A 115343-nucleotide genomic window follows, 5' to 3' on the forward strand; every position below is an offset into this window, starting at 1 on the left:
TGCTGGGCATCGCCTACGAGCCGCGCATCCGCCAGCTCACCAACCAGCAGCTCTACAGCTGGGAGCCCGTGGCCACGCACCGGCAACTGGGGCAGACCCTGCTGCCCGACGCGCGCCTCGACCCCGAGCGCATCGCCCGGCACTGGGACGAGGTCCTGCGTCTGGTCGTCACCCTGAAGCTGCGTCACAGCGAGGCCTCGCGTCTGTTCGGCCGCCTCAACTCCTACGCCCGCCAGCACCCGCTTTACCGGGCCCTGAAAGAGCTGGGCCGGCTGGTTAAAACCGAGTTTCTGCTGCGCTACGTCGACCAGGTCGAACTACGCCAGCGCATCCAGAAGCAACTCAACAAGGGTGAAAGCGCCCACCGCCTGGCCCACGCCGTCTGGCACGGGCGCAACCAGGAGTTCCACGCCGCCACCCGCTCCGAGCAGCTGGTGGCCGAGACCTGCAAGCGCCTGCTGATGAACGCCATCGTCTGCTGGAACTACCTGCACCTCTCCCAGCACCTGGCCCGGCTGCCACCCGAGCAGCAGGCCGCCACGCTGGCCACGCTCTCGCCCTTCGCCGTGCTCTCCTACCGCCACCTGAACCTGCACGGCGAGTACGACTTCTCCGACCAACCCCTGCCGGCCGAAGCCCCGTTTGACATGGACCTGATTGCTACCTGGCAGCCGCCAAGCAAACCGGCGTAGGGCCGAGTCGGAGGTTTTACCCTATTTGTTTAATAACACCCCCGTGGCCCGCTCGCGGATGCTCTCGCGGTCGTACTCGGCCAGCGCGGCGAAGATGCCCAGCACCAAACGCCCGGCGGGCGTGGCCGTGTCGATGCCCAGGTCCAGGGCAACGAAGCGCACCTGGCGCTCGTGCAGGTCGGCCACCACCTGCATGATGTGGGCGCTGTTGCGGCCCAGCCGGTTGAGCCGGGCCACGGTCACTGTGTCGCCGGCGCGCAAGGTGGCCAGCAACTCGGTGAGCACGGGCCGCTGCGTGGTGGCGCCGCTGATTTTTTCCTGAAACAAACGGTCGACGCCGGCGGCCGTGAGCTGGTCGAGTTGGGTGTCGAGGTGCTGGTCTTTGGCCGAGACGCGGGCGTAGCCGAAATGCATACAAATGGGTCAACAAGGTGGGGCCACGAAGGTAATGAGGTGAACCCACTTTCTGGCCCCAGCTTGGCCTATCCCGCAGTCATCAATTAATGGGGGCCGGCAAGGTGTACCTTTCGGGCTCCTTTCTCCGCGCACTAGGGCGCGTTGACACGCCCGCCCAGTGGCCGCTCGCGGAGTCTCGGTACAAAACTTTCAACCAAGGCCAGGTTCGTTTTCCGGACGGGAGTTCGGAATGGATAAAACTTCCCCTGGCTGACTCGTGCCCACGCGGCCAGCCCCCGTGGCGTGCCTTGGGTCCGGGGCCTTCCGCTTTCGGAATCCTGAAAGGAAGGGGCGCAATAAAGCACTACCCGGAAAGTCGGTTCCTACGTCAGGCGTCGGGCAATGACACGCAAGTAGCGGTGCACCATGGAACCAATCCACGCCCATTTCGTAGCGGGGCTGAACCAGCAGCCCCGACTTGGCCCCCTGCGCGGGCTCCACTCGAATCAGTTTGTTTCCATTTCTTACGACCTGGCGAATGATTGGCTGTACGTGGATTGGAAAGCCGAGCAAACCGAGCAGCCGGTGCGCGACAACTGCTTGGTGCTTCTGGAACTGGTCAAACGGCACTTGGTCCGCCGGGTCCTCAACGACAACCGCCAGGTGCAAACCATGTGGGCGGCTGCCGCCGAGTGGGGCGGAACGGTGTGGTTCCCGGCGCTGGCCGACGCCGGCGTCGACTACTTTGCCTGGATCTACTCCCCGCACCTGTACAGCCGCCTGTCCACCGATCAAACCCTGGCGTACACCCAGCGGCCCGTGGTCTTGACTTTCGAAGAATACGAAACGGCCCAGCGGTGGCTCCAGGCGATGTCCCCCCCGTGCTGCGGGTTGTGCCGTGTCGGCGCCATGCATTGGCCAAGCCCCGGTTTCGGTCGCCCATGCAGCCGGCGTTTCTGGGCCGAACTGCTTCGCTCGAGGTGCGGGCTTTGTGTATCCTCGGAAGGGAGTGCGTCAACCGGCTGGCTTGGCGCAAGCCCGTCGTCCACCACGCATGGCGCCGGGGCGTGTGCAGGCCGGTTTTCACGGGTAATTCGGAGCCGCGCTCCGGCGCGAGAGGGAGACCGAACCGCGCTTCGCTTTGGGAGCGGCTGTGCACCCAAGCATTGGTACAGGATGCAAAACCTAATCGAGTGCCCATTCCCGGGCCTGTGCGACGTCGTCGAACAGGCCTAACTCCAGCAGCAAGTGCGGTTTGGAGTACTTGGCGAGGTACGGCCGGAATTGCTCGCGGTTGGGGGCCAAATCCGAGAGCAGCAGCGCGAAGCGGTCCAGGCCCAGATCCCGGTGCATGCTTTCCAGCATCTGGTCGGCCCAGTACAGGTCCGCGACGTTTAGTTTCCCGATCGACTGGTCGTTGGCAATCCAGGCGTTGACGTGGTGACGGCGGGCCAGCATGGCCGCGTGCACCGACGCTTGTTGCAGCTCCTCGCCGCTGCACCGGTTCAGCCATGTGACTTCCAAGGCAGCGCGGTACCCGTTCTCGTGCAGTCGGATCTGCACGTACGCGTCGGAATAAAGCAACATCATGGAAAAAGCAGAGGCGTAGCCTGGGTGGGCTACCGGGTGTGGTGGAACAGCGGACAGGGAAAGTCGTTTCCGGGTCTGAGGCGGCTAGCCGATTGGAAGCAAAGCGCTGTGTATCGCAAAACTAGGGTAAATAGTTGCTTAAATTATACTTAAAAATGACCTGCTGTTGCATTGGCCAAACCGCAGGCGTCGCTTGCAGCTCCAACGAGTCCGGAAGAATCCAAGGCGGCCGCTTCGGCAAGCGGCCGGCGCCTGCGCACCGCTCCGCAGGGCATGCCAGGCATGCGAAGGCGGGCGCCCCTGCGCCTTGGTACGCCGCCGGGAGCCACCCCAATACAACGACCCGCAACTGGCTCCGGCAGTCCCTGGCCTGGCAACTCGCCTTACTGCGAGCCGGCCGTTTGCAAGGCGGTGGTGTAGCCGAGGCCGAAACGCAGCAAGGCCTCCAGCACCGGCAGGGCCTGCCGGCCCCCTTCGGTCAGGGCGTAGTCACCGCGGGCTGCCGTTTCGCCAAATGCGCCGCGCACGACCAAGCCGGCCTCGGTCAGGTTGCGCAGTTCCTGCGCCAGCACCTTTTCGCTGATGTCGGGCAGCGCTCGTCTGAATTGCCCGTAGCGGCACTGCCCCAAGGCTATTTGTTGGAGCAGCAGCAGGCGCCATTTGCCGCCTAGCAAGTCCAAAGCGGTGCGCACGGGGCAGCGGGGGGTGATGGGAGTGCAGGTCGAAGGCATACTAACCTGAAGGTAGGTTGTTTTTGACAACCGCGGATCGGGCCGCGTGGTTTACGTGGCCATGACCTTTCCCACGCTGTCCTGGGGCCCAGCCCCTGATCCGCCGTTTGCTTCGCTTGCACCGCGTAGAAATGGACCGGGTAGCACGCTTACCAAACCGCTTGCTTCCCCAGGCGGCTGCCCCGCCGGGGGGAGCAAGCCACCGCTCCCAGAGCCCGGGGCGTCGTTCAGCGAGCCGGGGAGCGTGTTGGGCGAGACCACGCGGTTTCATTCTGGTATCCGGCATAACGTTGCCTTTAGTTAAGCCTGCGACATCCGCTTCTTCCTAAACCACCACCTTTTTTACACCCTTTGCCATGAGCTTGACTGCTTCTCCTTTCGACCCCGCAACCGGCCGCTTGCTGCCGGTGTACCGCGACGCTTACCTGCGCGGTGATTTGTCCGACGCCAACACGCGGGCCGTGGACGCTTACCTGAAAGCCCGCCGCGGTTCGGGCGACGAAACCCTGCGCCGCTTTTACGAAATGAAGCAGGAAGGCGAGCAGGTACGCCCCGTCGGCTGGGTGCAGCGCCAATTTGACCTGGTGCGCACCGCCCCCCAACGCCTGCGCCGCCGGGTGGCCGGACTCGTGGCCGCGGTGGTGTTGGTCGCCGGCGCCGTGCTGGCCGGCAACGCCCCAGAGGTCGAAGTTGCGGCCGAACGAAGCCTGGCGGCCGAAGCCAGCGGCCGCGGCATGAGCATGGTGAAAGGCCGCATCCTGGATGAAAACGGCCACCCGCTGGTCGGAGCCACGGTGCTGGTGCGCGGCAGCCAGCGCGGCGTGAGCACCAATGCGCAGGGCGAATACGCCTTGCTGGTGCCGGCGCAGGGCCTGACCACCCTGGCCTACGGCTACGCGGGCTACGAGGGAGAAGAAGTCGATGTGCGCGGCGGCCGGACCGAGTCCGTCACCTTGCTGCCCCGGGAAAAAGCCAAGCCCGTCCGCCCGGCCAAACGTTGGTGGTTGTTTTAACCGGCCCATGGCAACGCGCCACTCCCTCTTTTCCATGCACGGCCTGGCGGACCGCCGCGCCGCCCGCCGCCCAAGCGCTTACCCGGTTTCAACCTCCAAAAAAATACCCTCTTCCGCTCCTTCCATGGCGTACTCTACCAACAATGCCGCCGGCCAAGCCGTGCAAAACATCATCAACGAGTTGCCGCAACTGCTGGCGGTGGCCATCGTGGACACGACCTCGGGCATGACCCTGGCCTCCCACACCAACTCCCCCGCGCTCAATCCCGACACGGCGGCGGCTTACAACACGGAGGTCGTGAAGCAAAAGCAAAAGGCCATGGCGGCCCTGAAGCTGCAGGGCGAGCAAATCGACGACATCCTCATCACGCTCACCAACCAATTGCACCTGATCAACCTCATCGACGGGGGCAAGAAATTCATCTACTTGGCCGTTAACGCCCGCGACACGAACCTGGCCATCGCCCGCGACGTGCTCCGCCAGCAGGTGGACCTGTTGAAATAAGCTTATTCAGCAACCCGCTGCGCGCCACCCGGCTGCCCCACCACCGGGGCAGCCGGGTGGCCGTTTTTTATGCTACGGCAGCGGGGGGCGCCAGCCGGATCAGCGGGCCGGTTGGGCGGGCGGCACAGACTCCTCTTCATCACCCGGCGTTGGAGGCGGGAACGGAACGGGGGCCGGGGCTGGCGGCAGCGGTTGGGCAGCGGGCAGGGGAGCGCCGCCGCCCAGCATCACGGTTAGGTTTTCCACCAGCTGACGCAGGTATTGAATCTCCGAATGCAAGGTGGAGTCGGCCGCGGCCGGTACCTGCAACTGTTGTAGGACCAACGCCGCCACGTCTTCGCTCAGGTACTGCCCCAGCGTTTTGCCGGCCTGCGCCGCGCCGCGCTCGAGCACGGCCCGGGCGTCCCGGCTCACCCCGCGCACCGACCACGTAACGGGGGCGGCCGAGGAGCGCGGCGGCCGGCCCGGGCGCTTGGGGGCAAGGCCGGTGGCCCGGGCCGCGGCGGCACCGTTAGTTTCTGTAATACTTTCAGCTATTTTTGTATTACCGAAACCCTGCGGGGCCGGTGCACCGGGGGGGGGGCTGTCTGGTAAACCCGCCTCGGCTGGTACGGCTGACTCAGGGGGACGGTCACCTGGAATCGGACTCATAGCAAGTACGGTTTGGGGTACGCAATTTATGTCTTACGCAAAAACGCGGGTTTCGGCTGCCGGAATTCTCCTGCTCCAGTCCAAGTAACGCTCCATTGTCTAACCAGTACCCCGCCGTGACGGATCCACCTACGTTGTTTGACGCGCACTTGCCGAGCTTGACCGCGGGCGAGTTGCACGGCCTGTGGCACACGACTTGCTTGCGCCCCGCGCCCACGGGCGACTCGCGGTGGGCCGAAGCTACGCACTTGCAGCTGCACCAGACGCATTTTTCGCTGCACACCCGCGCCGGCGACCGCCACGCCGGCACCTGGCACCTGCAGCGCCACTCCCGCCTGGGCCAGCCGTTCCTGGCCCTGCAGGAGGCGGAAACCCCGGTCCTGGCGCTCATCACCCGCTTGCGGCGCTCGGCCGACGGAACGGTCCGCCAAATGGTTGTATATTTTCAATCGGGCTTGGAGCTGCAGCTTACGCACCCCTAGTCTTTAACCCCTAACGTTATTTCGCACATGTCAGCTTCCCTTGCCTCCGCGCTGACGCCCGAACGCATCGAAGCGGCGCTGGACGCCGCCGGCATCGGCGTCTGGGAGATGGATTGGACCGGCCGCCAGTTTTCGTGCTCGTCGCGCTGCAAGCACCTGTTTGGGTTGCCCGCCGAGGCGGCCGTGAGCTTGGACGACGTGCTGGGCGCCGCCCACCCCGAAGACCGCCCCGTGCTCGAGCAGCAGCTCCAGCAGGCCCTTGACCCGCAGGGCAACGGCCGCCTCGCCGTCGAGCACCGCGTGCTGCTGCCCGGCGACGAGGTGCGCTGGGTGCGCACCACGGGCCTGGCCGTCTTCGACGAGGCCCGCACGCAACCGGTGCGCTTCCAGGGCATCACCAAGGACATCACCGACACGCAGGCCGGGGCCCGGCTGCAGGAAGCGCAACGCCGCGAACTGGAATTTCTGGCCGAAAGCATCCCGGGCATCCTCTGGATGGCGCGCCCCGACGGGGCCGTGACCTACTTCAACCAGCGGTGGATGGAGTACACCGGCCAAACCCTGGAGCAGGCGCTGGACTGGGGCTGGGAGCCCGTGGTGCACCCCGACGACTTGCCGCGCTGCCTGGAGCGCTGGCGTGCGGCGCTGGCCACCGGCTCGCTCTACGAGGTGGAGTACCGCTTCCGCCGCCACGACGGGCAGTACCGCTGGTACGTAGGCCGGGCGTTGCCCTACCGCGACGCGGCGGGGCAGATCGTGAAGTGGTTCGGCACCTGCGCCGACATCCACGGACAGAAGCAAACCGAAGACGCGCTGCGCCGCCGCGAAGAGGAGCTCGAACGCGCCTACCAGGACCTGGAGGCCAAAGTCACCTTCCGCACCCTGGCGCTGGAAGACGAAGTGACGACGCTGCGCCGGCGCGTGGCCCAGCTGCCGGCTTCCAACCCTGGTTCGTAGCCGCGCAGCCCGGCGTTCCGTACCAGATCGGGTATCTTCGCTCGCCCCCATGCCGCACCCTGTTGATTCTTCTGCCGCGTCGCTGCTGGCCGACACGCTGTTGCGCGTGTCGGCCAGCGGCATCATTCTGTACCAGCCGATCACGGCCGCCGACGGGCGGATCGAGGATTTTCAGTTTGTGCGGGTCAATGCCGCGGCGCAGCAGCGGCTGGCGTTGCCCGAACGCCCCGCCCAAACGTTTCTGCAGCAATACCCCCACGCCGCGGCCCAGGGCGTGTTTGCTTTTTACTGCCACGCATACGCCTCGGGCGAACTGCGCCAGTTCAGCGTCGATTACCCGGGCAACAGCCTCAACGCGTATTTTCAGCTGACGGCCCAGCGCTGCGGCGAGCTGTTGGTCATCAGCTTCGCCGACGTGAGCCACCGCCACAACACGTCCGTGGAAACGCTGCTGCGCGAGGGGCGGCGCCTGGAACACGCGGCCCGCGTGGCTGCGGAAACCCAATACGCCCAGCTGCAGCGGGTGCTGGACCAGGCACCGGCGCTGCTGTGCATCTTGGCCGGCCCCGAATTGGTGGTGGAGTTTACCAACGCGGCCTACCGGCAACTGCTGGGCGGACGCGAGTTGGTGGGCCAGCCATTGGGGCAGGCGCTGCCGGAACTGGCGGCGCAAGGCTACCTGGACTTGCTGGATAAGGTCTACCACTCGGGCGAATTGCTGCATGCCGTGGAGCAACCGGCCACCCTGGACTTTGCCCGCACCGGCGCGGTCGAAACCCGTTACTTTACCTTCAGCTACCAACCCCGGCGCGGCGCCACCGGCCGCGTCGACGGCGTCATCGTGCTCGGGTACGACGCGACCGAGCAAGTACGCGCCCGCCAACAGGTGCTCGCGCTCAACCAGGACTTGGCCGGGGCCAACCAACGGTTGGAAAGCCGGGTGCACGCGCGCACCCGGGAGCTGCAGCAGGCCCGCGCCGAAGCCGAACACCAGCGCGCCCGTTTGGAGCGGTTGTTTCGCACGGCGCCGGCCATCGTCAACACCAACGTGGGCCCCGACCACGTCTTCGAGTTGGTGCACCCGCTTACGGACCAGCTCTTCGGGTTCCGGCCGTTGGCGGGCCTGCCCATCCGCGACGCCCTGCCCGATGTAGAGGCGGCGTTTTTCGACCTGATGGACCGGGTGTACCGCACCGGCCAACCTTACCACGGCCGGGGCGTGCCGGTGCGCGCCGGCCCCGCCGGCGGCCCGCTCACCGAGGCCTACTTCGATTTCACCTACCAGCCGTTGCGGGCCGCCGACGGCCAGATCGAGGGCGTGATGACCTTTGCCGTGAACGTAACCGAGCAGGTGCGCGCCCGGCAATTGGCCGAGCAGAACGAGGCGCGGTTCCGCCGCTTGGCCGAAACCGCCCCGCTCATCGTGTGGGAAGCCGATGCCGCTGGACAGACCACGTACTTGAGCCCGTACTGGGAGCAAATTACTTCGGCTGCCAACGGCCAAGGCCTGGACTGGCGCGCCTACGTCCACCCCGACGACCAGGCAGCGCTCGTGCAGGCGTGGCAAGCCTGCGTGCGCACCGAACAACCCTTTCAGCACGAATTGCGCCTGCGCCTGGCCGCCACCGGCGACTACCGCTGGTTTCTGGACCGGGCTGACCCGGTGCGTGACCCCGCCGGCCACGTCGTGCAGTGGGTGGGGGCGGCCGCCGACATCGACGCGCAAAAACGGGTGCAGCAGGCCCTGCAGGCCAGCGAGCAGTACTTCCGGGACATGGCCGACTTGGTGCCCACCCTCATCTGGCAAACCGACGCCCACGGGGCCTGCGTGTACCTGAATGCCTCTTGGTATGCTTACACGGGCCAGCGGCCCGGCGAAGCCTTGGGCTACGGCTGGCAGCAGGCGGTCCATCCCGAGGACTTGGCCCGCGTGGCCGAGCTGGCGTTGCCGGCGGTGGCCGCCGGCCAGCCGTTTACCGCCGTGTACCGCCTGCGCAACGCCGCCGGGCAGTACCGCTGGATCACCGACTCGGGCCGTCCCCGCGTGGACGCCCAGGGCAACGCCGGCGGTTACCTCGGTTCGGTGACGGACATCGACGAGCAGAAACGCGCCGAGCAGGCCCTGCAGCTTCTCGCCGGGGAGCTGCGCACGGCCCACGCGCACGCCCAGCAACTCAACGACGAACTGGCCGCCCGCAACGCGCAGTTGCAACGCCTCAACGAAGAACTGGACACGTTTGTGTACATGGCCGCCCACGACCTGCGCGCGCCCCTGCTCGACATCGAAGGGCTGGTGCACGCGCTCGGCGAGGACCTGCCGCCGGCCGCCGTGCCGCCGGACGCGGCCCGCCTGCTGCACCTGCTGCGCGGCACCACGCAGCGCTTCAAGGACCTGGTGGAGGGCATGACGGCCGTGGCGCGGGCGCAACAGCCGCCCACTGCTTTTGAGGAGGTGGACCTGCTGCCCGTCATCGACGCGGTGCAGCTCGACCTGCAGCCGCTGATCCGGCAAACCCGGGCCCGCATCGACGTGGCGTCCAGCGGGTGCGCGCGGGCCACGCTGGCGCCGCCAAACGCCCGCTCGGTGGTGTACAACTTGCTCAGCAACGCGCTCAAGTACCGCCACCCCGACCGGGCGCCGCGGGTGCGCGTGGCCTGCTACGACGAGGAGCCCTACACCGTGCTCACGGTGCAAGACAACGGCTTGGGTCTGGACGCGGCCGCGCAAGCGGCCTTGTTCGCCCCGTTTCAGCGCCTGCACCACCACGTGGAAGGCCACGGCCTCGGGTTGTACATGATCAAGCGCCTGGTGGAAAACGCGGGCGGTCGCATCGAAGTGGACAGCCAAGACGGGTGGGGCACCACCTTCCGCGTGTTTCTCCGCCGGTGAGCACCGCGTGCTGTTGCAGCCGCGCCGCGGCGTGTCGGGGCCCTGCGCATGCTCTGCTGATTCGGCTTGGCAAGCATGCCGACCGGTCCCGGCAAAACTTTTGCACCCGCGGCCAGTTTGGTAGTGGCCGCACTTTCCTGCCGATGCCACACCTCGTAACCCAACTGTCGGACTTCACCATCCACCACCGCGCCGACCTGGACCTGCTCGTGGTCCGCTGGTGGGCGGAGTACCGCTCGCTTCCCGTGCTGCAGCAAGAACACGCGGCCTTGTTGGCGGCGTTGGCCAGCCACCCAACCAGCCGGGTGTTGCTCGACGTGCGCCGCCACCAACTGCCCCACGTCGAGCCCGCGGCGTGGATTGTGGAGCAGTGGTTCCCGCAAGCGGTGGCCCAACTGGCGCCCCGCCGCCTGCGGTTGGCTTATTTGCTCTCGCCCAGCCGTCGGGCGGCCTTGCAGGCCGGGCAAGCGTTGCACCCGGTTGTGGCCGAGGCCACCCGCCCGCACCAGCCGTATGACCTGGGGTTGTTCGATACCGAAGGCGAAGCCGTGCGGTGGTTGCGAGAGCGCGCACCCACGGCCGTGGCGTCGCGAGCCGGCGGCCCAGCGGCGGCCCAGGAGGGCAAATTTCTGTAATATAAGGCATGGATCATATTTCCCCCCTTTCAGCGGCCCAAGCGCGGCAACTCCGGTGGCAGGGCTACACCCTGTGCGGCACGGTGCAGGACCGGCTGCTCAACGAGGTGGCCCTGGTCACGGCCCGCTTGTTCGGCGCCTCCGTGGCCCTGGTGTCGCTGGCCGACGCCTCGCAGGTGTGGTTCCGGGGGCAGTGGGGGTGGGCCGGCCCGGCCCGCGTGCCGCGGGACCGGTGCCTGTGCGCCGCCGCCCTGCTGCGGGAGCAATGCCTGGTGTTCGAGGATTTGCAGCGCGACCCCTGCACGCTGGGCAGCGCCGCCGCCGCGGCCGCCAGCGGGCTGCGCTTTTACGCCGCCCACGCGCTGGGGGCGCTGAGCATCATGGCCGCCGAGCCGCGCCCCTTCGACGCGGCCAGCCGGGACGCGTTGGCGCAGCTGGCGCACCTGACCAGCGCCGTGCTGGCCCTGCGCGGCGCGGCCGCCGAAGCCCACGCGTTGCCGACGCTGTTGCCGGTTCTGGAGCAAGCCGCCCTGCGGCCGCTGACGCAATTGCTGGTGGTGGCCAACCGCTGGCGCCACCCCGCGTCGGTTTCCGACGCCCCGGCCAAGTGGGCCGCCGTCGCGCAGGCGGTGCGCCAGGGCTTGGCAGCGCTGAGCTAACCCGTAAGGCAGGGCTACGCCCGTACCGCGGGAGAACGGCGGCGCCCGGGCGAGTCGGTAACGCCCAACCCAGCCGTGGTGGCGCTGTTCCCCTCGCCGGGCGTGTCCCGGGGCCGTCTACGCGCGGGGACAGCACGGATGAACCACGGCCCCTGCGGCGGGCTTGCCGTGCCTCCCGCGCTTTGGGGTAGGGCCGGGCCTCCTGGATGCCAGTCCCCCTTTTACAGGGCCTTGCCAAGACCTGCTCCGCAGCGATGCGCAGGCGGTAGAGGATGTTTCCAGCCCGTCCGCTCGTTTAACCTTTGTACCAAACTTTTAACCAAGGCCAAAAGTATCGCCTTCCAGCGGCAAGGCGGCTCCGGCTTTTCCAGCAGGGGGCTAACTACGGCGCGGTCGCGTGGCGGAGCGACGGCCTCACTCTGAGAAGAAGAGCTGTTTGCCGAAGACGCGCGGGTGCCGCGCGTACGCCACGACGCGGCGGGAGGGCGAAAACGAAGCGGGGAACACCCGCTTCAGCAACGTCGTATCCGCCTCTCCAGGGGCCCGCCGGACGGTGCCGTGGCGCAACGGGGTGGCTTTTAAATCGCTGCGTTGCCATCTGCTCGTCTTCGAAGAGTAGGCGCGCAACCCGGTTGCCGCCGGGCGCGCTGCTGCGGGGCTGCCCCGGTTCGTGTCGGTTCTGCTCGCCCAAGGCTACCAGGGCCAGTACCGCCACGCTGTGTTATCTTTGCTTACGTTTTACCCCTTTCAGGATCAACTAAATGCGAAGACTTTTATCCTCCATGACGAGCCTGCGCGGTCTGCTAAGCCTCTACCTGTTGCTGGCTTGCGGGGGGGGCCTACGGGCGCAGCAGCACAGCGTATGGGTGCGCGCCGACGGCGCCCTGTGGACCTGGGGCCGCAACACCTTCGGGCAACTCGGCGACGGAACACTGGTGGACAAGCGGGTGCCTACCGTCGTGGGCACCAGCACGGCTTGGCGCACGGCCGTGGCGGGCGGCAACTTTACCGTGGCGCTGCAGCAAGACGGCTCGCTCTGGACCTGGGGGCACAACTACGACGGCCAGCTCGGCACGGGCTCGAACAACGACCGGGCCGTGCCCGGGCGCGTGGGCACGGCTACCTGGGTGAGCGTCGGGGCTGGGGTCGAACACGCGGTGGCCGTGCGCCAGGACGGCACGCTGTGGGCCTGGGGAAGCAACGGCAACGGGCGCCTGGGAACCAACTTCCCTTTCGCGCTGCTGAGCCCCGGCCGGGTGGGTACGGCTGCAAATTGGCAAAGCGTGACGGCAGGTGCAGATTTCACCTTGGCTATTAAAACCGATGGCACGCTTTGGGCCTGGGGCCGCAATGATCAAGGGCAACTGGGCGACGGAACCACCACCGACCGGCTGACTCCGGTGCAAATCGGCACGGCCACTAATTGGCGCCACATAACTGCGGGCTTGGCGCACGTGGTGGGGCTGCGCCAAGACGGCTCGGCTTGGGCGTGGGGCTTTAACTCCAGCGGGCAACTCGGGCTGGGTACGGCGGTACGAAACCAGCTTGTGCCGACGCCGCTGGGCGCCGGTGCCGCTTGGGCAAGCGTAGCGGCGGGCGGCAGCCATACCCTGGCCGTGCGCCAAGACGGCACGCTCTGGGGCTGCGGCGGCAACGACGCCGGGCAATTGGGGGACAGCACGTTTCTTAACCGGTCCAGCCTGACGCAGGTAGGTGTCCTGCGCACCTGGCACAGCGTCGTGGCCATCACGTCCCACTCCGTGGCGGCGCGCCGGGACGGCACGCTCTGGGGCTGGGGCAACAGTTCGTTCGGGCAGGTGGGCAGTGCCCTGCTGGGCATGACAAATGAACCGGCGCCCTTCCGGGTGCAGCCGGGCTGGACCTGGCGCAGCATGTCGGCGGGCAGCGGCCACGGAATGGGGATCCGCAGCGACGGCACCCTCTGGGGCTGGGGCGACAACGACGACGGGCAGCTGGGCGACAGCACCCTCAACCGGCAGGTGCTGCCGGTGCGGATCGGACGCGACACCAACTGGCAGACCGTGGTGGCGGGGCAAGGGCACACCCTGGCCCTCAAAACCGACGGCACGCTCTGGGCCTGGGGCCGCAATGATCAAGGGCAATTGGGCTTGGGTACCACGGGTCCGGTAGCGGCGGAGCCCAGCGTGCCGCGGCAGGTAGGAACGGCCACTACCTGGCGCAGCGTGGCCGTGGCGGGCAGCTACACCCTGGCCTTGCGGCAGGACGGGACGCTGTGGGCCTGGGGCAGCAACCAGGGCCAGTTCGGCGACGGCACCACCACCAGCCGCAACGTACCCACCCGGGTAGGTACCCTGACTACCTGGCAAAGCATCAGCGCCGCGGCGGGCGTGGCCCACGGCATCCGAACCGACGGCTCGCTCTGGGGCTGGGGCAGCAGCGGCTTCGGGCAGGTCGGCGACGGAACGACAACTGTGCGGCTGAGCCCGGTGCAGATCGGCACGGCCACGAACTGGCAAAGCGTGTCCGACGGCTCCAGCTACGCGCTGGCCACGCGCACCGACGGCACGCTGTGGAGTTGGGGCCGCAACACCGAGGGGCAGTTGGGCAACGGTTCGACGGGCACCGGGCGTACCAGCCCGGGCCAGGTGGGCTCTGGCACGACTTGGCTGGCGGCGCAGGGGGGCGCCGGGCATTCGCTGGCCCTGCGCCAAGATGGTACGCTGTGGAGCTGGGGCCGCAACGACTCCGGGCAGTTGGGTATCGGCTCATCGAGCACGCCCCCCCTTGCCGTTCCCCGCCAAGCCGGCACAGCGCTGTGGGCAGCGGTACGCGGCGGCGCGATCTTCTCTTTGGGGCTGCAGCCCGACGGAACGCTGTGGGGGTGGGGTTCCAACGCCCGCGGGCAGTTGGGCATTCCCCTGCGCAGCCCGGTACCGCTGCTCATTGCGGGCAATGCCGTGCCGCTGGCCACCCGGACCAACAGCCGCCGCGCAGCCGATTTCGTGGCCTACCCCACGGTGGCGTCGGAAGCGGTGCACTACGCCTATGCCGGCTCCTTACTACCAACCGATGCTACTCTGGAAGTGCTACGCCTGAACGGGCAGCGCGTAGCGCAGTGGCCGCTGAACTCGGCAGCACCCCGCGGGCAGATGGCCGTAGCAGACTTGGCGCCAGGCTGGTATGTGCTGCGGCTGCGCACGTCTAGGAGCAGCTACGTAGCGCGCTTTCTGCGGCCGTAAGCGGTTGGCGCCGCAACGTACGCAGGAACTGAGCGGACTGGCCGCGGCACCCGGTCAGAAAGTAATTAATAACGCCCCGGTAGACGAGCCGGGGCGGGGTTGGTATACGGCCCGCCGCCCGATATGCGGGGCGGAGCGGGAATGTCGTGTGGCGCATGGATAGATATACGTGCAAGCAGCTGGTGCAAAACACCGGTGCGTGCTAGAATTGTCTCTACCTCAACCAGTACTTGCTGCAGGCCGCGGCCTCCGCGCGTCAGGTCGTAGCCGCCGCCATCGCCGCTCGCTCGCCCGTGGGGTGGCAGTACATCGACCTGCACGGCGAGTTCGATTTCTCCGACGAGGCACCGAAAGACTCCCTCGGCTTTGGCCTAGACGCTCTTCTTGCCTTCCAACGCGAGGAGCCGTCGGCTCCGCCCGTTTAGCTTTTGTACCAAACTGTTAACCAAGGCCAACTCTCTTCGACAACCCAGGCCGGCTAGCCTGCGGCGGGGCGATTAGCAGACCTATCTATACTACAGCTTTCTTGTGCCATCTTTCCCCTGCCGCCCCGCTCGTTTAATCTTTGTACCAAACTGTTAACCAAGGCCAAGGATACTGGGCAAGCCGTTAGTGGGGAAGGTATACCGTGAACGTAGCCCCTTGTCCTACTTCACTCTCTACTCCAATTCGGCCGCCGGCGTTCTCCACCATGCGCTTGACCATGTACAGGCCAATGCCCGAGCCCTCGACGTGGGTGTGATAGCGGCGAAACATGGTGAACAACTGGTGCTCGCGCGTCAAATCCAGCCCCAAGCCGTTGTCCTGCACTTCCAGCACGACAAAGTCGCCTTCTACCCGGCTGCGCACGCGCACGTCGGGCACCCGGTCGGGGTGGCGATACTTCAGCGCGTTGCTGAGCAGGTTATAGACCACCGAGCGCAGGTTCTTTTCCGAGAACAGCACCGTGGGGGTAGCCCGCACATCCACCGAGAGGGAGCCACCGGTTTGCCGCAGCAGCGGGACCAGGTCGAGGCGCACGTCTTCGATGACGTCGGCCAGGGCCACCGCGGCGCGGGGCTGGTCGTGCTCTTTCTGCAGCTTGCTCACGTCGGTCAGGTGGTCGATGGTGCGGGTGAAGCGGTCCACGGAGTCCTGCATCATGTCGAGGATATAGGCCACTTCCGCGTTCTGGCTGGAGGCGGGCAGCTCCTGCTGCAGCGTGTGCAGCAGGCCCTCAATGTTGCTGATGGGGGCCTTGAGGTCGTGCGAGGCCGTGTAAATGAAGTTGTCCAGGTCCACGTTGGTGCGGCTGAGCTGCTGGTTGATGGCGCCCAACTCGGCGCTCAGGCGCTGCTGGGCCAATTCGGCCAGCTTCTGCTCGTCCACGTCCACCACCGTGCCCACCATGCCCTCGTAAACACAGGCGGCGCTGAAGCGGGGCAAGCCCTGGTCGATGACCCAGCGGTACGCGCCGTCGCGCTGCCGCAGCCGAAACAGGCAGCTGAACGGCTCGCGCCGGGCGTTGGCTGCCAGGAAAGCGGCGCCGGCGCCGGCCGCGTCGTCGGGGTGCACGGCGTGGGTCCAGCCCAGGCCCAGACCTTCGGGTGGAATTTGGCCGGTGATGGCGTACCAGCGGGCGTTGAGGTAGGTGCACTCGCCTGCGGCGTCGGTCACCCAAAGCGTGCCGGGCACGTGGTCGGCCAACTGGCGGAACGACGTTTCCCGGGCTTCGACCACGCGCCGGGCCTGCACCTGGGCAGTAACCTCGTGGGCAAACACAAGCACGCCGTCGATGTCGCCCTGGGCGTTGCGGCGGGCCTGGTAGGTGAAGGTAAAGAACAGCTCCTCCAAGGGGGCGCCGTCGTGGCGGGCCAGCTGCAGGGGCAGTTCCTGGGCCACGAAGGAGTCACCGGTTTCGTAAACGGCCCGCAAGCTCTCGGCGACGGGCGTGCCCTCAATCTCGGGCAGCGCGTCGAGCACGGGCTTGCCCAGCAGGGCCCGCCCCGGGAACACGCGCTGATAGGCCGGGTTCACCAGCTGGAATACCAACTCGGGGCCATCGAGGATGACGATGGGGGCCGGGGCCTCCATGAAGAGGGCATGCAGCTGCTGGCGCTCGGCTTCGCGCTGCTGGCGGGCCCGCACCTGCTCGGTCACATCGAAGGCGAAGATGGTGACGCCCGCCGTCTGGCCAGCTTCATGGTAGGCTTGGTAGGTGAAGGTGAAGTACACCTGCCGGGGCGGGCGCCCGTCGGGCTGTTCGATGACCAGCGGCAGCTCGTTGCCGAAGAAAGTCTCGCCCGTGCGGTACACGCCGTCGAGCAGCGCCAAAAAGCCCTGGTCCACGGCGTCGGGCAGGGCCTGGGCCAGGGGGTGGCCCACTAGCGCGCGCCCCGGGAAGAGCGCTTGGTAGGCGTGGTTGACGTACTCGAAGCGGTGCTCAGGCCCCCGCAGCAGGGCAATGCTCGCCGGGGTTTGCTCGAAGACTTGGTAGAGCCGGGTTTTCAGCTCGGCCTGGTGCTGTTCGGCGGCCAGCAGGTCGGCCTGCAGGGCAAAGGCCTCCTCGGTGCGCGCCTGCACCCGGGCTTCGAGGTCCTGGTTGAGTTGCTCGACCTGCCGGCGGGCCCGGACCTGCTCGGTGACGTTGTAAGAAAAGTCGAGCACGCCGTTCACGTTGCCGGCGGCGTCGCGCAGGGGGTAGAGGGAGAGGTTGAGAAACACCTGCTCCGGCTCACCGGTGCCGCGGAAGTCAAACCAGCCCTCCATTTCGCGGGCGTAGTAGGGCTCACCGGTCTGGTACACGCGGTCGAACAGGGCCACCACGCCCAGCGCGGTGGCTTCCGGAATGCCCTCGCGAAACGGCCGTCCGGCAAAGCTGCGGTGCGGAAACAGGCTCTGGTAAGGCGGGTTGACGAACTGGTAGATGTGCTCGGGGCCGTGGTAGACGGCGATGTAGGCGGGCAGCTGCATGAGCACGTCGTAGAAGCGCTGGCGCTGGGTTTCGGCGTCGGCGCGGGCTAGCTGTTCGCCCGCCTGGCTGTCGCGGAGCTGGCGCTCGGCCAGGCGGGTGGCGGTGATGTCCTGGACGGACTGGATGATGAACTGCACCTGCCCCGCCGCGTCGAGCACGGGCGTGTGGCGCGGCTTCCAGTGGCGCTCGACGAACTGCCCGGGCCGCGTGCGGTCGGGCACGTCGTAGTGCTGCGGGGCCATGTCGTGGGGCTGCCGGGTGGCCAGCACCGTTTCCAGAGACGCACGCACGTTGGCCACGGCGTTGGCCTCGGGGGTCTCGGGATTGTCGGGAAAGGCGTCGAAAATGTGCTGCCCCACGATGGCGGCCCGCTCGGTCAGGGTCGCGGCCAGGTAGTCGTCGCTGGCCCCCACAATCACCCATTCCGGCGAGAGCAACAGCGTGGCGCCGGGTTGGGTGTTAAAGATGGAAAGCAAGTCGGCCGCGGACAGGGAAGTGGGCATAAAGACAATAGGTAATTCCGAGGAGCCCAGCGGGGAGATAATCGGGTGGGGGGTAATGATAGTGCGGCCGCCGTCAGGCTATGCGCTTACGCAGCAGCTTCGTTGCCGCCACCGGCCACCGCCTGCGCCCGGACAACCGCAAACAGCTCGTCTTCGGCAACGCTCAGCACCCGGGCCAGTCGCTGCAGCTCATCCACGGTGCAGGTCCCCGGGCTGCGCTTGCGCGTGTCGTAGGTACGGGCCGACACGCCCCACGCCTCCACGATGCGCTTGCGGGTGCCGGCCACTTCCAGTAGCTCCGCCAGGGTACCGGGGTGGTGCACGCGCGGCGGACTGGTCAGTGGCTCAGTAAAGGCGACGGTGGGGGCAGCAGCTTTGGACATCAGAAAAAGCTAAAAAAGACACAGAATAAAGCGCGTAAGGTAGGCGCTTTACGTCGTAGCCGAAAAACCAGCTTGGCCTTTTCGGAAAATCAAGCCGGCCGGGCTTTTGTGATGCCTTCGCCCTGGTGCTGCGACCGGTGGCCGCCCCAGCCCTGGGCGGCTTCCGTGGCCAGGGTTTGTTCTTCCCAGCTGGCACACTCGGCTACGGCCAGCGCCAGCCACTGCCGCAGCTGCTCCGCAGCCGTGCACCGGCTCAGGTACTGCTCGGCGGAATGACGGCGGGCGGGGGTGATGGCCGGGTGCCGCAAAATGCAGCGCAGCTCGGCGCGGAGCGCCTCCAGCTCCGCGGCCTCGGGCAACAGGGATGAGGTGGACATGGCTGAGCAGATAAGTAAGGCGGTACCAGGTGCAGCTTCAGCCGCCCCGAGTATCACCGGAGCGGCTGAGCGCGGGCAGTTCTAGCGCATCATCTTGGATGCCATCAGCAGCACCGGGCCGGCCACCACATCCACCGGCGCGTACTGGTCGAGCGGGTAGGTTTCAAACCAGGCAGCGGTGGCCAACGGGTTGATGGGCTGGCGACGGTCTTTGCCTTCGTCGTCAAACACGAGGATATACCCTTCGTAGGGCCCGTGCTGCGGGCAATGCACGTCGATGTACTTCGCCTCCAGCGTTGCACACAGCTGGGCCAGACCGGAGGTTTTGCGGCCCTTTTCCGGGCGCACCTCCCGCACGCTGCCGTCCACGCCCAGCAGCATGGCGGCGCCCTCGGTGGGGAGCATCGCGGCGTACTGGCTCCGGAAGTACTCCCCCAGCGCCTCCCGCGAATGGTACTCCAGCGCGCCTACTACCTGCAGCGGGCTGCGGTCGTAGGCAGTGGTGGCAAAGAGGTTGCCTGTGGTGCCACACAGAGCTACAATCTGGGTGAGCTGGCCGGCGCAGGTGCGCAGAAACAGGCGGGGAGACAGAGGGAAATTTGCCCCTTCGGGCTTTACCAGTTCCGTGCTGTGAAGGCTAAAGAGCAGGGCTTGCGGGCAGATTGAACGAGGGGCATTTTCCATGATACAGAGCTGATTCGTTGCTGATTGCTTCTGTATTTTAAACGACTTAACACGCCCCGTAGTTATCTTTTTGCACTAAAATTAATATCTTTTTGCTCTTTTTATACAACCTTCTTTGCCCTATTGCCCAGTGCCCACAAGACCAAAAAAACGCAGCAGCCTAGCTCAGCTGTTATGCCCTAATGTTGTGCCCAAAACGAATAGCAATTAGTCAACGGCAAACATGGTTGCCTGCCGGGCCATCAGCTGCAGGGGCACGCGTTCGGCCTGGGCAATGGCCTGCTCGACAGCGTGGCGGCCCGGGAAGCGCGTCAGCTGCCGGCGGGCGGCCTGCCGCACCAGCGCCGCAAACTGCGGCGCGGCGGGTGTCTGCCGGAAAGCCAGCAACTGGTTGGTGCGCGCATCAAGCAGGGCAAAGCTGAGGGCGATGGGCTCGTCGTGCTCGGGCCAGGCGGCCTGCTGCAGTGGGTCGGCCATGTGGTGCCAGTTCAGGGTCACATCGAACACCCAGTTAGCAGCTGGAAAGCGCGTGATGATAAACGGCACTCCCGGAGCGGCTTCGCAGATGCCGTACTCGAAGCGGCCACGCCAGAGCTGCACGTCGGCCGGCTTGGGGTGGAGGATGTAGTAGACCACGTTGATGAACGTGGGCGTCAAATCCGCGCGGGCCTTTTCCTGGCCGTTGGCTTGGTTGTGCACCGGGTAGAGCTCCCCCAATCTGAATACGTACACGGGCTGACCGGAGTAATAGGGTTTATAAGCCAAAAGAAACGGTTTTCGGCTGCCCCGTCCAAATCAGTGGCCCATACAGCGGCACGTGCTCAGGGAGCCGGCGCCGGCGGTGTCCCTGGAATTTCCAGGCGCCGGTGCGGGCGCCGGGTGGTGGCGGGCAACTGCTCCAACACGGGCTCAAACCAATCCCGGTAGGCGGTCGTCAGCCGGTCGGCCACGATGGCCAGGCGTTGGGTTTCGCCAGCGCGCAGCACCCAGATATGGGCACTGCCGCAGCCGACTTCGTAGCCGGCGCCCAGCAATTTCTTCACTGCCCCCGCCAGCCCGCGCAAATGGGTGGTGTGGGTGTGGGCCTGCACGTGCCGGCGCACAGCCTCCATGCGGCGCTTTTCGGCCGCGTCGGCGGGTTTTTGCTCAATGGCCAGGTAGGCGTGTTGGGGCGGAAACGGGTCAGCGAGCGGAACTGCTTTCGGGGACTGAGTCATGGGAATCGGGTAAGGGTGGGAGGAAATAGCAACAATGAAAAGGCGCTGCCTTACTTAGCGCTCATTCAGGTAGCGAACGTCCCGGAAGCCGGCCAGCAGCCGGGCCGTGGCAAACGCCTGGGCAAATCGGCCGCGGTGGTAGTCAGCGTGCAGTTGGCCGACGTGGGTGAATTCGTGAGCGAGGCCCGAATGGCCCACAGGTTGCAGGAACTGGTCGGCCTCTTCGACGCTGAAGCCGCTCAGGTCGCGGCCGCCCCGGCTGAGCAGCACCTGCACGCCGGGCCGCTCCCCCGCGCCCCGCTCGTAGACTTCGTAGATGAGGCCCACGGCCAGCTCGCGGGGACAAAGCACGGCGTCGCCGATGATTAACGGGTGGGGAGTAGTCATGGGAATAGCCTTGGAAAAGTTTAAAGCAACAGCAGGCTGTACTGGCCGCCCTGGGTTTCGCGGGTCGTACGAACCGCCTCGCGGGCAATAGGTCGCAAGGATTTCACCAGGGCTTCGAGTACCTGAAAGTCGTCCACCGTGGTCACGCCTAACTGCAGGCGCTCGGCTACTTCCAGCGTCAGGCCTTCGTTGTTGAGGCCGTAGCCGCGCTGCTGCATGTCGGCTTCCACGTCGGTCAGCGCGGCGGCCACCCGGGCGCGGTACAGGTTCCAATCCGGGTCTCCAAAAACGGGGGCTTCGGCTGCATTCATGGGGCGGTGGGGAGGCAAAGCGGTGGTAAGAAGCCGGCCGGAGGGGCAGCCGTCGGAAGCGGCTGCCCGTGGCGGCACTCAGGCAGCGGCCAGCCAGCTGAGTTCGGCGTCCCGGTATTGCCGGCTCACTTCGTCCTCGGCCTGCGCGAATTCCAGCGCGCGGGCCGGAGCGGGGGCCGGTGCCGGCTCGGCCTCCTCGTCGACTCCCAGAATCAGCTTGGCGGCGCGCTGGGCCTTGCTGGCGGCTTGCAGCACCAGCTTTTTATCGTTTTTGAGCCGCTCCAGCCACGTCTGGATGTAAGCCACGGCATTCTCTTCGGTATGCACCGTGTCGAGGCCCGCGGCCGCACACAGGAAGGAAGCGCCCATCTCGGCCGTCAGCTCCTCGCGGGCGTAGCTGGCCGATAACTTGCCTTCGCCGGCAGTCAGGTCTGGCCGGTCCAGCCGGGAGGCGTGGCCCGTGCTGTGGGTCAGTTCGTGAAACAGCGTGGCGTAGTAGCCTTCGCCCGTGGTGAAAGTAGCCCGCTCGGGCATGTTCACTAGGTCCAGCGCCGGCGAATAGTAGGCGCGCTGGTGCCGGTGCTCAATGGCGGGGCGCCCTTCCCAGTTGCTGACGATGACCTCGGCCGACTCAATCGGCGTATGGGCGTGCCGCTCGACGGCAGGCAAATCAAACGCGATGCCTTCGATGTCTTCCACCGAAAACACGGTGTAGTACTTCAGGAAAGGCAGCTTTTCCTCTTTGCCGGTTTGCTCGTTTTCGCGCACCGACACGTTGTAGTACACCACCGGATGCCCCTTGGCGCCCTTGCGCACGTTGCCGCCCAAAGCCAGCGCCTGCTTAAATGTTAGGAAGAAGGGCAGAGCCCCGCTAAAGTGCAGCAGAAAGGCGTTGATGCCCGAGTAAGTCGCACCGGTCGCGTAGTTGCGGGGCAGGCCATACACCGCGCTCCACGGCTTGCGCCACGGAATCACTCCGCCTTCCAGCGCCGCCACAATGCGGTCGGTTACAATCTGGTACACATCGGGGCGGGGAGCAGCGGCGGTGGCAGCTTTGCGGGCGGCGGGCTTGCGGTTCGTTTTCATAATAAAGCGCTGTTTTTGTGGGCATTTGTTATACCTATTAAACGAAAATCGACTTTTCACGGTTTACTTTTTGCTCTTTATTTTATATCTTTTTGTTCTTTTTATTCAACCTTCTTTCCCCACTGCCCCTTGGCTTCGGAGTCGAATCAAGCACTCCTTTCAACTGGTCAGCTTTCGGGCTGAGGAGTTGAAAAACCACTTTTTATAAGCGTGGTTGCCCCGACGCGGGACTGCTTTTGGGCAGGCTGGCGCCGGGGCACGATGAGTGGCCGTCAGAGGCACGGAGCTTTTTGCCCAAACAGTTCAAAGACTGCTGCTAGCTTGTTAAGTATATGCCTTGCTCCAGGTCTTTCAACCACAACTGCTGGGCTGGCAGCTTGGCTGCTACTGCGGTCAGGTGTTGAAGGCCAGTACGTCTGTTCCAATGAAGCGAGCCAGCCAGCCCACATGGCCCGAAGATTAATTAGCCGATTTAGCGACCACCAGCAGGCTTGGATGACAGCCAATCAAGACTGCACAGTTGCACGGGAGCACGCCTTCGTCGGCGGCACCTTGGTGACGGGCGTGGGCGGCGGTTTGTGTTGCAAAAGCGGCGGTTTGTGTAGTTCCGGGCTGGAGCGGGGGGCAGACCTTTGTCAGGCAATTTCACCTAATGATTCTCTTCAACCTCAACCGCATATGAACAGCATCAAAACCGTCGCCCTGGGCAGCCAGGGCCTTCAAGTACCCGTCGAAGGCCTGGGCTGCATGGGCATGACCACCCTGGCCGGCATGACCGTCTACAGTCCCGCCGACGAAACCGAAAGCATCGCCACCATCCACCGGGCCCGCGAATTGGGCGTCAACTTCCTCGACACGGCCGACCTCTACGGGCCGCTGCTCAACGAGCGGCTGGTGGGCAAGGCCGTGGCCGGGCAGCGCGACCAGTATACCATCGCCACTAAGTTCGGGTACGAGATTGACGAGGCCGGACAGCTCAGCCCCAGCTTCGCCATTAACGGCCGGCCCGAATACATCCGCCGCGCCATTGACCGCTCCCTGAAAAACCTGAGCACCGACTACATCGACCTGTACTACATGCACCGGCCTGACCCCAACGTGCCCATTGAGGACTCGGTGGGCGCGATGAGCGAGCTGGTGCAGGCCGGCAAGGTGCGCTTCCTGGGCTTGAGCGAAGTACCGGTCGAAACCATCCGCCGGGCGCACGCGGTGCACCCGCTCACGGCCATCCAGACGGAGTACTCGCTCTTTGACCGGGGCGTGGAGGCCGATGGCGTACTGCAGCTCACCCGCGAGTTGGGCATCGGCTTCGTGGGCTACTCGCCCCTGGGCCGGGGCTTTCTCACCGGCGACATCAAAAGCCTGGACGAGTTGGACGCCGGCGACTTCCGCCGCCACATGCCGCGCTACCAGCCCGAAAACTTCGCGCACAACCTATTGCTGGTCGAGAAGCTGGAGCAGCTGGCCCGGGCCAAGGGCGTGACGCCCGCGCAGTTGGCGCTGGCCTGGGTGCTGGCCCAGGGCGTGGTGGCCATCCCGGGTACCAAGCGCGTGAAATACCTCGAAGCCAACGTGGCCGCCGCTGGCCTTGCCCTGAGCACCGAGGAGCTGGCTGCCCTAGACGCCAGCCTGCCCGTGGGCAGCGCAGCCGGGGCGGCATATTAAGCAAATCCGCTGGGCCGGTTGTTTATCTCTGGCCGGCAGGCAGTCGCTGCCCCTCCTCACTATGCCGAAGGGGAGGGGCGGCGACTTTTCCTTAAGAAAACGCTTACGGGCACTTCGTCATGAAAAACGCAAGCAAGGAGTTTCTGGTGCTCAGCACCGTGACCGACTACACCCGCTTCTGCGGCCTGCCGGCGCCGGCCCATCCCTTGCTCACGCTCATCGATTTGGAGCAGACCCGCCGCAACGTGCTGCCGCCCGACCTGCCCCCGGTAGTGCAGCAGCTTTACACAGTGTGGGTGAAGAAAAACCTGAAGGGCAAAGTGCACTACGGACACCAGTCCTACGACTTCGGGGAGGGCGTGATGGGCTTTATGGCCCCCGGGCAGGTGTCGGCCTTCGATGCCACACTGGACATCACCCAACTCAGCGGCTGGATGCTGGTGTTTCATCCCGACCTGCTGCGTCCGTACCCGCTGGCCGGGAAAATAGCCGGCTATGGCTTTTTTAGCTATCAGGTACACGAGGCCCTGCACCTCTCAGCCCAGGAGGAGAGTCTGCTCGACGGCTTGCTTGCCGTCATCCGCGGCGAGTACGAGCGGCCCATCGACGCCTTCAGCCAGGACGTACTCGTGGCCCAGCTCGAAGTCTTGCTGAACTACGCCAACCGCTTCTGTCACCGCCAGTTCCTGACCCGGCGCACGGCCGAGCACGACCTGCTGAGCCGCTTCGAAGCCCAAGTGACGGCCTACTTTGCCCAGGCGGGCGAAGTGCCTTTGCCCACGGTGCAGCACTTCGCCGATGCCCTGCACGTGTCGCCGGCTTACCTGGGCGACATGCTACGGGCCCTTACCGGCCAGAGTACCCAGCAGCACCTGCACCACGCCTTAATTGAAAAGGCCAAGCGCCTGCTGCTCACTACCTCGCTCTCCATCAACGAAACAGCCTTTCAACTCGGCTTCGAGTACCCGCAGTATTTCTCGCGGCTCTTCAAAAGCAAGACCGGCCTCACGCCGGCGGCGTTTCGCTTTTCTGCGCAGTAAGTGGGAGTTCAACCAAGTTTGCCAAACCATAGGTGGCCTGGCTGGGGCCCGGCTGGCATTGAGCTCGCATTTGTCGCGGACCGGGCCGCGAACTCTCTATGCGGGCTGGTGCTGGGCAACCTCTGCGAGCAGCTCCGCCTCCGGGCGGCCGCAAATCCGCTGGTAGTTTAATTCGAACAGCCACGTGACGTGCGCCGCGTCGGCACTCGTGCGGACGCTGAATTCTGTCCAGCCCCGGTAGGCTGCCCCGCCAAAGCGCAGCGGCCGGGCCAGCCCGCTGGCCACCAGCGCCGCGCCCAGCGCCGGGCTGGTGGCCAGGTGGGCCTCGCCGTTGAGGTGCAGGTGGCCCAACTCCTCGTCGCCCACGTAAAAATCGGCGCCGTCGACTTGTTCGCCCACCCGGTACAGGTCCCAGTGGGCCGCGGCCGTAATGCCGGGCCAGTGCTGGATGGCCCGGGAAATTGGTTCGAGGGCGGCTGAGAGAACCGGAACCGGGGCCAGCGGGCCTTTTTCAGAAAGGGTCATCGGATAAAAGCAAGCGGTTTGATGATAGCAACTGCCAGCGGAGGAATTGGTTGCTTAGTCGCCGGCGGCCACCCTGCCCGGGGTTACGCCTTTTCGTAAAAGGCTGCGAATTCCCGGGCAAAATCCGCCACTTTGGTTGGGCCAAGCACGGCGGGCTGGTGCTGGTCGTAGTCCTCCCGTAGAGCTCCGCTGTGGGTGCTGGCGCCCATTTCCACGAAGTTGGTTACCAAGTGGACCGGCAGGCCGCGCTGCTCCATTGCGCGCCGGGTTTGCTCATCGCTGAAGGTAAGCCACTGCAGCCCCGGCCGGCCAATGGCCTCGCCCAGGACGCGGGCGACTTCACTTGCCGGTTGCTCGTCGCTGGCCACGTAGCGCACGGGCGAGGCACGGGCGGTTGTCGTCAGCTCTTCGGCGGCCGCGGCGGCAATGTCGCGCGGGTGCACCAGCACCAGCGGGTCGTCGCCGCCGTAGTTGGCGCCCATCCGGCCCTGCCCCTTTATCATGCCGGCAAAGCTGAACAGGTTGGTGTAGAAGTACCCCGGCCGCAGGTGCGTAAGGGCCACACCGAAAAGCTCATTCAGCAGTCTTTCGGCGTGGTGCGAGCCCAGGATAAAGCCCGTGCCGTGGTCCAGGTGGGCGCCGTAGCTGCTAAGGTGCACCACCCGCGGCACGCCCGCCCGGGCAATGGCCTGGGCATAGCCGCCAGCTAGGCGGCGGTAATAGTCGACCTGGTCAAGCTCGGCGAAGTTGGGGGGCACCATCGCGAACACGGCGTCGGCGCCGGTGAAAGTGGTGGTTAGAAAGTCCGCGTCCTCCAGCGTGCCAATGGCGGCCTTGGCGCCCAGGGCTTCAATGGCACGCTGCTTTTCCGGCTTGCTGCTAATGACACTCACCGCGTGCCCTTGCTGCACCAGTATTTCGGCCAAGGGCTGGCCGATGTTTCCCAATGAGCCGGTGATGACAATTTTCATGAGTAGGGTATTCAAAGGTAAGCAGGTGAAGAAGAGCGGCGACTACAGCTTATACAGCTCTTTGAGTCCCGCCCGGAGCCCGGTTGGCTTACGCCCCAACAGGTACTCCAGGTCGGGGCTGACTTGGTCTTCCTGCCCGTTTTTGATGTCGGTCAGAAAGCCAATAATCCGCTCAACCACCGTTTCGGGCAAGCCCCGCCCTTGCAGCTGCTGCGCAAAGGCGGGCACCTCTGCCGCGGTGTAGGCCACCGGCTTTCCCGACAGGTCCGACAGCGCTGCTGCCACGTCGGCGAAACCGTACGACTCGCTGCCGGTGAGCGTGTACAGCGGCCGGGCGGGCTGCGCGGCGGCTAGTACCGTGGCCAGGGCCTCGCCCATCTCGCGGCGCAGGGCGAAGGGAACCCGGCCCTGGCCGGCCGGCAGGTAGATGCCCTTGTCCCACACCTGAGGTCCGACGAACTGCGGCACCGCGTCCAGATAGAGAACGTTGCGAAACAGGCTGTACGCCAGCCCGCTGGATTTGAGGTAGTCTTCGGTCTGAAAATGACCTTCCATGAGCTGGTTGGCCATCGTAGCCCGGTCTTTCAGCGTGCGGCTGGTGTAGCCCACCCAGCGCACCCCGGCCTTTTGGGCGGCGTCAATCACGTTTTGGTGCTGCTGCACGCGGCGTTCTTCGTCGGTACCGGCAATGAGCAGCACCTTTTCTACGCCCTGCATGGCCCGGTCCAGCCAAGCGGGGTCGTCGTAGCTGCCCACCCGCAACTCGACGCCTTTGGCTTTTAAATCCACGGCTTTGTGCTCGTCGCGGACCAGCGCCGCCACCTGGGCGGCCGGGCGCTTTTGCAGTAGAAAATCAAGGGTGGCCGAGCCGAGGTGGCCCGTGGCGCCGGTTATTAGTATCATCGCGGCAAGGGTGCAGGCGTGGGAGAAAACAACGGCTGCAAAATTCCGCATTCGGGTACCTCCCTGCCATGGCCCAATGGCGGCAGCATATGGCCAGAAGGCCGCAAATGCGCTTACCCAACCTGCCGATAAGCCGTAGGCGACAACCCGGTGCTTTTCTTGAAAAACCGGCTAAAAGCGAATTGGTCGGCAAACTGCAGACTGGCCGCCACCTGCTGAATGGACAGGGCCGGCGTCTGCAGCAAGGCCTTGGCTTCCAGCACCACGGCGTCGGCAATCCAGTCGCTGGCGGTGCGCCCGGTGGCCTGCTTGACCAGGGCAGTGAGGTGCTTGGGCGTCACGCACAGTATGGCCGCGTACTGGCTTACGCTACGCGCCGAGCGGTAATGCGCCTGCACCAGTTGCCGAAACTGGGTGGCCAGCACCTGGCCCCGCGTGGCACCGGTGGGGCGCGGCGCGGCCGCCGGGCAGTATAGGTCGCCAATCTCGTAGAGCAGGCTGTTGAGAATGCTTTTCAGGATGTTGTCCCGCTCGGGGTGAGGGGTGTGGTATTTCTGCTGCAGAAAGCGAAAGGACGCGGCAATGCCCGCCGCCTCTTCCGGCAACAGCGGCAGCACGTGAGCAACCGGCGAAACAAAAAGCGAAGCTTGCCCGTGGCCGCGTTGTTGGTGGTGATGAACTCCCTGGTAAAAAAGACAGACAGCGTTTCGTAGTCGTCGGAGAGGTAGCCCCACTCCTTGATAACGTCGGGCGTGGCCAGCACCAAACACCCAGGTATCACGGTGTAGGATGCCAGATTCACTTTTAGCTCGGCCCGGCCCCGCAGGCACAAACTGATTTTGTAGTAGTCGCCACGGTAAGGGCGGTCCAGGGGAATTTTGGGCTTTTCCTTGGCCGCATAATCGGGAAAGTACACCTCAGCAGGCGCGTGGTTATAGCTGGAAAAAGCCTGCAGCTGATAGATGGGAATAGAGTGGCTCATGGTCATATTACGGCTGCACGGCTTGACGGAGCGAGCAGAAACTCCTTACCTACTTAGCTCAACGCGTTCTACTTGGGCTCCCGCGGTTTCACCCGCGCTAAGATGCCCGGACTATGCCCCCAGCCCCCTTTATGGCGTTAAGCAAGCCGGAGTTAGTTGGACTGTAACCAATCCGGGTGTTTCGGGTTGCTTATTCCGATGAAATTATCCGGTTCTGCTTGGATTCGGCAGGCTCGCCTATGCTGCTTACCCGGGCGGTTGGGCGGCAGGTCCAATTCCCTTTCTCTTTAAAGCCAGCAGCTGATGACGCGGTTTAAAAACAAGGTTTGTGTGGTCACGGGCGGAAACTCGGGTATTGGCCGGGCCACCGCCCGGCAACTGGCTGCCGAAGGGGGCAAGGTGGCTATCCTGAGCCGCACCGAAAGCGAAGGCAGCGCCGTGGTGGCGGAAATTGCGAAAGCCGGCGGCACGGCCATTTTCCTGCAAACCGATGTCGGCAGTCTGGAGCAGGTTCAGGTGGCCGTGGCAAGCATTGTAAAAAAGTGGAAGCGCATGGACGTGCTGGTTAACGGCGCCGCGATGATGACGTACCAGCCCATTGCGGAATTGGCAATGGAAGAATGGGACCAATTGATGGCCATCAACCTGCGGGCGGTGTTTCTGCTCTGCAAGCTGTGCACTCCCCACATGAAGAAGGGCGCTATTGTCAACGTCAGCTCGGTTCACGCCCACGAGACCTCGGCCAACGTCATGCCCTACGCGGCCAGCAAAGGGGCCATGGAGGCATTTACCCGGGGCCTGAGCCAGGAGTACGACAGCAGTTGGTTGCGCATTAACAACGTGGCGCCCGACGCCGTGGACACACCCATGCTCTGGGAAAACCCCAACGTGAAAAGCGGGAAAGAAAAGATTACCGGCGCCGTTGGCCGGCCCGAAGACATTGCCGAAGTCATCTGCTTTCTGGCCTCTCCCCAGGCCGCCTTCGTGAACGGTACCACGGTGGTGGCAGATGGCGGCCGGCTCAACATCCTTTAGCTGGTCAGCCTCATGGCCACGGCCACTTATTTCGGGTACCCATTCGCTTTTAATTTCTCATGCCTGAATCGCTCGCCTTTGTTGGGCTGCACTACTGGGCTGGCTCGGGCCGGGCCAACGAGGCCATGACCAAGCTACTGGCACCCGACCATGACTTGCTGGCTACCGACCTGGCGGGTTTTGGGGACGCCCCACCACGGGACGACTGTTCCGTAACAGCTTATGCTGACCAGGTGTGCCGGTTTTATTAACGCCCGCGGCCTGCCCAAGCCGTGCATCACCTTCACCAACCAGGAAAACGAGGTGCGTATGACCCGCCACGCCGAGCAGCTGATGCGCCGCATCTGGGCAGCCGCCGGGGCCAGCGACATCTGGGCCTTCCCGCGCAACGCCCACATCATCGGCACGGCCCGCATGGGGCTGTCGGGGGATGCTGCCGTGGTGAATGCCGACGGCCAGGCCTTCGACGTGCCCAACCTGTACATCTGCGACAAATCCTTCTTTCTCAGCGCCCTGAGTGTCAACCCGGCCCTTACCATCATGGCCCTGAGCTTGCGCACGGCCGACAAGTTTCTGGCCCGTCGGGATTAACATGTCAGGCGAAAAGGCAGCCAGCCCCCGTTTACTTTAACATTCCGGCGCCAGAGGAGTTAGTGCCTTGCTTTCCTTGTCTTACTTTTAAGGTAAAACTGCTTGGCTGCCAGCTTTCCGGATTCTGCCCAAATTCCCTTCGTTACCTGCCCGGTTAGTGGTTCTTATCCCTCGGCGTCGACCAGCAACCGGGTCCCGCCGGTTGAGCCGGCCGGCGCTTCTCCCAGTGTCGCGGTGCCGGTGCGGGTGAGTCTATTTGGGTCACTGCCCGCCACGCAATTGGTGGCCTCGGTTATTGTTCCGGCCAAAAACGAGGTAGCAACCCTGGGCCCGACGCTGGCAGCGTTGGCGGCCCAAGTGGATTTCGCCGGCCGGCCCTGGGACCCGCGCCGCTTCGAAGTGCTGGTCCTGGCCAACAACTGCAACGACCAAACCGCGGCCGTGGCCCGGGCATTTGGCCAAGCCCACCCCGCCTTCGCGCTGCACGTGCACGAGTTGACCTTACCTCCCGGCGAGGCGCACATCGGGCAGGCCCGGCGCCTGCTCATGGACGAGGCCTGCCACCGGCTGGAGCAGGCGGGCAACTCCCACGCTTTTCTGGCCAGCACCGACGCCGATACCCGCGTGGCGCCCACGTGGCTGGCCGCCATTCAAGCCGAGCTGCGCGCTGGAAACGACGCCGTAGGAGGGCGCATTCTGACGGGCACACCGGACGGCAGCAAGTGCGCCGTGCGCTACCAACACCTGCGCGACACCACGTACCGGATGCTGCGGGCCCGCCTGGAAAGCCTGGTCGACCCCGACCCGGCCGACCCGTGGCCCCGGCACCACCAGCATTTTGGGGCCAGCCTGGCCCTTACCCCGCAGGCTTACCGGCGCGTGGGCGGCCTGCCCGTGGTGCCTTACCTGGAAGACGAAGCACTGTACCAATGCCTGCGCCGCCACGACTTGCGCGTGCGCCACAGCCCGCAGGTGCAGGCAGTGACTTCCGACCGGCGCACGGGGCGCGTAGCCGTGGGATTGTCGTGGCAGCTGCGCCAGTGGGACAGCATGCACCAGCAGCAGCAAGAGTTTCTGGTGGAGTGCCCACAGGGGCTGCGGCTGGAATGGCAAGCCCGCAACCAGTTGCGCCGGCACTGGCAGCTTCCGCACCAGCCTTCTTTACCGAATCAAACGCTCTGCGAGCTGGCCAGCACGCTAGGAGTTTCCCGGACCGGCCTGGCCCAGCAGCTGCGCGCCGCCGATACGTTCGGGAGCCTATGGCACTGGGTAGAGCGCAGCCGGCAGGCAGCCGGGCACCAGCTGCCGCATCAGTCGCCCGTCCCGCTGGGTCAGGCGCTGGCCGAACTGCGGCAGCTAATCCGGCAGCACGAGCAGGCTGGCAATTAGCGCTTTTCCAGCAGGTCCAACCGATACGTGGTGTGCCGCTCCCCGTGCAGGTGCTGCCAAGGACCTTGCGGCGTGGCCAGGTGCAGAAAAAAGGCGTGCACTTCGTCGCCGGTGAGGGGATAATCCGGCACGAGGGGCGTCCAATGCACCAGCAGCAGCTGCCCGCCGGCTACCATACGGGCGAGCAGCCCGTCCGCCACCCGCGTTAAGTCGGCCAAATCCCAGTAGTAGCCCACTTCGGAAAGCACGACCAAGTCCAGATTGTGCTGGCGGGGAAACGCCGCGGGCAGAAACATCTGCTCGAATACCACCTGGGGCAGTTGCGCGCAACGCGCCTGCGCGCGCTGGAGCGGCTCCAGGGCGACGTCAACCGCCAGCAGGCGCTTGCAGCGCAGGGCCAGCTGCTCCGTCAGCACGCCCAGGGAGCAGCCCACTTCGAAAGCATGACCGTAGAGCGCCCGGGGCAGGGCCGCCAGGGTGTTGGCGTACTTGGCGTGCTCGTAGGGGCTGGTCTCGAAGTGCCACGGGTCCGCGTTGGCTTGGTAAACCTGCTCGAAGTAGGCGGGGGGCAAGGTATGAGGCTGCTGCTGGTTCATAGCGAGATGGTGCTTGTCTTTGTTGGCTTAGCTCGCTTCCAGGTAAGCCTCGTAAGGACGGGCAAAATGGGCCAGCATCTGCTCACTGAGCTGAAATCCGGTCGGGTCGTCGTCAATCAGGCCGCTGATTTGCGAGCGGTGCGCCGCTATGGCGCGCTGCTTTTGCGCGCTTACCGCGCTAATATCCAGGCGCCAGCCCTGGACTTCTCCCTGCTGCGGTAAATCGGCAGGCGCCGCCCGCTCCCAGGCCCACACCAGGTATTCCAGCAGCCGGGGCCGGACCTTCAGCGTAGTCAGAGCCGCCTGTAAGAGCTGACTGCTGGCGCGGTGGTCGGGGTGCGGGTCGCGCCGCCAGGGCACCACAAGGGTGGCGGGGCCCCAATCTGTCAGAAAAGCGCTGATTGCCTGCACACTTCGATCAAAGCCGGGCGCCCCGGGGCCGGGTACGGCCCCATCGGGCAGCCGCAGCAGCAGACTGGCATCGGCCGCGACGCCCAGAATGCGCAACGCCTCGCTAAACTCCGCTTCCCGCAGGGCACGGCGCGCCTCGGCAGGGTATTTTTGGGAACCTGGGTGCGACATCGTGCCGTCGCTGACCAGGATGACGGCGACGGGCAGCCCGGCCGCGCGCAGCAGCGCCAGCAGGCCGCCGCAGCCCAGCGACTCATCGTCGGCGTGCGGGGCCACTACAATGGTACGGCCCAGGGTGCTTACCTGCGCCACTGGCAGCCAGGGCAGCGCATCCAAGGGCAGGGCAAGGGGGCTATCCATGCCAAAGGTCGTGCGCGGGGGTAGCCACCTGCTCCAATACAAACCGGCCTGCCTCGGCCACGGCGGCATCAGGGGCGGGCTGGCGCAAGTAGTGCGTCAGGTCTCGGTGCAGGCGCTCGAAAGGCTCGGGCCGCAGCAGCCCCCGCGCCCCCACGCTGCGCTCGGCCAGTTGCAGCACATGCAGGCAGATGCCTTCCACAGCCGTGCGGGTCATGTTGGCATAGGCCACAGTAGCGGCGGCCTCGGCTTCGGCGGCCGACCGCATGGCATGGGCGGCGGCGCCGCGCAGCCACTGGTTGCCGCTTTCCACTAAGACGGCCAGCTCCCCGAAGCGCATGCGCTGGTACGGGTCATCCGTACGCCCGGCCCGGCTCAGGAAACGGCGGGCCTCGTCGAATACGGCTTCGGCTCCGCCCAACTGCACGGCGGCAAACCGGATGGCCCCGCCGCTAAACCCCGGCTGCTGGTAGTAGTCACCGGGGGCACCAAGCAAATCATCCGGCCCGACCTCCAGCCCGGTAAAGTCCACCCGGAAGCTGGCTGTGGCCCGCATCCCCAGGGGGCGCCAGAAGGAGGCATCCAGTTGCGGAACCTGCTCATCAGCGGGCAGAATCAGCATTTGCCAGCCGCCGTCCGGCAGCGCGGCCGTGAGCAGCGGCCGGGTGACGTGGCCCGCGCCCGAGGCAAAGGTCTTGCTCCCGTGCAGCCGGTAGCGCCCGTCCGGCAAGGGCACCAGCCGTACGCCATCCTGCGCTTCGGTATTCCAAACGCCAAACATGTGCCCCGCGGCCGCCGCCGCTGCCCAACGGGCAATTTGGCCGGGGAGGCCAAAGCGCAGCAGCAGCTGCAGCGCGTTGACATGCCCTTCGTAGAGGCGACCCACGGCCAAGTTGCCGCGGCCGATGTGCTTCAAGGTTTGTAATAGCGCGGCCGTTTGGGACCCCGCAACTAAATCTGCGCCGCCCAACGGGGTGGGCAAGGGCGCTAGCAATAACCCCGCTTCCCGCAGCCAGGCAATTTCCTCAACGGGAAACCCGCCTTCGCAATCGGACAGGCCAGCGTGTGCGGCCAACCGGGCGGAGAGACTGTTTGCCGCGCTTTCCGGCGTGGGCAGGGGCGCCGAAGGCAGCAGCGGGAGGGGTGGATGAGCAAGGACAGCAGGCAGCATACCTGCTTCAACCTAAACCTTAGGGTAGATGTTAAGCAACTGCGCGCAGTTGCCGGCTTGCATCACGTGGGGGGCACCAACAGCTGGGACAAGAGTTGGAAGCAAAATGACCTACTCAGTGGCTGCGGAACAGTGGCAGCTAAAGCTCGTATCCTCTTGAAAATCCGCACAAAACTCTGGTGATGATGGCCGAACCAACTGACCTTTTACCGACCGGCGCCTCCGCACCGGACGCCGTGCTGCCCGATGGCTCCCGCCTGTCCGAGCTGCGCGGCCGGCCCGTTATCCTGGCCTTTGCCCCCGACGAGTGGAACCCCACGCATGCTTACCAAAGCGAGATTTTTGCCCGGCTCTCGCAGGAGTTTGGCGCGGGGGCAGCTTTTGTCGACACGGCCATCGAGGACTGGCACGCGCTGGACTGCCGCGGCGCGTTGGCGGCACAATTTGGCGTGGGCGGCCAACAGGCGCTGTTTCTGCTGGATGAGCACGGCATCGTCCGCTGGCAAACCGTGGTCGGGCCGGGCCAGCAGCTGAGCGCCGGCCAGGTGCTGGCGGCCCTGCAAGCCCTGCATCCGGCACTGGCCAGCGGGGCAAGCGGTGAATGGGGGGGCGGGCTCTCGCGCCGCACCTTCGTCACGGCTACGCTGGCGGCAGCCGCCTTGCTATTGCTGCCCGGCTGCAGCCCCGGTGCTGACGACAAATCGGCGCAGGAAGCGCAAGCGGCCGCCCGCGGCTCCGGTAAAATAGCCGTCACGCTTACCATCAACGGCAAAACGCACCGCCTGCAGTTCGACCCGCGCGTGGCCTTGCTCGACGCGCTGCGCGAAGAGCTGCACCTGACCGGCACCAAAAAAGGCTGCGACCACGGCCAGTGCGGCGCCTGCACCGTGCACCTGGACGGGCACAGCGCCCTCTCGTGCCTCACGCTGGCCGTCATGGCCCAGGGCAAGCAGATTACCACCATCGAAGGCCTGGCCAGCGGGGAGGAGCTGCACCCCCTGCAGGCAGCTTTTCTCAAGCACGACGCCTTTCAGTGCGGCTACTGCACGCCGGGGCAGATTATGGCGGCCTCGGCCCTGCTGCAGGACCCGCACACGCCGGCCGGCTCGGCCGTGGAGCTGCGCGAGGCCCTGAGCGGCAATTTGTGCCGCTGCGCCGCCTACCCCAACATCATCGCCGCCATTCAGGAAGTTCAACGCGCCTAGCACTGCCCCGCTTATGCACCCGTTTCAGTACCAGCGCGCCGAGAGTGCCGAACAAGCCGTGGCCACTGTGGCCCTCAACCCCGCGGCCAAGTTCATTGCCGGCGGCACCTCGCACGTCGACTTGATGAAGGAAGACGTGCACCGCCCCGCTCTGCTGGTCGACGTATCGGCCCTGCCGCTGCGCGAGATTAGCGCGTTTGAGGGCGGGTTGCGCATCGGTGCGGGCGTCTCCAACACCACCGCGGCCTACTACGCCGACGTGCAGCGCCGCTACCCGGCGGTCAGCGAAGCCCTGCTCGCCGGGGCCTCGGTGCAGATTCGCAACATGGCCTCCATGGCCGGCAACCCACTGCAGCGCACCCGCTGCCCCTACTTCCGCGACCCGACGCAGGCCTGCAACAAGCGCCAGCCGGGCTCGGGATGCGCGGCCATTGGCGGCTACAACCACGTGCACGCCCTGTTCGGAACCTCGGCGGCCTGCATCGCCACCCACCCCAGCGACCTGGCCGTGGCCTTGTCGGCCCTTGATGCCCGGGTGCAGACCCTGGGGCCACGCGGCCCGCGCACCATTGCCTTTCCCGAGCTGCACCGCCTGCCCGGCGACACGCCCCACCTGGACACGGTGCTGGCGCACGGCGAGTTGATTACCAGCATCGACCTGCCCGCTTTCACCGGCCGCTCCCATTACCTGAAGGTGCGGGAGCGGGCCTCCTATGCCTACGCGCTGGTGTCGTGCGCCGTGGCACTGGAAATGAGCGGCGGCAAGCTGCAGCGGGTGCGGGTGGCGCTGGGCGGGGTGGCGCACAAGCCCTGGCGGCTGCCGGCAGTCGAGGCCATGCTCGCGGGGCAGCCGCCTTCCGAGAAGCTGTTCCGGGCCGCCGCGCAGGCCGCCTTTGCCGACGCCAGGCCGCTGGAGCACAATGCCTACAAAGTTCCCATGGGCCGCGACCTACTGGTGCGGGCGCTGCTGGAAACCAGCGGCCTGCGGCCCCTGCAAGGCCTGGCCGGCACGGCCTTCGCGGCCAGCGTGGGCGGCGTGGCCGGCCAGCTGGCGGTGCCCCGTTAAATCTACTTATCCTACCTCGTGAGATGATGCCCGCCACTGGAAAACCCCTTGACCGCGTCGACGGTCGCCATAAAGTCACCGGCGCCGCGCGCTACACGGCCGAATGGGACGTCCCGGGCCTGGTGTACGGGGCTGTCGTGGACAGCGGCATCGCGCACGGCACGGTGCAAGCCATTGACGTGGCAGCGGCCCGCAACGCCCCGGGCGTGCTGGCGGTGCTCACCCACGAAAACGCGCCCCGCCTGCAGCCGCTTCCCGACAAAGTGGGAGAAACGCAGTTCCGCGGCGAAGGAGGCATCACCGAGACCCGGCAGCCGCTGCAAAGCGCCGCCATCGAGTACGCCGGCCAGCCCCTGGCCGTGGTGGTGGCCGACACCTACGAGCGGGCCTGGCACGCGGCGACGCTGGTGCGCGTCACGTACGCCGGGCAGGCGCCCCAGCTGGCCATGGCTTCGGCCAGCCGCAAGACCCTGCCCGAAACGTTTTTGGGCAACAACAAGGAAAAGCTGCAGGTCACTGTCGGTAACCCCGGGGCCGCGCTGGCAGCCGCCCCGGTGCGGCTGGAAGCAGTTTACGAGTCGGCCATCACCCACCACAACCCCCTGGAGCTGCTGGCCACGATTGCGCGCTGGGAAAAGCGCGATGGCGCTGATTTTCTCACCCTCTACGACACCACCCGCGCCCTGGAAGTACTGCAGGAAGTCATGGCCACGTCGCTGGCATTGCCCAAGGAGAGCGTACACATCATCTGCCCCTTTATCGGCGGGGCGTTCGGGGCCAAAGGCTGGCTCTACGCCCCGCCGCTGCTCACGGCCATCGCCGCCCGGGTGGTGGGCCGGCCGGTGAAAATCGAGTGGCGCCGCCAGGACATGTTCGCCGTGGCCGGGCAGCGCGCCGCCACCCGGCAAACCCTGGCGCTGGGCGCCACGCAGGACGGCAAAATCACGGCCCTGCGCCACGACACGCTCACGCATGCCTCCCAGTCCAGCGGCTTTACCGAGCCCTGCGCCCGGGTGTCGCGCATGCTGTACGCGGTGCCCAATATGAGCTTCGCCCACCAGCTGGCCCACCTGCACCTGCCCTCGCCCTGCCCCATGCGCGGGCCCGGCGAAACCGTGGGCGGCTGGGCCCTGGAATGCGCCATCGATGAACTGGCCGCTAAGCTCAACCTGGACCCCGTGGAGCTGCGCCTGCGCAACTACGCCGAGAAAAACCCCGAAACCGGCCAGCCCTGGTCGAGCAAGCACCTGCGCGAGTGCTACGCCCGGGGCCGGCAGCTCATCGGCTGGGACGCCCGCAACCCGCAGCCGCGCTCCATGCGCGAAGGCACGCAGCTAATTGGCTACGGCATGGCCACCACCATGTACCCGGCGGGCCGGCGCGAGGCCAAGGCCCGCGCCACCCTTTTCGCCGACGGCCGCGCCCTGGTGCAGAGCGCCACCCACGAGCTGGGCAACGGGGCCTACACCATCTTCCGTCAAATCAGCGCCGACGCGCTGGCCCTGCCCGTCGAGCGGGTGCGATTTGAGCTGGGGGATTCGGCGCTGCCCGCGGCACCCGCCACGGGCGGCTCCACCACCACGGCCACCGTGGGCCCGGCCGCGCAGGCGGCGGCCCGGGCGGTGCTGGAAGCCATGAAAAGCTTGGCCGGGCGTGACCCTGCTTCCCCGCTGCACGGCGCGGCCCCCGAAGCCATTGAGGCCCGGGAGGGCCGTCTGGTACTCAAGTCCAACCCCGCAACCGGGGAAGAGTACGGCGCGATTCTGCGGCGGGCCAAGCTGCCTTCCCTCGTGGCCACGGACGGCGCCAAGCCGGGGGAGGAGCGCGAAAAGTATTCTTTTTACTCGTTCGGGGCGGTGTTTGCGCAGGTACGGGTAGACGAGGCCAGCGGCTCGATTCGCGTGGCCCGCCTCTGCGGGGTGTACGATGTGGGCCGGCTGATGAACCCCAAGACGGCACACTCCCAGATAATCGGCGGCATGGTCATGGGCGTGGGCGCCACGCTGATGGAAGCCACGCACTACGATGCGCGCAACGGCCGCGCGGTGGTGCGCAACCTGGCCGACTACCATGTGCCCAGCATGGCCGATACGCCCGACATGCAGGTGGAATGGCTCAACATCCCCGACCCCCACATCAGCGAGCTGGGCGCCCGCGGCATCGGCGAGATTGGCTGCGTGGGCACGGCGGCGGCCATTACCAACGCCGTGTTCCACGCCACGGGCCGGCGCCGGCGCTCCTTACCGCTCACCCCCGACAAGCTGCTGAACAGCTAGCCAAACCCCGAGCGACACCGTAATAGGCCCTTTATCCCTGGAATCTAGTTTATCGTTTTACCCTTTCTCCACATCCAGCAACTATCACCTCCAACAACGTTTCACCCACAAGCAGGTAGTGCATATGAAAAACGAGCATAAAATCAGCCGGCGCAAGGTGTTGAGCGGCCTGGGAGCGGGATTGGCGGCCGCAGCGGTGGCGCCGGTGTTTGGGGCCGAAGGAGCCACGGCCCCGGCAGGGGCGGCTGCGGAGCCGCTGCAGGACCCCACCAGCAAGTTTCCCAAACCGCCGTTCAAGGCGCAGTCGCAGCCCTGGCCGGGCCTGGCCAGCAAGATGGAGCCCCGGCCCGACCACGGCGAAACCAGCTACAAGGGCTCGGGGCGGCTGGCTGGCCGCAAGGCCTTGATTACCGGGGGCGACTCGGGCATGGGCCGGGCCGCGGCCATTGCCTACGCCCGCGAGGGCGCCGACGTGGCCATCAACTACCTGCCCGCCGAAGAAGCCGATGCCCAGGAAGTCATTGCCCTGATTAAAAAGGAAGGGCGCAAGGCGTTGGCCATTCCGGGGGATTTGCGCGACGAGGCCTTTTGCCAGCGCCTGGTCAACGAGGCCGTGCGGGGGCTGGGCGGGCTCGACATCCTGGTCAACAACGCCGCGCGCCAGCAAACCAAGCCGTCCATTCTGGATATCTCCTCTGCCGACTTTGACGCAACGATGAAAATCAACATTTACGCGCCCTTTTGGCTTACCAAAGCGGCTTTGCCCCATCTCAAGCCGGGCGCGGCCATCATCAGCACCACCTCGGAGCAGGCCTACGACCCTTCGGCCGAGCTGCACGACTACGCCATGACCAAGGCGGCCAACATGAGCTACGTCAAGTCACTGGCCAAGCAGCTGGGCCCGAAAGGCATTCGCGTGAACGGCGTGGCGCCGGGCCCCATCTGGACGCCCTTGCAGGTGAGCGGCGGTGCCACTCAGGAAAAGCTCAAAAAGTTTGGCGGCGACACGCCCCTGGGCCGGCCCGGGCAGCCGGTGGAGTTGGCCTCCATTTACGTGCAGCTGGCGGCCAGCGACGCCAGCTACGCTACCGGCCAGGTGTACGGCGCCGGCGGCGGGGGCGGCCAGCCTTAACAGCTCGGCTTTCCAGCCCCAAACAAAGCGGGTCGAAAAGCGCTTTTCGGCCCGCCTGTACTTTCCGCCTTTTTCTCTTACCAGACCTTCGCGGCACTCGTCTTGGAGCAGTACCGCCCTCTAGCCGACTGCTGTGCCTGACTGTACCTCCACTGCCCTTGCGCGGGCCTATATCGAGCCGGCCGGCTCCACGGCCGAGTTGCTGCTGCTCATCCAATTTTCCTACCAGCCCAGCATCGTGTGGGAGTGGGACTTCCCCTACCTGCTGTGGAACGAGTGGGGAATCGGTAAAACCGCGACTTGGCTGGGGGAGCAGTTTCGTCAGCTCGATGCTGCCACGTTTGACGCGGTGGGCGGCGAAGTGCTCCGGGCCTTGCGGCAGGCGCTGGCCCTGCACCAGCGCTACTACGGCGCCGCGTGGCTTGCGCCGGCCCGGGCATGAGCGCCCCGGCTTTTTACATCGTGCGGGCCACGGCCTACGTCGCCAGCGGACAGGTCACCGTTTGGGTCGGGCGGCGTACGCCCGCCGGGCCCCATGTGTGGCGCTGGGAAGTACTGCGGGTGCTGTGGCAATCGATGGGCACCGCCGAGACGGCCCGCTGGGTGGCCCGTGAATACCACCAAGCTTATCCCGAGGCGGCCGCCGAGATTGAGCCCCGGGCCTTGGCCGCTGCCGTAGCTCAAGCCCTGGCGGTGGTAGAGCCGCTGTACCAGCCGGGAGCCTAATCCAGTCCAGGATTTCTTTACCGCCGGCGCTGCTATTTCTCCTACCTGGTTCTGTCTTGCCCCATGATGTACCCGCTCTGGCTACTGGCCTTGCCCTTGTATGGGGCATGGTACTGCCTCCGCCGACTGAGCGGGCCGGCAACACCCAGCCGGGCCGCTTATGCCGGCCTGGTTGGCAGTGTAACGGGCCTGCTCCTGCTGGGCCTGATGCTCGGTTGGGGCGTGGTGGACGCTGCACCCGGGCACATACCCTGGGGGCTGTGGGGATGGCTGGGGGTGCTGCTCTGGTGTGCCTTGTACCCTAGCCTGCAGGTTCTGCTTCGTTTTTATAGTAGGGCGAGGCTGCAGCGTGGCCTACTGTGGCTGGCCGATGCCCTGGCCCTGGCCTGGGTAATTCGGCACTGGGTGTAGTCCCAGGCGACGGCAGGCAGCCCCGGTACGCCCTTCAGGCGCACTCCCCGCAAGTAATCGTAACCTTCGGGCAGACTGCGGGGTAAGAATTTCCAACCCTCCTGGCGACTTGCTTACTGATTTAGGTCTTCCTCCACTTCTTACCAATCTCAACCTTATGGCCAACCAAACCGTCCTGATTACCGGTGCGTCCAGCGGCATCGGCTTTGAACTTGCCCGCTGCTTTGCCCGCGACGGCTACCGCCTCATCCTCTCGGCCCGCCCCGGCGGCGACCTGGAGCAAGCCGCGCAGAACATCCAGCAGGAATTTGCCGGCGTACAAACCGTTGTTATCCCCGCCGATTTGAGCACCCACGAGGGGCCGCTGCACCTGTTCAAGGAAACCCAGCGCCAGGGCCTGCAGGTGGATGTGCTGGTCAACGACGCGGGCTTCGGCGAAGCCGGCTTGTTTGTCGAAACCGACCTGCAGAAGGAAATGGGCATCGTGCACGTGAACGTGCTGGCCCTGATGACGCTCACCAAGCTCTTCCTGCGCGAAATGACCACCCGCAACGCCGGCAAAATCCTGCAGCTGGGCTCGGTTGTCTCGTTTCTGCCCAACCCCCGCCAGGCCGTGTACGCCGCCACCAAAGCCTTTGTGCTGAGCTTCTCCGAGGCGCTGCAGCAGGAACTTAAGGAAATGAAATCGGACGTAACGATGACTATCCTGTGCCCGCCGGCCACCGAAACCGACTTTTTCCGCGTCGCGAATGCCGAGGATACCAAAGTGGGCCAAAGCAAGAAAGCCACGGCCCAAGAAGTGGCCGAAGGCGGCTACAAAGGCCTGCTCAACGGCGATGCCCGGGTGCTGCCCACCTTCGGGGCCAAGATGAACTTTGCCTCCAGCGTGTTCTTCCCCGACTCCATGCTGGCCACCATGATGAACATGCAGATGCAGCCGGAAAGCAAGTAGCGGCGCTGCCTTATTAACCTAAAAAGCCCGGCCAGTATTCTGGCCGGGCTTTTTGCGAATCAGCTAGCAGCCTTTCAGGTCGGTTAGCGCCGCCGGCGTAGCAGCCAGAACGCGCTGGCGACGACCAGTAGCCCGGCGGCGACGACGGCCGCTCCCGGCACCGCGCGGGCCTTTGCCGGCCGCCGGTCCACCGCGGCAATGTCCTCGTCGCGGAACGGCTGCCGGGACACGGCTGCCAGAATCAGGCGCACGGTTTCGGCGGGCTGGTCCCACTGGGGAAAGTGTCCGCTGCCGGCAAACCAGTACAGGCGGGCGTCAGGAAATGCGGCCAGGGCCCGCGGCGCCTGGCCGGGCAGGCACACCCGGTCGTGCCGCCCCCAGCCAATGACGAGCGGGGCTGGCAAACTGCCCTTTGCGGCGCCCTGCTGTACCTCGCCGTGCGCCAGCGCGTCCAGCAATTCCGCAAAGACGGGCGTGTGGGCCAGGGAGTGCATTTCTTCCTGCGCCAGCTGAGCATCCACGGCCCAGGGCCGGGCCGAAAACTGGGGCAGCAGCGCCGTGCGCCCCGCCGCCGAGTGCATCAGCGCGGGCATCACCGGCTGCAGGGCCGTCACCAGCTTTTGCGACAGGGCCACGGAATGGTAGAAGAACGGCACTTCCCAGCCTTCCCAGAACCCGCCCGGGTCCAGCGACACCACGGCGCCCAGCACCCCGCCGCGCCGGGCCAGTTCGAGCACCAGCCGGGCGCCCATGGAGTTGCCCACCGCGTCGATTCCCAGCAGGCCCTGCTCGGCCAGAAAGGCCGTCAGCGCATCGGCCAGCGTGCCGATGGTGTGCGGCCCCGCCAGCGGCGGCGACGCCCCGTGCCCGGGCAGGTCCACGGCAATAACCTCGTGCTCGGCCGCCAGGGCGTCGAGAATCGTGTTCCAGGAGCGGCCGCTGCCGCCAATGCCGTGAACCAGGAGCAGGGGCGGACCGGAGCCCCGCCGGATGAAATGAAGTGCCATAGCAAAAGAGAACAAGCTGCCCGGCCGCCACACGGGCCGCCGGGCTGTAACGTGAAGGGCCGCCGAACGGCCCAAATCGGCTGGCTACGCGCCGGGCGTGAGCACCACCTTGGTGCAGTTGTCCTTTTTGTGGCGGAAGATGTCGTAGCCGTGGGGGGCCTGCGAGAGGGGCAGCCGGTGGGAGATGATGTCGTCGAGGCGCACGTCGCCGTTGGCCACGTGCTGCAACAGCTTGTCGATGTGCTTGTGCGCGGGGGCCTGGCCGCCCTGCATGATGATGCCCTTGTCGAAAAACTGGTGGATGGGGAAGTTGTCGAAGGGCGAGGAGTATACGCCCAGCACCGACACAAAGCCGCCGCGGCGCACGGCGCTCATGCAGGCCAGCAAGACCTTGTCGGAGCCTTTCTCCAGGTTCACAACGGCCTTGGCCCGGTCGAGCAGGCTGCGGTCGGGCTCGAAGCCCACGGCTTCCACGCATACGTGCGCCCCGTAGCCGCCCGACATGCTGCGAATAGCGTCGACCACCTGCTGGTGGTCTTCCCACAAAATGCCCTCGGCGTTAGCGGCTTTCTTCGCCAAATCCAGCCGGTATTGCTGGGTGTCGACGATAATAACGCGGCTAGCCCCGCGCAGCCAAGCCGACTTGGCGGCCATGATGCCCACCGGGCCCGAGCCGAAGATGGCCACGATTTCGCCGCCCTTCACATTGGCCCAGTCGATACCAGAATAGCCCGTGGGGAAGATGTCGGTCAGGAAAAGTACTTGCTCGTCGGTGAGGTTATCCGGCACTTTGCGGGGCCCGAAATCGGCGTAGGGCACGCGGGCGTACTCGGCCTGGCCGCCGTCGTAGCCGCCATATAGGTCGGTGTAGCCAAACAGCGCGCCGCCCTTCTCCGTGAGCAGGCCGCCCTCGGGGCCGTAGTGCTCGGGGTTGGAGTTTTCGCAGTGGCCGGGCAGCTCGTGGTTGCAGAACAGGCAGTGGCCGCAGGCAATGGGGAAGGGCACCACCACCCGGTCGCCGCGCTTGAGGTTGCTCACGCCCTTGCCCACTTCCTCCACGATGCCCATGAACTCGTGGCCCAGGGTCATGGGCCGGGGCTGCGGGATGCTGCCGTTATAGATGTGCAAATCAGAGCCGCAGATGGCCGTGCTCGTGACGCGGATAATGGCGTCGCGCTCGTCCTGGATGGTGGGGTCGTCGACCGTGTCAACGCGCACGTCGCGCATGCCGTGGATTCGGAGGGCTTTCATGGAAAAAGTGGGTTGAAGATGAGAAGTAAGGGCTGATAGGCAAGAAACTTACTGTACGTGGCGCAAGGCGAAAAAGGGTGCGGCTTGCTCCGACGCGCTAAAAAAAGTCCGGCCCTGCACGCAGAGCCGGACCTGGGGAGCAGCGCCGGGCTGTTAACTGACCTGCCCGCCGCGCACCTCCGTGCCGGTGACGAAGTCAATCAGGTCGCGGTTGAGCTTGTCCTTCTCGGTGATGAACAGGCCGTGCGGGGCGTCGCTGTAGGCAATGTAAGTGGCGTGGGGCAGGTGGTTTTTCATCCGGTCGCCGCTGTTTTTGATGGGCACGGTCTTGTCGTCTTCGCCGTGAATCACCAGCGCGGGCACCCGGATGCCGGCCAAGTCCTGGCGGAAGTCCGTTTCGGCAAAGGCGTGGGCGCAGGCCACCGTGGCCTGGTGGGAGCCGAGCGCGGCCATGTTGAACGACCAGTCCAGCACGGCCTGGCTGACGGGCTTGCTCAGCGCCCCTTCGCCGTAGAACTGCTTGCCGAAGGTCTGCAGGAAGTCGAACCGGTCCTTGGCCAGGTTCTGCTGGATGTCGTCGAAGGTGGACTTGTCCACGCCGTCGGGGTTGTCGTCGGTTTTGAGCAGGTAGGGCGTCACCGAGGAAACGAATACGACCTTGGCCACGCGGGCCCCGCCGTGGCGGCTCATGTAGCGGGCCACCTCGCCGCCGCCCATGGAAAAGCCCACCAGCGTCACGTTCTGCAAGTTCAGCGTGTCGAGCACGGCCTTCAAATCGTCGGCCAGCGTGTCGTAGTCGTAGCCCTCGAAGGGCTGGGAGGAGTTGCCGAAGCCGCGGCGGGTGTAGGCAATGGCGCGAATGCCGTGCTTAGGCAGCTCGCCCAGTTGGTAGGTCCAGGCCTCGTGGCTCTGGGGCCAGCCGTGGATGAGCACCACCGGGGCGCCCTGGCCCTGGTCGGTGTAGTGCAGCTTGATGTCTTCGCCGTTGGCATCCTGGCCGACTTTGATGTAGCTCATGTAAGAAAAGGTAAGGGGTGAAAAAATGGATTAAATTTCTTGCTATGCTTCCTGCAACCGGCCGGCCAGCTCCTTCAAGGCCTGCCGCGCCCGGGTCTTGACCGTGCCCAGCGGCCACCCCAGCGTTTCAGCGGCCTCCTCCTGGGTACAGCCCCCGAAGTAGAGCAGGTCCAGTACGCACTGGTAGTGCGGGCGCAGCTGCCCAGGCCAGTCGGCCACGCCGATGTGCTCGGTCTGAAACCCCGGAATACTCAGCAGGTGCGCTTCCAAACTTTCGTGCAGGGAATCGGTGCGCTCGCGGCGGCCGCGCTGGACGCGCATATGGTCGATGGCGGCGTGCCGGCACACGTTCAGGGCCCAGGTATAGAGGCGGCCCCGCGCGGGGTTGTATTGCGCAAAGGCAAACCAGATTTTAATCATGCTCTCCTGCAGCACGTCCTCGGCCGCGGCCTGGTGCCGTACCAGCCGGTGAATGACGTGGAACAGGCTCAGCGCGTACCGGTCATAGAACAGGGCCATGGCCGCTTCGTCGCGGCCACGCAGGCGCTGGACCAGGTCCTGCTCCGTGTCAGCATAAGTAGAAGTTGGCATGCGCAAAGCGGTAGCGGCAAGCGAGCAAGGCCGCTACCGGCTGTTTCCCTTCGCCTGGGTTTGGTCGCGGCCGTCTGGCCCGGACATGACCGTGCATACGCCGGTTTAGTCAGTGCGTGGGCTGTTGTGGGACGAATAGGACTATTTACGGGACGAGAGGCACGCCAGGCCTGAGCGCGGGCCATTGCCTACCGCTCCCTACAGCGCAAATCCCTTAAGAAAACGCTGGATGTTCTCGGCGTAGCCGCGCGACGAGGTCAGGTGGGTACCGTCGTGCAGGGTTAGCAAATACTCGCCACGGGTCCAGGGGCGCAGGTCCTTGAGGTAGCGCGTATTGACGACCAGCGAGCGGTGCACGCGCAGAAAGCTGCTGGGGTCGAGGCGGCTTTCGAGTTGGCCGAGCGTGGCGCGCAACTGGTGCTGCCGCCCGTCGGCGTGCAGGGTGACGTAGTTGCCGCTGGCTTCCAGGTACTGGACCTGCTCGGCCGCCACGAAGTAATAGTGCCCGGGCTGCTTGACCAGCAGCTGCTCGGCCGGCGGCGCGGGATGTGGCCGGCGCTGGGCCAGCAGGCGCCGCAGGTGGGCCAGGCACTCGTGGAAACGCTCCTCGTCCAGGGGCTTGAGCAGGTAATCCACGGCGTGCGTCTCAAAGGCTTGCAGCGTATACTGGTCGTAAGCCGTCACGAACACCACCAGCGGCCAGGGCCCGTCCCCCTCCAGCTGGCGCAGTACCTGCACCCCGCTCAAGTCGGGCATCTGCACGTCCAGGAACACCACATCCACCGCCGGCCCCTGCTGCAGGGCAGCCAAGGCCTCGGCGCCATTGCGGCACTCCCCAAGCACGGCAAAGTCCGTTGTTTCGCCCAGCAGCTGGGTCAGGCGCCGGCGGGCCAGGGGTTCGTCGTCGACGAGCAGGGTACGAAAGGGTTCCAAAGGCGAAACAGCGGGGTTAGGCAGTGATGAAGGGCAAATCCAGCCAGACGGTGAAGCCCTGGCCTGCGCCCGTATCGATGCGCAGGCTGGCCCCAGCTCCGTGCAGGGCGCGCAGCCGGTCCTCGGTGTTGCGCAGGCCGATGCCCCAGGCGCCGTCAAAGCCGGGTGCACCCGGCCCGTCGTCGTACACGCCCAGCTGCAGCCGCTCGCCCTGCCGCGTGGCCCGCAGGCAGACGGTTCCGCCGTCGGGGTTGCGGGCAATGCCGTGGCGCACGGCGTTTTCCACCAGGGGCTGCAGCAGCAGGCTCGGCACCAGCGCGGGCCGGGCCTGCGGGTCCACTTCGTAGCATAACTTGAGCCGGTCGCTGAAGCGAATCTGCTCGATTTCCAAATACAGGGCCGTGAATTGCAACTCCTGCTCCAGGGTAACTTGCTGGGCGTCGGAGTGGTCGAGCACCACGCGCAGAAACTGGCCCAGCTTGCCCATCATGCGCTGCCCGGCCTTGGGGTCGTCGCCGGTCAGGGCGGCAATGGCGTTGAGGGCGTTAAAGAGAAAGTGGGGCTTGAGCTGCATCTTCAGCGCCTGTAGCTGCGCCTGCACCAGCTGGGTTTCCAGGCGGGCCGCTTCCAGGCTGCGGTGGCGGTACCGGTCGGAGTACTCCAGGGCGTAGGCCGCCAGCAGCAGCATCCAATACATGGGCACCCACACGTTGAGCGAGGCCACGATGGCGGCCCAGCTCACCTCGGTGCCGGGCACGGCCAGCAGGCGCAGCACCAGCACATACACGGCCCGGTAGCCCACCGTCAGCGCGACCCCGGCCGCGACGTGTACCAGGAGCTTGACCAGTAAGCCGCGGCGGCCAGCCGTCAGGTCGAAGCGGGACGCCAGGGCAAACACCACCGGCGTAAGCAGCGCCCAGAGCAGGCTGTGCAGCAGCGGGCTCAGCACCACGGTGCGCCAGTGCACGGCCGCGCCCCGGCTAACCGCCTGGCCGTAGACAAGCCCCATCATGAACAGGGCAAACAACAGCCAGGCCAGCGCGATGCGTCCCCATTTCATGCGTTCCAGGTGCAGCATAACCGACAGGTGGGCAACTCGGAGTTGCCAAAAGGTGAATCAACGGCCCGGCCCCGGCCAGGGTTGGCTGGCCCGGGGGCACGCGGCAGGCAGCGCCCCCGGTTGGCTTCCGGTCTGCTACTGCCCCGACGGCGCGAGCTTAGTCCGGCAGCTCATTGATGTCGCGGGGCTCGAGGCGGGGCTGGGCGTTCATGCGGTGGCGGTAGGCCGTGGAAGTTTCGTAGGCCTGGATGCGGGCCCGGTTGATGGAGCCCAGCGGCAGGTGCTCGGGCAGGCAGTGGAAGGGATTGAATGAAAGCACATCGTCCGCAAAGGCCCGGCGGGCGGGGCTGAAGGCCTCCTGGGCCGGAATAACGATTTTGCCCAAGGGCTGGTAGGGGCTCTGGTCCTGGGGCCAGTCCACGGCGGCGTCTTCCACAGGCATGGCCTGCAGGTCGGTACAAAGTTGGGCGCGCAGCTCATACTCGGCGCCCTGGGCGCGGAAGAAGTCCACCACCAGGTCGCGCCAACCGGCTTGGTCGGTAATTTTTACCGGCTCGCCGGCCAGGGCTTGCACGTTGGCTGAGAGTGGGGCCACGCTGATTTTCGACACATACTCGCCGAAGCGGATGGCGCCGAGCGTGGTAAAGGTTTCGCCCAGGAGGTGGTTGTGCGGGTGGGGCGGCACCACCAGCGGAATTTCCTTCTTAATGCCCACGGCATCGAGGGCTTGATTCACCAACGTGCCGGCCTCGGTCAGGAGCGTAGTGACCACCTCCGGGGCGTGCAGGAACACCTTTTCCTGGCGCAGCTGCATGTCGTGGTAGCTCTTGATGTCGCCGGTCGGAATGATGGTGTCGTTGACCATGAGGAAGTCCTGGGTGACTTCGTCGGCCTGGTCGGGCAGGAACTTCCGGCCTTCTACCCCGATGATTTTCACGGCCATGCCCTTTACCGCCGATTGGGTATCGGAGTCGATGGAGCCGGGGGCCGACGACAAGCGGATAATGACCGGGTACACTCGGGGCTGCCGGAACATGCCCTGGGCCAGGTGCGCGGGCAGGTTGGGATACACGTGCAGTTCGCCGCGCAGAATCCCGTGGCTTTTGGCGTGGGCGTCACGGATGGCGTGGCGGTGCTTTTCGAACATAAAGCGGTTGACCCGCGCCATCGACTCGACGGTTTCGTCGATAAGCTGCTGCTCGTTGGGTTGAATTTCTTCCACTCCGGAATCGAAGCGGACGTAGGCGGTAGTGGGGATGGACATAAACCGGGGATTAAGTGGCTATGCCTTACCATACGCGCAGTATTGCCGTTTGGGATTGGTGCCCTACTAAAGTGTGGGAGCGACTTTACTTCATGGGTTCACCGCTCTAACTCTTGCGTGGCTTGTTTGCTTACCTGGCTTTGATGAGCGGCCTGCTGCCGCTCGGCCCGGTCGCTGCCGTGCTCCAGCATCTGGTTGCCACGTTGCTGGGCCACGGCATCCAGCGCCTGGCTTATCTGGGCTATTTCGGGCTGGTCGGTGCGGTACGATACCTTCATTTCGGAGTGGCGCACGCCTTGCTCGTCGACGGTGCTCTGCAGCTCGCCGGCTTTGGCGCCGCTGGCGGTGATGGCCGCTTGCACGGCTTCGGCCTGCCCCCGCTCACCCGCAGCGGTAGCTGGCTCGTCCACCCGGATAATCACCTGCTTCTCGCTGCCGGGGGGGCCAGCGCTGACTTCTTCCTTGCCGACCGCACCGGCCTCAGCACCGGGCTTGGCGGCCACGTCCAGGCTACGGTCCCGGTTATGGGGCTGAATGGTCGCGGCTTCGGCGGCTAGCTGGCGGGCGCTGCGGTCAGCTTCGGGCTCGACCACGCGCACGCCGGCATATTGCTCCTTACCAGCCTCGGCGCGGGCATTGGTGTTGGTGACGATGGCATGTATGATGGCAATGTCCGGCTGGTCGTTGCGGTAGCGCATGTCGAACTCCGCTCGCCGGATGCCCTGCTCATCGACCATGCTGCGCACTTCGCTGGTCCGCATGGAATAGCCGGAGTTATCCAGAATGGCTTTCCAGGCCTCGGCGCGGCCGGTAGAGTTGGGCTCCAGCTCATCAATTTTCCACGTCGCCGTCCTCACCTCGGTGGGCGTAGCGGCCGGCAAGCTCACAGCGACGGCAGCTGCCTCAAAGCGGGCCTGGTCGAGCAATTCCTGCCGTTCGGCTTCATCGACTTTGCGGCCGGCCGGCGGGGGATTGTCGTGGATGTACTCTTTCAGCAGCACTAGGCCGGCATCCCGAGCGTGCACGAACTGCGCGGTATGCTCCGCCGCCTCCTGCTCGTTGCGGTAGGAGCGGGTAGGCCTTTGTTCAACCTCGGTCGTGGCCACTTCCAATACTGCCTGATGAAAGCGCTTATCGTCCTGTTCCCGCTCCTGCTGTGCTTCCGGGCTGTTCTCCCGCTCCCGCTGAGCTTGGCGTTGCAGGGCCCGCTGTGCTCTCACCTGGCGCTGCGCTTCGGCCAGCCGCTGCTGGCGCTCCGATTCCCGCTGCTGCTCTTCACGCTGGGCTGCAGCCCGAATCTGCTCGGCGCTTAAGCCCTGATTGGTGTACTCTAGCTCCTTGTTGAAGTCCTTGGCCAGCGGATAGTCCACCCGCAGAAATGCTTCCTGCTGGCGCTCGGCTTCGGAGCGCAGCTGCTCGCGCTGCCGGTAGAGCTCCTGCGCTACCACTTCCAGCTGGGCCGTGTCAGCGCGGGCCACGGTCAGGCGCACGATGGTGGCCTGCTCGGTGCTTCGTTGCACTTCGACCGCCAGCGAAGGGCCGTCCTGTTGCGTCTGGTTTATTCTTTCTACCCGCTCGCTGAGCTGCTGCACCTGGACAGCGCCCTGTTCGGCCGAGTCGTGGTGAAAGGTCACCTTCAGGCTGGTGTGGTACTTGTCGCTGGTCGCGTGCCATTCCACCGGCCGGGAGGCCTCGTGGTACGCTTCCTGCTCGGCAACAGGCACCAACGGGCGAGCCGGCTGCAGCTCGTTGAGGTAATTGATGTTGAACTGCCGGCCGCCGGCGTCGCGGTCGTTGGCCAGTACGACCTCCCGGGGCTGCTGCTTATCGATGACCCGCTGAATCAGGGACACCTGCGCCTCGGTGGGCGTGCCGCTGGTAGCAATGTAGAGCGTGTTCTTGGGGTCCTGCCCGTGCTTGAGCTGAAAGTGGGAAAGTGAGTCAATGGCCGATTCGCTCACCACCACGCGCTCTACCGGCGTGTCCTTGCCGTCGGTGGGGTGCGACACCCAAATGCCGTTTTTGGGCAGCGGCAGCAGGCTTTTGTAGTGCTCGTTCTTCTGCTCGACGCTGGCCAGCCCGTGCTCGTTGTAGAGCGGAAAGGCCGTGTTCTTGTGCTCGTTCTGCTGCGCCGTGAAGATGCGGCCTTGGAAGGCCGGGCTATCGAGCGTTTCATCCGTGATGCCCCGCCCGTGGAGGTAGCTGCGGTCGGTGAGTTCCTTTTTGACGCCCAGCACTTCGGAAATCAGGCGCGTGCGGCGCTCTTCTTCAGCCTGCTGAGCAGCCTGCTCCGGGTCGCCCACGGGCAGGCTGCTGAGCCGCGCGGTGTCGGGCGGGGTGGCGTACTGCCGGGCCGGGGCCGGCGCGCCGTCGAGGTACTCGCGCAGCTGCTGGCGCACTTGGCCCAGGTTGAGGCCGTGGCCGTCGCCACCTCTCGTCTTGGCAAAGTCGATGATGGAGCCCGCGTCACGGTCGTTGCCGGTGTTCAAATACACCTGGTGGTCACCTTTGCGGGTGACGATGACGTGCTCGTCGTCTTTGACTAGGTGGTGCCAGTCGCCGCGGCGGCTTTCCTTCTTGATGGCGTAGCCCTGGCGCTGGGCGTAGTCTACCAGGTCAATGTCGCGCTTGAAGCGGTCGAGTTCGGTGGGGTCGTTTTCCCGGGGTGCGTTCATGGGGTGGGCTGGGGGAGTGGAGCCGGATAGCTCCGACTCCTCCCAGCGCCCGGACTGGGCCCGGTAGGAAAGCTATCCGGTGATTAGGTGGTCAGCGGCGGGCTGCCGGCCCGTTGGGCGGCCGCGTCGAAGAAGGCCAGCTGCTCGCGGAATTGGGCCAGCAGCTCCGCGCTGCCGAATACGTACTGGTTGGCGCCGCTGCCGATGTCGATGCGCACGATTTCCGTGGCCACGCCCAGAGCGCGCAGCACCTTTTGCACGAGGCGCGGCTCGTCGCGCTTGAGCTTGCCGTTCTTCAAGTTGACGACGTTGGTATAGGTCAGGCCATGCTGGGCACAAAAAGCGGTTAAATCACCCTGGGGAAGGGCTTTAAGACGAAACTGCACGTAGCGCAGGCACTCGGAATAGGGCGCGGACAGGCTAAGGTCAGGAAACCCCAACGGGGCGGAAACGTGGTCGGATGGTACCATGCGAAGAAGGGCACACTGCTGGGGGCAGTGGGGGTGAAGTATCGGAGCGATACCCCAAAGGACGCATATCGGGCTTAGAAGCCGCAACGCCCTCCGGGAAAAACTCAAATCTTCTACCACCCGGCTGGTATCGGCAGGATGCTACTTCGCTGGTAGGCGCTTCATACGGCCAAGTATTTTTTAAGTTTTCACTAACTTTTTACTAACACTGACGCGCTTCCTGCCGTAAGGGGCCGGTATGCGTTTTGGAATACTCTTATTGGTCATACTGGCCCTGGGTGCCTTGGCGGCGCTGCTGTGGTGGCGCTTTAAGGGCCCGGATAAACCGGCCGCACCGGTCGCGGTGCTGGCCACCCGCAACCACCATTCCCTGCGCACCTTCCACTACGGTTCTGCCGCAGCCGCGCAAGCTGCAACGTCTGCAGGGGTCACCACCGAAGTCGGCGAGGCCCTGGCCCGGCTGCTTCCTCAGGAAGACCTGGCCGCACCGGATTCCACGCATTCCGCCGAGGAAAACGAAGCAACGCTTTCCGCAGACAACGAAGCACCGAGTGAAGGAAACCAGGAAACGTCAGCAGATATACCGCCTCGCCCGGCCTCTATTCGCCACGCTGCCGGCGCCCTGGCTTCTCTGCTTGATGCGCAGGAAGAGACGGTAACGCCCGTGGCCCCAACGCCTGAGCCAGCGCCCGAAACCGACGAGGAGCCCGCCGAGGCCCTCTTTCATAACCCCATCACCGCGCCGGCGCCCTCGGCCAACGACCAGGCCAACCGCGCCGCCGAAATCGCCCTACGCCAGCAGCGGCGCGCCCGCATGAGTGCGGATGCCGCAGCCCAGCGCGCCGCCCTGAGCGACCTGTTTCCCGGTGCCGGCAGCCCCATTCCCACGACCAAACCTTCCTAACGACCACACCTGCTTTTCGGGGAGATAAGCACCCTGTTTCCACCAATTACCCTTTTCTATGCTAACCCACTTCTTTTCCCGGGCCCGTACCCACGCCGCAACGGCAACTGAAACCCTGCACATGCTGGCCGCCGCCGGCCAGACCTACCAGCCTTCCAAAGCCGAGCAGCGCGCCGCGGCCCTGCTCACCACCCTGGCCCTGGCCACCAGCCCGGCCCGCGCCCAGCTGGGCGGCGGGGGGGCCGCGGCCGCGCTCGAAGGCGTGCAGGAAACCGTCGTGGGCATCGTGCAGGTCATTTTCGCCATTGTGCTCATCGTCGGGCTGATTCGCGTGGTGATGAAGTTCGTGCAGGGCGCGCCGGATGCGCTGGGCTCCCTGGGCTGGCTGGTGGGCGGCGTGATTCTGTGGTTTGGCTTCCAGCTCTTCAAGGACGATTTGGTCAGCGCCGTGGGTGGCGGGGACGGGGGCGTACGCTAAGCTCGCCATGCGCTCCTACAAATCCATTGAGCGGCCCGCGCAGGTGCTAGGCATGAACATCCAGGACCTGGGCATCATGGTCGGCCTGTTCATCGGCTCCGTGCTGCTGCTGGGCTTTCTGGGCATGGCCGTCCACATTCCCCGCCTGGTGTACCTGCTCGTCATTTTGGTGGAGCTGGGCCTGATTCTGGGCCTGCGCTACCTGAGCAAGAAGCAGGCGCCCGGCTTTCTGATGGGCTGGCTCTCCTTCACTTTCATCCAGCCCCGCCGCCTGGCGGTGGGGCCCATTCCCACCCCTTCCACCCATGACCAAAAAGCCCAGAACGGCCGCGTTTAAGGCCGTGATGCCCGTGCACAGCTTCGAGGGCGACAAGGTGGTCTTCAAGGACGGCCGCGTTGCGGTGGGCTTCCGCGTGGAGCCCGCCGAGATGGAAAGCTGGACCTCGGACGACTACGAGGCCTTCCAGACCGCGCTGGTGGGTGTGCTGCGCCCGCTGCCGGTGGGCACCATCGTGCAGAAAACCGACCTCTACTACGACCGGCCCTACCGCGAGGACAAAACCCAGCAGACCTACTTCGAGAACAAGATGAACAAGCACTTCTTCGAGCGGCTGGTGCTGTTCCAGAAGTCCTACCTGTTCCTCTCGTTTGCGCCGGTGGCGGTCAAGTCGCCCAAAACCAACGCGGTGAATGCGCTGGTGGCCCGTGCCGGCGAGGCCGTGCTCAAAAACCCCTTCGCCCAGCTCGTGCACACGCTCGAAGCGGCCGAAAGCGGGGCCGTGGAATTCATTCAGGGCATCAAAAACCTGGGCGGCGTGACGTTCGAGCGGCTGCCCAGCGCGGAGATTCACCAGCTCTACTTGCAGTACTTCAACCTCAACTTCGACGGGCAGCCCACCCGGCAGGAGCGCGAAATCGGCAACGACCTGGGCACCTTCAGCGTGGGCGAGCACAAGGTGAACGTGCTGAGCATGGTCGGGCAGGGCTCCGACGCCTACCCGGCCGTGCGCAATAGCTACGGGGTGACGGCGCCGATGCTCTACCCGCTCACCCACATCCTGCAGTGCCCGCACGTGCTCACCCAGGCCCTGCTGATTCAGGATACCCGCTCGGAATTAAGCAGCCTCGATACCGACCGCAAGCTCAACGCCTCGCTCTCGTTTCTAGCCACCCAGGACAACCACCTGCGCGCCGCCGAAGTCGAAGAGTTCACAGCCGAGGTGCGGGCCGAAAATAAGCAGATTGTGGGCCTGCACCTCTCCTGCGTGCTCTGGGACACGAACGACACCAGCCGGCGCGAAAACGTGGAGCGGGCCACGGCCGCTTTCCGCTACATGTTCGGCACGGAAAGCGTGGTCGAAAGCTACCTGGCCCTGCCCGTGTTCTTCGGTTTGCTGCCCGGCAACGCCTGGCAGGTGCCGGACCGCTGGCTCACCAGCACCGCCGACCGCGGGGCCTGCTACACCCACTGGACGGCCACCTACAAAACCGACCCGGTGGGGGAGTACCTGACCGACCGGTTCCGCAACCTGGTGCAGGTAAACCTCTTTAACACGGCCCTGGACAACCAGAACGCCATCGTCATAGGCCCCTCGGGCTCGGGCAAGAGCTACACCTTCGGCAATTTGATTGTGCAGCGCTTCGAGAAGGGCGCCCGGCAAATCATCATGGACGTGGGCGGCACCTACCGCAACGTGCTGCAGTCGCTCAACGGCGAAGACTTCGATAACACCTACTTCGAGTACGACCCGCAACGGCCCATCGAGTTCAACCCCTTCGTGGTGCCGCGCGACGCGGCGGGCAAGTGGCTCTACAACGACGAGAAAACCAACTTCCACCTGGCTTTGCTCGCGGCCCTGTGGAAGGGCGGCAAGGATACGGCTCTGGATAAGTCGGAGCGCACCATTCTCTCGCGCTTTCTGATTGAGTACTACGCCTGCCTCAACGAGAGCCCGCGCCTGAACCAGAAGGACGAGGAGTTTCCCGGCATGGAAAGCTTCTACCGCTTCGTCGAGCAGTACGACCAGGAAATGCAGAAGCCGGTAGCCCAGCCCGGTGACGGGGTGGAGCCCGACCCGCTGGACGGGGCCCGCCGGCAGTACCAGAAAAACCTGAAGTACATCGACATGCACCAGTTCTTCCTGGTGCTGGGCCAGTACATCACCGGCGGCCGCTACGAGCGGGTGCTCAACGCCAAGCGGGATGTGGATTTGAGCGAGTACCGGCTCATCTGCTTTGACCTGGCCAAGGTGCAGGCCGACCCCGACCTCTACCCCGTGGTGGCCATGCTCATCACCGAGCTGAGCCTCGACCTGTTCCGCAAATTCCCCGACGACATCAAGTACATCGCCCTGGACGAGGCCTGGACCATGCTTTCGGGGGTGCTTTCGGAATTCATCGAGTCGATGTACCGCACCATCCGCAAAACCAACGGCTCGGTCACCATCATCACCCAGGGCATCACCGAGATTACCAGCAGCAAAATCGGGCCGGCTATCATCAACAACTCGGCTACCAAGATTATCCTGCGCCACGTCAACCCCGACTCGCTCACCCAGTTGCAGGCCCCACTCGGTTTGACGGGCCACGAGATGGACCTGATTAAGTCGGTGCGCTCGACGGAGGCCCTGCGGGAGTTTTTCATCAAGCAGGGCGCCAAGGGCAAGGTCTTCGCCCTGGAGGCGTCGCCGCAGCTTGATGCCATCCTGACGTCCAAGCCCGTGGAGCGCAACCACCTCAACAAGCTGGTCAAGTTCTACCAGCAGACCCAGCAGCGGCCCAAAACGGATAAAAACGGCCACGTGCTGCTCAACGCGGAGGGGCAGATGGAGTACGAGCCGGTGCGCGTGCAGCGCCTGGATTACGCCGTCGACCAGTTTGTGGAAGATAAACAGGCCCGCAAAGGGGCCCTGGCCAAATGAGCATGCTCGCAATGGTTGCCTACGGCATCGACCCAGGCTTTCTGCGGGCCTGCGACCAGACCCTGCAGGTCGTGCTCACCGCCTGCCGCTTCATCACGCCCTCGCTGATGGGCATTGCCCTGCTCTACACCATCGGGCGTGGCTTTATCTCCGGCAGCGGGCTGGCCATGGACTGGGGGCCGATTATTAAGGCCACCTGGATATTCTTCCTGCTCTTCTTCTACCAGACGCTAATGGACACACTGGGGGCAGGGCTGGCCGCTTTCACGGCCATGTTCTCCACCGACAAGTCGGCTGCCGAAGCCATTCGCGACCTGACCACCCCGGCCTCGGTGGCCGCCGCGGCTCGCAACGATTCCATGGGCATTGGCGACATCGTAGCGGGCGCCAGCTCGCTGATGACCAGCATTTCCCAGACGCTGAGCTCGTTCACGCTCTCGGGCATTCTGACGCGGCTGTTTACGGCTACGGCGGTGCTCATCATCCGCCACATCATGCAGTTCATCCAGCAGTTTATTCTGGGCTTTCTGTACGTGTGCGGGCCGATTGCCATGACGCTGTCGGTGATTCCGGCCTTCGGGCAGCTGGCCATGAAGTGGCTGCAGAACTTTCTGGCCGTGCAACTCTGGGGGCTCACGTTTGTGCTGCTCGACACCATCTACGGCTTCTACGCCGAGACGGAGCAGGCCCCCAACGGCTTGTTCAGTGGCTTGACCAACGGCCCGCAGCAGTCGGTGGACGACGAGAAGTTCATGGTCATGTCCGTGGCCTTCGTGCTGCTCTACGTGATGGTACCCTACCTCACGTCGATGTTCATCGGCTCCTCGACGGTGCAGGGCTTCGTGGGCTCCATGGTTGGCTCGGCCGTGGGCGCCGCAACTGCCGTGGCCGGCGTGGCCTCACCCGGCGGTGGGGGACTATCCAGCGCCGTGGGCCGCGCCCTGGGCAACGGGGGCAGTCGCGGTGGGGGAGGGGCTTCAAGTGTCGGCGGCGAAAGTGCCGGCCCCAGTCAAGGGGGTGAATCCGCAGCATCGTCGGCTTCCTCGGGCCTGCCCACCATCACCATGTCGGAAGCGCTGAACCCGTCCTACCGTCAGCGGGCCTCGGGCATCTGGACTAAATAACCCATCCCTCTGATTCCCTATCCATGAAAAACCTTCCCTCACTCATCGCGGCGGGCTTTACCCTGGGCCTTACAGCGGCTTGCCAGTCGAACCCTGCGCCCGATACCGCTACCACCCCGGACGCGCCGGCTGCAACTCAACCCGCGACGACCCTTCCGGCCCCACTGCCCATCACGGACGTGGACCTCAAGCCCGGCGTGGCTGAACAAACACCCCGCGAGGGCTACCTGCAGGTCGTTTCCGCCAAGGCCCTCAAAGCCGAGCCCATGCAACTGCGGCTGCCGGCCATGTGGCAGTCGGACCCGGACCGGGCCGACGGCGTGAAGGCCGCGCCCGGCTACCGCATTTATTACGAGGCCGTGCTGCAGTGGATACCCCAGGACTTCGGCCGCCAGAAGGTGCCGGCCTCACTGCCGCTGTACTCGCCCAATGGCCGGGATACGCTGGCCTCCTTCCGGGTCGGGGGCCTCAACCTGAATGTGCCCGGCCGGGAGCGGTACTCGGTCACGCCCATCGCGCCCCGCAAGCCCCTGACCGTGCGCGGCACGCTCTACGCCTTTATGGGCCAGAACGAGCAGAAGCAGCCTGCCCTGGTGGTTTACCCCTACCGGGGACGCTCCGGCGGGTTCGACGACTCTTTCAAAAAGGTGCTGCTGCCCATCAGCCAGTAAGGGCAGCGGGGAAGAAAACGCACCATTTAACTCAACCAGACTTTCATCAATGGATTCCGCCAAAGACTTAAGTACCTCTTTCTCCACCATGCGCAACCTGGCGCTGGGCAGCGTGCTGGCCCTGCTGCTCGTGGCCCTGGCCTCGGGCTTTCTTGTGTACCGGGCCTACGAAAACAGTGGCCGGCGCGTGTACGTCGTCTCGCAGACCGGCTCGGTAGCCGCCCTCTCGGCCGGCAACGACGCCCACACGCCCTACGAGGCCCGCAACCTAGTGCGCCAGTTCATGCAAACCATGTTCGGCCACGACCAATACACCTACAAGGCTAACCTGGACGCGGCCCTGCCCCTTATTGAAGGCCGCGGCGGCCGGCGCATCTACGAGGGCTTCACCCGCGGGCAGGTGCTGCAGAACTACGAGCGCTACGCCGCCCGCAACGTGGTGACGGTGGACAGTGTGCTGGTGGACATGAGCAAGCGGCCCTGGTCAGGCGCGGTCTACATCAAGCAGCGCATTTTCATTGGGGGCCAGCAAAAGGAGCCCCTGCCTCTGGCCGCCAAGTTCAACTTGGTGGAAACCAACCGTTCGGACGCTAACCCCTACGGACTGCTCATCACCAACTTCGACTACATCCCCTACTCCCCGCAACTGACGCGGGAAGAACAGGAGCTGCTGCAGGCCCAGGAAGCCGACCGGCAGCGCCGCCTGCAGGAAGCCGAGCGCGGCCTGACCCCGGCCGGCCCGACCGCACCGCCGGCGGCCCCCGCCGCGACTCCGGCCCCCACTACTCCGGCTAACTAACCTCTTATCCTTTCCACCAATGCGTTTTAACACCCTTCCGGCCCTGCTGGGGCTGCTCTCCCTACTGCTTCACTCTGCGCCGACTGCCGCGCAAAGCGCCGCCACCTCGCCAGCCACTGCCGTGGTGACCACTGATAACCTGCTGGATGTGGCCGTCTCCGATTCCTCCACTACCTACTTGGTCTTTGGCGGGCCGGTGTCGCTGGTCGACGTAGGCATGGCAGGTAACTACCTGGTTAAGATTGAGGCCAACGCCGTGTTTGTGCGCGCCAAGCGCAAGCACGTGCCGCCTACGCCCATGCTGATTCGCTACGGCTCAAAGTACTGGATGGGCCGGCTCGTGTACACAAGCCGCCCGGTGCTGCAGCTCTACGACTTCCAGAAGGACGGCGTGCTGAGCATCAACGGCAAACGCGCCAGCTCCACGGGCGCCGCCCCGGAAAACGAGCTGGCCCTGGACAAGGAGCGGGAGAAGAAGGCCGTCGTCGCGGGCAAGCTGCAGACGCTGCGCAAAGCCCGCGAGGAGCACCAGGCCGTGGCCGTGGTCGACAACGATTTGGTGCTCTCGCTGGCCAATGTGCGCAACGACAAGGATTTCACCTACCTGCGCTTTAAGGTCATCAACAAGACCAACATCGACTATAACGTGGACTTCACCGACTTCCAGCTGGTGGAAAACGCCCAGAAGAAGTTTCTGGCCCGCAAAAAGAACGAGGCCCGGCGCCCGCTGGCCCCTTCCGGCGGGGGCCCCAATCAGGTGATTACCGGCCGCACCACGGGCTACCTGACCTACGCCATTCCGCTGTACGCGGCCACTGAGCGCGGCTACCTGGAAGTGACTTTGCGCGAGCTCAACGGCGCCCGCGTGCTGGTGCTGCCCGTGCCATCCCGCGTGATTAACCGCGCGTCCACTATCTAACGCTGTCCGCTATTTCTATGGAACCCATCACGCCCCCTACCCAACCAGTTGCCTCGGTTTCGCACCCGGAAAGCGAACAGCCTGCACCGGCCGCGCCCATAAAGCGCACTCCCACGGAGCTACTGCGCTCGAACTGGATGGCCTTTGCCGGCCTGCTGCTGGTACTCATCATCGGCGGCCTGTTTCTTTGGCTGAAAGCGGCCAAGGATGCCGCCCAGCAGGAGCGCGAGCCGGTAGCCGCGGCCTCGGCCAACATCGAGCCCGAAATTCCCTCGGTCGAAACGGCGCCCCCGGCGCCGACCACCTCGCCTTCGGCCCAGATTGAGGCCCAGCGCCGCGCCGAGCAGGACGCCCAAAGCGCCCCGGCCCGGGCTACGGACCAGGACGTGGTAGACGTATTCGCCGTGGATACCACCGGCCTGGCCCTGCGCACGCAGCGTCGGGCCCAGGCCGCCGCGCAAGCCGCCGCCCGGCGCGCCGAAGCCGCCCGCCCGGCCGCGGCCGACGTGGACACCATTGAAACCACTATCCAGGACCCTGCCACGGGCTCTTATCGGGCGCAGACCCTGGTCGTACCACGCCGGCGCCTCACGGCCGGTGGCGGTAGTAGCCGCCGGGCGAGTACCGGTCGGGCCGGGCGCAGCCTGATGCCGGCGCGGGACGTGGACGGCACCCCGTTCGAAACAGACCCGGACGTGCTGGCCATGCTGGGCTCCTCGCCGCCGGAAACCCGCGCGGCCTACGAGCGCATGACCGGCAAGCGCTACCGCGACCCCAACCAGACCGCCCAGCTGCTGGCCAACCGGATGAGTGCGCCCGGCATGGATGGCTTCAACACGGTGAAAGTGGGCAACGCCAGTCGAATGATGGCCCAGGGCAGCCAGCGCGAGCAGCAGCTGGCCCCGGACGTGTTTTTCAAGTGCGTCATCAACGGCGAGCAGAAGGTGCGCACCGGCTCGGTGGTCATCCTGCGGCTGCTGGAAGATGCCGTTGTCTCCGGGGTGACCTTCCCCAAGAACATGGTCTTTGCCGCCGTGGCCACCGTGGGCACCAACAACGTGACGCTGGAAGTCAACCGTTTGGGCCCGACGCGGGTGCAGGCCGACATCTACGACTTCAATTACATGCCGGGCATCATGATTGGTCCGGTGAAGCGCGTGGCCAAGGAAGCCGGCATGGCTGGCAACGAGCTGCAGCAGCAAACCACCCAGGAAATCAGCACGGCGATTGACCGCTCCGCCTCGGCCGCCAACTCCGTGGTGGGCGTGGGCGGTCGGGTGGCCGCCTCCGTGCTCGCCCGGCCCAAGACCCGCACCAAGCTGCGCGACGTGCTGCTGCCCGATGGCTACCCCATCCTGATTACCACCGCGGCCGCCGGCCAGCTGGGCCCCGAAGCAGCGGCGCGCTGATTCATTTCCACTCACTAAACCGGTTACGACGATGAAAAAGACGCTTTTGCCGGCCCTCGTGGCCTTCGCGCTGATTCTGGCTGCTGGTCAGGAGGCTACCGCCCAGATGGTAGTCAATGACCCGGTGCACATGGGCGTACACATCGGCGACTTCGCCAAGCGGCTCGCCCAGTGGACCGAAACGGTCAAAAACTACCAGGTTATCAAGGACGCCAAGCAGATTGCCGGTGTTACCAAGGACATAACCGGGCAGGTCAAGAACATCACCGACGAGACCCTGCAGCTGCAGCGCCAGGTGCAGGCCGACCTACGCAAGGTGCAGAGCATTCAGGATTTGCGCCTCTCCAACCCCCAGGAGCTATTTGCCCGCGCCCTGGCCATGTCGGGCCGGGGGCAGAGCAACCAGTACATGCCCGTGTTTCAGAAGGCCGAACGCCTGCGCCAGGCCCTGCAGCTCAACAACCCCCAGCAGGACCTGAACACGGTGTACGACGTGTTTTCCCGCTTCGGCTCGGGCTCCACGGCGGGCAACAACCGCATGAGCTCGCAGCAGTACCAGCAGAAGCGCGAGGAGGCCGCCGTCTCCACGTTTGCTTACGAGGAGATGATGCAGAAAAAGAAGATTGCCACCGCCTTCGGCTACTATAAGATTGCCGACGAAATGACCCAGCAGAGCATCGAGCTGAATGCCACGCTGAAGAATCCCGGCCGTTACGCCATGACCGAGGGTGAGCGGATGGTGGCTCTGAATACTTCCAACGACAACATGATTAAAGCCATGCAGCTGCGCCAGGAAGCGGACCGGCTGCTGGCCGAAGCTGCCCAGCCCGGCCCCTCGCGGCAGGCGGCCGAAATGGTCTATTCCGACATCCTGGTACAAAATGCCCTCATCAAAGCGGACCGGGCCCGCCCCCGCAACTAACCCCTTATGAAGAACCTATTGCTAGTGGCCCTGCTGCTGGCGGGAGCCGGCGCCGTGCCGGCCTCCGCTCAGCGCCACGTCCAACACATTTCCAGCTGGGGTGCCCACCTGGGCCGCTCCGAAAAGGGCGACTTCTACGAGCTGAGCTACACCAGCATGCTCACCAACCGCCTGGCCTTGCGTGCCAGCGCGCTACGCGATGCCGGCAACCTAAGCGGCCGCGGTGAATACAGTAGCTACGTGGGCCGGGTGCTGCTTGCCCCGCAGCTGTTTCGCCTGGGCGAAGTGGCCTATGTGCACCTACTGCTAGGAGGCACCGCCGGCTACGAGCGCACCGGCGAAAACGGTACCGGCGAGCTGACCCCTGATGCCAAGGAGCCGCAGCGCTTCACCTACGGCCCACAGGCAGGGGCTGAAGTCGACTGCTTTCTCGGCAACCGCCTCTCACTGGTGGCCACTGCCACCAAAGGCTACCTGTTCAACAACCCGCTTATCGACCAGTGGCCGGGCTACGCCAGCGCCGGCCTACGGTATCATTTTCGCTAACTCCTGCTTTTGTGGCCTATGAAACGACCGACGCATCCGCTGCGAAACGGCTATTTGCTGAACATCAAGTACTTTTTTAGCTCCCTAACTTCTTGCCTGCCATTGCGCTCGACCGTGAGGGTCACGACGTCGCCTACCATGGTATAGGAGGCTTCCCCCGTGTAATTTTTGCCGCAATAATCACTGTACTCCACACTACGCAAGTCCTGCCCGTTGATGGCCAAAATCCGGTCTCCTACCTGCAGCCCTGCCTTTTCTACCGGCGAGTTTTTGTAGATGCTGCCAATCACAAACCCTTTTTGCGTTTTGTCATAAACAGGGGTGAACCCCCAGGTTTTATTATCTATCGACTTGACTGCCCGTGGTGGGAAGTAAACGGCAGGGGATTTTGAGGTATAATCAATGGTGACAACCCCAAATTGCGACAAGAAGGAATTCCCCAGCTTGGACCGGTCCGTGTCTACTTCTAACACGGCATCCTGTAGAGTGCCCATCGGGGTGACAAAGTCGGTTTGAATCACATAACTGATTGTTTTTTCACGGCCACCAGCGCTCAACCGGGAGTACCCGTACGCTTCGGTATAGGGCAGGGCAAGAGCCGCTTTCTGGGGATTCCACTTTCCCTTGTCCAGGCTAATAAAACCCCGGCTGCCCGTATCAAGGATAAACGTCTCGCGTTGTCCTAGCAACTGGACGTTGCCGATGCTCACACGGCCTTGCAGAGTGGCTACCTCGGCTTCTACTTTGATAGCCCCCTTGGGAATGGTCAGTTTGGTCAGGTGAGAAGACGCGACCAGGCATTTGCGGTCGTAGTCAATTTGCCAGTTGAAGTGCCGCAGAAAGTTGCCGCCTAGAATCCCGCCGCTGGCATAGCACTTTATTTCCTCGGACAGGGTACTGACCGAAGCCAGATTCATCTTTTCGAGCTTAAGATTGCCCACTTGTACTTCGTCGGCGGCGTAGAACTCAATCTTCTGCTCTTTGCCGTTCGCATCCGTTGAGGTACTGGCGACCGGGGATTTTTCGAGCTTCAAACTTCGGGCGGCTTCCTCCCAGATAATGGAAGGAGCGCCCGTATCGACGATAAAGTCCAGGGATTGACCGTTTACTTTCCCCTTTATAATGATGACGTTGTTGTGGTATTCAAACGGAATAGTGTCCGTGCCCGCCATGGTACTCGGCTTGCCTGCCGTCATGGCCTTGTACACGCGGAGGGAATTAATGCCCTGCGCCAAAGAATCACAGGATTGGCAGCAGAACGCCCCGGCTAGTAAAATTAGGGACGGCCAGGACACGCCGGGTGGTCGTTGAAGTTTTCGCTGGACCGTCAACAAAAATCTGATTTTCGTATAGGCATTTACCAAGGTGGTCATCATTTGAATCATGCTGTTGTGAGGAATCAGGCAATTGGGGCATATAAGCGGGGCGTTGCTGCCTTCCCGCGGGCGTTCCGGCTTAAGCTGCAAAAACGTGTGCGGCTGGTAGATGATGGAAAGGGTGAATTAGTTGCCAAGCCCTCCCAAGCGGTGGGAGTTTTATGGAAGACACTTACCCGGTGACACGCTACAGTGCGCTTCGGAACGCTGTTATGGGTAGTTAAATTTCTTGCATGCGGCACCCCACGCCCAATTATTCCTTGTCCGTCTTTACCCGGCCGCGCTCCTCTTCCAGGCTAGTGGCGCGCTTGCGGGCGGCCTTTAGTTTCTGATTGCCGAGCTTATAGCTGAAGCTGATGCGCGCCTGCCGCGACTCGCGGTAGCTGACAAAGCGCACGTCGTTTTGCTGAAAGTCGACTCTACCACGCTGCTGGTTGGTAAACAGTACATCATTAACCGTCAGGCGCAACGTGGCGCGACCATCGAGCATGTTTTTTTGCCCTCCTACGTTTAGATTGCCAAAGGCCCGGTAGCGAAGAATGCCGTCGAGGCCCGCCGTTTGGTAGAAGCCTGAAGCCTCCAGCTTCCACTGGTGCGGCAGCTGCACGTTCGCCTGCCCATAGAAGGTGGCGGCCGTGCGGGCCTGGCGGGCCGGTCGGTTCTCGTCCAGGTACACGTACTCGTTGCGGGCGACGCTGACGCCGGCGTACCCCGTGAGCTGCTTGACAAAGCTCAAGGGGACATTCAAAGAAGCGCTGTAGCTGTTCTGGTGGTCGAGGTTGCGGGGAATGGAGTAAATCTGCGCGCCCTCTGTTTCCGTCACGAGGCTGATGATGCCGTTGGTGCGGCTGTAATCGAGCACGATGAAAGGCTGCTGGTCGTAGGTCAGCGCCAACTTATAGTTGTGGGCAAACTCGGGCAGCAGGCTGGGGTTGCCACGCTGCTGGGTATAGGGGTCAAGGTAAACGATGTTGGGATTCAGGTCCTGATAACTTGGCCGGTCAATGCGGCGGCTGTACGCCGCGTTCAATCCCACAGCCTTGTGCAGCACCCGGTCGACGCTCAGGGTGGGGAAAAGCTGCCCGTAGTGGCGGGTAAAGCGCACGTCGTTGGCGTTGTTTTTGGTGAACTGGCCGCGGTTGTCCGTCCACTCGCCGCGCAGTCCGGCTTGCCAACGGAACCCCAGGTGCTCGCCTTCGGCCTGCACGTAGCCAGCCTGGATGGTTTCCTCAAAGTGAAAAGCCTCCTGGCGCGCATTCGAGCCGCCTGCCAAGTCGAGGTGGGTGCGGATGTCGGCCTTACTGGTTTTGGCGCCCAGCTGCAGCTTCAGGGTGGGCCGCAGCGGCCAGCGGTAGTCCAGCCGGCCCGAGCGCAAGCCAATTGCCACGCGCTGGTCGTTGCGCAGGTTTTCGGCGGGACCGTTGCTGAAATCATTTTGGACCTGCCCGAAACTGCCCGATGCGTAGCGGGAGTAGTCGGCATCGGCGCTCAGCTCGCGGCCCAGCGTGTCGAGCTGCAGCCGGTAGTTGAGGTTGGCGGCGTACGTATCGGTGCGCCGACGGGTGCGGTTGCGCGTGTCCACGGCCGTGCCGTCGGGGGTTGTCACGCTGTTCTCGGCTTCGGCCCGGGTCAGGTTGGTGTAGCCATTGACCAGTACGCCGAGGGTTTGCCGCTTGCTCAGGTAGTAATCGGCGCCAAGGCGGAACGTGTTGACCGTGGCCGTGCGCGGCTGGAAGCTGCGCTGCTCGTAGCGCAGGCCCGGCGCGTCGGGGTTGCGCACGGTATTGAGTTGCTCGTAGGTTTTGCGCCGGGCTAGGCCGTAGCTGCCGAACACGTTAAGCTTGCCGCGGCGATGGTTGAAGTCGAGGGCGGTACCGGCCTTGCCAAAGCGGCCGTACCCGACGTTGGCCGATACGGTGCCGCTGGTGCCCAGGTCCACATCTTTCTTCAAAATGATGTTAATGATGCCCGCGTTGCCGGCCGCGTCGAAGCTGGCATCGGGCTGGCTCATTACCTCGATGCGCTCAATGTTGCTGCTGGGAAAGTCCTTGAGCACGTTCACCACGTCCGTGTAGCGGGTCGTGCGGCCGTCGATGAAGATGACTACGCCCTGGCGTCCAGCAATGCTGACGCGGTCGTTGAGCACAAGCAGGCCCGGTACCTGCTGCAAGGCTTCGAGGGCCGTCGCCCCGGCCGTAACGCTGCCTGCCACGTTGACAATAACCTTGCCGCCTCGCATTTCCAGCAGCGGCTTCTGGCCCACCACTTCCACGCCCTTCAGCTGCTGCGCCGCTGAGACGAGCGTTAGGGGCGACAGCTGCACGCCGGCGCGGCCTACTTCAAACGGTGCCGTGCGCTGGGTATAGTAGCCCAGCAAACTTGCCGTGATGCGATAGCGGCCGCCCGCTACAAGCGGGAAACGGTAGCTACCATCGGCCCCCGACTCGGCCACCGTGACTTGAGTTGTGTCCTGCAGCGGGCGCAGCAATACCGTCGCGAAAGGCAGTGGCTGCTGCTGTTCATCGACGAGGCGCCCCGCTACCGTGCCCGGGGTCTGAGCTAAACTCAGGAAAGCGGGGGTGGCGGTCAAACAAAGGGTAAAAAGTGCTTTCATGGGAAAGAATGGCGGTTAGCTGCCCGCTTTCGTACCAGGTGGTTTTCGGGCCGTGCATGGCATGAGCCGGGTCACTACGGCGGCAAGTCCGGACCTGAAAACCAAGCATGAAACGGCGGCAAAGGGACGGGCAAGAAGTCGGGCAATGAGCTCCCACAGCCCGGTGGAGGCATTCGGCCTGGCGCACGCCCGTATGCTGCTGGTGACTAGCACCGCCCGCTAGCTAGGCTTTCGCTGTTCGTTGATGGGCGTGTCGTTCACTGTTAGTCTTGACTGGCCCCCCTCACCCCGGGCATCAGCAGCGGCGCGGCATCGGAACGAGCCAAACGCACGCGGTGCCGTGACAAATCAAACGTGAGCACGAAGTGCTGGAGAAAACCGCTGCCCAGCAAGGCCTCCGTTCCTTCGGTAAAAAGGAGATAAGGCTGCCGCACGCGACATGACCCAATGTCCAGGTCCGTGCGGAGGTGGGCACGCTGGGTGTGTATGGTCCCCAGTTGCTGATTCCAGGCTGCAGGGCCTGTGGTGGGGGCGGCTACCAGGGGCAGGCGGCTAGCCAGGGCCTTCGGGACATAAAACCACTGCGAGGCACCCGTGTCGAAATTAAACCACACGGTGTCCTGCCCCAGCCGGATAGGCAGGTAGGGCATGCGGTCGCGCAAACGGTAGACAAATACTTGCTGGCCGTCGGGGTCGGGCAGGGCACCCGGTGCCCAGGTCAACTGCTGGGCCGGGTAGTCCAGCGTGAGCAGGCCCTCGCGAAACAGATTGAAGCCCAGCACGCCGTCCACGTCAAGCTCTTCCTGTGCCCCGGCCGTGACGTTGCGAAATACCACGCCGCCCAGCCGCAAAGAGTCAATCGCCACGACGTCCGTTTTGCCGCGCTTTTGCAGCACGTGCCCGCCGGCGGCCCGAATCACGGAGTTCTTCACCGTCACTACGTTGCCCCCCGCGTCAAGCAAGAATTGGAACGGCCCTTTGCCGTTTACCAGCACCGGCACCAGCGGCAGGGTGGGCATGCCCAGCAGCGGCACCCGCACCGTGGCGGCCCCGAAGCTCACTTGCTCGGTGCCACGTCGGATGCGGGCCAAAAGTTCAGGCCGAACAGCTGACGAGGTTAAACAGCCCGCCAGCCCCAGGCCCAGTAGGACTCCGGCAAGCAGTTGCAGCGGCCCCGGGCGCAGACTACGCAACAGGCGGTGACACGGTGTGGGGCGAATACGAGGGGGCATAACAAAAGCATTTCCGGTGGGCTTAGCAAACCTAGCAGTAGTCACCACGGCTCACCGACTGCAATCCGCAAACGCGGCCTTTTTCTCCGCCAGCGTAGCATTAGTGCCTTGTACATCCCTGCGCCTCTGCAGCGGATACCTTGAAACACCCTTTCGCGGATTGGCGGACGTTTTGCGGGGGTTGGCGGATTGGCATTGCCTGCAACGACGCACCGGGCTACCTTGCCTGCTTAACGGTCCAACTGCCCGCGCATGGAACGCCGCCGCGCATTCTTCACCCATCTGCTTTTTTGGCTCCTGTTTTTGGCGGTGCTGCTGCTCTACCGGACCAGCAACCGTAACGGGGGCGTGGTGACGCCAGCCCTGTTCGCGGCGGAGTTGCAGTACGTAGCCTTGTACGTGCTCCTGGCCCGGGTTCTGGTGACGTTCTACCTAAGCCTGTGGGTCTTCACGCGCACCTTTAGCCCGCAACGGCTCTGGCTGGTCTTTGCACAGGTCGTTCTACTGGGCCTGTTCGACGCGACTTTCAGCTACGTGCTGGAGCAACGCCTGATTGGCCCGCTCACGGGCATGTGGTTTACGAACCCGGCGACGCCTGCCCTCGTCTTCATTACCGATTCGCTGCTAGCCAGCTGGGTGTTTGTGATGATGGCATTCATCTACAAGCACGTGCGCGACTTCCGGGCGGCCGAAGCACTACGGCACGAAAAAACGGCCATGGAACTGGCCTACCTCAAGTCGCAGCTCAACCCGCATTTTCTATTCAACAACATCAACAACCTCTACGGGCTGGCGCTGACCGAGCCCGAGCGCACGCCCGACGCCATCTTGCGGCTGGCCGACCTGCTGCGCTACATGCTCTACGAATCTAATGAAGCCTACGTGGCCCTGGGCCAGGAAATCGACTACCTGACCAGCTACATTGCCCTGGAGAAATTGCGCCACGAGGGACCTGTCTACATCGATTTTACCGTGGACGGGGCCGTCAGCACCCAGCGCATTGCTCCGCTGCTGCTCATCTGCTTTGTTGAAAACGCTTTTAAGCACGGCTCCGTCAATAATCCCGCGCATCCCATTGCCTTGACGCTGAGTGTGCGCGGGCATGCTTTGACTTTTACCGCCCGTAACCCGATTGTGGCCCAGCACAAAGACCAGGTGGGTGGGGTAGGCCTGGCCAGTGTGCGCCGGCGACTCGCCCTGCTTTACCCCGGGCGGCACCACTTAGCCGTCGAAAACGACGGCGTGTGCTTTGAGTGCACGCTTTCGCTGGAAACCGCCGCTCCGCCCATTCTTGCCGCTTCCCACGCATGACCACGCTCCGCACCCTGGCCATCGACGACGAGCCCCTGGCGCTGCGCGTGCTCGCCGAGCACGCCCGCCGGGTGCCCTTCCTCCACCTAACGTGTACCACCGACCCGATTCAGGGCCTGGTGCAGGCCCAGGGGGGCGACATCGACTTGGTGCTGCTCGACGTGCAGATGGCCGCGCTCAGCGGCATGCAGTTCCTGCAGCTGCTGCAGGGCCGCTGCGCCGTCATTCTCACCACGGCCTACCCGCACTTCGCACTGGAAGGCTACGAGTACGCCGTGGCCGACTACCTGCTCAAGCCCATCTCCTTCGAGCGATTCCTGAAGGCCGTGCAGCGGGTGTACGCCCAGGTTCCGGCCAGCCCAGGGGAAAGTGTGGTGGTACCCAGCCCAGCCGAGCTGCCCGCATACAGCTTTATTAAAACCGAACACCGCCTGGTGCGCGTCAACCACGCCGACATTCGCTACATCGAAGGCGGCCGCGACTACGCCACGGTGTTCACCGCGACGGAGCGCATCCTGACGCTGACCAGCCTGGGCAAGCTGTCCGAGACATTGCCCCATCCGCCGTTCATGCGCGTGCACAAGTCCTACATCGTGGCCCTCAACCAGATTACCTCGGTCGAGCGGCAGCGCATTTACCTGGGACAAGCGGTGATTCCCATCGGTGACACTTACCGGGCCGACTTTGCCCGCGTGGTGGGCAGCGGCTAATGCTGCGAAAGCTCTATCACCCAAGGCAGATGAATCAAATTTTTGGCAGTTTTCTTACACGCGTATGCGCTATCGGTTCAACCTCCTATTCAGCTGCTTTCTGGTTTTTCCCTGGCTGCTTTGGGCTCAGTCAGCGGGGGTGACAGCCATCAAGGCCGGCCGCTTGTTCGACAGTGAGCGGGGCATTGTGCTTACCAATCAAATCATCATAATCCGGGGCAACAGTATCACAGCGGTCGGGAAAGGCATTGCCATTCCACCGGGCGCCACGGTGCTTGACCTAAGCCAGTATACGGTCCTGCCGGGTTTGATTGAAGCCCACAGCCACTTGCTGATGGAGCATCCGGGGGACGAGGACAATACGCTCACCGTCACCAAGGCCGTGACCATGGAAGGCGATGCGCTGCGGGCGCTGCGGGGGGCGGCCCGTGCCCAATCCTACCTGGATGCGGGCTACACCACCGTGCGCGACCTGGGCAACTCCGGCGTTTATGCTGACGTGGCCTTAAAGCGGGCTATTGACGAAGGCACCCTGCCCGGTCCCCGGCTCTACGTGTCCGGCCCGGGTCTCGCGCCGGAAGGAGGCCAGGTGCCAGGCCTCATGCCTGGGCAAACCCAATTGATAACGGGCGATTACCGCATCATTCGCGGGGTAGAAGATGCCCGGCTGGCTGTGCGCGAGCACGTCTATCACGGGGTTGATTTAATTAAAATCTACTCCAACAGCTCCCCTAACAAGACGTACCTGTCGGTGCCGGAAATGCACGCCATTGTGGAGGAAGCGCACCTGCACCAGTTGAAAGTCACCGCCCACGCGACCACGGACCTGGCCATCCGCCGCGCCTTGCAGGCAGGCGTGGACGGCATTGAGCACGGCTACGTGGTAGCCGATTCGACCCTGCGCCGGATGCGACGGCAACACGTCATCCTGGTGCCAACGGACATGGATTTTCAGCTCGCGCAAAGGCAGGTCGACAAGTTACGCATGAACCTAAGTGCCGAGCAGGTCCGCACCCTGGCCAAACCCTATCACGACCGCCTGCTCCGGGCCCGGCAGGCGGGTACGACCATTGCGGCCGGCTCCGACATGTACATGGGCCTGGGCCTTTCCCGCGGGCAGGCCGCCAAACGGTTGCTGTTTGCTTATGCGGAGGCCGGTCTGCCCCTGGCGGATATTTTACGGGCCGCCACCTGGAACGGGGCGCTGCTGCTGGCCGAACCCCGCCTCGGGCGGCTCCAGGCCGGAGCCTGGGCCGACATCATCGCGGTCAAAGGCAATCCCCTGGAAAGCTTGTCGTCGTTAGAGGGCGTTGCCTTTGTCATGAAGGCCGGCGTGGTCATAAAACCAGCACCGTAGCGCGTTGGCTCCTTACGCCAACAACTCTCCTGCCTCAGCCCTGTTCGGCCCTTAGTCGGGGAACAGCACTCCCATAAGCACCTGGCTGACTTTCCTGGCGACGTCCGGGGATTGGTTGGTGGCCACAAACAGCACCGTGCCGCCGTCGCGGGGGTCCAGGTAGCGGACATAATGGACAAAGAATATGTCGTTGCTGCCTCCGTGCGAAACCACCCGCGTGCCGCGTTTGGACTCGTACACCGACCAGCCGTAACCGTACGAGATGGCCCCGCCGGGCTTTTTGGCAACGTAAGGCTGGTAGAGCTTGGCCTGTGTAGCTGGCGCCAGTATCCGGCCCCCGGCCAGGGCTTGGTGCCAGCGCCACATGTCTTGCGCCGTGCTGAGCATCCCGCCGTTGCCGCGCAGGTTCCACGAGGGTCCGTCCGGCGCCCAACCTTTGGTCATGGGCTTGCCCCAGCGGCGCTCGCGCACGTAACCCACGGCGACGGTTGAATCGGGCCAGGTTGTCAGTCGATAACCGGTAGCGGTGAGGCCGGCAGGCTGAAAAAGCCGCTGGTGCAGGTATCGCTCGTACGGCAGGCTACTGACCCGCTCAATAACTACGGCCAGCAGCGAATACCCCACATTGGAATACTGATAGGCGGAACCCGGCGCAAATACCAGTTTGCTGCGCAGGGTCTGGCGAAGAAAGTCCGGCTGGCTGAGCCATCGTTCGTCCCGGCCCAAATATTCGCGCAGACCTGCCGTGTGCGTCAGCAGCTGGTGCAGGGTAATGCCGCGCTTGTCGGCCGGTGCCGAGGGAAAATACATGCCCAAGGAGTCTTGCACCGTCAACCTGCCGTCCTGCTCCAGGGCCAAGATGGCCGCGGCAGTGAACTGCTTAGTCAGCGAGCCGACGTCAAAGGCTGTAGCAGGACCGTTGCGAACGTGACGCTGCCGGTCCGCGTCACCGTAGCCCTGCTGCCACACCAGGCTGTCGCTGCGCCCGACTAGCACCACCCCGGCAAATCCGGTTCCTTCCAAAGCAGCCTTTAGGCGCTGAGGCAGGTCCACGGGCAGCCCGGCAGGTGGTACGACGGGGCGGGAGCTGCTGATAAGCAACGCGGATAGAAGCAGAAGGCAAAACATAAGGAAGAGAGGTATCCAACATCCAAAGCACTTCCTAAGCGCCAGGCATGCGCGGCAGGAAATAATCTCCCGAGGGAATGGCCAAACGTAGGGCAACCGGCGGTGGGCCCCTAGTACAATCCGCAAAAGCATTTTTTTTCTCCGCCAACACACTTACAAAGTGACGGGTTTGCTGCGTGGCTCACTGGCTGACAGCTGTAGTTCATGTTAAGCCCTACCTACTTATCTGGACACAGTTAGCTCTTGCTGCAAACTCTTTAGCAGTTGCTCATATGATTCCGGGCAGAGGCGCACAGTGGGCTCGGCGGCCGTGCAATACAAGAAGGTGGGGTCAGCCAGCGCTACAGCACGGGCCCAGGCAGCTTCGGAAACGTCAGCGGAAAGGGATAGGTAAGGGGTGAATTCTTCTTGAATGAGCCGAATGACCAGCTTCTGCACGGTAGGGCAAATGCTGGAAAAGCGGCGATAAGGAATCGCAGCCATAGAAAATGTCAACGGAAAGAATGGGAAACGCCCTGCCTGCAGCCGCGGATTTGGACTGGGCAGGAAACAGCTCATCAGCGCAGGAGCCACTAAGGCGCTGCATTTTGCTGATTACAGGAAGTGGAATGTGTTATTCCAGAGAGCCCACAAACAATGCTGGACGCTGCTGGATGGGCAGAGGCTGCCGTTGCGCCCAGCGCAGCCAGTCCGCAGTGAGGTCTGCTGACGAAGGACAACGGTGCAAATCAGAAGATTTTAGGGACAGCATGTTCGGCAGTCGGTAAGCGGGGCAAAACTAAAGAATAAGCCTGAAAAAATGGCCTCCGGGCTCTTCATGGGCACTTAACCGGTTTTGTCATGCCCCGGTTTTGTTTTTTTACGCCTTCCGGTTCGCCCAGTTTAGTCTGATTACCCGGCGAAATCCGGCTTTCTCACTGTTGGTCAAATGCAACCAACCGGGCCGCGATTCCCCGCATGGTGTGCATCACCTGGTCAAATTCTGGTGCCGGCTGGTGCAGCAGTTCCGGGAGCTCGCGCTCATAGGCCCGGCGGGCCTGCTCCAGATTTACTGCCTCGCTCTGGTAGGCCCAGCACTCGCTCAGGGGCCGGCTTTTCCACTCGTGGGTGGGGCCCTTTACGCCGGCGGTGACATCATCGGCCTGCACGGCGCGCAGCAGCGCAAACAAGTCTTCGCCGGGCAGCAGTGCCGCTACCTCGGCGTGGCCGGCCAGCTTGTGCAGGTCGTAGAGGTGCCGCACCTTGGCGCTCACGTCCACGGCCGGGTCGGGCTCGTAGGACGCCCGCACCAGGGCCATGATTTTCTCGGCAAAGGTGCGTCCCAGGCTGAGCACATTGAAGTCGAAGGAGTGCAGCCCGAACTCGTCCAGTTCCGCCGCCAGCCCCCGCGCCGCAAACACATCAGCGATGTAGCAGTTCAGCGGCAGCCGCACCACGGGGTGGGGTTCGCCAAAAGCGGTTATCTCCAGCAGAATGTTTTCGCCGGCCACGGTGGAGGTGTGCGGGAACGTGCGGGGGTAGCGGTGGTACACGCGCCGAATCTGCCCCAGCTTGTTGTTGCCCGGCACTTCCGGCAGCTCTTCCGCCGTTCCTACCCCTACAGCCGCGTGGTGCACCTGCCGAATGAGGGTCCGCACTGCGGCGCCGGTGCGTCCGCCCAGCAGCACGGCCAGGTCCACATCTTCTGAGAAACGGTCAATAAGTCGGTACGCTTTCGAAAGGGACGTGCCACCTTTAAATACGACCTCGCCCGCCACGGGCGACTCGGCCAAGTTGCGCAGCACCCACGTCACCCAGTAGTCTTTCTCAATCAGGGCCTGGCTCAGCCCCGTTTCGGTGGCGGTCAGCAAAATGGCCTCGCCGAACACGTCGGGCTGGCGGTGCAACGTCATTGGATTCGCCACAGGTCGCGGTTGGGTAAGTCGGCCGCGGACAAGCCGAGGCGGTAAATGGTCAAGGGGTTCAGGCTTTGGCGTAGCGCCGGCGTGAGGGCCTGCTCGCCGATTTGTTCCAGCAGGGCGCCCAGCAGGGCGCGGGTAGCGGGGTTGTAGGTCAGCGCTAGGGCCACCAGGCGGCGTTTGTCGGCGAGCGGCAACTTGCGCACCTTTTCCCGCAGCTGGACAATTAGTTTGGCCGGCCGGGCGTCGGGCACGCGCTTGATGCGGCGCAGCGCGTCGAGCAACTGCCGCAGCGCTACTTCTTCCGGGCGGCCGGCGCCAGAATTGCGCACGTAGCGCACGCGCACCGTCCCGATTTGCCTGGCGGGCTTGGGCCGGGGCGTGGCAATCTCAATTTCCCGCGGCACCTGGGTCGTCAGCCCGAGCCGGTTGAAGATGGCCGCGCCGGTGGGGTAGTCCAAGCCTCCGGTGGCCGGGGCCTGCAGCAAGGATTCCAGTACCTGCTGCTCGCTGGGTGGTACGGGCCCAAAGCGGCCGGTCGGGGCCACCCGGTAGCGGCCCTTGGCCACGCGCTGCACCTGCCCCGTGCGGGTCAGCCGGTTCAACGCCGAGGCCACGGAGGGCGCGCTCAAGCCCAGTTGCTCGAAGTCTGTGAAGCGCACAATCTGCCCCGGCGTCAGCTGCTGCAGACGCCGCAGCAAGCGCTGCTGAGTAGGAGAAGTGCGAGAACGGGCCATGGCTGGTAAACGAAAAGGGAAGATACATCATCAAACGAAGCGCAAAGTTTTTTTGATTAAAAACTTTGCGCTTAACAAATCAACTCGCTGATTTAGAATAACAAGCAATAAAATGTGTTATTCAGCACCATCCCGAACTCCATTGGTCAGCTACGGTGGCCAGTCCAATGAATCATGCAGACTTTGAGGCATCCACTAGATTTGACGCAATGTCTTGCCCTTACTCCGCGCCGTATGCCCTTGACTGCTGCTACTGACTTGCCTGAGCTGCTGAAGCAGGTTGCGCGGGACCTGAACGACCCAACCGTATACTACTTGCTGGGCGCGCACTATTACGACCGCGACAACCACCCGCGGCGCCGGCACTATCCGGGCGTCTTTTCCTTGCACCACGGCGAGGTAGCCAACCTGGAAGTTGGGAGTGATTTCCTGGCCTTCGACACGGCGCTGGTGCGCTACCCGGAAGACGACGAGCCCCACGCGCCGGGTTCCTGGACTGACCGCTTCCGCGCAACCATTCCCTTCGGGCAGCTTTACCAACTCCTGCGCAAAGTCGTGCCGTCCGGGCAGTCAGTGGGCGAAACGCTTACCTTTCTGCCCGTGGACGCCGTGTATTACAACGAGCGGGTGCACCGTGAGCATTACCCGTCCCCGTGGACAATGAACCAGCCCTGACCACCCCGCTATGCCTCGTGCTCCCCATGCCTTAGAAACGGTACTGCAGCAGCTGCAAACCGACCTATCGGACCCGCAGCATCACTTTATGGTGTGCACAACCTACTTTGAATCGGAGAGCGGCCCGGTCATGCTCGGCACCCTGCACCTGCACCAGAGCACGGTGTGGAATCTGCAAATCGGTGCTGAAGGCTTTACCTGCGAGGTACTGCTCCAGCCCGGCAGCCAGCAGCCCCGCTCGTCGGTCCGCGTATCCTACGCCAACGTCTGGCAGGTGATGCGTGGCAATAATCCGAACTTCAATGCCGGTAAACGGGCAGGTTTACTGTACGAAAACAACCACGCCTTATCCACCTTTGCCCGGCAGGGACTGGCTGAATAATCATGGAAGAGCTGCTCCAGCCACGCCACCCCCTCGACAAGCACCACCAGGCCCAGCTGCAGGCCTTGCAGCAGCTGCCCGAAAGCCAGCGGGCCGAGATGGCCCGGCTGTTCCGCCTGGGCAACGCCACGTACCGTTACCAGCAACTGGCCGACGGGGAAGTAACGGAAGATGATTACCAGCACTGGCTGCAAGGATTGCCCGAGCGCTTTCGGCAGGCCATGGAGCAGGGCGGCTTTGCGGGCGCTAAGTCCAGCCTGGCCCTGCGTCGGCATGCGCTGGAGCGGCGCGACGTGGGCTACTCCGCTTTCATGCAGGCCATCCTCTCACCCGAGGACTGGGCCTTTGAGCAACAACAGCGCGCTGCCGCTGGGCTGTAGAATGACTTATTACTGGGGCGCCCCTCTCTGTTTCAATGGCTGGCTTCTGGCAGAAGCGACGCAGCCCCGTGCCCAGTGAGCCCTTGCTGAGCCCATTGCCATCGTACGCCCCCGCGCTAGAAAGAGGCCCTGCGTGCTGGAAAACCGCTTTTGCGAAATCCACCCCGGGCATGATGAGCCCATTGTGAGCACATTGGCTGAGCAGTAAACATAAAAAAGGTGCTGTTGTAAGGTTTACCCTGGTCTTAACCTTAAAGACTTCCTTTGCCTTAAACCCAAGGCCGGCTGCGGAATAATTGGCGGGTACTGGATTACGGTCAATGACCTGAATAGCCAATTTAGCTTTGACCTTAGCAGGTACTAGTACCTGCTAAGGTACGAAATAAATCTGAACTGGTTGCAGCGAAAACGTCCTCGATACTCCCTCATAACTTGACTTTGTCAAAAATAGCTTGTAACTTTGCCTGAGTGCCTAAGGTACTAGTACCTTAGGCACCTTGAATATTTTCAAAATGGCCAACAAAACGCGCTTTCAGATTGCGAAAAAGGATATAATGGCCTTTTTTAGCCAGCGGGAACAGCGCGTATACCGGGAACGGGAGTTAGAGCAGTTGCTGGCCCAGCAACGGGAGGGCTGGCGCCTGGCCGCCGGCACCCGGGTGCGAGATTTTCTCGACCTGATGCTGGATGCTACGCCATTGCGGCCGGTAGTTGTCCAGGCGGGTGGTCAGACCAAAACCTATTACACTTGGGGCGAAGTAACTGCCTTTGAGCTGGGCAGTCACCTAGTGCCACGCGCTTACCTGTCGCACTACACTGCGCTCTACCTACACGGCCTAACCGAACAGATTCCCAAACAGATTTTTGTCAATCAGGAGCAGAGTGCCCGGCAGCCGGTTTCGCTGCCCGAGCTGACCCAGGCCGAGCTGACGGCGGCCTACGCCCGCCCCGCGAAGCTCACGCTGCCCAGCGCGTACTACGGCGACTATGCCTTTGTGCAGCTGCATAGCAAATTCACGGGTCAACTCGGGGTGGTCACGCAGGAGCACTTCGCCGCCGGCCGGGTAACCCTGACCGGGCTGGAGCGGACGCTGCTGGACGTGACGGTGCGGCCCGAATACGCCGGGGGCATCTACCAGGTGCAGGAGGCCTACCGGCTGGCCGCGGGCCGCGTTTCCATTAACCGGCTCCTGGGGCTACTGACCAAGCTCAACTACCGCTACCCGTACCACCAGGCGGTGGGACTCTACCTGGAGCGGGCCGGTACCTACAAGGCCTCGCAGCTGCAGCTCGTGCGCAAGTTTCAGCCGGCAACCCTGGACTTCTACCTGGCGCACCAACTAGTCAACCCGGCCTACGATGCCCAGTGGCGGGTGTATTATCCGGCACATTTCTAGGCCGTAGCGGCCGGGCTGGTTGCCGAGGGCTCCAGCAGGTGGCTGAAGTTGGTGACGACGTAGTCGAAGTACGCATCAAAGCCCAGCAGTTGGGTGCCGGCCGTCACGTTTGCTTCCACAGACTTGTAATCGGCGCGGTGCAACTCGCGGTACTCGGCGATGGTTGCCAGGTAAGACTCAGGTACGCGCTTGGCACCGAACACCTGCCGCAGGGCCTCCAGGGCGGCGTCACTGGTCGAGTCAATGGTAAACTCGTGGGCGAGGGTGTAGATGTCGTAGAAATCCCGGGCCCGGCCAACCGACTTATGCCCGCCCACAATCGCGCTGTAATCGGGTATCTGCTGACAGATGGCCCGGAGCTTCTCAAAGACGACGAGTTGGGGCGGGTACACGTAATAGGTGTAGCCGTTGAGGGTTTTCTCGACCTTTAGCTCGCAGTATTCGAAGGGGCTGATGTCGACCGTGAACTTGCGGTTCTGCTGCGCGTCAAACGTAAGCGAGTTGCGCCGCAGGCCGGCCAAATCGCCCGCGTGCTGGCGAGCCTGGGCGACCGGCGTGAGCTTGAACTCCAGCAGGTAGCCGCCCCAGAATGATTTCAGGTGCTCGGCGAGCTTGCTGGGCCGCTGCTGCCAGCGCACGTCGAACGCGTGCAGGCCCTCCTCGGCAAATACCGTTACCAAGGACCTTTCAATGGTGACGAACGTGGCCTCCAGGTCCTCAAAATCGTCGGCCATGGAAAAATCGAGGTCGGCCGAGCCGCGGTTACCCACCTCGTAGGCAATGCTAATGGCGTTGCCGCCTTTGAGCACGAGCTTTTCCATGAGCTCGTCGTCGGCCACCATGGCAATAATAACCAAACGCTTAATTTTATCGAGCAGCGATAATTCCATGCCTTAAAAGTACGCATTGCATGGGTGGGCTCCGAAACGGCCGGACTGAGCAGAAAGGCACTTGTGTGAAACGCTGAGTTTAGACATCATAATTGTTACTTATGATACCTAAACACTCTCGCGGCACTTATTCAAACTTAGGTTCCATAACTGTTCATTATCGGACCTAAGTTTACTGTATATTTGGCTAGCGTTTGCAACCCCACAGTTTGCAATTGCAAACTCATAAATGGCACAAAAGGGAAAAAAGAATCTACCGGCGGTCACCGCTGACTTGCCGGCCCTGGCGCTGGCCAACGACCTGGCTGGACAAGTAGCACCCAACGTCGGTCGCTACCTGACCATGGGTCTGGAAGGAGCCGAGAATACCCGCTTGGCGTATTCGGCCGACTTACGCAGCTACGAAGCCTTCTGCGCTGCGCACGACTTTACAACCTGGCCAGCCGACGTGGCTACGCTTGCCAGCTACGTCGCCCATCTGGCCGACATCCCGCGCAAGCTGGCCACCATCAACCGGCACCTGGCCGCTATCGAGAAAAACCACCAGCTGCTGGGGCTTCCCTCGGCCATGAGCGCGCCGGCGCTGGACGTGCTGCGTAAAGGTGTGGCCCGGGCCGTGGGCAAAAAGCAGAAACAGGCCCCGGCCTTTTCGGTGACGCACCTGAAGAAATGCATCAGCGAGCTTGACTTAACCCGGCCCGAAGGCGTACGCGCGCGCGCACTCCTATTAATAGGCTTCACAGGCGCCTTCCGCCGCTCTGAGTTGATAGCGCTGAATCTGGAAGATATTGAATTAACGGACGCGGCTCTCGTCCTGACGCTGCCCAAAAGCAAAACCAACCAAACGGGCGAGCTGGAACAGAAAGCCGTGTTTTACGCTTCCAATCCGCTGTTTTGCCCCATTCGGGCCTACAAGGCCTGGGTGGAGTTGCTGGGTGGCCGCACTGAGGGGCCCGTGTTCGTCTCGCTCGCACGGGGCAAAACCGGGGAAGTGGGCACGCCATCGCGCCGGCGGCTGTCGGACCGACGGGTAAACTTGCTGGTGAAAGAGCACCTGGGCGAGAAGTACTCTGCGCACTCGCTACGCGCATCCTTCATCACCACGGCCAAACTCAACGGCCAATCCAACGAATTCATTAAGAACCAGACCAAGCAGAAAACGGATGCCATGATTAGCCGCTATTCCCGGCTCGAAGACATCATCGCCTACAACGCGGCGCACTCATTGGGTTTGTAACTTGGCGCACCTATTATATAAGGTATTGAAAACCTGCTCCAGCCCCGGCACCCACTTAATAATTACCATCAGTCGCAGCTGGAGTTCCTAGCTGCGCTCCCCGAAGAGCAGCATCTGCAGGGCGGATACTGGGCGTTACATCGTGATGTCGGCTAGTTATAGCCAGCGCTCCTCAACGTCCTAGCTGGTTGCAGAAAGCAGCTACAAGACCATTAGCACCGATGCTGTTAGGTTGACCATATGAGTATCATGAATAATGATGAGCGCTTGCTTGATTTGTCAGCAGCAGCCTATTTCCTCCGAATCACGCCTGAACTACTCGCTGCATATGTCAGGAATGCTCCCAAGAAAGGACATAACAGGCGGTTAGTTACCGTGGAGAAAAATGGCCAGACATTGTTCCGTCGAGGCGATTTAGAAGCCTTTGATGCTTATTTAAGAGAACCTTGGTCCGTTAGCGCGCACCCGCGGCCAGGGATTCCAGACTACATTGTTCAATACCTCGGCGTAGAGTGCGGCGGAAAATGCGCACGATGCGGGGAGGGATTTAAGCTTGAAACAGCTCACATAGAGCCGTATGCAACGAGCTTATCTCATCATCACCATAATCTGATCCGCCTCTGCTCGCAGTGTCACTCAGAGTTTGATGATACACGTATTCTTCCTCCGGATGAGATCCGCGCGTTGAAGGACAAACTGATTGAGCAACTCCAGGAACGGTCAGCACGAAGGCTGCAAACGTGGCCAACGGCTGGCTCCTTTATTCCCACGCCGTCTCCTACTTTTATTGGCCGCGATTCAGAGGTAAGCAGCCTGGTGGATGCAATTAAACATAAACGCATATTGTGTATTCAGGGGCCTGCGGGAATTGGTAAAACCCAATTAGCCCTTAACGCCTTGGGTCAATTTCAAAAAAGCACTGCCTCTAAAGTCGTGTGGCTTGAAATAGAAACGATTACAACGATAGCCGATCTTAAACTGCGTATCTGGTCAGCTCTAACCTCGCATGGAATACAGCCAACGTCATCTCTAACAGAGGTGATGGATGAAGCGGTTGGGCTGATGGCCCTTGATGGCGTAGAAGCTGTTGCACCTGCACTTCTAGAAGAACTTGAGGACTTCTTCTCACATCTGATTTCACGAACGCGCTTAACAAAACTCCTTTTTACTTCGCAAGTCGAGCTTCTCAGTATAGAACCTGATTTTATCATTAGCCTTCAACCATTAAGTGAAACCTCAAGTGCTGATTTGCTAAAAGCCCTTATTAGCACCCATCCGCACAACTCCAATGATGATGCAAATGCCATTCTCAGACTTCTGGCTTTCTCGGATGGTCATCCCCTTACCATCAAGATAATTGAAGGTTTACTCCGCTTTTTTAAGTCAGCGCGGGTAGTAGGAGAGCGAGTGGAAAAATATGGGGCGGCAGCCTTAATTAATCCAACTCGTAAGCAGCAAACCAAGGCGACATCGTTGGAAGTATGTCTCGCTGTAGCATATGAGGCACTTTGTCAAGAAGAACGTAACGTTCTGTTCCTGGTTTCTCATTGCCCAGCTGGATGCCTCGCAGTTATGCTCGAGCGCCCCTATGCGTATGGGTTAAGGGACAGCCAAGCCGCCACAGCCGGGCTATCAAGGTGGAATTTGATATACTTTGATTCTGATTGGGCGCCTGGGCAACGTCTGCTCGCTTTATCACCGATCCGCGCTTATATACAACAGCAGTACAAAGATGATGTAGACACTGCGAACGCCTTATTTTTAGAACTGGCAAATGACCTTGCTATTCAGGCAGTTGCTATAGAAGAAACTCATACTCAACGAGGTGATGTACGGACTGGCTTCATACGATTTAATCAAGAATTTTTAAATTTTAATTACATATTCGATGAGTCAGCGAAACACTCAAAAGTTAATCCCGAATTTCTACAACCGATAGTTGCAATAGCATCTGCTGTCCAGACTTTCTGTTTCTTAAGTGGACTTACAGGGCGGGGAATCGAGATCATGCGGGTAGGTGCCGCAGCAGCTGTACAATCGGGCAATCTCTTTCTGGCTTCTGAACTTTTACTACAGCTGATTAGCCTCGCAATGCATGGCAGGCACAGTGACCAAGTCCAGCAAGTCGTGTCGGAGATTACGCATCTTGCCAATGGCTCAACCGACGTAGGTCTACTGGGCAACGCCGCAATGGCGCGCGGGCTGTTGGCCAAACACGAAGGTCATCTCCAAGAGGCCGAACAACACTACATCGAAGCTAGCGCATATTTTGAGCAACCACGGCCTGCCCGGACACGCAATTCCACTGAAAAGGAGAAACACGGAACTTATGGGGATGAACGAATGCTCGCGCTGTCACTTATGGACTTGGCTTTCACATACGAAAAAACACTTCGGCAGACAGATGCATTAGAAATGTATCAAAGGGCGCTTTCCCTGATGTTCAAGACAAAAGATAACGTCAACTATGGCTCTGTCTTAAATCAAATGGGAAACTGTTACTCGGATTTGGGTGAGCACGAGAAAGCCTGTGAAGCCTACACTGAGGCCTCTATTCGCTTCTACGATATACAGGCTTCAATTCACATCGGAACCAGCTTAGGTGAGTTAGGCTACCTCCTGCTCGACTACATTCCGAATGAGCCGGTTGAAAGCATATTATCTTCAGAATTACTCGAAAGTGGCCTTATCGATGTCGGAGAAGAGTGTGCCCGTGTCTTTCATATAGAGGTTAACCCATTACCTGCTGCAGAATGTATTCGTTTAATAAGAAAAGTGGTTGGCATATCGATCCTCGTCAGCTTTACTCCATATAGCAATCTTCTTGAGGCCTTCAGTGAGCAGTTAAGGCAGGACATGGTTAAACCATTATTAGACCAGTACTTAAACGGTAAAAGGGACATGGCGAACGATGGCCTGCCTCTCATGCACCTCGATATTATGAGTTCCTTAATTTATAATATATGGTATTCATGTGAATTATCATTTGATAACCAGAAGGTAACAATTGCAGATATTGAGCTGTATGCTGAGCTTTGTTATCGCCAAGGTTATCCAGTATGGCAGATGTTTCGCCTTTATGATTGGGTTACTGCGCATCTGAGCCGTAGACACAAGATTAAAGGCCTTACGGCATCGGTACTTCAGGAAGCAATTGAGAATCACTTTGAAACAGGGACGCCATTTACGTTACCGATGTACCCCGCAAAACAATAAGCTTACTTGGTCCTAGTGCCTAGCAAAGCCGTTGGCTGCCAACTAAGTGAAGTCAGCACCGAAGAGATGATGCTTACTTACTTCACGACGCACGCATGGCTAATACAAACAAGTAGGGCAACTGACCTCACCGGCTCTCCAGCCCACTCGCCCTTCACGCTTCTAGGCGCGTTGGGCTTCACGGCGCAGGTAAACAAGTTAAACCCAGAGCTACATTACGCATGACATGCAAGCCCCGACAGCCGGCCTGTGCAGTGCAGAGAGATGCTACGCGCTGGCTAGTATCTGGAATAAGGGTCGAGTATTGAGGCCTTGTTATAAAATGGGTCGGCAAACACTATATATTCAAGCAACATAATTGAATATAATGCAACAGTTACCCCAGAGCGACACTGTGAACGTAGCTGCTTTGTCAGCCGTCTTTGCCGATACGACTAATTCCTACAAATTCTATTGGCTGCTGGCCATCCTTGACTGCTTACGCGATACGGGTAACCCGCGGATGTCCATGCGGGACCTCTCCATGCGCATGCTGGCCAATGTATGGTATCCACTAGATTACTTTAAACTCTCGTTTGGAAGCCGCGATAGCTTCAAACCTATCGCCGTGTTTGTTTCCCAACACATTGTCGTAGACAATGCGCCCAATGCGCCTGCGCTCCTTAGCCAGCTATTGTCCTTGCCTCCGCCCCAGCAGTTAGAGCTCGAGCATTTGGTTAAAAAGCTGATTAAGTGGGTTCCTTATCGCTTTATCCGGCCCATGTTTGCTTCGGAAGCCCGTGGCCTGCATGATCCCAAAGTCAACGCACTAGTCATAGCGGCTGCTAACGCTTCTACCCGGGCCCCTTACTGGTTTGACGGGGACAGCATCGTAATGCACGACGCTTGGCTGCAGTATTTCCAACAGCACCAAGCTATTCTGCGCGGGTTCACTTACTGGCATTTGGTGCGCTTCCTACAAAAGAACAACCCCAACGTCACTGGCCTGACAGAAAAGCTAGAAAAGCCGGGCCTAAGGGATTTGACCGTCGCCAACCGGTTCTGGAAGGGATATTTAACGGCCCACGCAGAGTTGACCTGCATTTACTCGGGTCAAATTGTGACGACCAGTAATCTAAGCCTAGACCACTTCCTGCCCTGGTCTTTTGTGGCCCACGATCAGCTGTGGAACATTATTCCAACGCCTAAGAGCGTAAATTCAGCCAAGAGCAACTGTTTACCCTGCTTGGACAGATACTTCGAGCCCTTCGCTCAACTGCAGTTCGACGCGTTCCACTTTCACACCGACAAAGGGCACAACAAGCTGTTGGAGGATTATCACCTCCTGTTTGCGCAAGACCTAGCGGCAATTCAACAAATGCCTTACCCTACTTTCCGGGCTGAGTTGCACCAGCAAATCGCTCCACGCCTTCAAACCGCGCAGAACCTAGGGTTTGCTCATGGGTTTGAGTACGGCACCCGTGGCTAAGGCAATTAGGCAAGCAGCAAGGCAAGTTGCCAATAAGCGGCAATGAGCAGTCCGGCTGCTGTCCGCATTTCTTCGGCCGTTGTGAACCGCCCCAGCCCAAAACGAACGGTACTAAAAGCATGCTCCCGGCTAAGGCCAATCGCTAGCAGTACCCGCGAAGGCTCTACACTTCCAGACTCACAAGCTGCGCCCGTACTGGCCACTACCTCCGGCAAATTAGCCAGCAAGGCTTCTGCATCCAATCCAGTGAAAGTAAGGCTGGTATTGTTGGGAAGTCGTTGTTCTCGCGCTCCATTAACGACAATAGACGCTAACTCTTCGCACAAGTGCTTTTCAAATTCATCCCGCAGAGCGGCCGTGCGCTGGTTTTCGGAAGCTAGCTGCTCTGCTGCTAGCTCACTTGCCACTCCCAGCCCAACAATAAGGGGCACGGGTAAGGTGCCCGACCGTAGTCCACCAGCATGGCCACCGCCGTACATCAGAGGAATCAGTGGCAATTGTAGGCCGCCTCCTCGAATCCAGAGCGCTCCAATGCCTTTGGGGCCGTACATCTTGTGCCCACTTAGCGAGAGCAAATCCACTCCCAGTTGCGTTACGCCCAGAGCTATTTTGCCAATGGCCTGTGAGGCATCACAATGCATCAGGGCACCCCGAGTATGAGCCAGTTCGGCTAGCTCCGCTATTGGCTGGATGGTACCGATTTCGGAATTCGCTGCTTGCACGGAAACCAGCAATGTTTCTTCGGTAATCAGTTCCCGAGCTTGGTCCAACCGCACTCGTCCGGTCTCATCAATCGGCAGATACACCAAGTCCCATCCTAGTTCTGCCAAATGCTCCAAAGGAGCAAGCACGGATTTGTGCTCAATAGCGGTAGTCACCAGTCGGCGTCTAGTCCCTCCCCGTTGCTCATGGCGACGCGCCGCCCCCAGCAGCGCCAAGTTGTTGCTTTCCGTAGCCCCTGAAGTAAACACTATTTCTTCTGGCTCGCCTCCTAGCAGTGTTGCAACCTGGGCCTGGGCAGCATCTACGGCCGCGGCCGCCGCCTGGCCAAACCCGTGTGGACTCGACGCATTGCCGTAACCCTCAGAGAAAAAGGGAATCATCGCTGCTACTACGCGCGGGTCACAGGCTGTTGTGGCATGGTTGTCTAGGTAAATCATCTCGGCAAGTAAGCAACATGGCGGCAATCCTGCTTAATTAGGTGTAGTTTTGAAGATGGAAGAAGGCACGTTTTTCAAAGAACAAACGAGCCTTCATTGTTTGGGGTACCCATCCAACGCCTACCCGTTGACTAAATATAAATAATGCGTTTTAGATTTTCTGGTCACGAAAGCTTCCCGTGCCGTTACACTTGGCTGCCGAAGGCTTACCGGACTATTCACAACAACCCCTTGCTTTTTGCCGATGACAACCACGCCATGGTGCAGCTTGGCGTGGGCAAAAACATGGTCAAAGCCATTCGGTTCTGGGTGCAGGCCTTTGGCATTGCCGAGCAACGGCCCGAAGAGCGGGGCTTGTTCATCACTCCCTTTGGCCACGCCATCTTTCAGCCCGAAGGTGGCCAAGACCCATTTTTAGAGGATGTTCGGACGCTTTGGCTGCTACACTGGAAGATATCAACCATCGTTGCCGACCCGCTTTTTGCTTGGTATTTTTTGTTGAACCAGTGGCCCAACCCTGAGTTTTCCCGCACGGAAGTCATCGAAGCGTTTGGCATTGAGTCAGACCGGATGGACCGTTCGTTGTCGGACTTTACCAAAGAACAGCACTTTGATATTTTTCTGCACACCTACGTGCCGGTACGCGCCCGCAAGGGCAATGAAATCTTAGAAGAGAGCTTGGATTGCCCGTTAACCGAACTGCAGCTGTTGCTGCCAGCCGGAGAGCGGGCCATGGCCGAACCTGGTAAGCGGGAGCCGATTTATGCATTTCGACAGGATGGCAAACCCGACATTACCGGCCCGCTACTGGCCTATTGCTTGTTCGACTTTTGGCGCACTCACCGGCAACAAGAGGAGAGCTTGTCCTTTCGTGACGTGCACGCGCTGCCCGGTAGCGTGGGCCAAATTTTTAAATTATCGCAGCCGGACCTGCAAAGCCGGCTAAACAAACTGCACCAAGATTCGCAAGAGTTTTTTGAATACCGTGACTCGGCAGCTTTGCCTAAAATTCTGAAACATCGTGATTTAGATGAAGAAATGGAGGCAAGCCTGTTAATGGGCATTTATGGACAACCGGGCGATGCCTACCATAGGGTCCAGCTTCTGGCAGCGGCCCAACTCATTGTAGCGGAAGAGGAGGTACAACATGACTAAGACTGCCGCCACCAGCTTATTTGCCATTCATCATCGGTTCCTGCGTTCCACTCATTTGGAGCGCGACTGGAACGACCCTGAGGCCCTACAAAACTATACGCTCACCCCGCATGCACACCAGAGCCTCGTGCGTTTAGCCCAAGGGTTGCGCCCCAACTCCAGTCTGCGGGCCTGGCGCATCACGGGCGACTATGGTTCAGGCAAGTCGTCGTTCGCCCTGTTTGCAGCTACCCTGTTCTCACAGCCGATTACCAAGCTTCCACCGGCGCTACAAAAAGAGTTGCGCCACGTTGGTCCAGAATTACCCTTTGCTACTTCCCCAGCCCTATTGCCGGTGTTGGTGACCGGTAGTCGGGAGCCCATGGGCCAGGCCATCCTTCGCGCGCTGGCAATAGCCTTGCGCAACTTGGTAACTGACGGAGGGTTGTTTGCGCAGGTACAAGCAGCCAGCACTCTGGCCGAAGGAAATTCCGATGCAGTGGTGTTAGATTGGGTGCTGCGCGTTCATCGCTATGTAGTTACCACAAATCAGGCCCGGGGGATATTACTGGTATTGGACGAAGCTGGCAAGTTTTTAGAATATGCCGCTGAACGCCCCGACCAGCAAGACGTCTTCTTGTTGCAAGGACTGGCCGAAGCGGCCGCGCGCAGTGGCGAGGCCCCGCTGTTTGTGCTGGCGCTCTTGCACCAAGGCGTTAGCGCCTACGCCGAAGGCTTGGCTAAAAACCAGCAGCGTGAATGGGAAAAGGTAGCCGGCCGCTTCGAGGAGATTACTTGGTATCATCCCGTTGAGCAAGTTGCGGCACTGGTAGGCAATGCCCTGAATACGCAGCTTACGCAGGTTAAGAAACAAACCCTGGAACGTGCCCGAGTTGCCATGCAGGGCGTGCTGAAATTGCGGTGGTATGGAGTGGGCGTTGCTACCAAACCGTTGCTGGATATGGCGGCTTACATTTATCCGCTGCATCCGACGGTATTGCCCCCCCTAGTGCGATTATTTGCCAGCTTTGGGCAAAATGAACGGTCGCTGTATTCGTTTCTACTCAGCTCCGACCCGCACGGCCTTCAAGACTTCACGGCACGCACGGAAGGCAAAAAATTCTTCCGACTACACAATCTGTACGATTACGCCCGCACTGCGTTTGGCGGCCGGCTGGCGTCGCTTAGTTACCACTGGAAGGCCATTGACGGCATTGTCAATTCCTACCAGGGTGACCAGGAGCAGGAGCTAGAAGCGCTTAAAACGATTGGCCTGCTTAACTTATTGAACACCAGTGACCTGGTAGCATCTAAGCAGGTTCTGGCCTTGGCCCTGGAAGCCGCAGAAGAGCTGGACCAAACGCTTGACCGTTTGCAGGAGCTACACCTATTGTATTACCGGGGCTTAGGAGGCGGCTACTGTGTTTGGTCAACTTCGAGCGTTAACCTGGATGCGGCACGTGAGGAAGCGCAAAAAGCACTGGGACCCGCAACTAATTTGCCAGCTCTTATCCGGGACCGTCTAGAAATTAGGCCCCTTGTAGCGCGACGGCACTACATAAGTACGGGCAACCTGCGGTACTTTGAAGTGAAATACGTTGACGTCGCCTCCCTGGCCAGTGAGCTGAACACCTCTTCTGAAGCGGATGGGTACATTATTGTTCCCTTGTGCGAGACAAAAGCGGATGTTAACGCCGCTCGCAAGGTTATCATCGATTCGGCAATATCCCAGCGGCCTGACGTATTAGTAGCTGTTCCTCAGCCGTTGCGGGGGCTGGGGGCCTATCTGGATGAGTTACGACAGTGGGAATGGGTAGAGCGCTCCGTGGGAGAACTCCGCCATGACCGTTACGCCAGGGAGGAAGTTTCTCGCAAGCTGGCGTTGGCCCAGCAGGCGTTGGCTAAGCAATTACAAACGGGCATTGGCCTGCTCAACGCCGATGGGGAAGGGCACTTGACGTGGTACCGCCGCGGGCGGGTTGTGCCTAACCTCTACTCGGGGCGCGACGTGCTGGCGCTGTTGGCCAAGATTTGCGACGAAGTTTTCAACGAATCTCCCCGCGTTCATAATGAGTTAATCAATCGCCGGATACTGTCTTCAGCTGGGGCAGCGGCGCGTTTGCGTCTAAGCGAGAAGCTGTTCGAATCAGCCAACCGGCCATTGCTTGGGATGGACCCTGAAAAGCACCCTCCGGAAATGTCCATGTACTTGTCGGTGCTCCAGGAAGCGGGGCTACACCGGCAAGTCGAGGGCGAAAATCGGTGGGTGGTTACTCTACCCGACCAGCAATACGACGACGAGCACTGCCGGGTACTGCCGGCAATGAGCCGCATCCACGAGGTATTGCTGGAGGAACCCGACGCACGCGTACCGGTTACCGTGGTATTCGATGCGCTACGCCAAGCTCCCTACGGGGTGCGAGACGGATTAAGCCCCCTTCTGTTGGCCGTGTTTGCGGTGATTCACGAACAAGAATTGGCTTTTTACGAGGACGGTTCTTTTATTCCGCGGGTAACGGGTACCAACTTCCTGCGCCTAATAAAAGCGCCAGAGACATTCGAAGTACAGTATCATCCCATCACGGGGGTGCGCAACGACTTATTCCAGCGCTTGATTCAGGAGCTGGGGCTGCGCACGAAGGACAGCGACCGGGTGGACTTGCTTGATGTCGTAAAACCACTGCTGGTATTCACCGCTACGCTGCCGGACTACGCCCTTAAAACGACGCACTTGCTGCCCAAAACTCGTGCAGTCAGGTCCATTCTCGTGGTAACGGGTGACCCGGCGAAGCTAGTTTTCCATGATTTGCCTAAAGCGTGCGGACTGCCACCCATTGATGCTCACGCCACCCATGACGACCCAGCGCAGCTCTCCCGCATCGAGCAATTTGCCACTGCGTTGAAAGGGGCAGTCGACGAGCTACGAGCGGCCTATCCCAATTTGTTGGAAACTCTTCGGAGGCAGTTACTGAAAGGACTGCAGCAAACCAGTAGCTTTGAACAGGTCCGGCCGGCGCTGGCCAAGCGAGCCAAGGCGTTGGCTAATTTCGTTACGGAGCCACGGCTGAAGAGCTTCTGCTTGCGCTTGGCCGACACGAGCTTGGCGGAAACGCAGTGGTTGGAATCATTGGGCAACCTTGTGTGCGCGGTGCCGCCGGCCAAATGGCGTGATGCCGATGAGTACAAGTTTGAACAAGAAGTCCACAAGCTCAGCGCGCAGTTTCTACGAGTAGAAGCCGTGGTATTTAATGAATTGGGACCCTTGCAGGATGGAGAGTCGGTTCGTGTGGCACTAACCCACCCCGACGGCGAGGAACGCGACCAAGTAATTCACCTCGCCCCTGAGCAAGTAATCGAAATGCAAGGCTTGCAAGAGCAACTGCGCGACTTACTGACGAACCATGGCCAGGTAGGCATGGCCGCGGCTAGCCACGTGCTATGGGAAATGATGACTCCGGTCGTGGCTACCCCGCAAGTGTAGTTTGTTAAGCAACTGTAATGTCATTTAAAATTACCGCACGTACACTGTTACACCTCGGAGCTGAGTTAATCAGTTCTGATGCTGTTGCATTCTACGAGTTGATTAAAAACGCCTTTGACGCGCGCTCTCCGCGGGTTGATGTCTACGCATTTATCCACTTTGCACCGGAGGAACTGCTCAGGGCTCTGACCAAGATAGCTGCGTTGCAGAAGGCAAAAGCTTCCATTGAGCAAGCCGCGGCTATCCAGCAACAGATGTTGGCCAGTCTACAATATACTACAACTCAAGCCACGGCACTGGCTTTCGCTATTCGTAATGCGGAGTCGCTGGAGGAGTTGCACTCGACTCTTGAACAAGCCAACTACCTTGAGTTTCGCGACCGGGGAGAGGGCATGTCGCTGGCAGAACTGTCCGAGGTGTATTTAACTATTGGAACTCGTTCGCGGCGGCGCCAGCGCGCATCTCCTCCAGAACTGACCGCCGATGGTACTCCCCGGCCCATTCTTGGGGAGAAAGGCTTGGGGCGGCTGTCGGTGATGCGCTTAGGGGAAGGGCTTCTCGTGGAGACGAGCAAGCGCGGTGAAGCTCACTACAATGAATTGGCCATCGATTGGGGGCGGTTTTCGCATGATTCCGATGCACTCTTAGATTCAATCGACATTGAGCCAACAATTGGTAAACCCAAGCCCGACCCAGCACAGTCTGGTACGACCATCAAGGTGTACAAGCTACACGCCACGTGGAGCCGGGAGAAGTTGGAAGCTATTGCCCGAGAAGAGCTAAGTAAGTTCTTGGACCCGTTTTCGAAACAAAATCGCACGTTCATCAAGCTCTGGTTTAACGATAGCGCGATTGTCATTCCAAACATCGAACGGATTCTGTTCGAGAAGGCGCACGCGTACGTAGAGGCCAACTTTTCCTTCACTGACGGAGAAGCCCGTTTGACCGGCTCCATTGATTACCGTCTGGCAAACAAGCAAAAGACCTTCGCCTTGGCTGGTACTCACTTGCTTTCTACCACTGGCACTACCCCGGAAGAGTTGACGGCGCTGGGTCCATTTGCCATTAGCTTTCACTGGTACAACCGGGCGGTAGTGGAAGCCATGGACGGCATTGGCACCGTGACGGATGTCCGCAATCTTATTCGCCGGTGGGCCGGTGGTTTGATGGTATTTCGAGATGGGTTCCGGGTCAATCCCTACGGGGGGCCCGATGACGACTGGCTGCGTTTGGACCAGAAGGCGCTGGGGGCTCAGGGCTACAAAGTCAACCGGCGCCAGATAATTGGTAAGGTGGATATTTCTGCGTTCGATAATCCGGCCTTGCTTGACCAGACCAACCGGGAGGGCTTGCGTGACTGTCCTGAGAAAAGCACTTTGATACGGCTGCTTCAGTACATCATGTGGTCTGAATTCAAAGCTTTCTTGGACAAAGTGGATAAAGACCGTTTAACGAATCAGCCGCTTAATCTGAGTGATTTGGAAGTGCGCCTGGAGGCGAGTGAGCGTAAGCTGACTGAAAACCTGCAATTGTTGGTCCACAAGCACCCGGAAATAAAGGATGAGGAGGGGGCGCTGCAAGCCATCCGGGAGGCTTTTGGTAAAAGCCGCCGCTTGTTTAGCGACGCTCGAACCGTATTTGAATCCTATGAGCAGCGTCGTGATGAAACGCTGCACCTAGCTGCACTTGGCCTCATGGTGGACATCATTGCCCACGAGCTCAATCGTTCGACGGAGCACGCGCTAACCACACTTGGCACCTTCGATAAAAACGAACTACCAGCCCGGGCCAGTGCTTTGATAAAAACCTTGCAGTTGCAGCTAAAGACACTACAAACACGGCTAAAAGTACTGGACCCGCTAGGCCCAACAGGACGAAATCGCAAAGACAAATTTGACCTCCGCCAACTAGTCCACGACACGGTATCAGCTCACGAATCACAATTCAACCGCCACCACATTCAATGGGCTGTTGAAGCAGATTTCAATGGCCCTTGGACCATTAAAGCCGTGCCAGGCATGTTCGTTCAGATTTTGGAAAACTGCATTGCCAACTCGGTTTATTGGCTCAACATGGAGCAGAAATTACGCCCTGCCTTTTCAGCGCAGCTAACCGTCAGGTTAGACAAATCTACCAACTCTTTACTGTTCACAGATAACGGGCCGGGTATTCCCAAGGACAAGCAAGAAGAGATTTTTTGGCCTTTCTTCACCACCAAACCCCCGGGCGACGGCAAGGGCCTAGGCCTGTATATCTCGCGCGAAATTGCCCGTTACCATGGCGTCACCTTTTCCTTATCTCCCAAGTTTAGTGCACAAGAAGGCCGACTGAATACCTTCCAGCTTGATATATCCTCCTTGAACTAAGTCCGCTAGTTTTTCATGACTCCTTCTTCTACTCAACCGAACAGCTTCATCACCGGGCTATTGGCGACCAATAAAATGACGTTGGCAGCCGTCATTGATGATGCCTTTGACCCCATTCAAGAGAATGAGGTGACGGTGGACCAGATTCGCGAATTTCATCAAAACAATGAAACAGACGACACCTTTGAAACGCTACTCGCGGAGCTAGGCATCACCAAACCCGACGACGAAGAGTTGCAAGATGAGGAGCGCAGGACCGTATATCTCAATAATTTGTGGAGTGCCCGGACCGATTCAGCGCCACTGCGAGAACTATTGGGGAGCCTATTCCAAGCCCGATTTGAAAAGGATAAGGACTTGGCGCTTATATGCGAGAACTTAGAGAAGCTAGGGATTAAAGTGCATCGGTTTGGCTCTGATTTCACTGGTAGCGAATTCGTTACTGGTGAAAGTAGATTTTTCGACTTTGTCTTCATTGACTATTTTCTCGGCACCGACAACTCCGACGAAGCCGTACGCCTAGCAGAACAGAAAATAAAGGAAGTACACACGTGTTGTACCACCGCGCGCAAGCCGGTCACGGTGCTCATGTCGTCAAGCCCCGAAGCAGCTAAACATAAAGAACGGTTCCGCAAAAACGCGGAGTTGGTGGAAGGAGTATTTCGCTTCTCGGCTAAGTCAGAGCTAAAAGATGAACACATCCTTTCGTTAGTGGTAGGAGCCCTGGCAAAGGAATTCGCGCATAGTCATGAAATCCAGGCTTACGTGAAAGCCCTGTGTACTGCGGCAGAGGCCGCCCTAGCTCAGTTTCAGGAAGACGTGCGCTCGCTGAATGTGGAGGATTATGTGTTCATCCAAAACCAGGGGCTGGAAAAAGACGAACAACCACTGGGCGATTATGTGACGTGGTTGTACGGTTCGTATTGGGAGCAGCTGCTGATGCGCGACCAAACGCTACAAGCGCAGCAAAAAAAGCTCAATACGGTTTTTGAATCCAATTTTCCTATTCTGCACGGTCAGCCTTCGCCCAAACTAGCGGACATTTACATGAGTACGCTGTTTGAGGAACACAGCGACTCCGTTACCAATGCCCGGCAGCTAAAGAAGGCGAAAGAAGCAATTGCCGCCGCTACCGAAAGCCTGGAACCAGAGGCTATCCTAGCGCATATGAATAGCTCCCTGGAATTAAGTCTAGGGGATATATTCGTCAAATCGGAAACGGAGCCTATTTGGATGGTTATCAACGCACAGTGCGACTTGGCCCGGGCTTATCTGGCTCCGGGGCAAAGCATTCTGTTGGTACCGGGCAAGCTCGTGCCGTGGGCTACCGTTTTTGGTCAAAATGAGAACAGCATTCGAACCGAGTTTTTCCGAATTCACGATATCCCTTACCGCATTGTTTGGGATATCAAAAGCGTCATGTCCTGCCCATTTGATAAGGTGTGGGATTGGAAAATTAGAGGAGCCTACACCCGTCGTTTCCGCTTGAAGCTGCCTTTTGCCCTGGAAGTGCAACGTGCCTTTGCGACCAAACTGACCCGAATCGGTCTTCCAATTCCCCCACCCCTGACGAGTGCTGTTCAAATCGAGGTGTACCACCGGCTGAAATCTGGCAAGCCGTATCTGGTGTTGCCGCCTAGCACAACGTATGCTTCGCAGGTATGCACCAGAGGTTCTTCTAATTCGGTAGAAAGCAAATTGCTATTCACCCTTCCCTTCGCGCAACAGTTAGGGGCTGCCGTTCGGGCCCTAGCTGTGACGGCTGGAGCTGGTTTTACCCCGAGTGGCAATCAACAAACACATCCGTTGGTGGCCTTGGCTGAAAATTTTGATGAATGGTTTTTTAACTTGGCAGAAGAGCCGCATACTTTTCCTAAACCCGGCAAACTAGTATCGGTGGGAGGAAACGTATGGCTGGCGGTCGATTGGACCCCAACTACGACGGTCGATTGGACCAAGACCGCCTTACTCATAAATGTAGCTAGCAGTGGCAAATAAGATAACCGACCAAAAACCCCGGCATATTCTCAGCTTATCCGGCGGAAAAGACAGCGCCGCCTTGGCGTTCTACATGCGCGACCGAATTCCAGATATGGAATACGTCTTTCATGATACCGGCAAAGAACTGCCCGAGACCATTGCTTATTTGGCGCGCCTAGAAGCATTTCTGGGCAAGCCTATTCACAAAAGCACCGTTGAAAACGGGGATTTTATTGGTTTTGACCAGTTGCTAAAAATTTACGGCGGGATGCTGCCCTCTAGCCACCGCCGTTGGTGCACCCGCATGATGAAGCTTGTGCCCTTTGAGCGCTTCATTGGTGATGATTTTTGTTACAATTACGTGGGCTTGCGGGCCGACGAGAAACGCGATGGCTACATCAGTCACAAACCCAATATTGTTCCTGTATACCCCTTTCGAGAAGATGGGCTAGTAAAAGCTGACATCGAACGCATCCTGGAAGAATCAGGCTTAGGCATGCCCCCTTATACCGAATGGGGCCGGACCCGCTCGGGTTGTTTCTTCTGTTTTTACCAGCAGAAGATTGAGTGGGTTCGCCTAAAAGCGGCGCATCCGGACTTGTTCGAGCAAGCCAAAGCGTATGAGAAGCCTGGTAAAAAAGCTACTGACACCTTTTATTGGTGCGGCAACGAACCCTTGGCTGAACTGGAAAAGCCTGAGCGCATGGAGCAAATTCGCCGGGAGCACGCAGCTTCACAGGAACGTGCACGTCGCAATGCTCCCAACAAAACGCTGCTGAATATTTTAGGTGGGGTAGATGACTACGAGGAAAAGACAGGGTGCCTTATTTGTCAACTATAGTTTCCCAATCTTTCCATTATTTACGTGGCTAATCCGATTCCTAGCGCACCAGGTGCGGTAACAACCAGTAGATCAAAGGACGCAGCTAGCAACTGGGTCCGTTTTGTGCGCAAATACGGTCCAATTCCAGCAAACGACTCCGCTTTTGAGGAACATACCGGCCGTGCCGCTAAACGTGCTGGCGTCACCCCCATTTCTTTCCCCCATCCCCGTTTCGCCGAGGTGCTCGCTTGCCTAACCGGTGAGTCGCTGGTCTCCGTGATTCTAACCGGTACGGCCGGTGACGGTAAAACACACCTGTGCAGTAAGATCTGGGAACATCTGCAAGGCGAAGCAGCCGTGTGGGCCTCGAACAATCCCTATATCAACCTGACGCTTCCCTCGGGCACTACCCTGCATGTTATTCGGGATTTGAGCGCCTGGGTTCCGCCCCAAGGGGCTGAGTGGGAGCTCGACGCTCGCAACTTGCTAGAGCAGTTTTCCGATGGCCTGTTCTCGGCCCAGACATCAGACTACTTCCTCATCGCCGCTAACGACGGCCAGCTGATTGAAACCTGGCGCCGGTTACCGGATTCACCCGCCGTCAGCAAAGCCCGCGCTTTGTTTGAGCAGCTCCTGGTGGAAGATCAGGAGGAGCAGCCCGGCGTAGCCCTCCGATTTTTCAACTTGTCGCGCGGTTCCTCTGCGCAGCTCTTTGATTGTGCCGTGGATGCATTCTTGAATCACCCGGGGTGGAAGCTATGCTTTGAAGGAGAGAACGGGGAATCCGTGGCGTTCGGACCGAAATCACCCATTCGGCGCAACTATGAGTTGCTGCAAACTCCGCTGCTGCAGCAGCGCCTGCGGGACTTGCTGGAACTTTGTGACTACAATGACTTGCACATTCCCATCCGGGAGATTCTAGCCTTGCTGGTGAACGCCGTGCTGGGTCATTCAGGGAACACGTGCAAAGACCATCTGATGGTGCCGGCGGATGTGCCCCGCATCATTGCGGAGGGCTCCGTGGCCAAAGCCAGCATCTATAACAACTTAATTGGCGGCAACCTGCGCGAAAGCCGCCGGGAAAGCATCGGCGTCTTCAACTACCTGGACCGTTTTCGGCTGGGGCATGAGACAACCAACCGCATCGACTCCATTCTGATCTTTGGGGAAGCCGATGAGGCACTCCAGTCCTACTACGATCAGTACCTGGGTAGCGACACCTTCTACGGGGCGGACGCCAGTTACCGCAAGGCCCAAAGCGACTACGTAGAGTCGGCCGATGAGGACCTGAGCAACAGTCGTTTTCTGGAGATGCTAGTTGTGCAGCGCCGCGCCCTATTCTTTAAAATACCCACCAAGGAGGCCACTGACCTGCACTTGTGGGACCTGACGGTCTTCCGGTTCGCAGGCGAATACTTGGAGAGAGTCGTGCGCACCGTTCACCCCAACCTCAAAGGACGAGTGGACCGGCACATCGTCAGCCGGTTGGTCCGAGGCCTGAACCGGGTGATTGTGGGCATGCTCATCAACGATGACCGCAAGCTATGCCTGGGCACGAGCCTGCAGTCCACTGGCGCCAAGGTGTCCCGGATTTACGAAGACTCCATCTCCGTGGTCCCCAGCAAGGGCGAACGGGTGGAAATTGTCTGGCAGGGAAATAAGCCCGCGCTGCAGGTCACGCTCAGCGAGCAAATCAGCGAAGTATTTCCCTTGAATCTGGTGCGCTACGAGTTCCTCTCCCGCGTGGCGGAGGGGGCCCTGCCCAGCAGCTTTTCAAAGGAATGCTACGAGGACGTTCTCTCGTTCAAAAGTCGCCTGCTCACGGCCCTCAAAAAGCGCCGCAAAGCGGAAGCGGTGGAAGGGGACGAGTTTATTCTCAGTTTTCAACGACTGCGCTTGGATGAGAATGGCAACCCGGAGCACCGCACCATCCAGCTGAACTTGCCGGCCACTCCCTAGCCTTTTTATCAGCCCTCGAGTCTCTCCGTTCGGGGCACTATGCCCCTCTGTCGTTATTGCCTATGCCCCTACCTCTCCTCTCCGATTCCGACTTGCTGGTTGCCCGACCGCCCAAAGGGCACTACACCCGCATGCTGTTCTGGCTGGATGAACAGATCTGGGGGCACCGGGTGTACCCGCAAACGCCCTGGCTTATGTTCCTGGAGTTCCTAACGGTAGCGGAGTATTTTTTCCGGGAGGGCAGCTTACTGCAGGAGCCGGACTCCTACCCCGCGTTGGTGTATCAGCCACGCAGGCGCATGCGCCTGCGCAACATTCTCTGGAACAACGAGCTGATTAAAAGCCTGGAAGACGAGAAGCTGGATTCCAACACCACGTGGAACAGATGGCTGGAGTGGATGAAGGAAAACGCGATGCACGTGACCGATACCGACTTTTCGTATTTGAAAGGCCGCTTCGAGCGCTTCAGCGACTTCGCCTTTTTAGTGGGCATGCTGCGGGACGCCTCGGTGGAAAGCGAGAGCAACAAGCGGTGGACGTCCCGTTTTCTCTTTCCCTTTGGAGCCAACGCTATCTACGAGGACCAGGACCTAAAAGGAGACCGGGATTTCAACAACTTCACCCGAACCGGGGAGTTGCTTTACCTGATGCTGTGCCGCAGCGACGTCGCTGACTCCCTACGGCCTTACCTGCACGACTTCTTGAAGGGTGACAACGAGTGGAACCAGCTGCTGACGGTGCTGGAGCGCGAGCCGGAAAAAGGCGACGAAGAGCGCAAACACAGCTATTTGCCTTACAAGCAGCATCCGTGCTTCGACGCACTGGGTCAGGACTGGCTTAACCTTTTCCAGCTGGGGTTACCCAACTTTGATGTGCTCAACCACCTGGTCACCCTGGGGGCTTTTCACGTGCTGTTGTACCAGTTGCACGTAGCCGCTGAGTGGACCGGCAAAGCCGAACGCCTCACGTTTCTGTGTGAGGTAGTCGCGCCTAAAAAGACGCTCGTTCGGGAAGTTTCCATCATTAATTTCCAGGAAAACAACGGGCTGTCCGGCGACGCGGTTCAGGCCTACATCACCCGCATTCAGCAGTCGGAGGCCTGGCAGCAAGCCTTGCAACTGCATACGCCGGCGGATGTGTTTGACGCTTGCCAGCAGGTACTTCAAAAAGAGATTTGGTGGGACGATGCGGCCGATTACGACCGCAGCCACGACCCGGATGAACTGCTGGATTACTTGCGGGAAAAGGCGCAGGTTCGCCATCAGCAGCACGCCGGAGAAGTTCACCGCACCCTGGGACGCCTGATTGGCTTAGTATCCCGGCGTGGCACCAATAAATACCGCTACGCCCCGACCGACGGCCTACTCAAGACCTTGATTTTCGCCAACGTGCCGCATCGCATGGAGCTCAAGGAATTCTTCCAGGTCCTTTACTCGCGCTACGGCCTCGTCTTCAGTGAGCGGGAAGCGGCGTTGGTGATTGCCGAAGAGGAATACGATCCAAAACCCTTCGCCGCGAACGCTGCCCGCTTAGAATCGCGCTTAAATAGTTTGGGCCTGTTGCGCCGCTTGTCGGACGGTTGTGCCTACGTGATTAATCCCAATGGCCACGTATCCCAGGGCCACGCCTAATTAGTACGTATTATGGAAACGAGTACGCTCAGCGCCGGTCCGTCGGAAGAAACCACCTTTACGACGGCTACCCTCATCGGCCAGGTGGCGACCCTTTACCTGGCCCAACGCATTCAGGGCAGTGAAGGAGAGACAGGCACCGCGCGTTTTATTCTGGATCAGCTAAAGGGGGAGCAGATGGCCGCCATTGCCCGGGCTATTTTGGACCACGGGCAGCTGGTGAACCTGGTGGAAATTCAGCTTCCGCAGGCGCAATTGCTGCCTTACGTAGCCGAATACAACTTACCCGAGCACATTCTCACCACGCAGCGGGCCACATATCTCCGCAATGCGGATTGTGAGCGGCCCGCGCTGCTACTGGCCAATACCGGGGATGACGAAGCGCAGTCCCTGAATCTGATTGAGCCCATCGGCTCGGCCGTCCTGCTGGCGCAAGCGGAACTGTGGGTACAAGTAGCGGCCACCGGCCTGAAGCTGGCCGACGAGCAAATCGACGTGTGGGGCCGGGTGCTACGGGCCCTCATGGAGCTCAGCATTCGTTCCCTACCCCACGTGGCCGAGTACGTGCTGCGCACCCGACGCGAAGTGGAAGAGGGGGCCCCGCTGCTCGCGGCCCTGGGCGCGGCTTTGCCCGCGCTGGCCATGCCGCGCGACACCAGCATGTTTATCGGGCTACCCGAAAAATTCCACCGGCACGTTTCCCGGTGGAAGCTCTTCTTTCTGGACGCGCACAAGAAACGTGCTCCCTATCTCCGGAAACAGACTCCGGCCCAGACCCTGCTCACCTCGGCGAACTTGCGCGCCGCCTTTGCAAAAGTCCGTGAAGGCATGCCCGAGGCGCATTACCCGGTGATTGAGGCTTTCATCGCGGCCGATAGCCAGTGGAATGAAGCGGCTAAGGCGTTGGCTGAAATTGAATGGGAACAGGTAAGGCCGCTTTTTGATGGCCTACGCCGCGAAAAACTCAACTTAGGCAAGCTCACGCAAAATTTCTTTGACGACAAAGACGACGACCTGCTATCCAACGACGAGCGGGAGTACCTGAAAGGGCTCGCGGAGCGCAATTCTTCCACGGCCACCGACGAAGACCGGCTTTTTTACGACCTGCACCGGCATCAAATTGGCGAAAACCGGCATTTGAAAGCCGGGTGGGACAAGTTCGCCTTCGGACGGCCCCACGAAAACGAGGATTTCCTAACGGGGCTGGCGCTGTGTTTGGAGCGTCTTACCGTGGAAGACTACAGCACCAACCGCCGGTTGAAAATTCGACTGGATGCCAAAAGCAAGGGCGACCTGAAGAAGCTGAATACCGAGGCCGGCCTATACTTTGCGACCCGCTACAACGGCCTGCGGGAGCTGCTGGGCAGCCAAGTAGAATGGGAAGTTGGCGAGTTGCTGAACTTTCCAGCCCTGCTGGAGGAATGGCGCAAATCCCCCAAGTATTCCCGTAACCGCTCGGAGGCGAAAGCAGCCTTGCAACTCAAGTTTACGCTGGAGCTGCAAATGGACTCGGTGACCCAAGGCCAGGCCAGCGGTTCCACGGCATCCGCCACACAGCTAATCTGGACTTTCAATCCCATCAAAGTCACGCGGGAGTTTGCCGCGGACTGGGGGCGCCTGCGGGAGCACCCCCTGGTCCTATGCACCGCGTGGCGAGAAGCCGTTAGCGCCAAAGGCCGCTTTCAATCGGTCAACATCAACGATGTGCGCACCCTAGTGCCCGCCTTTGGGCAAAACCGGGGCTCCTTCGTGGGTACTTACAAAGCCGCCAACAACCTTGCCACCCGCTGGGAAGCCAACCTGAAACTGGCCCTGGCCGAAGAGATGGTATCGTCAGCGGTCGAAAAAGAGCTTAAAGAGCTGTGGCGCAGCTTTAAAACGGCTTATACGGGAGCCATTGAAGGGTTCCTCCAGCAAGGGCTCGCCACCGAAGCCCTGCGCGAACAGGCAGAACGGTACGCCGAATTGCTGCTGGCAGTGTGTGAGAAAGCCGTCGGCGACCGTAACCGCACCCTGCTGCTGCAACCCCTGCTGCGCATCGGTTCCGTTTCCGTAGCAGGCGACGCGCCCACTGAAATCATCACGCCCTGGCATCCTTTGCGAATGGTTTCCCTGTACGTGAAAGCCCGCCGGGTACGAGACCTGCTCAAAGCTTATCTGACGGAAGAAGAAGTTCGGTTTGGCGATGCCGGGCGGTTATTTTTCAAAGATCTACGGGAGGAACTGGCCCATCCGTTTTACCCGGAGGTGGTTCTCGGACGCTACGACAGCAAGCCCGAGTTACTGGCCCTGAGTGATACCTGCGGCGACTATACCCTGCATGAATCGCCCGTGGCCACGGACACCGAGACGAGCGATAACCCTACTGAGTCGTCGAAGCGGGTAGCCGAGTTAGTGGCCCGCTACCTGGCCCTGCAACCGCACGAGAGCGCCAACTTATCGGTGGTGCTCTACGACTGCGATTCCGCGCGCTTACCTCAAGCGGTGGTGGATCGCATCGGTGCCATGCACGAGGAAGAGGAAGACGTGCGGTGTCAAATCGTACTGCGTCACCACGACCCCAAGAAGCTGCATCCTCTCTACGAACGTATTGTAGAGGCCTCCGACTCCGACCCAGACGCGTACAGTACCAGCGAAGCCACCCGTGACTTCATGGCGCGCCTGCGCATTGGCATCTCAGCCGACCAGGCGCCCGCCCCCAACGAGCACGAGGGGCCGCCCAATGACATTGTGTTCCTGCAGGACGTCATTGCCCGCCACGCCACGGTCGACTGGTACATAGAGAATGCGCACGTGGTGCCGCTAATGGAGCTAGTACCGGCGCACTGGTCGCGCCGCCGGCCGGCCCCCACAGGAGACATGAAGTCCGTGGTGTACTTATGCTGTCCGGCTCAGACTCGGGAGGGCTGGGCTTATCTAACGGCCATCACTACGTTCGTGAAGGGAAACTGGGACCAGGATACCACCCGGCGTTTGCTGCCCGCACGCCAACTGGATTTCCAGGACCAGAAGATGAGCCACATCTTCGAGGAAACGCATAACCTGGGGCACTGGGTCGTTAATTACGATGAGTTGCTGGACCGCCGCCAGTTGGTCGACCGCAAGGTGCGCGTTATCCGCTACAAGCAGTCGTCTACTCAGGGACGCAGCCTGATCGTCTCCTCGACGGCCTCCCTAGGGTTATTGCAGTCCATGGTGCAACGACGCATCGCTAGCCTGGATTTAGGCCTGGATAAGCCGGCCCAACAGAGCTTGACTGAGCGCTTCATTGCCGAAGCCAACAAGATTTCCGGTGACATCGTGCTGCGGGCCGCCCGCCGCGGACGCAGCGCCAGTGAACTGATGGGCGTGGTACTCAGCTGCTTTTTGATCCGGCAGGAAGTGCACACCTATTTGGGCGGCGAAAAAGGCCACTTTGGCTGGTACTTCCTCGACGATTATGCCGAATGGTTGGGTCAGCGAGAAGAGCAGCTCGCCGACATCCTTATGCTTAGTCCCAGCCGGGGTGAAAACGGGGAGTTGCGTTTGACCATTATTGTCGGTGAAGCCAAGTTTATCGACCGTGGCGGCCTGATTGCCGGGGCACGTACTTCCCGCAACCAGCTGCGAGACACCCTTAAACGCATAAACGAAGCCTTGTTTGGCGCCCCAGAGCGGTTAGACCGGGCACTATGGCTGGCCCGCTTATCCGATCTGATACTGGACGGGGTGCAGTTTCCTGCCGGAGCAGGGATCAACCTTGCGGACTGGCGCTTGGCTATTCGCCAAGGAAAGTGCCACATTAGTGTGCGGGGGTATTCGCACGTCTTCATCTCCGGTCCGGAGAATGAGCCAACCGATGCTGATTTCAGCCAGATTACCGAAGTAGACAACGCCTACCAGGAAATCTTCTCGCTTGACCAAGTGCGAGAGCTGGTTCATTGTTACCGCACAAAGCAAGACCCCATGCCCGTGCGCGCGGCCAACGGCGACCCCAGCATTTGGGCCAGCCAAACGTTTGTGCAGCCCGCAGCCGGTGCTCCTTCGGTAACAATTACTGCAGCCGCGGGTGGTAGTGAAGCATCGTTACCGGGAAATGGTACGTCCTCCCCTCCCCAAGTTCCTGCTCCGCCCGCCGTGCCAGCGACGGTTGTCAGTACGCCCACTGATGTAGTTGTTTTGCCGACTATGAATCCGCGCTGGGCTTACCCAGCTATTGAGCAGCTACTCCCCCAATCTAACCAAGTGCAGCCCGAAGCCCTGGCTGACTTGGAATGGCTGAACGCAACCGCACTGCGCACGAAAGCCGCCTTGCAGGGTTTTAACCTGCATGCGAAACTGCAGCAAAGCAAACTCACACCAAATGCCGCGCTGCTTACTTTCCAAGGCAACGCTAATCTTACGGTTGACCAAGTGGTGAAGCGGCAGGTAGAGTTTAAAACTACGTACGGCTTGAGCGTTGTATCCGTGCGCCCGGAGTCCGGGGCCATTTCGCTTGCCATTGAGCGGCCCCAGCGCCAAGTGGTTCGACTGGAGGATATCTGGAGCCGGTGGCATCCGGACTCTGCACATGGCAACCAAACGCTTGCCATCGCCATTCGGGAGGACAATGGTGAAATTCTAACGCTTTCACCTCAACGCAACGCCCCTCATACCCTGATTGCTGGCACCACCGGCAGCGGCAAGTCCGTGCTGGTGCAGAACATCATCTTGTGCATTGCCGCTACCAACACCCCTAAGCAAGCGCAGATGATCATTATTGACCCAAAGCTTGGGGTAGACTATTTTGCGCTGGAGCCACTGCCTCACATCAAGGGGGGCAGCATCATCGTCGAGCAAGAACAAGCGTTGGAAGAGCTTCTGGCGTTAGTCGACGAAATGGAAGCCCGCTACAAATTGTTCCGTGAGGCTCGCGCAGCGAATATCGCTGCGTACAATAAAAAGGTAGAGGAAGAAAAACGCTTACCTGTCATCTGGCTCATTCATGATGAATTTGCCGACTGGATGCAGGTGGACGAATACAAGCAGCAAGTAACCAGCGTAGTGTCTCGCTTGGGGGTAAAAGCCCGGGCGGCAGGTATCTACCTGGTCTTTGCCGCACAACGTCCCGATGCGAATGTGATGCCCATGCAATTGCGCACGAACCTGGGAAACCGGCTTATTCTAAAAGTTGACTCCGAGGGGACTTCCGAAATTGCTTTAAGTCAAAAAGGTGCTGAACGCCTCTTGGGTAAGGGCCATTTGTTAGCTAAACTTGAAGGAGAATCCGATTTGGTGTTTAGCCAAGTACCTTTCATTCAAGAAGAGGTAATTGATCAAATTGTGGGTATAACAAACGCGCTTACATAATATCAGCCTAACAAACTAGTAGTTAAACTACATCTGAACGACATAAATGAATGGCATACTGACAGGCCCGAAGTAAAGGACTGGTAAAAACGAATCGTAGCGTGTCAGGTAGCGCATAACTCCTTTTGGTGGCAGCCTAATGGTAAGCGAGGCCAACAGACAGTGGCTTTGAATGCTCCATTTTAGGAGCCAAGCTCGTACGACCACTACGCCGAAATGGCCAAGCGCTGAAGCGGGAAAAGCACCCGCTTCAGCTGCACAATACCATTCCTCAATCTATCCTTTTAGCATACCTGATTTGTTTCCTTTTTGAGGTTTCGCTATCGTGGAGCACATTCTTAATAGTCCTGTGGAGCCTTACAAGCCTAAATTCAGGCTATCCCAGCGCTAACTGAGCTCAGCTCAAGTGCGCCTTAATGTCTTCTATCAGCTCGCTGAATGTGTGCCGACGAGCAGGGTCCTGTATGAACGCTTGCTCCACGCGGACTTTATTGTCGTTCAGCTTCGGGGTTTGCAACCGGATGGCACCAGGCGCTTTTTGGGCGATGGCTGTCAACTGCTGGATTTCAGTCGCTACTTCAGCGAAATCGGTGGCCAAGTTCCGCAAATAAACAAGGTGCTCTTGCACGTAAGGGGCATCAACTTGGTCGGCATCCCGGTCGCGGCCAATGACACAAAGGGCAAAAGGAGGCTCCTGCTGAGCCGCTTGCCGGGCCTGGGAAATGGCCAAGTGGATCGGCTGGGGCTCGTTGTGGAGTAGCCGGTAGGATTTCAACTCAATCAGAAACCGTTTTCCATTGTCGGTATTGACTATTTCGAAATCGTAGGCCCCAATACCCTTAAAATTGATGCGGGTGGTTGCTTCGCCTGGGATGACTTCCCCGGCAATACCGGCCAGTTTCAGGGCGTTGCGAAAAGCCTCTTCCATTAGGGCACCAATGCGCTGCAGAAAGCGGAAGCTGGCCGTAAACTCGTGTTCTTCCTCTACAAGGTGCAGTAGCTCCTGCAGTTGGTGGTCGGTGAGATAGGCGGAGATAGTGAGCAGCTTGGAAAGCCGCTTTTCGTCTTTGAGCAGCTCCACAACGGCGCGGCCATGCTGGCCCTGACCTACGGCTAAGGCGAAAAAGATGGTGTTTGCCTGCGCTACAAACTGCGGGAGCAACACAGCGGCTTCCGCGTGGTGAATGTGGCACCAGTCGATGAGGCGCATAAGAGGAACATGATGCGCCTGGTAGTCGGCGACCCCTATACCGTTGGTGCGCTGCATAATGGCGCTACCCAGGTCTAGCCGCTTGTATGTACTGTCCAGACGCAGACGCAAGCCATCGGCTAGCAGCAGCGCGTTCCAATCGGCGGCATCCAGCAGCTGTAGTACCGCCAGTAACTCTTCGTCGAGCGGCTCGTCGGCCGTGCCGTTGTGGTGCAGGTCGGTGAGCTTGCGCAACTGCCCGCGGCGGTTAGGCACGATGGGCATCTCGCGCAGCAATGCTTCAAACCCGGCCTCTTGCAGAAAGTACAGGTAGCCATCTAGCCAGTTCATGGTGGCGGCTTCGGATAGGTCGAGGGCAGCGGCCAAGCCAGTGACGGACACCGTAGCTGCCAGACGCCGGTTTACCAGCCGCACCAGCAAGCGGGTGGCGTTGCCGAAGTAGAACCCGGCCAGCGTAGCTACAGGCGTAATCTGGCCGGCATCAGGCAGCAGGGCGCTGGCAAATTCGTAGAGCTGGCTGTAATGGGCATCTTCTTTCGACTCCGGGGCTTTCAGCCGGACGATGCGCAACAGGATTTGCTCGGCCCGGAGGGAGTCTTGCAGAAACTCCTCCTTGGTCAGCAGTGTGTTCAGGGCTTCGGAGGCCGCCGCCAAGTTTTTCTCGGGGTGGGCATGCCCGGGCAGCGTTATTTGCTCGTGCATGAGCTTGGCGTACCAGTCGTCGCCCAGGTCGCGCAGCAAGTCCAGCACCTCGGTCGGAATGGGGGCATCCGCCGGCTCGGTGTGCAGGCTATTGAGCGTGTACAGCTTACCATACTTGCTTGGTACGATGGCGTGCGCCTTCAGCATCGGCTCCAGCAGCTCGCGCTTGGCCAGGAAGCGGTACAGCTCATTCAGCCAGTCATAGGCATTGGGGGCAGCAGCGCCCGCCACCTCGTACAACTGCAACTGGCTGACATCACCGGCCGCCGCCACTTCTACCAGCATATTTTCGAGGCTGTATACCAAACTTTGCGGACCCCAACTGGGCAGCTCGTCGGCCAACCCTAGCACGTCTATCCAGCGCTGGGCGATGTCGGAACGCGGCACCCTGGCCGGACCTAGTAGGGGGGCTGCCAGTGCCCACACCTCCTGATTGTCTGCGTGCGCAGCATTGGACCTGAAATAGGGTATGCGCACCTGCGCTAGCGGTCGGGGCCCTTGCTCGGTTTCTACCAGCGGTAGGGCTACTAGCTTTTCGCGCCATGCCTGCTGCAGGCCGCTGTACCACTTGCGGGCATCGGGCTCCAGGTTGGCCGCGGCTCCGGGCAACCCGGTCGTAGCAAGTAGGTAAGTATTGCGGGCTTCACGCGCCAGCAGCCACTCGGTGAAGCGCAAGGAGGCATCGCGCGCGGCTAGCAGCAGCGTGCGGTTATGCTGTGGCTCCAGCGTGTCGCCGGTCAGCAGAATACCGTCGCGTGGCTCCGTGGGGTAAAGCGTTTTCCCATTCAGCACGAAGGGAAGGTGGTAGCTGTCGGTGCCGATAAGCGGAAAGTCGCGATACAGCGTGGGCGGCGGCAGCCGCTCATTTGGCAGCAGCGCAAAGTCGCGGGCCAGGTCGGCGCGGGCTTCGCGAATGTCGAGCAATTGCCAGCCTTCAAAATCGGCAACTTCCAGCGAAAGTTGCAAGCTGTTGGTGAGGTATGTCGCAAAGCTGCGCACCGTCTGACTTCCCTGCCGGGCATTTTCAATTGTTACCTCGTAGCGGACCACCTTTTCCTCCGCTGTGACGTCAATACTGGTGAGAGCTTGGCAGCGATACACGTATTTGGTATCGGCCGCCTCGTTGATAATACGAACCTGCTTGATTTGGGGCAGGTTGATGAGCGTGTAGGGCAGGGTGTTGACCAAATCGGCCACCCCCACCTGGGCGGCTCGCTGTTGTTCTTCTCCGCCTAGGTAGTAGGTAAAGACCGTGGGGTGGTCGGCCGCCATGCTATCGGCGGTGGCGGGTAATTCTTCAAATGCTTCGCCGGTGGGCCCTTCTTCGCTTTCCAAAGCTTCGACCAGCTGCCGAGCCGCCGCAATTTTGGGCATGAGGGCTTCGGAGCTGGCAGCCGACCGGTCCAGCGGCAACCGGACTAACCATTTACGGTCCCGGTTATCGACAGCCACTCCTTCCACCTGCACTTCTTCGGCCAGCAAATGGGTGCTGATGAAGCCGGTGCCGAACTTGCCCGTTTCCTCCGGGTTGCGCCCCGCTGAATCTTTAGTGCTGACCTGGAGCACCAGCCCATAGAGATTATCCAGCGAAAAAGGCTCGCCGTCGTGGGAAAAGCGCAGCTCGCGGGGGCTTAGTCGGATTTCTATCGACACGCCGCCCGGGTGTGTATTGGGAATGTCCTTGGCGTTCTGCATCAACTCCCAAATCCAGCGGCGGCGGGATTTGCCGGCCTCGTTGCGAACCGTGCGCAGGTGCTGAATAATTTTATCGGCGTGTTGTTTGAGGTCGTAATATTGTCCTCGGGTAAGCGCTGCGGGCATAAGCAAGTTGAGCAAGAAAATACCAGGCGCAATTGTACGCCTAAATTTTTCCTGCATCGGCCATCGCTTGTTCCAAAGCCAGTTACAAATACCTGGCCCCAGCCTGCGCTACTACGGCCGCCGTAATAAACAGCAGTCCTTACTTAATTTCAACATCAGTCAGAATCTCTTCCATGGCCTTTGCAGACACTCCTACCGTTGATGACAGTTCGAAAAAAAGTGAGGAATCCGAATTGCTGGTAAAGAAGATTTTTACCAAGCGTAAGGGATTTATCAACCGGGAAGAGAAGCCCGACTATGGTGTCGACCTGGATGTTGAATTAGTTTATGATGGCGAAAATGCTTCGTCGCAGAAGTTTGCTATCCAGATAAAATCAGCAACCGAGCTAAAAAAGGTTGATAAAGACGATGAAACCTTTATCTCTTTCACCTTCAAAACATCTCGACTGGGTTATCTCTGCCGGCGTGCGCCGGGCTACGGCATCATAGTTCTGTATCACGACGACGGCAAGGGCGAAGGCACAGCTTACTACGACTACGTCGACAGCATTGTCCGGCGCGTTGATGCCTACAATACCAATCCCGATTGGAAGCTTCAGGACTCGGTACAGATTTATATTCCCCTCACGCAAATTCTGGATGACACGGCGGCGGCAGGCATTCACGTAACGGTGGCGGGGCTTTACGAGCGGCACAACCTGATGCTACGGGCCCAAGGTCCCCGCTACAATATCCCCTACTTTGACACCGCACCAGCTGGCACGGTACCACCCATTGACTTCAACGACCCGGCGCAAGTAGCAGAGCAGCTTGAGAAACTAGGCGGGGCGCTTTTTAACGAGCAGGAATACGACATGCTGCGAAACCTGTTGGAGCGGTTGCCCGCGAGCCGGATTAGTCGCTCGGCACAATTAAGTTTCCTAGCGGCTATCACCTATGACCAAATTGGTTTTCTGACGGAAGGAGAGTTCTACGTGACCAAAGGCCTGCGATTAGCAGCAGATTTGGACCCGGAATCTAGAATGTTGCTGGAGCTTACGCGCATCCGGCTGGCCTTTTTACGCGGCACAGTGAGCTCTGACTCCTATACCGATTCCCTCAATGACCTAGCCGCCACTTCAACCAACCCGTTAAATAGCTTGGTATTGCAAATAAATGTGCTGTACATGGCAGCAATTGCGGCCACCGATTCCAGCCAAAGCAAGCCCTTCGATGTGGCCGACGTTGAAGCCCTTTTTTCCAAGATTGAGGCCGCGCCGCTGGAGGAAGCCGACAAGGAGCTACTCAAACTCTATAATTCGGATGCCTTGCAGGTATATGCCAGCAACCTATACCTTCAGCAAGGCTCCAATTTCAAGCTGCGGGAGCAGGCGGGCCGGGCCCCTTCCACGCAGGAACGGATGGCGGGTTATGAAGCCCTGATGGGCTGGCTGCGAAAGGCCAGCCAGTACGCGTATCAGGCGTATCACTATGCCCGCGACAACGGCAATACCCGCCTGCTGGCGTATGCCCAGCAGTATATCAGTCGGTTTTTTCTGAGCCTCGAATTTGATCGGCTCATGCTCACTCTCGACGAGCTGCAGGAACTGGATGCAGATACTACGACACAATATGAAAAGCACTTGTGGTTGGCTAGCGAGGCATACAACAATTTTGTGGCCCTGAAAATGGGCCAGGATGCTCATCGCACGGTCGGCATTATTTATGACTTACAGTTTATTTACACTGCTCGCTTCGACCGGCCGCTTGGCACCAAGCCTATTACGGAAACCAAGGACCTGCTACGACGCATTGAGGAGGACCACGATATTCCGCCCTTCGAGTCGGCTGTGGAGCGGGGCTATCAGGGCATGATGACAATGCTGCAACAAGCGCAGGGCCGGGAGTGGGCCGACATGAGCGAGGAACAGGTGAACACCTTTGCCCAGGCCGTCATGATAACGTATGACTTACCGCCAGAGCGGCTACCCAACGTCCTGGCCGACATTCAGAACCACCGGCTGTTTGAAGCAGCCTGCCAGGACAGAGCCATCATCATGCTCCCGAACGATGACCACATGAATGACGCTGCGACAGCTTACACTGAGGTACCAACATACATTCTGGTTAACCGAATAACGGAGGTTGAAACCAAGCCGTTTCAGGATGTCCGCGAGGTACTAGACCAACTGACTACCACCTTAAAAACACCACTTGTGTGAAAAGACAAGCTGGCTCCGTTTTTAGAAATTACCGTTCAATGCCGCCATTATCGCTTCTAGAAACGCTGGCCGTGCTACGCTCCTGCACCGTAGGCGCCTTCTCCATAACACTCACCGCACTTTTCAGCTCATCGAGCTGCCTGCTGCTGCTCAGGGCCGGAATCCGGTCAGCCACGTCGATGGACTTACCGACATTTTCCCGGTTCAACCCGCCAATAAATGGTGTGCGTTCAATGTGACAGGTAACCTCCTGCAGCCGGGCCGCGTCGAGCTCCTTCCCGTGCTCGCGCAGGGCTTGAGCAACATGGTTAGCGGCTTGCTTGAAAACGGCCTGGGCCTCCTCGTGAGTTTTGGGCGGCGGAGTCTTCGCTTCTGCCTCTTTTGCCACCGCCAATGTCTGAACTTGCTCGGCTGCGGCACGAAACCGCTTGGCATCCGTCTGGTCCTGCCGTGCGTCGGGACCCTGCAGCGCAGGATGCTTTATAATCTTCTCTGCCGCCTGCTGAAACTGCGCTAGATGGGTCTGGACTGCCGCCGGATTCAAGTTCGTTGCTTCAACGCCCTTACCCACCGCGACGCCCTTCTCATAATTGCCAGCACCGGGCATGTTGGCCACAATGTCCATCACCCGGTAGCCCGTTACCACCAGCTCGCGCCGGGCATCCATGGCCTGCATCTGCGGAGATAAGTCCGCCAGTGGCCGCGCCTGACTAGGGTCGCGCAGCCTTTCGGCTTCGATGCCGGGCGCCGGGCTAATCACCTGTTCAAACATTGCCTTCAGCGCCTGCAGGTTCTTCTCCGCTTCCTGGGGTGCGTGCGGTCGCACCATGGCCAGGTCACGCGCCCGGTTCAGCGTAGCCGGGTCGATGCGGGCAAAGTCGACCTGGTAGCCGGCTTCCTTGCCCAGCTGCACAAACGTGGCCTGCAGCGTGCGCCCGTTGCCGTCCCGAAACGCGTGGGTGTGGTTGTACTGGTCGAGGTAGTAGGCGGCGCGCTCGGCAAACTTCTCCTCCGACAGCCCCTTCAGGTAATTCTCCTTACCCAGCTGCTCACCGATGGCATTCAGGCGCGGCTCAATCTCCTTGAAGGGTGCGTAGGTCATCGTTTCCTTGAAGCCGGTGACGTACGTCGGCTTGTGCCCCTGAAACTCCCGGTCGGCCCGGGTTTCGCCGGCCCAGGGGTACACGCCTTCAAACAGCTTCTGGTGCACCTGCTTGAGGTGGGCGTGGTCGTAGCGCCCGCCGGGGATGCCGCCTTGCACATTGAGCCGCTGCAGGCGTAGGAGTGAGGAGTCGGTTTCGGCCTGGGCCAGTTGCTGGGGGTCGGTAATGCCCAACCGGTTTATCCGCACCCCGTGCTCGTCGCTGAATCGGTCGCCGGCTACCATCAGCGCACCGGGTTAGGCTCGGAGGTAGCAGAGCTGGCTGCCGGCCGGTAACGGGCCAGCAGCATGGCGTCGGTGAGCTCAATGGCCTCCTCGATGCTTATCTCACCGTCCACGTGCCGCTGCATGATGGCCAGGGCCTCCGGGCTGGGCGCGGGACCGTTGCTCATCAGGATGGCAATGGAATTGTTGGCGTGCCGCTCGCGCTCCTGGCGGGCAGTCAGCTGTTCGGGGGTGAGGCCGGTCGGGGCGGGCGTGAAAAAGGATTTCATCATGGGAATTGGGTGTGGATGATGGGTACTTACTCAACAGCAAAAAGGGCCTAAACGTCGCTTTTCGCAGGGCTTTTGAGGCTAATCCACCTCATTCTTTGTGCCTACGGCTAAGGTGTTTGCGTGCAGGGCTAGGGTTTCTTTCACCTGCTGGCTCACCCGCCGGTAGTTCTCCTGCACCACCGTCGACAAGGCGGCACTGTCTTCTTCACTGGTCCCAAACGTGGCCACGGCGTGCAGGGGAAACCGCTCCTGGGTGGCGTCGGCCCGGGAGATGACGCCCTGGAAGAAGGTGCGCTCGGTTTCCACCGTCTGCCCGATAAACTCGCCCTGCTGCAGGCCGATGGCGTCCTGCACCCGCACCAGGTTGCGCTCCTGGTAGCTGGTGCTCAGGTTGGAGCTGTGGCTGCCGTGGCTGCCGGCCCCGCCCTGGCTTTTGCCGGTGCTGGTGCTGTGCATCTGCTTGTCCTCGCGGCCCACGAGCTCGGAAATGAACTTGGCCGTGTCGAGCGAGTTGACCTTGCCGAAAAACTGGTTGTTGAGGTTGGAAACCATAACCTTCATCTTTTCAGGGCCATAGGCGTCGGTCATTTGTGCCAGGTCCTGGGTCATGTAGATGGTGGCCACCTTGTTGCTGCGGGCGGTGGCCGGCAGCAGCTCCAGCCCCGGCACGTACACCGTGGCGGCCTCATCGAGGAACACGTAGCTGCGGTGCTTGTGCTGCTGGTTCATGAGCTTGATGGCCACGGTAATGATGCAGCTGACCACCGGGGAGAAGGTTTCCTTCAATGTCGGGTCGTTGCCGATGCAGAGCAGCGCCGGTTGCTTCGGGTCGTTCAGGTTCAGAGAGAATCCCTCCCCTTTCGCCTCATCAGGCGTGAGCACCCACACGATTTCCGGGGAGTTGATGCGGTTCAGTATCACCTGCAGCGTGCCCACCACGGCGGCTACCTGCTTCTCGGCCCGCTGCTCGACGGCTGTGACAATACTGCGCACCATGCCGGCGCACTCCGGGTCGGTTTCCAGCATCGAGAGCACGTGCTTGAAGTCCTTGTGCACGGCCGTGGCCACCACGTGGGGAATTGTGCAGTAGCGGGGGAAGTGCTTTTTGTAAAACCAGATGATGCCCGTCAGGTAAGCCACCGCGCTGATGTCGAAGAACTCCATCTTGCGGATGCTGGCCGGGTTGAGGTTGTTGATGATGGCCCGCGAGTACTCCTCGGCAAAGGCCACCACCGGCATGTCCTCGGCCCGCAGCGGGTTCACCCGCTCGCTCCGGGTCAGGTCGCGGAAGTTGATGACGTGCAGCACCACCGCCGGCTCGGGCTCTCCATTGGGCAACAGCCGCGGCGGGCGCTGCCGGTGCCCGGCCAGCTCCAGCGCCTTCTGCGCTACTTCGGCCAGCACCGGAAACTTGAAGTCGTAGATGAGCCCGGCAAAATTCTTGGCCGCCAGCTGCTCGATGAGCGGCTCCCCGATGGAGAAGGTCTTGCCCGCCCCAGCGCCGCCGAGCACCAGCACGCCGCGGTAGGGATTGGGTACGTTCACCCAACCGCCCCCTTCCGTGGGCAGGTTGAATCCGTCAGGCGTCTCCAGCTTCCTGCGCTCCACGCTGAGCCCAAACTCCGGGCTCTTGGTCGCGGCCCGCAGCAGCCCCACCACAAAGCCGCAGGCCAGCGCCATCGTTACCGCAAGAGGGTAGCCCACCCGGATAAAGCCCGGCAAGTAGGAAGCCACGGTGAGCAGCACGTAGGCACTGAGCAGAAACAATCCCGCGCAGCTGGCCACGACCACACGTACGGCTTCAGGCCGAAGCGGCTTGCGCCGGGCCGGGCCGCCGGGTTTGCGCTCAGGTGCCGGCAGCACGAATACCAGCACCCCGGCCGCGAGCAGAACCAGCCCGCGCAAGTAGTCGCCGGCTGCGTCGTAGAACCGGCCCGCCTTGACCAGTAGTTTGCCTTTGAAGCCCTGCCCATCGGTGGCCACGCGCAGCGCAGCTGCCCCTCCTCTGCTCACCACCTGGTCGCCGGCCCGGCTCGTGGCCGTGGCCAGCTCGGCGGCCGGCTTACCTACCACCGGCGCCGCTTGCCGCTGCAGCCGCGCCCGGCGGGCCTCGGCCCGCTGCTGGTTGATGACGGCCATCCGGGCCGCCAAGCGCTGGGCGGGCGTCAGCCTGGGAGCCTGCGCGGCCTGGTGCTGGGCAGCGCGGGCCGCCGCTAATTCCGCTGGGTGCTGCAGCACGTACCATTCGCCGGCCAGCAAGGCCAGCAGCAGCACGCCAATGAGCAGGCCGATGGATTGGGACTGGGCCGCCGGTCGAGGGGGTAAACTAGTCATAGGGAAGTAGAAATGGGGAGTTGATTGCTGGCCGGGCTTACATCTCGATGTCCAGTTCTGCGCCGCGGCGTCCGGGCTTCTCGGCCACATGCTCGGTGCGCTCGTCCTGGGTAGCCTGGGCGCGGCGAACCAGGTGCTGCACCGCGTGCAAGGCAGTAGCGGCCTTGCGCTGCGAGGCCGCAGCCTGCTCCCGGCCCGTGCGCAGCAGCTGCAGGGCGTTGTCGATGGGGCGGCCGTCGCGGGCCCGCTCCTCGACCCGGGCCAGCATCCGGTAAAAGGTTTTGTCGAATGCCCGGGCCACGGCAATGCCCTGCACCGCGTCCGGCGCCAGGTGCTGCTCGCGCGGCACCAGCAGGTTGATGCGCGCCACCCGTTCGGCAATCTTGTTCAGCCGGCCCGCGTCGTAAGTGGTATCCCGCTCCCGGCTACCCTTGGGCCGTAGCTTCTCATGCTCCTGGGCCACGTAGCCAAACTGCTTCTCGAACTGCCGGCCCGCCGCGGCCTGCCAGCGCATCAAGTCAAACCGCTGCCGGCGCCCGCCGGGGTTGAGGGTAATCTTCTGCTCCGCGTCGCGGGCACTCACGATGACGTGCACGTGGGCCTGCAGGCCCGCCCGCTTCTCCCCTACTTTGGCTGTGCCGACCACGACTTCGGGGTCCGTGCCCCGGTGGGTACGGTCCTGATGCAACACGGCGCCCCACACAATATCCTGGCTGCCCAGCTGTCGGCCGCTGGCCAGGTTAAAGTTCTGCGCGTACTGCTGCATCACCTGCCGGGTGTAGGCCCGGAGCTTGTCGGGGTCGCTGCCGATGTGGGCCAGCTCCTGCTCGCTCGGGCTCAGCACCAAGGAGTAGAATT

The 115343-nt window shown here is 61.6% G+C and carries 97 protein-coding genes (1 of these 97 running past the window's edge); 54 read left to right on the forward strand and 43 right to left on the reverse strand.

From position 1 onward, the window contains the following. Positions 1–692, forward strand: a 692-nt coding sequence (locus ABD903_RS17905; RefSeq protein ID WP_345226602.1) for a Tn3 family transposase, incomplete at its 5' end; no start/stop codon positions are given. Between the two features lie 21 nt (positions 693–713). Here the strand turns inward: ABD903_RS17905 and ABD903_RS17910 are convergent. From ABD903_RS17910 to ABD903_RS17920, 3 genes are all read right to left on the reverse strand, one after another. Continuing rightward, positions 714–1106: a recombinase family protein gene (locus ABD903_RS17910; RefSeq protein ID WP_345226604.1), complete on the reverse strand. Its 393-nt coding sequence runs from the start codon at positions 1104–1106 to the stop codon at positions 714–716. A 1167-nt stretch (positions 1107–2273) separates the two neighbouring features. Continuing rightward, positions 2274–2678 (reverse strand): hypothetical protein, encoded by a 405-nt coding sequence (locus tag ABD903_RS17915; protein ID WP_345226606.1) that lies wholly within the window; start codon positions 2676–2678, stop codon positions 2274–2276. A gap of 383 nt (positions 2679–3061) precedes the next feature. Continuing rightward, positions 3062–3370, reverse strand: a complete 309-nt coding sequence (locus tag ABD903_RS17920) for a winged helix-turn-helix transcriptional regulator (protein WP_345226607.1) — start codon at positions 3368–3370, stop codon at positions 3062–3064. A gap of 395 nt (positions 3371–3765) precedes the next feature. On the opposite strand from ABD903_RS17920, the gene ABD903_RS17925 reads away from it, so the two are divergent. Together ABD903_RS17925 and ABD903_RS17930 are read left to right on the forward strand one after the other, a co-directional pair. Then, positions 3766–4422 carry a carboxypeptidase-like regulatory domain-containing protein gene (locus ABD903_RS17925; RefSeq protein ID WP_345226609.1) on the forward strand — a complete coding sequence of 219 codons (657 nt, stop codon included), beginning with the start codon at positions 3766–3768 and terminating at the stop codon, positions 4420–4422. 124 nt (positions 4423–4546) lie between these two features. Further along, on the forward strand, positions 4547–4927 hold the full coding sequence (locus ABD903_RS17930) for a hypothetical protein (RefSeq protein ID WP_345226611.1): 381 nt from the start codon (positions 4547–4549) through the stop codon (positions 4925–4927). A 99-nt stretch (positions 4928–5026) separates the two neighbouring features. Here the strand turns inward: ABD903_RS17930 and ABD903_RS17935 are convergent, their stop codons facing one another. Continuing rightward, positions 5027–5578 (reverse strand): hypothetical protein, encoded by a 552-nt coding sequence (locus ABD903_RS17935; protein WP_345226613.1) that lies wholly within the window; start codon positions 5576–5578, stop codon positions 5027–5029. A 116-nt stretch (positions 5579–5694) separates the two neighbouring features. On the opposite strand from ABD903_RS17935, the gene ABD903_RS17940 reads away from it, so the two are divergent. The 7 genes from ABD903_RS17940 to ABD903_RS17970 all read left to right on the forward strand — a co-directional run bounded on the left by ABD903_RS17940 (position 5695) and on the right by ABD903_RS17970 (position 14847). Beyond that, on the forward strand, positions 5695–6060 hold the full coding sequence (locus tag ABD903_RS17940) for a hypothetical protein (RefSeq protein WP_345226614.1): 366 nt from the start codon (positions 5695–5697) through the stop codon (positions 6058–6060). Between the two features lie 27 nt (positions 6061–6087). Beyond that, positions 6088–7017 (forward strand): PAS domain-containing protein, encoded by a 930-nt coding sequence (locus ABD903_RS17945; protein ID WP_345226616.1) that lies wholly within the window; start codon positions 6088–6090, stop codon positions 7015–7017. Between the two features lie 49 nt (positions 7018–7066). Then, on the forward strand, positions 7067–9907 hold the full coding sequence (locus ABD903_RS17950) for a PAS domain-containing protein (RefSeq protein WP_345226618.1): 2841 nt from the start codon (positions 7067–7069) through the stop codon (positions 9905–9907). A 143-nt stretch (positions 9908–10050) separates the two neighbouring features. Continuing rightward, complete coding sequence (locus ABD903_RS17955; protein ID WP_345226619.1) at positions 10051–10542, forward strand: hypothetical protein; 492 nt, start codon at positions 10051–10053, stop codon at positions 10540–10542. A gap of 8 nt (positions 10543–10550) precedes the next feature. Continuing rightward, on the forward strand, positions 10551–11201 hold the full coding sequence (locus ABD903_RS17960; RefSeq protein WP_345226621.1) for a GAF domain-containing protein: 651 nt from the start codon (positions 10551–10553) through the stop codon (positions 11199–11201). A 761-nt stretch (positions 11202–11962) separates the two neighbouring features. After that, entirely contained in the window at positions 11963–14422 is a 2460-nt protein-coding gene (locus tag ABD903_RS17965) for an RCC1-like domain-containing protein (protein ID WP_345226623.1), read from the forward strand. A 293-nt stretch (positions 14423–14715) separates the two neighbouring features. Further along, the gene (locus ABD903_RS17970) at positions 14716–14847 is read left to right on the forward strand and encodes a hypothetical protein (RefSeq protein ID WP_345226625.1); all 132 of its coding nucleotides are present in this window, start codon (positions 14716–14718) and stop codon (positions 14845–14847) included. 184 nt (positions 14848–15031) lie between these two features. Here ABD903_RS17970 and ABD903_RS17975 read toward each other — a convergent pair whose 3' ends face one another. The 9 genes from ABD903_RS17975 to ABD903_RS18015 form a co-directional block, all read right to left on the reverse strand. After that, positions 15032–17878: a PAS domain-containing sensor histidine kinase gene (locus tag ABD903_RS17975; protein WP_345226627.1), complete on the reverse strand. Its 2847-nt coding sequence runs from the start codon at positions 17876–17878 to the stop codon at positions 15032–15034. 86 nt (positions 17879–17964) lie between these two features. After that, positions 17965–18261 carry a hypothetical protein gene (locus ABD903_RS17980; RefSeq protein WP_345226629.1) on the reverse strand — a complete coding sequence of 99 codons (297 nt, stop codon included), beginning with the start codon at positions 18259–18261 and terminating at the stop codon, positions 17965–17967. Positions 18262–18350: 89 nt separating this feature from the next. Next, positions 18351–18638 carry a hypothetical protein gene (locus ABD903_RS17985; protein WP_345226630.1) on the reverse strand — a complete coding sequence of 96 codons (288 nt, stop codon included), beginning with the start codon at positions 18636–18638 and terminating at the stop codon, positions 18351–18353. An 81-nt stretch (positions 18639–18719) separates the two neighbouring features. Beyond that, entirely contained in the window at positions 18720–19322 is a 603-nt protein-coding gene (locus tag ABD903_RS17990; RefSeq protein WP_345226632.1) for a hypothetical protein, read from the reverse strand. A gap of 207 nt (positions 19323–19529) precedes the next feature. Beyond that, positions 19530–20087: a hypothetical protein gene (locus ABD903_RS17995; RefSeq protein WP_345226634.1), complete on the reverse strand. Its 558-nt coding sequence runs from the start codon at positions 20085–20087 to the stop codon at positions 19530–19532. 56 nt (positions 20088–20143) lie between these two features. Further along, positions 20144–20539: a hypothetical protein gene (locus ABD903_RS18000; protein WP_345226635.1), complete on the reverse strand. Its 396-nt coding sequence runs from the start codon at positions 20537–20539 to the stop codon at positions 20144–20146. A 54-nt stretch (positions 20540–20593) separates the two neighbouring features. Beyond that, entirely contained in the window at positions 20594–20926 is a 333-nt protein-coding gene (locus ABD903_RS18005) for a hypothetical protein (RefSeq protein WP_345226636.1), read from the reverse strand. A gap of 20 nt (positions 20927–20946) precedes the next feature. After that, entirely contained in the window at positions 20947–21237 is a 291-nt protein-coding gene (locus tag ABD903_RS18010; protein ID WP_345226638.1) for a hypothetical protein, read from the reverse strand. A 78-nt stretch (positions 21238–21315) separates the two neighbouring features. Continuing rightward, complete coding sequence (locus ABD903_RS18015) at positions 21316–22323, reverse strand: ArdC family protein (protein ID WP_345226639.1); 1008 nt, start codon at positions 22321–22323, stop codon at positions 21316–21318. Positions 22324–23001: 678 nt separating this feature from the next. Between ABD903_RS18015 and ABD903_RS18020 the strand changes: the two genes are divergently transcribed. Both ABD903_RS18020 and ABD903_RS18025 read left to right on the forward strand, forming a co-directional pair. Continuing rightward, positions 23002–23988, forward strand: a complete 987-nt coding sequence (locus ABD903_RS18020; protein ID WP_345226641.1) for an aldo/keto reductase — start codon at positions 23002–23004, stop codon at positions 23986–23988. A 119-nt stretch (positions 23989–24107) separates the two neighbouring features. Then, positions 24108–25028 (forward strand): helix-turn-helix domain-containing protein, encoded by a 921-nt coding sequence (locus ABD903_RS18025; RefSeq protein WP_345226642.1) that lies wholly within the window; start codon positions 24108–24110, stop codon positions 25026–25028. Positions 25029–25124: 96 nt separating this feature from the next. Here ABD903_RS18025 and ABD903_RS18030 read toward each other — a convergent pair whose 3' ends face one another. The 5 genes from ABD903_RS18030 to ABD903_RS18050 all read right to left on the reverse strand — a co-directional run bounded on the left by ABD903_RS18030 (position 25125) and on the right by ABD903_RS18050 (position 28409). After that, complete coding sequence (locus ABD903_RS18030; protein ID WP_345226644.1) at positions 25125–25553, reverse strand: luciferase domain-containing protein; 429 nt, start codon at positions 25551–25553, stop codon at positions 25125–25127. 83 nt (positions 25554–25636) lie between these two features. Beyond that, the gene (locus tag ABD903_RS18035) at positions 25637–26524 is read right to left on the reverse strand and encodes an NmrA family NAD(P)-binding protein (RefSeq protein ID WP_345226646.1); all 888 of its coding nucleotides are present in this window, start codon (positions 26522–26524) and stop codon (positions 25637–25639) included. 42 nt (positions 26525–26566) lie between these two features. Continuing rightward, positions 26567–27427 (reverse strand): SDR family oxidoreductase, encoded by an 861-nt coding sequence (locus tag ABD903_RS18040; protein ID WP_345226647.1) that lies wholly within the window; start codon positions 27425–27427, stop codon positions 26567–26569. Positions 27428–27540: 113 nt separating this feature from the next. After that, the gene (locus ABD903_RS18045) at positions 27541–28044 is read right to left on the reverse strand and encodes a helix-turn-helix domain-containing protein (RefSeq protein ID WP_345226649.1); all 504 of its coding nucleotides are present in this window, start codon (positions 28042–28044) and stop codon (positions 27541–27543) included. Beyond that, entirely contained in the window at positions 27942–28409 is a 468-nt protein-coding gene (locus tag ABD903_RS18050; RefSeq protein ID WP_345226651.1) for a cupin domain-containing protein, read from the reverse strand. The genes ABD903_RS18045 and ABD903_RS18050 overlap by 103 nt, the downstream gene beginning before the upstream one ends. A 303-nt stretch (positions 28410–28712) precedes the next feature. On the opposite strand from ABD903_RS18050, the gene ABD903_RS18055 reads away from it, so the two are divergent. From ABD903_RS18055 to ABD903_RS18070, 4 genes are all read left to right on the forward strand, one after another. Beyond that, positions 28713–29444, forward strand: a complete 732-nt coding sequence (locus ABD903_RS18055; RefSeq protein WP_345226653.1) for an SDR family NAD(P)-dependent oxidoreductase — start codon at positions 28713–28715, stop codon at positions 29442–29444. Positions 29445–29503: 59 nt separating this feature from the next. Then, entirely contained in the window at positions 29504–29695 is a 192-nt protein-coding gene (locus tag ABD903_RS18060) for an alpha/beta fold hydrolase (RefSeq protein ID WP_345226654.1), read from the forward strand. After that, a complete protein-coding gene (locus ABD903_RS18065) occupies positions 29667–30035 on the forward strand; it encodes a GMC family oxidoreductase (RefSeq protein ID WP_345226656.1) in 369 nt (122 codons plus the stop codon). Before ABD903_RS18060 ends, ABD903_RS18065 begins: the two co-directional genes overlap by 29 nt. A gap of 102 nt (positions 30036–30137) precedes the next feature. Next, positions 30138–31424 (forward strand): glycosyltransferase family 2 protein, encoded by a 1287-nt coding sequence (locus ABD903_RS18070; protein ID WP_345226658.1) that lies wholly within the window; start codon positions 30138–30140, stop codon positions 31422–31424. Here the strand turns inward: ABD903_RS18070 and ABD903_RS18075 are convergent. From ABD903_RS18075 to ABD903_RS18085, 3 genes are read right to left on the reverse strand one after another with little or no spacing between them, the layout of a single operon-like run. Then, positions 31421–32020, reverse strand: a complete 600-nt coding sequence (locus tag ABD903_RS18075) for an SAM-dependent methyltransferase (protein WP_345226660.1) — start codon at positions 32018–32020, stop codon at positions 31421–31423. The genes ABD903_RS18070 and ABD903_RS18075 overlap by 4 nt on opposite strands. A gap of 27 nt (positions 32021–32047) precedes the next feature. Beyond that, entirely contained in the window at positions 32048–32791 is a 744-nt protein-coding gene (locus ABD903_RS18080; protein ID WP_345226662.1) for a PIG-L deacetylase family protein, read from the reverse strand. Then, positions 32784–33959 (reverse strand): acyl-CoA dehydrogenase family protein, encoded by a 1176-nt coding sequence (locus ABD903_RS18085; protein ID WP_345226663.1) that lies wholly within the window; start codon positions 33957–33959, stop codon positions 32784–32786. Before ABD903_RS18085 ends, ABD903_RS18080 begins: the two co-directional genes overlap by 8 nt. A gap of 185 nt (positions 33960–34144) precedes the next feature. Here ABD903_RS18085 and ABD903_RS18090 point away from each other — a divergent pair, with 185 nt between their 5' ends. The 8 genes from ABD903_RS18090 to ABD903_RS18125 all read left to right on the forward strand — a co-directional run bounded on the left by ABD903_RS18090 (position 34145) and on the right by ABD903_RS18125 (position 41727). Beyond that, positions 34145–35164 carry a 2Fe-2S iron-sulfur cluster-binding protein gene (locus ABD903_RS18090; protein WP_345226665.1) on the forward strand — a complete coding sequence of 340 codons (1020 nt, stop codon included), beginning with the start codon at positions 34145–34147 and terminating at the stop codon, positions 35162–35164. Positions 35165–35177: 13 nt separating this feature from the next. Further along, the gene (locus ABD903_RS18095; RefSeq protein ID WP_345226667.1) at positions 35178–36230 is read left to right on the forward strand and encodes an FAD binding domain-containing protein; all 1053 of its coding nucleotides are present in this window, start codon (positions 35178–35180) and stop codon (positions 36228–36230) included. Between the two features lie 23 nt (positions 36231–36253). Next, on the forward strand, positions 36254–38506 hold the full coding sequence (locus ABD903_RS18100) for a xanthine dehydrogenase family protein molybdopterin-binding subunit (protein ID WP_345226669.1): 2253 nt from the start codon (positions 36254–36256) through the stop codon (positions 38504–38506). A 124-nt stretch (positions 38507–38630) separates the two neighbouring features. Further along, complete coding sequence (locus ABD903_RS18105) at positions 38631–39638, forward strand: SDR family oxidoreductase (RefSeq protein WP_345226670.1); 1008 nt, start codon at positions 38631–38633, stop codon at positions 39636–39638. Between the two features lie 133 nt (positions 39639–39771). Then, positions 39772–40080 (forward strand): hypothetical protein, encoded by a 309-nt coding sequence (locus tag ABD903_RS18110; RefSeq protein WP_111480633.1) that lies wholly within the window; start codon positions 39772–39774, stop codon positions 40078–40080. Next, complete coding sequence (locus ABD903_RS18115) at positions 40077–40364, forward strand: hypothetical protein (protein WP_345226673.1); 288 nt, start codon at positions 40077–40079, stop codon at positions 40362–40364. Before ABD903_RS18110 ends, ABD903_RS18115 begins: the two co-directional genes overlap by 4 nt. Positions 40365–40427: 63 nt before the next feature. Beyond that, positions 40428–40775, forward strand: a complete 348-nt coding sequence (locus ABD903_RS18120; RefSeq protein ID WP_345226674.1) for a hypothetical protein — start codon at positions 40428–40430, stop codon at positions 40773–40775. Positions 40776–40932: 157 nt separating this feature from the next. Beyond that, on the forward strand, positions 40933–41727 hold the full coding sequence (locus ABD903_RS18125) for an SDR family NAD(P)-dependent oxidoreductase (RefSeq protein ID WP_345226676.1): 795 nt from the start codon (positions 40933–40935) through the stop codon (positions 41725–41727). A gap of 83 nt (positions 41728–41810) precedes the next feature. Here the strand turns inward: ABD903_RS18125 and ABD903_RS18130 are convergent, their stop codons facing one another. From ABD903_RS18130 to ABD903_RS18170, 9 genes are all read right to left on the reverse strand, one after another. After that, positions 41811–42734, reverse strand: a complete 924-nt coding sequence (locus ABD903_RS18130; protein ID WP_345226677.1) for an alpha/beta fold hydrolase — start codon at positions 42732–42734, stop codon at positions 41811–41813. An 84-nt stretch (positions 42735–42818) separates the two neighbouring features. Next, positions 42819–43985 carry a zinc-dependent alcohol dehydrogenase gene (locus ABD903_RS18135; RefSeq protein ID WP_345226679.1) on the reverse strand — a complete coding sequence of 389 codons (1167 nt, stop codon included), beginning with the start codon at positions 43983–43985 and terminating at the stop codon, positions 42819–42821. Between the two features lie 153 nt (positions 43986–44138). Beyond that, positions 44139–45002 (reverse strand): alpha/beta fold hydrolase, encoded by an 864-nt coding sequence (locus ABD903_RS18140; protein WP_345226681.1) that lies wholly within the window; start codon positions 45000–45002, stop codon positions 44139–44141. A gap of 42 nt (positions 45003–45044) precedes the next feature. Beyond that, positions 45045–45593 (reverse strand): RNA polymerase sigma factor, encoded by a 549-nt coding sequence (locus ABD903_RS18145; RefSeq protein WP_345226682.1) that lies wholly within the window; start codon positions 45591–45593, stop codon positions 45045–45047. A gap of 198 nt (positions 45594–45791) precedes the next feature. Next, positions 45792–46526 carry a LytR/AlgR family response regulator transcription factor gene (locus tag ABD903_RS18150; protein WP_345226684.1) on the reverse strand — a complete coding sequence of 245 codons (735 nt, stop codon included), beginning with the start codon at positions 46524–46526 and terminating at the stop codon, positions 45792–45794. Positions 46527–46542: 16 nt separating this feature from the next. After that, positions 46543–47604, reverse strand: coding sequence for a sensor histidine kinase (locus ABD903_RS18155; RefSeq protein WP_345226686.1), 1062 nt, complete (start codon positions 47602–47604; stop codon positions 46543–46545). A gap of 139 nt (positions 47605–47743) precedes the next feature. Beyond that, positions 47744–48850 (reverse strand): catalase family protein, encoded by a 1107-nt coding sequence (locus tag ABD903_RS18160; protein WP_345226687.1) that lies wholly within the window; start codon positions 48848–48850, stop codon positions 47744–47746. 98 nt (positions 48851–48948) lie between these two features. Then, positions 48949–51525, reverse strand: a complete 2577-nt coding sequence (locus ABD903_RS18165; protein ID WP_345226689.1) for a toprim domain-containing protein — start codon at positions 51523–51525, stop codon at positions 48949–48951. A gap of 83 nt (positions 51526–51608) precedes the next feature. Further along, positions 51609–51995: a hypothetical protein gene (locus tag ABD903_RS18170; RefSeq protein ID WP_345226690.1), complete on the reverse strand. Its 387-nt coding sequence runs from the start codon at positions 51993–51995 to the stop codon at positions 51609–51611. Positions 51996–52233: 238 nt separating this feature from the next. Here ABD903_RS18170 and ABD903_RS18175 point away from each other — a divergent pair, with 238 nt between their 5' ends. From ABD903_RS18175 to ABD903_RS18225, 11 genes are read left to right on the forward strand one after another with little or no spacing between them, the layout of a single operon-like run. Beyond that, positions 52234–52899, forward strand: coding sequence for a hypothetical protein (locus ABD903_RS18175; RefSeq protein WP_345226694.1), 666 nt, complete (start codon positions 52234–52236; stop codon positions 52897–52899). A 58-nt stretch (positions 52900–52957) separates the two neighbouring features. Next, complete coding sequence (locus ABD903_RS18180; protein WP_345226695.1) at positions 52958–53377, forward strand: hypothetical protein; 420 nt, start codon at positions 52958–52960, stop codon at positions 53375–53377. 7 nt (positions 53378–53384) lie between these two features. Then, the gene (locus ABD903_RS18185; RefSeq protein WP_345226697.1) at positions 53385–53714 is read left to right on the forward strand and encodes a hypothetical protein; all 330 of its coding nucleotides are present in this window, start codon (positions 53385–53387) and stop codon (positions 53712–53714) included. After that, positions 53683–56298: a TraG/VirB4 family ATPase gene (locus tag ABD903_RS18190; RefSeq protein ID WP_345226699.1), complete on the forward strand. Its 2616-nt coding sequence runs from the start codon at positions 53683–53685 to the stop codon at positions 56296–56298. Before ABD903_RS18185 ends, ABD903_RS18190 begins: the two co-directional genes overlap by 32 nt. 2 nt (positions 56299–56300) lie before the next feature. Further along, positions 56301–57422 carry a hypothetical protein gene (locus tag ABD903_RS18195; RefSeq protein WP_345226700.1) on the forward strand — a complete coding sequence of 374 codons (1122 nt, stop codon included), beginning with the start codon at positions 56301–56303 and terminating at the stop codon, positions 57420–57422. 23 nt (positions 57423–57445) lie between these two features. Beyond that, the gene (locus ABD903_RS18200) at positions 57446–58093 is read left to right on the forward strand and encodes a hypothetical protein (protein ID WP_345226702.1); all 648 of its coding nucleotides are present in this window, start codon (positions 57446–57448) and stop codon (positions 58091–58093) included. A 49-nt stretch (positions 58094–58142) separates the two neighbouring features. After that, positions 58143–58892: a conjugal transfer protein TraK gene (locus ABD903_RS18205; RefSeq protein ID WP_345226704.1), complete on the forward strand. Its 750-nt coding sequence runs from the start codon at positions 58143–58145 to the stop codon at positions 58890–58892. A gap of 19 nt (positions 58893–58911) precedes the next feature. Next, positions 58912–59811: a DUF4138 domain-containing protein gene (locus ABD903_RS18210; RefSeq protein WP_345226706.1), complete on the forward strand. Its 900-nt coding sequence runs from the start codon at positions 58912–58914 to the stop codon at positions 59809–59811. 17 nt (positions 59812–59828) lie between these two features. Beyond that, entirely contained in the window at positions 59829–61220 is a 1392-nt protein-coding gene (gene traM / locus ABD903_RS18215) for a conjugative transposon protein TraM (RefSeq protein WP_345226708.1), read from the forward strand. A 31-nt stretch (positions 61221–61251) separates the two neighbouring features. Continuing rightward, positions 61252–62142, forward strand: a complete 891-nt coding sequence (locus ABD903_RS18220) for a hypothetical protein (protein ID WP_345226710.1) — start codon at positions 61252–61254, stop codon at positions 62140–62142. A gap of 6 nt (positions 62143–62148) precedes the next feature. Next, positions 62149–62688 carry a hypothetical protein gene (locus ABD903_RS18225; RefSeq protein WP_345226711.1) on the forward strand — a complete coding sequence of 180 codons (540 nt, stop codon included), beginning with the start codon at positions 62149–62151 and terminating at the stop codon, positions 62686–62688. 50 nt (positions 62689–62738) lie between these two features. Here the strand turns inward: ABD903_RS18225 and ABD903_RS18230 are convergent, their stop codons facing one another. From ABD903_RS18230 to ABD903_RS18240, 3 genes are all read right to left on the reverse strand, one after another. Then, the gene (locus ABD903_RS18230; protein WP_345226712.1) at positions 62739–64064 is read right to left on the reverse strand and encodes an aspartyl protease family protein; all 1326 of its coding nucleotides are present in this window, start codon (positions 64062–64064) and stop codon (positions 62739–62741) included. Between the two features lie 253 nt (positions 64065–64317). Continuing rightward, positions 64318–66678: a TonB-dependent receptor domain-containing protein gene (locus ABD903_RS18235; RefSeq protein WP_345226713.1), complete on the reverse strand. Its 2361-nt coding sequence runs from the start codon at positions 66676–66678 to the stop codon at positions 64318–64320. 263 nt (positions 66679–66941) lie between these two features. Beyond that, a complete protein-coding gene (locus ABD903_RS18240; RefSeq protein ID WP_345226715.1) occupies positions 66942–67769 on the reverse strand; it encodes an aspartyl protease family protein in 828 nt (275 codons plus the stop codon). A gap of 393 nt (positions 67770–68162) precedes the next feature. Between ABD903_RS18240 and ABD903_RS18245 the strand changes: the two genes are divergently transcribed. The 3 genes from ABD903_RS18245 (at position 68163) to ABD903_RS18255 (ending at position 71288) form a co-directional block, all read left to right on the forward strand. Beyond that, a complete protein-coding gene (locus ABD903_RS18245) occupies positions 68163–69221 on the forward strand; it encodes a sensor histidine kinase (RefSeq protein WP_345226717.1) in 1059 nt (352 codons plus the stop codon). Further along, positions 69218–69931 (forward strand): LytR/AlgR family response regulator transcription factor, encoded by a 714-nt coding sequence (locus ABD903_RS18250; protein WP_345226719.1) that lies wholly within the window; start codon positions 69218–69220, stop codon positions 69929–69931. Before ABD903_RS18245 ends, ABD903_RS18250 begins: the two co-directional genes overlap by 4 nt. Before the next feature lie 139 nt (positions 69932–70070). Next, positions 70071–71288 (forward strand): amidohydrolase family protein, encoded by a 1218-nt coding sequence (locus tag ABD903_RS18255; RefSeq protein ID WP_345226720.1) that lies wholly within the window; start codon positions 70071–70073, stop codon positions 71286–71288. 51 nt (positions 71289–71339) lie between these two features. On the opposite strand, the gene ABD903_RS18260 is transcribed toward ABD903_RS18255, so the two are convergent. The 3 genes from ABD903_RS18260 to ABD903_RS18270 all read right to left on the reverse strand — a co-directional run bounded on the left by ABD903_RS18260 (position 71340) and on the right by ABD903_RS18270 (position 75051). Beyond that, positions 71340–72416, reverse strand: coding sequence for a serine hydrolase domain-containing protein (locus ABD903_RS18260; RefSeq protein ID WP_345226722.1), 1077 nt, complete (start codon positions 72414–72416; stop codon positions 71340–71342). Between the two features lie 914 nt (positions 72417–73330). Further along, complete coding sequence (locus tag ABD903_RS18265) at positions 73331–74308, reverse strand: nucleotidyl transferase AbiEii/AbiGii toxin family protein (RefSeq protein ID WP_345226724.1); 978 nt, start codon at positions 74306–74308, stop codon at positions 73331–73333. After that, entirely contained in the window at positions 74305–75051 is a 747-nt protein-coding gene (locus ABD903_RS18270) for a type IV toxin-antitoxin system AbiEi family antitoxin domain-containing protein (protein WP_345226726.1), read from the reverse strand. The genes ABD903_RS18265 and ABD903_RS18270 overlap by 4 nt, the downstream gene beginning before the upstream one ends. Positions 75052–75285: 234 nt before the next feature. Here ABD903_RS18270 and ABD903_RS18275 point away from each other — a divergent pair, with 234 nt between their 5' ends. The 4 genes from ABD903_RS18275 (at position 75286) to ABD903_RS18290 (ending at position 77885) form a co-directional block, all read left to right on the forward strand. Beyond that, a complete protein-coding gene (locus tag ABD903_RS18275; protein WP_345226728.1) occupies positions 75286–75726 on the forward strand; it encodes a hypothetical protein in 441 nt (146 codons plus the stop codon). Between the two features lie 10 nt (positions 75727–75736). Continuing rightward, positions 75737–76108 carry a hypothetical protein gene (locus ABD903_RS18280; protein ID WP_345226730.1) on the forward strand — a complete coding sequence of 124 codons (372 nt, stop codon included), beginning with the start codon at positions 75737–75739 and terminating at the stop codon, positions 76106–76108. Positions 76109–76110: 2 nt separating this feature from the next. Continuing rightward, positions 76111–76488, forward strand: a complete 378-nt coding sequence (locus tag ABD903_RS18285; RefSeq protein WP_345226732.1) for a hypothetical protein — start codon at positions 76111–76113, stop codon at positions 76486–76488. 512 nt (positions 76489–77000) lie between these two features. Further along, positions 77001–77885 carry a type IV toxin-antitoxin system AbiEi family antitoxin domain-containing protein gene (locus ABD903_RS18290; RefSeq protein WP_345226734.1) on the forward strand — a complete coding sequence of 295 codons (885 nt, stop codon included), beginning with the start codon at positions 77001–77003 and terminating at the stop codon, positions 77883–77885. Here the strand turns inward: ABD903_RS18290 and ABD903_RS18295 are convergent. Further along, positions 77882–78775, reverse strand: a complete 894-nt coding sequence (locus ABD903_RS18295) for a nucleotidyl transferase AbiEii/AbiGii toxin family protein (RefSeq protein WP_345226737.1) — start codon at positions 78773–78775, stop codon at positions 77882–77884. The genes ABD903_RS18290 and ABD903_RS18295 overlap by 4 nt on opposite strands. A 229-nt stretch (positions 78776–79004) precedes the next feature. On the opposite strand from ABD903_RS18295, the gene ABD903_RS18300 reads away from it, so the two are divergent. The 3 genes from ABD903_RS18300 (at position 79005) to ABD903_RS18310 (ending at position 84696) form a co-directional block, all read left to right on the forward strand. Continuing rightward, positions 79005–80012 carry a site-specific integrase gene (locus ABD903_RS18300; protein ID WP_345226739.1) on the forward strand — a complete coding sequence of 336 codons (1008 nt, stop codon included), beginning with the start codon at positions 79005–79007 and terminating at the stop codon, positions 80010–80012. 240 nt (positions 80013–80252) lie between these two features. After that, complete coding sequence (locus ABD903_RS18305; protein WP_345226740.1) at positions 80253–83228, forward strand: tetratricopeptide repeat protein; 2976 nt, start codon at positions 80253–80255, stop codon at positions 83226–83228. 394 nt (positions 83229–83622) lie between these two features. Beyond that, positions 83623–84696, forward strand: a complete 1074-nt coding sequence (locus tag ABD903_RS18310; RefSeq protein ID WP_345226742.1) for an HNH endonuclease domain-containing protein — start codon at positions 83623–83625, stop codon at positions 84694–84696. 5 nt (positions 84697–84701) lie between these two features. On the opposite strand, the gene ABD903_RS18315 is transcribed toward ABD903_RS18310, so the two are convergent. Next, entirely contained in the window at positions 84702–85856 is a 1155-nt protein-coding gene (locus tag ABD903_RS18315; RefSeq protein ID WP_345226744.1) for a cysteine desulfurase family protein, read from the reverse strand. Positions 85857–86000: 144 nt separating this feature from the next. Here ABD903_RS18315 and ABD903_RS18320 point away from each other — a divergent pair, with 144 nt between their 5' ends. The 8 genes from ABD903_RS18320 (at position 86001) to ABD903_RS18355 (ending at position 104558) form a co-directional block, all read left to right on the forward strand. Continuing rightward, positions 86001–87011, forward strand: a complete 1011-nt coding sequence (locus ABD903_RS18320; RefSeq protein WP_345226745.1) for a DUF4007 family protein — start codon at positions 86001–86003, stop codon at positions 87009–87011. Continuing rightward, the gene (locus ABD903_RS18325) at positions 87004–90471 is read left to right on the forward strand and encodes a hypothetical protein (RefSeq protein ID WP_345226746.1); all 3468 of its coding nucleotides are present in this window, start codon (positions 87004–87006) and stop codon (positions 90469–90471) included. The genes ABD903_RS18320 and ABD903_RS18325 overlap by 8 nt, the downstream gene beginning before the upstream one ends. A 17-nt stretch (positions 90472–90488) precedes the next feature. Next, positions 90489–92837, forward strand: a complete 2349-nt coding sequence (locus ABD903_RS18330) for a sensor histidine kinase (RefSeq protein ID WP_345226748.1) — start codon at positions 90489–90491, stop codon at positions 92835–92837. Between the two features lie 15 nt (positions 92838–92852). Beyond that, positions 92853–94835: a hypothetical protein gene (locus tag ABD903_RS18335; RefSeq protein ID WP_345226749.1), complete on the forward strand. Its 1983-nt coding sequence runs from the start codon at positions 92853–92855 to the stop codon at positions 94833–94835. Further along, positions 94825–95658 (forward strand): phosphoadenosine phosphosulfate reductase family protein, encoded by an 834-nt coding sequence (locus tag ABD903_RS18340; RefSeq protein WP_345226751.1) that lies wholly within the window; start codon positions 94825–94827, stop codon positions 95656–95658. The genes ABD903_RS18335 and ABD903_RS18340 overlap by 11 nt, the downstream gene beginning before the upstream one ends. Before the next feature lie 222 nt (positions 95659–95880). After that, complete coding sequence (locus tag ABD903_RS18345; RefSeq protein WP_345226752.1) at positions 95881–97599, forward strand: hypothetical protein; 1719 nt, start codon at positions 95881–95883, stop codon at positions 97597–97599. Between the two features lie 62 nt (positions 97600–97661). Next, on the forward strand, positions 97662–99230 hold the full coding sequence (locus ABD903_RS18350; RefSeq protein WP_345226754.1) for a hypothetical protein: 1569 nt from the start codon (positions 97662–97664) through the stop codon (positions 99228–99230). Between the two features lie 12 nt (positions 99231–99242). Beyond that, on the forward strand, positions 99243–104558 hold the full coding sequence (locus ABD903_RS18355) for an FtsK/SpoIIIE domain-containing protein (RefSeq protein WP_345226756.1): 5316 nt from the start codon (positions 99243–99245) through the stop codon (positions 104556–104558). Between the two features lie 397 nt (positions 104559–104955). Here the strand turns inward: ABD903_RS18355 and ABD903_RS18360 are convergent, their stop codons facing one another. Beyond that, entirely contained in the window at positions 104956–108291 is a 3336-nt protein-coding gene (locus ABD903_RS18360) for a sacsin N-terminal ATP-binding-like domain-containing protein (protein WP_345226758.1), read from the reverse strand. 173 nt (positions 108292–108464) lie between these two features. Between ABD903_RS18360 and ABD903_RS18365 the strand changes: the two genes are divergently transcribed. Next, a complete protein-coding gene (locus ABD903_RS18365; RefSeq protein ID WP_345226760.1) occupies positions 108465–110492 on the forward strand; it encodes a DUF4365 domain-containing protein in 2028 nt (675 codons plus the stop codon). A 28-nt stretch (positions 110493–110520) separates the two neighbouring features. Here the strand turns inward: ABD903_RS18365 and ABD903_RS18370 are convergent, their stop codons facing one another. The 4 genes from ABD903_RS18370 to ABD903_RS18385 form a co-directional block, all read right to left on the reverse strand. Then, positions 110521–111879: a Fic/DOC family protein gene (locus ABD903_RS18370; protein ID WP_345226762.1), complete on the reverse strand. Its 1359-nt coding sequence runs from the start codon at positions 111877–111879 to the stop codon at positions 110521–110523. Then, entirely contained in the window at positions 111879–112151 is a 273-nt protein-coding gene (locus ABD903_RS18375; RefSeq protein WP_345226763.1) for an antitoxin VbhA family protein, read from the reverse strand. Before ABD903_RS18375 ends, ABD903_RS18370 begins: the two co-directional genes overlap by 1 nt. A gap of 78 nt (positions 112152–112229) precedes the next feature. Then, positions 112230–114485 (reverse strand): TraM recognition domain-containing protein, encoded by a 2256-nt coding sequence (locus ABD903_RS18380; protein WP_345226765.1) that lies wholly within the window; start codon positions 114483–114485, stop codon positions 112230–112232. 37 nt (positions 114486–114522) lie between these two features. Next, positions 114523–115343: the 3' portion of a DUF5712 family protein gene (locus ABD903_RS18385; protein WP_345226767.1), read on the reverse strand. Its footprint extends 214 nt past the window's final position; the window shows 821 of its 1035 coding nt (coding positions 215–1035); the start codon falls outside the window, past its right edge; its stop codon occupies positions 114523–114525.

It is taken from the genome of Hymenobacter koreensis (assembly GCF_039541855.1).
Taxonomy (GTDB): domain Bacteria; phylum Bacteroidota; class Bacteroidia; order Cytophagales; family Hymenobacteraceae; genus Solirubrum; species Solirubrum koreensis.

Bases quoted from the DNA above. Each gene is read 5' to 3' on its own strand.
- ABD903_RS18115 (WP_345226673.1), top strand. From the start codon at position 40,077: ATGAGCGCCCCGGCTTTTTACATCGTGCGGGCCACGGCCTACGTCGCC.
- ABD903_RS18175 (WP_345226694.1), top strand. From the start codon at position 52,234: ATGCGTTTTGGAATACTCTTATTGGTCATACTGGCCCTGGGTGCCTTG.
- ABD903_RS18245 (WP_345226717.1), top strand. From the start codon at position 68,163: ATGGAACGCCGCCGCGCATTCTTCACCCATCTGCTTTTTTGGCTCCTG.
- ABD903_RS18295 (WP_345226737.1), bottom strand. From the start codon at position 78,775: ATGGAATTATCGCTGCTCGATAAAATTAAGCGTTTGGTTATTATTGCC.
- ABD903_RS17955 (WP_345226619.1), top strand. From the start codon at position 10,051: ATGCCACACCTCGTAACCCAACTGTCGGACTTCACCATCCACCACCGC.
- ABD903_RS18320 (WP_345226745.1), top strand. From the start codon at position 86,001: ATGCGTTTTAGATTTTCTGGTCACGAAAGCTTCCCGTGCCGTTACACT.
- ABD903_RS18030 (WP_345226644.1), bottom strand. From the start codon at position 25,553: ATGACCCTTTCTGAAAAAGGCCCGCTGGCCCCGGTTCCGGTTCTCTCA.
- ABD903_RS17990 (WP_345226632.1), bottom strand. From the start codon at position 19,322: ATGGAAAATGCCCCTCGTTCAATCTGCCCGCAAGCCCTGCTCTTTAGC.
- ABD903_RS18120 (WP_345226674.1), top strand. From the start codon at position 40,428: ATGATGTACCCGCTCTGGCTACTGGCCTTGCCCTTGTATGGGGCATGG.
- ABD903_RS18210 (WP_345226706.1), top strand. From the start codon at position 58,912: ATGCGTTTTAACACCCTTCCGGCCCTGCTGGGGCTGCTCTCCCTACTG.
- ABD903_RS18280 (WP_345226730.1), top strand. From the start codon at position 75,737: ATGCCTCGTGCTCCCCATGCCTTAGAAACGGTACTGCAGCAGCTGCAA.
- ABD903_RS18375 (WP_345226763.1), bottom strand. From the start codon at position 112,151: ATGATGAAATCCTTTTTCACGCCCGCCCCGACCGGCCTCACCCCCGAA.
- ABD903_RS18230 (WP_345226712.1), bottom strand. From the start codon at position 64,064: ATGATGACCACCTTGGTAAATGCCTATACGAAAATCAGATTTTTGTTG.
- ABD903_RS18130 (WP_345226677.1), bottom strand. From the start codon at position 42,734: ATGGCACTTCATTTCATCCGGCGGGGCTCCGGTCCGCCCCTGCTCCTG.
- ABD903_RS18220 (WP_345226710.1), top strand. From the start codon at position 61,252: ATGAAAAAGACGCTTTTGCCGGCCCTCGTGGCCTTCGCGCTGATTCTG.
- ABD903_RS18185 (WP_345226697.1), top strand. From the start codon at position 53,385: ATGCGCTCCTACAAATCCATTGAGCGGCCCGCGCAGGTGCTAGGCATG.
- ABD903_RS18165 (WP_345226689.1), bottom strand. From the start codon at position 51,525: ATGAACGCACCCCGGGAAAACGACCCCACCGAACTCGACCGCTTCAAG.
- ABD903_RS18325 (WP_345226746.1), top strand. From the start codon at position 87,004: ATGACTAAGACTGCCGCCACCAGCTTATTTGCCATTCATCATCGGTTC.
- ABD903_RS18080 (WP_345226662.1), bottom strand. From the start codon at position 32,791: ATGGATAGCCCCCTTGCCCTGCCCTTGGATGCGCTGCCCTGGCTGCCA.
- ABD903_RS18180 (WP_345226695.1), top strand. From the start codon at position 52,958: ATGCTAACCCACTTCTTTTCCCGGGCCCGTACCCACGCCGCAACGGCA.
- ABD903_RS18140 (WP_345226681.1), bottom strand. From the start codon at position 45,002: ATGAGCTACATCAAAGTCGGCCAGGATGCCAACGGCGAAGACATCAAG.
- ABD903_RS18025 (WP_345226642.1), top strand. From the start codon at position 24,108: ATGAAAAACGCAAGCAAGGAGTTTCTGGTGCTCAGCACCGTGACCGAC.
- ABD903_RS18050 (WP_345226651.1), bottom strand. From the start codon at position 28,409: ATGAGCCACTCTATTCCCATCTATCAGCTGCAGGCTTTTTCCAGCTAT.
- ABD903_RS18260 (WP_345226722.1), bottom strand. From the start codon at position 72,416: ATGTTTTGCCTTCTGCTTCTATCCGCGTTGCTTATCAGCAGCTCCCGC.
- ABD903_RS18170 (WP_345226690.1), bottom strand. From the start codon at position 51,995: ATGGTACCATCCGACCACGTTTCCGCCCCGTTGGGGTTTCCTGACCTT.
- ABD903_RS17945 (WP_345226616.1), top strand. From the start codon at position 6,088: ATGTCAGCTTCCCTTGCCTCCGCGCTGACGCCCGAACGCATCGAAGCG.
- ABD903_RS18010 (WP_345226638.1), bottom strand. From the start codon at position 21,237: ATGAATGCAGCCGAAGCCCCCGTTTTTGGAGACCCGGATTGGAACCTG.
- ABD903_RS18100 (WP_345226669.1), top strand. From the start codon at position 36,254: ATGATGCCCGCCACTGGAAAACCCCTTGACCGCGTCGACGGTCGCCAT.
- ABD903_RS18125 (WP_345226676.1), top strand. From the start codon at position 40,933: ATGGCCAACCAAACCGTCCTGATTACCGGTGCGTCCAGCGGCATCGGC.
- ABD903_RS18055 (WP_345226653.1), top strand. From the start codon at position 28,713: ATGACGCGGTTTAAAAACAAGGTTTGTGTGGTCACGGGCGGAAACTCG.
- ABD903_RS17960 (WP_345226621.1), top strand. From the start codon at position 10,551: ATGGATCATATTTCCCCCCTTTCAGCGGCCCAAGCGCGGCAACTCCGG.
- ABD903_RS18065 (WP_345226656.1), top strand. From the start codon at position 29,667: ATGCTGACCAGGTGTGCCGGTTTTATTAACGCCCGCGGCCTGCCCAAG.
- ABD903_RS17950 (WP_345226618.1), top strand. From the start codon at position 7,067: ATGCCGCACCCTGTTGATTCTTCTGCCGCGTCGCTGCTGGCCGACACG.
- ABD903_RS18315 (WP_345226744.1), bottom strand. From the start codon at position 85,856: ATGATTTACCTAGACAACCATGCCACAACAGCCTGTGACCCGCGCGTA.
- ABD903_RS18205 (WP_345226704.1), top strand. From the start codon at position 58,143: ATGGATTCCGCCAAAGACTTAAGTACCTCTTTCTCCACCATGCGCAAC.
- ABD903_RS18145 (WP_345226682.1), bottom strand. From the start codon at position 45,593: ATGCCAACTTCTACTTATGCTGACACGGAGCAGGACCTGGTCCAGCGC.
- ABD903_RS18195 (WP_345226700.1), top strand. From the start codon at position 56,301: ATGCTCGCAATGGTTGCCTACGGCATCGACCCAGGCTTTCTGCGGGCC.
- ABD903_RS18005 (WP_345226636.1), bottom strand. From the start codon at position 20,926: ATGACTACTCCCCACCCGTTAATCATCGGCGACGCCGTGCTTTGTCCC.
- ABD903_RS18105 (WP_345226670.1), top strand. From the start codon at position 38,631: ATGAAAAACGAGCATAAAATCAGCCGGCGCAAGGTGTTGAGCGGCCTG.
- ABD903_RS18250 (WP_345226719.1), top strand. From the start codon at position 69,218: ATGACCACGCTCCGCACCCTGGCCATCGACGACGAGCCCCTGGCGCTG.
- ABD903_RS17980 (WP_345226629.1), bottom strand. From the start codon at position 18,261: ATGTCCAAAGCTGCTGCCCCCACCGTCGCCTTTACTGAGCCACTGACC.
- ABD903_RS18000 (WP_345226635.1), bottom strand. From the start codon at position 20,539: ATGACTCAGTCCCCGAAAGCAGTTCCGCTCGCTGACCCGTTTCCGCCC.
- ABD903_RS18155 (WP_345226686.1), bottom strand. From the start codon at position 47,604: ATGCTGCACCTGGAACGCATGAAATGGGGACGCATCGCGCTGGCCTGG.
- ABD903_RS17915 (WP_345226606.1), bottom strand. From the start codon at position 2,678: ATGATGTTGCTTTATTCCGACGCGTACGTGCAGATCCGACTGCACGAG.
- traM (WP_345226708.1), top strand. From the start codon at position 59,829: ATGGAACCCATCACGCCCCCTACCCAACCAGTTGCCTCGGTTTCGCAC.
- ABD903_RS18350 (WP_345226754.1), top strand. From the start codon at position 97,662: ATGCCCCTACCTCTCCTCTCCGATTCCGACTTGCTGGTTGCCCGACCG.
- ABD903_RS18190 (WP_345226699.1), top strand. From the start codon at position 53,683: ATGACCAAAAAGCCCAGAACGGCCGCGTTTAAGGCCGTGATGCCCGTG.
- ABD903_RS18235 (WP_345226713.1), bottom strand. From the start codon at position 66,678: ATGAAAGCACTTTTTACCCTTTGTTTGACCGCCACCCCCGCTTTCCTG.
- ABD903_RS17925 (WP_345226609.1), top strand. From the start codon at position 3,766: ATGAGCTTGACTGCTTCTCCTTTCGACCCCGCAACCGGCCGCTTGCTG.
- ABD903_RS18265 (WP_345226724.1), bottom strand. From the start codon at position 74,308: ATGACGTTGCACCGCCAGCCCGACGTGTTCGGCGAGGCCATTTTGCTG.
- ABD903_RS18365 (WP_345226760.1), top strand. From the start codon at position 108,465: ATGGCCTTTGCAGACACTCCTACCGTTGATGACAGTTCGAAAAAAAGT.
- ABD903_RS18355 (WP_345226756.1), top strand. From the start codon at position 99,243: ATGGAAACGAGTACGCTCAGCGCCGGTCCGTCGGAAGAAACCACCTTT.
- ABD903_RS18200 (WP_345226702.1), top strand. From the start codon at position 57,446: ATGAAAAACCTTCCCTCACTCATCGCGGCGGGCTTTACCCTGGGCCTT.
- ABD903_RS17965 (WP_345226623.1), top strand. From the start codon at position 11,963: ATGCGAAGACTTTTATCCTCCATGACGAGCCTGCGCGGTCTGCTAAGC.
- ABD903_RS17935 (WP_345226613.1), bottom strand. From the start codon at position 5,578: ATGAGTCCGATTCCAGGTGACCGTCCCCCTGAGTCAGCCGTACCAGCC.
- ABD903_RS18360 (WP_345226758.1), bottom strand. From the start codon at position 108,291: ATGCCCGCAGCGCTTACCCGAGGACAATATTACGACCTCAAACAACAC.
- ABD903_RS18085 (WP_345226663.1), bottom strand. From the start codon at position 33,959: ATGCTGCCTGCTGTCCTTGCTCATCCACCCCTCCCGCTGCTGCCTTCG.
- ABD903_RS18020 (WP_345226641.1), top strand. From the start codon at position 23,002: ATGAACAGCATCAAAACCGTCGCCCTGGGCAGCCAGGGCCTTCAAGTA.
- ABD903_RS17930 (WP_345226611.1), top strand. From the start codon at position 4,547: ATGGCGTACTCTACCAACAATGCCGCCGGCCAAGCCGTGCAAAACATC.
- ABD903_RS18135 (WP_345226679.1), bottom strand. From the start codon at position 43,985: ATGAAAGCCCTCCGAATCCACGGCATGCGCGACGTGCGCGTTGACACG.
- ABD903_RS18305 (WP_345226740.1), top strand. From the start codon at position 80,253: ATGAGTATCATGAATAATGATGAGCGCTTGCTTGATTTGTCAGCAGCA.
- ABD903_RS18225 (WP_345226711.1), top strand. From the start codon at position 62,149: ATGAAGAACCTATTGCTAGTGGCCCTGCTGCTGGCGGGAGCCGGCGCC.
- ABD903_RS18275 (WP_345226728.1), top strand. From the start codon at position 75,286: ATGCCCTTGACTGCTGCTACTGACTTGCCTGAGCTGCTGAAGCAGGTT.
- ABD903_RS17975 (WP_345226627.1), bottom strand. From the start codon at position 17,878: ATGCCCACTTCCCTGTCCGCGGCCGACTTGCTTTCCATCTTTAACACC.
- ABD903_RS18015 (WP_345226639.1), bottom strand. From the start codon at position 22,323: ATGAAAACGAACCGCAAGCCCGCCGCCCGCAAAGCTGCCACCGCCGCT.
- ABD903_RS18075 (WP_345226660.1), bottom strand. From the start codon at position 32,020: ATGAACCAGCAGCAGCCTCATACCTTGCCCCCCGCCTACTTCGAGCAG.
- ABD903_RS18095 (WP_345226667.1), top strand. From the start codon at position 35,178: ATGCACCCGTTTCAGTACCAGCGCGCCGAGAGTGCCGAACAAGCCGTG.
- ABD903_RS17985 (WP_345226630.1), bottom strand. From the start codon at position 18,638: ATGTCCACCTCATCCCTGTTGCCCGAGGCCGCGGAGCTGGAGGCGCTC.
- ABD903_RS18270 (WP_345226726.1), bottom strand. From the start codon at position 75,051: ATGGCCCGTTCTCGCACTTCTCCTACTCAGCAGCGCTTGCTGCGGCGT.
- ABD903_RS18035 (WP_345226646.1), bottom strand. From the start codon at position 26,524: ATGAAAATTGTCATCACCGGCTCATTGGGAAACATCGGCCAGCCCTTG.
- ABD903_RS17910 (WP_345226604.1), bottom strand. From the start codon at position 1,106: ATGCATTTCGGCTACGCCCGCGTCTCGGCCAAAGACCAGCACCTCGAC.
- ABD903_RS18090 (WP_345226665.1), top strand. From the start codon at position 34,145: ATGGCCGAACCAACTGACCTTTTACCGACCGGCGCCTCCGCACCGGAC.
- ABD903_RS18060 (WP_345226654.1), top strand. From the start codon at position 29,504: ATGCCTGAATCGCTCGCCTTTGTTGGGCTGCACTACTGGGCTGGCTCG.
- ABD903_RS18285 (WP_345226732.1), top strand. From the start codon at position 76,111: ATGGAAGAGCTGCTCCAGCCACGCCACCCCCTCGACAAGCACCACCAG.
- ABD903_RS18290 (WP_345226734.1), top strand. From the start codon at position 77,001: ATGGCCAACAAAACGCGCTTTCAGATTGCGAAAAAGGATATAATGGCC.
- ABD903_RS18300 (WP_345226739.1), top strand. From the start codon at position 79,005: ATGGCACAAAAGGGAAAAAAGAATCTACCGGCGGTCACCGCTGACTTG.
- ABD903_RS18160 (WP_345226687.1), bottom strand. From the start codon at position 48,850: ATGTCCATCCCCACTACCGCCTACGTCCGCTTCGATTCCGGAGTGGAA.
- ABD903_RS18370 (WP_345226762.1), bottom strand. From the start codon at position 111,879: ATGGTAGCCGGCGACCGATTCAGCGACGAGCACGGGGTGCGGATAAAC.
- ABD903_RS18040 (WP_345226647.1), bottom strand. From the start codon at position 27,427: ATGATACTAATAACCGGCGCCACGGGCCACCTCGGCTCGGCCACCCTT.
- ABD903_RS18330 (WP_345226748.1), top strand. From the start codon at position 90,489: ATGTCATTTAAAATTACCGCACGTACACTGTTACACCTCGGAGCTGAG.
- ABD903_RS18380 (WP_345226765.1), bottom strand. From the start codon at position 114,485: ATGACTAGTTTACCCCCTCGACCGGCGGCCCAGTCCCAATCCATCGGC.
- ABD903_RS18335 (WP_345226749.1), top strand. From the start codon at position 92,853: ATGACTCCTTCTTCTACTCAACCGAACAGCTTCATCACCGGGCTATTG.